At 62.3% G+C, this 115343-nt stretch carries 104 protein-coding genes and 1 tRNA gene (2 of these 105 running past the window's edge); 50 read left to right on the forward strand and 55 right to left on the reverse strand.

The window, feature by feature from the left end; translation table 11 throughout:
* From hutI to AB7951_RS25335, 4 genes are all read left to right on the forward strand, one after another.
* Positions 1-1148, forward strand: the 3' portion of a protein-coding gene (gene hutI, locus AB7951_RS25320) for an imidazolonepropionase (RefSeq protein ID WP_120288194.1). It extends 79 nt beyond the left edge of the window; 1148 of the gene's 1227 nt are visible here — the last part of the coding sequence; the start codon falls outside the window, past its left edge; its stop codon occupies positions 1146-1148.
* A gap of 10 nt (positions 1149-1158) precedes the next feature.
* Positions 1159-2832, forward strand: coding sequence for a urocanate hydratase (hutU, locus tag AB7951_RS25325; protein ID WP_120288193.1), 1674 nt, complete (start codon positions 1159-1161; stop codon positions 2830-2832).
* Positions 2833-2841: 9 nt separating this feature from the next.
* Positions 2842-3411 (forward strand): HutD family protein, encoded by a 570-nt coding sequence (locus tag AB7951_RS25330; protein ID WP_120288192.1) that lies wholly within the window; start codon positions 2842-2844, stop codon positions 3409-3411.
* A 152-nt stretch (positions 3412-3563) separates the two neighbouring features.
* Positions 3564-4445 (forward strand): LysR family transcriptional regulator, encoded by an 882-nt coding sequence (locus AB7951_RS25335; RefSeq protein ID WP_441256080.1) that lies wholly within the window; start codon positions 3564-3566, stop codon positions 4443-4445.
* A gap of 186 nt (positions 4446-4631) precedes the next feature.
* Here AB7951_RS25335 and AB7951_RS25340 read toward each other — a convergent pair whose 3' ends face one another.
* Entirely contained in the window at positions 4632-5591 is a 960-nt protein-coding gene (locus AB7951_RS25340; protein ID WP_441256081.1) for a phospholipase D-like domain-containing protein, read from the reverse strand.
* Between the two features lie 74 nt (positions 5592-5665).
* Complete coding sequence (locus tag AB7951_RS25345; protein WP_120288189.1) at positions 5666-7009, reverse strand: TAXI family TRAP transporter solute-binding subunit; 1344 nt, start codon at positions 7007-7009, stop codon at positions 5666-5668.
* Between the two features lie 190 nt (positions 7010-7199).
* On the opposite strand from AB7951_RS25345, the gene AB7951_RS25350 reads away from it, so the two are divergent.
* The 3 genes from AB7951_RS25350 to feoB all read left to right on the forward strand — a co-directional run bounded on the left by AB7951_RS25350 (position 7200) and on the right by feoB (position 11253).
* A complete protein-coding gene (locus tag AB7951_RS25350; RefSeq protein ID WP_120288188.1) occupies positions 7200-8993 on the forward strand; it encodes an ABC transporter ATP-binding protein in 1794 nt (597 codons plus the stop codon).
* An 89-nt stretch (positions 8994-9082) separates the two neighbouring features.
* Entirely contained in the window at positions 9083-9370 is a 288-nt protein-coding gene (locus tag AB7951_RS25355; protein WP_175365953.1) for a FeoA family protein, read from the forward strand.
* A complete protein-coding gene (gene feoB / locus AB7951_RS25360) occupies positions 9367-11253 on the forward strand; it encodes a ferrous iron transporter B (RefSeq protein ID WP_120288187.1) in 1887 nt (628 codons plus the stop codon). Before AB7951_RS25355 ends, feoB begins: the two co-directional genes overlap by 4 nt.
* 63 nt (positions 11254-11316) lie before the next feature.
* Here feoB and AB7951_RS25365 read toward each other — a convergent pair whose 3' ends face one another.
* Both AB7951_RS25365 and AB7951_RS25370 read right to left on the reverse strand, forming a co-directional pair.
* Entirely contained in the window at positions 11317-13323 is a 2007-nt protein-coding gene (locus AB7951_RS25365) for a TonB-dependent siderophore receptor (protein WP_439062081.1), read from the reverse strand.
* A 611-nt stretch (positions 13324-13934) separates the two neighbouring features.
* Positions 13935-15527 (reverse strand): gamma-glutamyltransferase family protein, encoded by a 1593-nt coding sequence (locus AB7951_RS25370; protein WP_120288186.1) that lies wholly within the window; start codon positions 15525-15527, stop codon positions 13935-13937.
* A gap of 176 nt (positions 15528-15703) precedes the next feature.
* Between AB7951_RS25370 and AB7951_RS25375 the strand changes: the two genes are divergently transcribed.
* On the forward strand, positions 15704-17152 hold the full coding sequence (locus tag AB7951_RS25375; protein WP_120288185.1) for an amidohydrolase family protein: 1449 nt from the start codon (positions 15704-15706) through the stop codon (positions 17150-17152).
* A gap of 253 nt (positions 17153-17405) precedes the next feature.
* Here the strand turns inward: AB7951_RS25375 and AB7951_RS25380 are convergent, their stop codons facing one another.
* Complete coding sequence (locus AB7951_RS25380) at positions 17406-18659, reverse strand: acetyl-CoA C-acetyltransferase (protein WP_120288184.1); 1254 nt, start codon at positions 18657-18659, stop codon at positions 17406-17408.
* A gap of 251 nt (positions 18660-18910) precedes the next feature.
* Here AB7951_RS25380 and AB7951_RS25385 point away from each other — a divergent pair, with 251 nt between their 5' ends.
* Both AB7951_RS25385 and AB7951_RS25390 read left to right on the forward strand, forming a co-directional pair.
* Entirely contained in the window at positions 18911-20473 is a 1563-nt protein-coding gene (locus AB7951_RS25385; RefSeq protein WP_120288183.1) for an adenylate/guanylate cyclase domain-containing protein, read from the forward strand.
* A gap of 127 nt (positions 20474-20600) precedes the next feature.
* Positions 20601-21524, forward strand: a complete 924-nt coding sequence (locus AB7951_RS25390; RefSeq protein WP_120288182.1) for a 3'-5' exonuclease — start codon at positions 20601-20603, stop codon at positions 21522-21524.
* A 144-nt stretch (positions 21525-21668) separates the two neighbouring features.
* Here AB7951_RS25390 and AB7951_RS25395 read toward each other — a convergent pair whose 3' ends face one another.
* Positions 21669-22658: a tripartite tricarboxylate transporter substrate binding protein gene (locus AB7951_RS25395; RefSeq protein WP_120288181.1), complete on the reverse strand. Its 990-nt coding sequence runs from the start codon at positions 22656-22658 to the stop codon at positions 21669-21671.
* Between the two features lie 223 nt (positions 22659-22881).
* On the opposite strand from AB7951_RS25395, the gene AB7951_RS25400 reads away from it, so the two are divergent.
* Positions 22882-23940 carry a ketopantoate reductase family protein gene (locus AB7951_RS25400; protein WP_089266854.1) on the forward strand — a complete coding sequence of 353 codons (1059 nt, stop codon included), beginning with the start codon at positions 22882-22884 and terminating at the stop codon, positions 23938-23940.
* A gap of 82 nt (positions 23941-24022) precedes the next feature.
* Here AB7951_RS25400 and greA read toward each other — a convergent pair whose 3' ends face one another.
* Positions 24023-24505, reverse strand: coding sequence for a transcription elongation factor GreA (greA, locus tag AB7951_RS25405; RefSeq protein ID WP_089266853.1), 483 nt, complete (start codon positions 24503-24505; stop codon positions 24023-24025).
* Positions 24506-24844: 339 nt separating this feature from the next.
* Here greA and AB7951_RS25410 point away from each other — a divergent pair, with 339 nt between their 5' ends.
* Entirely contained in the window at positions 24845-26713 is a 1869-nt protein-coding gene (locus AB7951_RS25410) for a dihydroxy-acid dehydratase domain-containing protein (RefSeq protein ID WP_089266852.1), read from the forward strand.
* Between the two features lie 170 nt (positions 26714-26883).
* Here the strand turns inward: AB7951_RS25410 and AB7951_RS25415 are convergent, their stop codons facing one another.
* Positions 26884-27240, reverse strand: a complete 357-nt coding sequence (locus tag AB7951_RS25415) for a hypothetical protein (RefSeq protein WP_147421597.1) — start codon at positions 27238-27240, stop codon at positions 26884-26886.
* A gap of 460 nt (positions 27241-27700) precedes the next feature.
* Between AB7951_RS25415 and AB7951_RS25420 the strand changes: the two genes are divergently transcribed.
* The 7 genes from AB7951_RS25420 to AB7951_RS25450 all read left to right on the forward strand — a co-directional run bounded on the left by AB7951_RS25420 (position 27701) and on the right by AB7951_RS25450 (position 38600).
* A complete protein-coding gene (locus AB7951_RS25420) occupies positions 27701-28432 on the forward strand; it encodes an outer membrane protein (RefSeq protein WP_120288178.1) in 732 nt (243 codons plus the stop codon).
* A 189-nt stretch (positions 28433-28621) separates the two neighbouring features.
* Positions 28622-30766, forward strand: coding sequence for a methyl-accepting chemotaxis protein (locus AB7951_RS25425; protein ID WP_120288177.1), 2145 nt, complete (start codon positions 28622-28624; stop codon positions 30764-30766).
* Positions 30767-30885: 119 nt separating this feature from the next.
* Positions 30886-31938 (forward strand): biotin synthase BioB, encoded by a 1053-nt coding sequence (gene bioB, locus AB7951_RS25430; RefSeq protein WP_441256082.1) that lies wholly within the window; start codon positions 30886-30888, stop codon positions 31936-31938.
* Between the two features lie 87 nt (positions 31939-32025).
* Positions 32026-33090: an MBL fold metallo-hydrolase gene (locus AB7951_RS25435; RefSeq protein ID WP_120288176.1), complete on the forward strand. Its 1065-nt coding sequence runs from the start codon at positions 32026-32028 to the stop codon at positions 33088-33090.
* Positions 33091-33252: 162 nt separating this feature from the next.
* A complete protein-coding gene (hemA, locus tag AB7951_RS25440) occupies positions 33253-34482 on the forward strand; it encodes a 5-aminolevulinate synthase (RefSeq protein WP_120288175.1) in 1230 nt (409 codons plus the stop codon).
* 156 nt (positions 34483-34638) lie between these two features.
* A complete protein-coding gene (locus AB7951_RS25445; RefSeq protein WP_068732644.1) occupies positions 34639-34968 on the forward strand; it encodes a GlpM family protein in 330 nt (109 codons plus the stop codon).
* A gap of 113 nt (positions 34969-35081) precedes the next feature.
* Positions 35082-38600 carry a PAS domain-containing hybrid sensor histidine kinase/response regulator gene (locus AB7951_RS25450; protein ID WP_120288174.1) on the forward strand — a complete coding sequence of 1173 codons (3519 nt, stop codon included), beginning with the start codon at positions 35082-35084 and terminating at the stop codon, positions 38598-38600.
* A gap of 5 nt (positions 38601-38605) precedes the next feature.
* On the opposite strand, the gene AB7951_RS25455 is transcribed toward AB7951_RS25450, so the two are convergent.
* Entirely contained in the window at positions 38606-39283 is a 678-nt protein-coding gene (locus tag AB7951_RS25455; RefSeq protein ID WP_068732722.1) for a response regulator, read from the reverse strand.
* 412 nt (positions 39284-39695) lie between these two features.
* On the opposite strand from AB7951_RS25455, the gene AB7951_RS25460 reads away from it, so the two are divergent.
* Positions 39696-41348 carry an MFS transporter gene (locus AB7951_RS25460; protein ID WP_374725619.1) on the forward strand — a complete coding sequence of 551 codons (1653 nt, stop codon included), beginning with the start codon at positions 39696-39698 and terminating at the stop codon, positions 41346-41348.
* A gap of 102 nt (positions 41349-41450) precedes the next feature.
* Here AB7951_RS25460 and AB7951_RS25465 read toward each other — a convergent pair whose 3' ends face one another.
* Entirely contained in the window at positions 41451-41921 is a 471-nt protein-coding gene (locus tag AB7951_RS25465) for a secondary thiamine-phosphate synthase enzyme YjbQ (protein WP_120288173.1), read from the reverse strand.
* Between the two features lie 91 nt (positions 41922-42012).
* Between AB7951_RS25465 and AB7951_RS25470 the strand changes: the two genes are divergently transcribed.
* Entirely contained in the window at positions 42013-42174 is a 162-nt protein-coding gene (locus AB7951_RS25470) for a hypothetical protein (RefSeq protein WP_199712016.1), read from the forward strand.
* Between the two features lie 15 nt (positions 42175-42189).
* Here AB7951_RS25470 and AB7951_RS25475 read toward each other — a convergent pair whose 3' ends face one another.
* The 3 genes from AB7951_RS25475 to AB7951_RS25485 form a co-directional block, all read right to left on the reverse strand.
* Positions 42190-42411, reverse strand: coding sequence for a DUF6894 family protein (locus tag AB7951_RS25475; protein WP_089266842.1), 222 nt, complete (start codon positions 42409-42411; stop codon positions 42190-42192).
* A 144-nt stretch (positions 42412-42555) separates the two neighbouring features.
* Positions 42556-43050: a hypothetical protein gene (locus AB7951_RS25480; protein ID WP_120289078.1), complete on the reverse strand. Its 495-nt coding sequence runs from the start codon at positions 43048-43050 to the stop codon at positions 42556-42558.
* 98 nt (positions 43051-43148) lie between these two features.
* Complete coding sequence (locus AB7951_RS25485; RefSeq protein WP_120288171.1) at positions 43149-43772, reverse strand: 2-hydroxychromene-2-carboxylate isomerase; 624 nt, start codon at positions 43770-43772, stop codon at positions 43149-43151.
* Between the two features lie 274 nt (positions 43773-44046).
* Between AB7951_RS25485 and AB7951_RS25490 the strand changes: the two genes are divergently transcribed.
* The 5 genes from AB7951_RS25490 (at position 44047) to AB7951_RS25510 (ending at position 46703) form a co-directional block, all read left to right on the forward strand.
* The gene (locus AB7951_RS25490) at positions 44047-44424 is read left to right on the forward strand and encodes an AtpZ/AtpI family protein (RefSeq protein WP_068732630.1); all 378 of its coding nucleotides are present in this window, start codon (positions 44047-44049) and stop codon (positions 44422-44424) included.
* A 104-nt stretch (positions 44425-44528) separates the two neighbouring features.
* A complete protein-coding gene (locus tag AB7951_RS25495; protein ID WP_089266839.1) occupies positions 44529-45278 on the forward strand; it encodes a F0F1 ATP synthase subunit A in 750 nt (249 codons plus the stop codon).
* 72 nt (positions 45279-45350) lie between these two features.
* Positions 45351-45578, forward strand: a complete 228-nt coding sequence (locus tag AB7951_RS25500) for a F0F1 ATP synthase subunit C (RefSeq protein WP_068732626.1) — start codon at positions 45351-45353, stop codon at positions 45576-45578.
* Positions 45579-45640: 62 nt separating this feature from the next.
* The gene (locus AB7951_RS25505; RefSeq protein WP_120289077.1) at positions 45641-46210 is read left to right on the forward strand and encodes a F0F1 ATP synthase subunit B family protein; all 570 of its coding nucleotides are present in this window, start codon (positions 45641-45643) and stop codon (positions 46208-46210) included.
* 4 nt (positions 46211-46214) lie between these two features.
* Positions 46215-46703 carry a F0F1 ATP synthase subunit B family protein gene (locus tag AB7951_RS25510; RefSeq protein ID WP_068732624.1) on the forward strand — a complete coding sequence of 163 codons (489 nt, stop codon included), beginning with the start codon at positions 46215-46217 and terminating at the stop codon, positions 46701-46703.
* 72 nt (positions 46704-46775) lie between these two features.
* Here AB7951_RS25510 and AB7951_RS25515 read toward each other — a convergent pair whose 3' ends face one another.
* The 12 genes from AB7951_RS25515 to coxB all read right to left on the reverse strand — a co-directional run bounded on the left by AB7951_RS25515 (position 46776) and on the right by coxB (position 57718).
* Entirely contained in the window at positions 46776-47462 is a 687-nt protein-coding gene (locus AB7951_RS25515; RefSeq protein WP_439062080.1) for a hypothetical protein, read from the reverse strand.
* A gap of 167 nt (positions 47463-47629) precedes the next feature.
* Positions 47630-48217 carry a GNAT family N-acetyltransferase gene (locus tag AB7951_RS25520; protein ID WP_068732622.1) on the reverse strand — a complete coding sequence of 196 codons (588 nt, stop codon included), beginning with the start codon at positions 48215-48217 and terminating at the stop codon, positions 47630-47632.
* Between the two features lie 34 nt (positions 48218-48251).
* Positions 48252-49541: a M16 family metallopeptidase gene (locus tag AB7951_RS25525; RefSeq protein ID WP_093761650.1), complete on the reverse strand. Its 1290-nt coding sequence runs from the start codon at positions 49539-49541 to the stop codon at positions 48252-48254.
* Positions 49541-50956: a threonine synthase gene (gene thrC / locus AB7951_RS25530; RefSeq protein WP_199712015.1), complete on the reverse strand. Its 1416-nt coding sequence runs from the start codon at positions 50954-50956 to the stop codon at positions 49541-49543. Before thrC ends, AB7951_RS25525 begins: the two co-directional genes overlap by 1 nt.
* Positions 50957-51083: 127 nt before the next feature.
* On the reverse strand, positions 51084-51839 hold the full coding sequence (locus AB7951_RS25535) for an SURF1 family cytochrome oxidase biogenesis protein (protein ID WP_120288169.1): 756 nt from the start codon (positions 51837-51839) through the stop codon (positions 51084-51086).
* Positions 51836-52231: a DUF983 domain-containing protein gene (locus AB7951_RS25540; RefSeq protein WP_120289075.1), complete on the reverse strand. Its 396-nt coding sequence runs from the start codon at positions 52229-52231 to the stop codon at positions 51836-51838. The genes AB7951_RS25535 and AB7951_RS25540 overlap by 4 nt, the downstream gene beginning before the upstream one ends.
* Before the next feature lie 80 nt (positions 52232-52311).
* Entirely contained in the window at positions 52312-53169 is an 858-nt protein-coding gene (locus AB7951_RS25545; protein ID WP_089266832.1) for a cytochrome c oxidase subunit 3, read from the reverse strand.
* A 101-nt stretch (positions 53170-53270) separates the two neighbouring features.
* A complete protein-coding gene (locus AB7951_RS25550) occupies positions 53271-53891 on the reverse strand; it encodes a cytochrome c oxidase assembly protein (protein ID WP_120288168.1) in 621 nt (206 codons plus the stop codon).
* A gap of 18 nt (positions 53892-53909) precedes the next feature.
* Complete coding sequence (locus tag AB7951_RS25555) at positions 53910-54083, reverse strand: CoxF protein (RefSeq protein ID WP_120288167.1); 174 nt, start codon at positions 54081-54083, stop codon at positions 53910-53912.
* Positions 54084-54099: 16 nt separating this feature from the next.
* Positions 54100-55041, reverse strand: a complete 942-nt coding sequence (locus AB7951_RS25560; protein WP_120289074.1) for a heme o synthase — start codon at positions 55039-55041, stop codon at positions 54100-54102.
* Between the two features lie 101 nt (positions 55042-55142).
* On the reverse strand, positions 55143-56768 hold the full coding sequence (gene ctaD, locus AB7951_RS25565; RefSeq protein WP_089266829.1) for a cytochrome c oxidase subunit I: 1626 nt from the start codon (positions 56766-56768) through the stop codon (positions 55143-55145).
* Between the two features lie 104 nt (positions 56769-56872).
* A complete protein-coding gene (gene coxB / locus AB7951_RS25570) occupies positions 56873-57718 on the reverse strand; it encodes a cytochrome c oxidase subunit II (RefSeq protein WP_120288166.1) in 846 nt (281 codons plus the stop codon).
* Positions 57719-58201: 483 nt separating this feature from the next.
* Here coxB and AB7951_RS25575 point away from each other — a divergent pair, with 483 nt between their 5' ends.
* Positions 58202-58762: an invasion associated locus B family protein gene (locus tag AB7951_RS25575; protein ID WP_439062079.1), complete on the forward strand. Its 561-nt coding sequence runs from the start codon at positions 58202-58204 to the stop codon at positions 58760-58762.
* Between the two features lie 18 nt (positions 58763-58780).
* On the opposite strand, the gene AB7951_RS25580 is transcribed toward AB7951_RS25575, so the two are convergent.
* From AB7951_RS25580 to AB7951_RS25590, 3 genes are all read right to left on the reverse strand, one after another.
* A complete protein-coding gene (locus tag AB7951_RS25580) occupies positions 58781-59413 on the reverse strand; it encodes a TlpA disulfide reductase family protein (protein ID WP_439062078.1) in 633 nt (210 codons plus the stop codon).
* Positions 59414-59459: 46 nt separating this feature from the next.
* Positions 59460-59972 carry a DsrE family protein gene (locus AB7951_RS25585; RefSeq protein ID WP_120288164.1) on the reverse strand — a complete coding sequence of 171 codons (513 nt, stop codon included), beginning with the start codon at positions 59970-59972 and terminating at the stop codon, positions 59460-59462.
* Positions 59973-60062: 90 nt separating this feature from the next.
* Entirely contained in the window at positions 60063-60446 is a 384-nt protein-coding gene (locus AB7951_RS25590) for a DoxX family protein (RefSeq protein WP_120288163.1), read from the reverse strand.
* A gap of 149 nt (positions 60447-60595) precedes the next feature.
* Here AB7951_RS25590 and AB7951_RS25595 point away from each other — a divergent pair, with 149 nt between their 5' ends.
* Entirely contained in the window at positions 60596-61012 is a 417-nt protein-coding gene (locus tag AB7951_RS25595; RefSeq protein WP_120289072.1) for a winged helix-turn-helix transcriptional regulator, read from the forward strand.
* A 17-nt stretch (positions 61013-61029) separates the two neighbouring features.
* On the opposite strand, the gene AB7951_RS25600 is transcribed toward AB7951_RS25595, so the two are convergent.
* The gene (locus tag AB7951_RS25600; RefSeq protein WP_120288162.1) at positions 61030-62208 is read right to left on the reverse strand and encodes a PepSY-associated TM helix domain-containing protein; all 1179 of its coding nucleotides are present in this window, start codon (positions 62206-62208) and stop codon (positions 61030-61032) included.
* A gap of 343 nt (positions 62209-62551) precedes the next feature.
* Here AB7951_RS25600 and tldD point away from each other — a divergent pair, with 343 nt between their 5' ends.
* Positions 62552-63979 carry a metalloprotease TldD gene (gene tldD / locus AB7951_RS25605; RefSeq protein ID WP_120288161.1) on the forward strand — a complete coding sequence of 476 codons (1428 nt, stop codon included), beginning with the start codon at positions 62552-62554 and terminating at the stop codon, positions 63977-63979.
* The gene (gene lepB, locus AB7951_RS25610) at positions 63976-64752 is read left to right on the forward strand and encodes a signal peptidase I (RefSeq protein ID WP_120288160.1); all 777 of its coding nucleotides are present in this window, start codon (positions 63976-63978) and stop codon (positions 64750-64752) included. The genes tldD and lepB overlap by 4 nt, the downstream gene beginning before the upstream one ends.
* 16 nt (positions 64753-64768) lie before the next feature.
* Here lepB and AB7951_RS25615 read toward each other — a convergent pair whose 3' ends face one another.
* The 5 genes from AB7951_RS25615 to AB7951_RS25635 all read right to left on the reverse strand — a co-directional run bounded on the left by AB7951_RS25615 (position 64769) and on the right by AB7951_RS25635 (position 68289).
* Complete coding sequence (locus tag AB7951_RS25615) at positions 64769-65260, reverse strand: hypothetical protein (protein ID WP_120288159.1); 492 nt, start codon at positions 65258-65260, stop codon at positions 64769-64771.
* 9 nt (positions 65261-65269) lie between these two features.
* Positions 65270-65629: a DUF6152 family protein gene (locus AB7951_RS25620; protein WP_120288158.1), complete on the reverse strand. Its 360-nt coding sequence runs from the start codon at positions 65627-65629 to the stop codon at positions 65270-65272.
* Positions 65630-65656: 27 nt separating this feature from the next.
* Positions 65657-66172, reverse strand: a complete 516-nt coding sequence (locus AB7951_RS25625) for a PAN domain-containing protein (protein ID WP_116664682.1) — start codon at positions 66170-66172, stop codon at positions 65657-65659.
* Positions 66173-66321: 149 nt separating this feature from the next.
* Positions 66322-67692 (reverse strand): glutamate--cysteine ligase, encoded by a 1371-nt coding sequence (locus tag AB7951_RS25630; protein ID WP_120288157.1) that lies wholly within the window; start codon positions 67690-67692, stop codon positions 66322-66324.
* 96 nt (positions 67693-67788) lie between these two features.
* Positions 67789-68289 carry a MarR family winged helix-turn-helix transcriptional regulator gene (locus AB7951_RS25635; RefSeq protein WP_068732586.1) on the reverse strand — a complete coding sequence of 167 codons (501 nt, stop codon included), beginning with the start codon at positions 68287-68289 and terminating at the stop codon, positions 67789-67791.
* A 125-nt stretch (positions 68290-68414) separates the two neighbouring features.
* Between AB7951_RS25635 and gstA the strand changes: the two genes are divergently transcribed.
* Entirely contained in the window at positions 68415-69029 is a 615-nt protein-coding gene (gene gstA / locus AB7951_RS25640) for a glutathione transferase GstA (protein ID WP_120288156.1), read from the forward strand.
* Between the two features lie 237 nt (positions 69030-69266).
* On the opposite strand, the gene AB7951_RS25645 is transcribed toward gstA, so the two are convergent.
* From AB7951_RS25645 to AB7951_RS25660, 4 genes are all read right to left on the reverse strand, one after another.
* A complete protein-coding gene (locus AB7951_RS25645; RefSeq protein ID WP_120288155.1) occupies positions 69267-71483 on the reverse strand; it encodes a 3-hydroxyacyl-CoA dehydrogenase NAD-binding domain-containing protein in 2217 nt (738 codons plus the stop codon).
* A 12-nt stretch (positions 71484-71495) separates the two neighbouring features.
* A complete protein-coding gene (locus AB7951_RS25650) occupies positions 71496-72704 on the reverse strand; it encodes an acetyl-CoA C-acetyltransferase (RefSeq protein WP_441256083.1) in 1209 nt (402 codons plus the stop codon).
* A gap of 157 nt (positions 72705-72861) precedes the next feature.
* Entirely contained in the window at positions 72862-74652 is a 1791-nt protein-coding gene (locus AB7951_RS25655; RefSeq protein ID WP_093761684.1) for an acyl-CoA dehydrogenase C-terminal domain-containing protein, read from the reverse strand.
* Positions 74653-74750: 98 nt separating this feature from the next.
* Positions 74751-75137, reverse strand: a complete 387-nt coding sequence (locus AB7951_RS25660) for a nuclear transport factor 2 family protein (RefSeq protein ID WP_120288154.1) — start codon at positions 75135-75137, stop codon at positions 74751-74753.
* A gap of 77 nt (positions 75138-75214) precedes the next feature.
* Here AB7951_RS25660 and AB7951_RS25665 point away from each other — a divergent pair, with 77 nt between their 5' ends.
* From AB7951_RS25665 to AB7951_RS25685, 5 genes are all read left to right on the forward strand, one after another.
* A complete protein-coding gene (locus AB7951_RS25665; protein ID WP_349636628.1) occupies positions 75215-75802 on the forward strand; it encodes a TetR/AcrR family transcriptional regulator in 588 nt (195 codons plus the stop codon).
* 227 nt (positions 75803-76029) lie between these two features.
* Positions 76030-79437 (forward strand): hypothetical protein, encoded by a 3408-nt coding sequence (locus AB7951_RS25670; RefSeq protein WP_441256084.1) that lies wholly within the window; start codon positions 76030-76032, stop codon positions 79435-79437.
* Between the two features lie 116 nt (positions 79438-79553).
* Entirely contained in the window at positions 79554-80369 is an 816-nt protein-coding gene (locus tag AB7951_RS25675) for a hypothetical protein (protein WP_439062076.1), read from the forward strand.
* Between the two features lie 215 nt (positions 80370-80584).
* A complete protein-coding gene (locus tag AB7951_RS25680; RefSeq protein ID WP_120288151.1) occupies positions 80585-81514 on the forward strand; it encodes a sulfite exporter TauE/SafE family protein in 930 nt (309 codons plus the stop codon).
* On the forward strand, positions 81511-82284 hold the full coding sequence (locus tag AB7951_RS25685) for a TIGR02186 family protein (protein ID WP_068737508.1): 774 nt from the start codon (positions 81511-81513) through the stop codon (positions 82282-82284). The genes AB7951_RS25680 and AB7951_RS25685 overlap by 4 nt, the downstream gene beginning before the upstream one ends.
* Positions 82285-82410: 126 nt before the next feature.
* Here the strand turns inward: AB7951_RS25685 and AB7951_RS25690 are convergent, their stop codons facing one another.
* The 3 genes from AB7951_RS25690 to AB7951_RS25700 all read right to left on the reverse strand — a co-directional run bounded on the left by AB7951_RS25690 (position 82411) and on the right by AB7951_RS25700 (position 85483).
* On the reverse strand, positions 82411-83715 hold the full coding sequence (locus AB7951_RS25690; RefSeq protein ID WP_120288149.1) for a divalent metal cation transporter: 1305 nt from the start codon (positions 83713-83715) through the stop codon (positions 82411-82413).
* 73 nt (positions 83716-83788) lie between these two features.
* The gene (locus tag AB7951_RS25695) at positions 83789-84553 is read right to left on the reverse strand and encodes an MBL fold metallo-hydrolase (RefSeq protein ID WP_120288148.1); all 765 of its coding nucleotides are present in this window, start codon (positions 84551-84553) and stop codon (positions 83789-83791) included.
* Between the two features lie 3 nt (positions 84554-84556).
* The gene (locus tag AB7951_RS25700; protein WP_120288147.1) at positions 84557-85483 is read right to left on the reverse strand and encodes a DMT family transporter; all 927 of its coding nucleotides are present in this window, start codon (positions 85481-85483) and stop codon (positions 84557-84559) included.
* A 95-nt stretch (positions 85484-85578) separates the two neighbouring features.
* Between AB7951_RS25700 and AB7951_RS25705 the strand changes: the two genes are divergently transcribed.
* Together AB7951_RS25705 and AB7951_RS25710 are read left to right on the forward strand one after the other, a co-directional pair.
* Positions 85579-86442, forward strand: a complete 864-nt coding sequence (locus AB7951_RS25705; RefSeq protein WP_120288146.1) for a LysR substrate-binding domain-containing protein — start codon at positions 85579-85581, stop codon at positions 86440-86442.
* A gap of 79 nt (positions 86443-86521) precedes the next feature.
* Positions 86522-87055 (forward strand): ureidoglycolate lyase, encoded by a 534-nt coding sequence (locus AB7951_RS25710; protein WP_120288145.1) that lies wholly within the window; start codon positions 86522-86524, stop codon positions 87053-87055.
* A gap of 24 nt (positions 87056-87079) precedes the next feature.
* On the opposite strand, the gene pdeM is transcribed toward AB7951_RS25710, so the two are convergent.
* The 4 genes from pdeM to AB7951_RS25730 all read right to left on the reverse strand — a co-directional run bounded on the left by pdeM (position 87080) and on the right by AB7951_RS25730 (position 93263).
* Entirely contained in the window at positions 87080-87772 is a 693-nt protein-coding gene (pdeM, locus tag AB7951_RS25715) for a ligase-associated DNA damage response endonuclease PdeM (protein WP_120288144.1), read from the reverse strand.
* A gap of 38 nt (positions 87773-87810) precedes the next feature.
* Entirely contained in the window at positions 87811-90531 is a 2721-nt protein-coding gene (locus AB7951_RS25720) for a ligase-associated DNA damage response DEXH box helicase (RefSeq protein WP_439062075.1), read from the reverse strand.
* A 187-nt stretch (positions 90532-90718) separates the two neighbouring features.
* Positions 90719-91936 (reverse strand): ABC transporter substrate-binding protein, encoded by a 1218-nt coding sequence (locus AB7951_RS25725; protein WP_120288143.1) that lies wholly within the window; start codon positions 91934-91936, stop codon positions 90719-90721.
* Positions 91937-92042: 106 nt separating this feature from the next.
* Positions 92043-93263, reverse strand: coding sequence for an ABC transporter substrate-binding protein (locus tag AB7951_RS25730; protein WP_089266798.1), 1221 nt, complete (start codon positions 93261-93263; stop codon positions 92043-92045).
* 343 nt (positions 93264-93606) lie between these two features.
* On the opposite strand from AB7951_RS25730, the gene AB7951_RS25735 reads away from it, so the two are divergent.
* A complete protein-coding gene (locus tag AB7951_RS25735) occupies positions 93607-94956 on the forward strand; it encodes an outer membrane protein (protein ID WP_089266797.1) in 1350 nt (449 codons plus the stop codon).
* Positions 94957-95152: 196 nt separating this feature from the next.
* Positions 95153-96526 (forward strand): outer membrane beta-barrel protein, encoded by a 1374-nt coding sequence (locus AB7951_RS25740; protein ID WP_441256085.1) that lies wholly within the window; start codon positions 95153-95155, stop codon positions 96524-96526.
* 186 nt (positions 96527-96712) lie between these two features.
* On the opposite strand, the gene AB7951_RS25745 is transcribed toward AB7951_RS25740, so the two are convergent.
* A complete protein-coding gene (locus AB7951_RS25745; RefSeq protein ID WP_439062074.1) occupies positions 96713-97645 on the reverse strand; it encodes a methyltransferase domain-containing protein in 933 nt (310 codons plus the stop codon).
* Positions 97646-97719: 74 nt separating this feature from the next.
* On the opposite strand from AB7951_RS25745, the gene AB7951_RS25750 reads away from it, so the two are divergent.
* The 4 genes from AB7951_RS25750 to AB7951_RS25765 all read left to right on the forward strand — a co-directional run bounded on the left by AB7951_RS25750 (position 97720) and on the right by AB7951_RS25765 (position 102205).
* Positions 97720-98760 (forward strand): ligase-associated DNA damage response exonuclease, encoded by a 1041-nt coding sequence (locus AB7951_RS25750; protein WP_120288140.1) that lies wholly within the window; start codon positions 97720-97722, stop codon positions 98758-98760.
* Positions 98757-100433: an ATP-dependent DNA ligase gene (locus tag AB7951_RS25755; protein ID WP_120288139.1), complete on the forward strand. Its 1677-nt coding sequence runs from the start codon at positions 98757-98759 to the stop codon at positions 100431-100433. Before AB7951_RS25750 ends, AB7951_RS25755 begins: the two co-directional genes overlap by 4 nt.
* A gap of 86 nt (positions 100434-100519) precedes the next feature.
* Positions 100520-100825, forward strand: a complete 306-nt coding sequence (locus AB7951_RS25760; RefSeq protein WP_068737958.1) for a DUF6460 domain-containing protein — start codon at positions 100520-100522, stop codon at positions 100823-100825.
* 30 nt (positions 100826-100855) lie between these two features.
* Positions 100856-102205, forward strand: coding sequence for an MATE family efflux transporter (locus AB7951_RS25765; protein ID WP_120288138.1), 1350 nt, complete (start codon positions 100856-100858; stop codon positions 102203-102205).
* Here AB7951_RS25765 and AB7951_RS25770 read toward each other — a convergent pair.
* Entirely contained in the window at positions 102180-103274 is a 1095-nt protein-coding gene (locus AB7951_RS25770; protein WP_120288137.1) for a quinone-dependent dihydroorotate dehydrogenase, read from the reverse strand. The two genes, AB7951_RS25765 and AB7951_RS25770, sit on opposite strands and share 26 nt — an antisense overlap.
* Complete coding sequence (locus tag AB7951_RS25775) at positions 103271-103615, reverse strand: DUF952 domain-containing protein (protein ID WP_199712014.1); 345 nt, start codon at positions 103613-103615, stop codon at positions 103271-103273. Before AB7951_RS25775 ends, AB7951_RS25770 begins: the two co-directional genes overlap by 4 nt.
* A gap of 237 nt (positions 103616-103852) precedes the next feature.
* Here AB7951_RS25775 and AB7951_RS25780 point away from each other — a divergent pair, with 237 nt between their 5' ends.
* Positions 103853-104482 (forward strand): S24 family peptidase, encoded by a 630-nt coding sequence (locus AB7951_RS25780; protein ID WP_089266927.1) that lies wholly within the window; start codon positions 103853-103855, stop codon positions 104480-104482.
* An 83-nt stretch (positions 104483-104565) separates the two neighbouring features.
* On the forward strand, positions 104566-105066 hold the full coding sequence (locus tag AB7951_RS25785) for an SgcJ/EcaC family oxidoreductase (protein WP_089266926.1): 501 nt from the start codon (positions 104566-104568) through the stop codon (positions 105064-105066).
* 63 nt (positions 105067-105129) lie between these two features.
* On the opposite strand, the gene AB7951_RS25790 is transcribed toward AB7951_RS25785, so the two are convergent.
* Entirely contained in the window at positions 105130-106773 is a 1644-nt protein-coding gene (locus AB7951_RS25790) for a lysine--tRNA ligase (protein ID WP_441256086.1), read from the reverse strand.
* A 72-nt stretch (positions 106774-106845) separates the two neighbouring features.
* Positions 106846-107676, reverse strand: a complete 831-nt coding sequence (locus AB7951_RS25795) for a transporter substrate-binding domain-containing protein (RefSeq protein WP_420882367.1) — start codon at positions 107674-107676, stop codon at positions 106846-106848.
* Between the two features lie 262 nt (positions 107677-107938).
* On the opposite strand from AB7951_RS25795, the gene AB7951_RS25800 reads away from it, so the two are divergent.
* On the forward strand, positions 107939-109819 hold the full coding sequence (locus tag AB7951_RS25800) for a glycosyltransferase (RefSeq protein WP_158596745.1): 1881 nt from the start codon (positions 107939-107941) through the stop codon (positions 109817-109819).
* Here the strand turns inward: AB7951_RS25800 and AB7951_RS25805 are convergent.
* The 3 genes from AB7951_RS25805 to AB7951_RS25815 form a co-directional block, all read right to left on the reverse strand.
* Positions 109810-110403, reverse strand: coding sequence for an SCO family protein (locus tag AB7951_RS25805; RefSeq protein ID WP_120288132.1), 594 nt, complete (start codon positions 110401-110403; stop codon positions 109810-109812). The genes AB7951_RS25800 and AB7951_RS25805 overlap by 10 nt on opposite strands.
* A 33-nt stretch (positions 110404-110436) precedes the next feature.
* Complete coding sequence (locus AB7951_RS25810; protein WP_244628370.1) at positions 110437-110598, reverse strand: hypothetical protein; 162 nt, start codon at positions 110596-110598, stop codon at positions 110437-110439.
* A 242-nt stretch (positions 110599-110840) separates the two neighbouring features.
* Entirely contained in the window at positions 110841-111299 is a 459-nt protein-coding gene (locus tag AB7951_RS25815; RefSeq protein WP_089266785.1) for a hypothetical protein, read from the reverse strand.
* 256 nt (positions 111300-111555) lie between these two features.
* On the opposite strand from AB7951_RS25815, the gene AB7951_RS25820 reads away from it, so the two are divergent.
* The gene (locus AB7951_RS25820; RefSeq protein WP_120288130.1) at positions 111556-113214 is read left to right on the forward strand and encodes an FAD-binding dehydrogenase; all 1659 of its coding nucleotides are present in this window, start codon (positions 111556-111558) and stop codon (positions 113212-113214) included.
* A 12-nt stretch (positions 113215-113226) separates the two neighbouring features.
* On the opposite strand, the gene corA is transcribed toward AB7951_RS25820, so the two are convergent.
* Together corA and AB7951_RS25830 are read right to left on the reverse strand one after the other, a co-directional pair.
* A complete protein-coding gene (gene corA / locus AB7951_RS25825; RefSeq protein ID WP_120288129.1) occupies positions 113227-114234 on the reverse strand; it encodes a magnesium/cobalt transporter CorA in 1008 nt (335 codons plus the stop codon).
* A 110-nt stretch (positions 114235-114344) separates the two neighbouring features.
* Positions 114345-114418 (reverse strand) — tRNA-Gly (locus AB7951_RS25830).
* A 165-nt stretch (positions 114419-114583) separates the two neighbouring features.
* On the opposite strand from AB7951_RS25830, the gene AB7951_RS25835 reads away from it, so the two are divergent.
* Together AB7951_RS25835 and AB7951_RS25840 are read left to right on the forward strand one after the other, a co-directional pair.
* Positions 114584-115162, forward strand: a complete 579-nt coding sequence (locus AB7951_RS25835; RefSeq protein WP_120287933.1) for a methylated-DNA--[protein]-cysteine S-methyltransferase — start codon at positions 114584-114586, stop codon at positions 115160-115162.
* A 9-nt stretch (positions 115163-115171) separates the two neighbouring features.
* Positions 115172-115343: the beginning of a helix-turn-helix domain-containing protein gene (locus AB7951_RS25840; protein ID WP_120287932.1), read on the forward strand. 671 nt of this gene lie beyond the right edge of the window; the window shows 172 of its 843 coding nt (coding positions 1-172); it begins with the start codon at positions 115172-115174; its stop codon lies beyond the right edge, outside the window.

Genomic DNA, 115343 nt, shown 5'->3' on the forward strand with positions numbered 1-115343 from the left:
ATGGCTGCATCGCAGCAAAGGACGGCCGGATCGCTTTTGTCGGTCCAGCGTCAGAACTGCCGGCCGGCACCGACGCCAAGACTCGCATCGATTGCGAGGGCCGCTGGATCACGCCGGGGTTGGTCGATTGCCACACCCATCTGATCTATGGCGGCAACCGCGCCACGGAATTCGCGATGCGGCTCGAGGGCGCGAGCTATGAGGACATCTCGCGCGCCGGCGGCGGCATCGCTTCGAGCATGAAGGCGACGCGTGCGGCCAGCGAGGCGCAGCTCGTCGCCAGCGGATTGAAGCGGCTCGATCATCTGCTCGCGGAAGGCGTCACCACCATCGAGATCAAGTCGGGCTATGGGCTCGACAAGGAGACCGAGATCCGCTGCCTCAAGGCCGCCCTGCAGCTCGGCCGCGAGCGCAACGTATCAGTGGTGACATCGTTTCTCGGCGCGCATGCGATGCCGCCGGAAGCAAATGGCGACAAGGACGCCTATATCGACACGGTCATCGCCGAAATGCTGCCGGCGATTGCCGAACTGAAACTCGCCGACGCCGTCGACGCGTTCTGCGAGGGCATCGCATTTTCGCCGGAGCAAACGGCGCGGGTGTTCGACGCCGCCAAGAAACTCGGCCTGCCGGTCAAGCTGCATGCGGACCAGCTGTCGAACCTGCACGGTGCTAAACTTGCCGCCGACCACAGCGCGCTGTCTGCGGATCATCTCGAACATACGGACGAAGACGGCGTCATCGCACTGACCAAGGCCGGCACCGTCGCCGTAGTATTGCCGGGTGCTTACTACACCCTGCGCGAGACCCAGGCTCCGCCGATCGCGCTGTTCCGCAAGCATGGCACCCATCTGGCACTGGCCACCGACAGCAATCCCGGCACCTCGCCGCTGACCTCGCTGCTGCTGACCATGAATATGGGCGCGACACTGTTCCGCATGACCGTGGATGAATGCCTGCTCGGCGTCACGCGCGAAGGCGCGCGGGCGCTCGGCAAACTGAACGAGATCGGCACGCTGGAAATTGGCAAGGTCTGCGATCTCGCGATCTGGGACATCGAACACCCCGCCGAGCTGGTTTACCGCGTCGGCTTCAATCCGCTTCACGCCCGCGTCTGGCACGGCCGGACCTCCGCGACATCCAACTAAGGACACCATCATGGATCGCAGCAAGAACAGCCGCATCGTCCGCAGCCCGCGCGGCACTGAACTCTCCGCCAAGGACTGGCTCACCGAAGCGCCGCTGCGCATGCTGATGAACAATCTCGATCCGGAAGTGGCCGAGAACCCGAACGAACTGGTGGTCTATGGCGGCATCGGCCGCGCGGCGCGCAATTGGGAAGCCTTCGACCAGATCGCCAAGTCGCTGCGCGAGCTCAATACTGACGAGACGCTGCTGGTGCAGTCCGGCAAGCCGGTCGGCGTATTCAAGACGCACGCCGACGCGCCGCGCGTGCTGATCGCCAATTCCAATCTCGTACCGCGCTGGGCCACCTGGGAGCACTTCAACGAGCTCGATCGCAAGGGGCTGATGATGTACGGCCAGATGACGGCCGGCTCGTGGATCTATATCGGCTCGCAGGGCATCGTGCAGGGCACCTATGAGACCTTCGTCGAGGCCGGACGTCAGCACTATAACGGTGACCTCTCCGGCAAATGGATTCTCACGGCAGGCTTGGGCGGCATGGGCGGCGCGCAGACGCTGGCTGCCACCATGGCCGGCGCGTCGTGCCTCGCGGTCGAGTGCCAGCCGAGCCGCATCGAGATGCGCTTGAAGAGCCGTTATCTCGACGTGCAGGCAAAGGATCTCGACGACGCATTGGCGATCATCGAGAAGGCCAACAAGGAGAAGAAGCCGATCTCCGTCGGCGTGCTCGGCAATGCCGCCGACATCTTCCCTGAACTGGTCCGCCGCGGCGTCAGGCCGGATATCGTCACCGACCAGACCTCGGCGCATGATCCGGTCAATGGCTATCTGCCGAAGGGCTGGACGCTTTCCGAATGGGAAGCCAAGCGCGCCAGCGATCCGCAGGCCGTCGAGAAGGCCTCGCGCAAATCCATGAGCGAGCATGTCCGCGCTATGCTCGACTTCCACAAGATGGGCGTGCCGACGGTCGACTATGGCAACAACATCCGCCAGATGGCGAAGGAAGAAGGCGTCGACAACGCGTTCGACTTCCCCGGCTTCGTGCCAGCCTATATTCGCCCGCTGTTCTGCCGCGGCATCGGCCCGTTCCGCTGGGCTGCTCTCTCAGGCGATCCCGAGGACATCTACAAGACCGACGCCAAGGTGAAGGAGATCCTCGGACACAACAAAGCGCTGGTGAACTGGCTCGACATGGCGCGCGAGCGCATCCAGTTTCAGGGCCTGCCGGCGCGGATCTGCTGGGTTGGGCTCGGCGATCGCCATCGCCTCGGCCTCGCCTTCAACGAGATGGTGGCCTCGGGCGAATTGAAGGCGCCGATCGTGATCGGCAGGGATCATCTCGACTCCGGTTCGGTGGCAAGCCCGAACCGCGAGACCGAGGCGATGAAGGACGGTTCCGACGCCGTCTCCGACTGGCCGCTGCTCAATGCGCTGCTCAACTGCGCATCTGGCGCAACATGGGTGTCGCTACATCACGGCGGCGGCGTCGGCATGGGCTTCTCGCAGCATTCCGGCATGGTTATCGTCGCCGACGGCACGCCGGAAGCAGCCAAGCGCCTCGAACGCGTGTTGTGGAACGATCCGGCCACCGGCGTGATGCGTCACGCCGATGCGGGCTATGAGGAAGCCATCGACTGCGCCGAGGAACATCACCTCAATCTGCCATCGCTGCAAGCCAAGGGCTGAGTGCGGCGCATGCAAATCCTGCGCGCCGCGAACTACAAGGTGATGCCCTGGAAGAACGGGCTGGGATCGACCACGGAGATCGCGATCTTCCCGGCGAATGCAAAGCTGGACGATTTCGACTGGCGCGTCAGTATGGCGCAGGTGACGAGCGACGGACCGTTCTCGTCATTTCCCGGGATTGATCGTACACTTCTGGTCATCGATGGCGCCGGCATCGACCTCAATGTCCACGGCAGCGCATCTGTGCGCATTGATCGCAGTACGATCCATTCCTTCCCGGGCGATCAGCAAACGTCAGCGACACTGATCGACGGCCCCATTACAGATTTGAATGTGATGAGCAGGCGCGGGATCGTCTCACAGCATGTGAGGCGCATCAACGTCATGAAACGTCAGGATTTTATAGTTTCTGCACAAGCGTTTCTGTTCGTTGAGCATGGCACTGCGACCGTACGGTCGGCATCGACCGTCGACAGCCTGTCGGCGCATGATGGGCTGCTTGTGGAACAAGGATCAGCACCTGTCGCGATTGAGTCCGATGCCACGGCGCGTGTCGTCATCATCGAATTCGGTAGATAGCCGCCACACACTGATTTTGATGACGCCATAAGTTCCCGAAATGCCATCCAAATCAAATATATAACCAAGAGTGATTACGCCTATATGATTGGTAGAGAATCGCGACACCACTTGGTCCGACTCATGGCGCAATTGCGAGGCTGGATATTCAAATGCACAAGCGGCATCTCAATATTCCGATTGAAATTGTTCGTACCGTCGTTGCCATTTCAGAAACAGGTAGCTTGACCAAGGCTGCGGAGCAATTGGGGTTGAGTCAGCCCGCGGTGAGTTCGCAGATCAAGCGCCTCGAACAACTTGTTGGCGGTTCGCTGTTCAGCAAGACGCCGAACGGAAGTTGTCCGACCGATCTCGGCAAGCTGGTGCTTGCGCAGGCGCGCAAGATCATCGAGGCCAACGATCAGGTGCTTGCGCTCGGCGGAGCCGATAATCATGTCGACCGGCTTCGTTTGGGCCTGAGCGTTGTCCTCGCGCAGCGCTTCGTCGCCGAGCAGAGCCTGAGCAACCTCAATGACATCCATATCCATGCCGGAATGTCCACCGAGATTGCGACAGCGTTGATCGACGGCCATATCGACGTCGGGTGTTTTTTCCAGCGGGGAGAAATCAGTGCCGATCTGGCTCCGCTCATTGTCGATGAAGCCGAGGATCGGCTGGCATGGGTTCGCTCGAAATCATTCGTGCTCGGCCCCGGCGCACCGATCCCAATCGTCACCTGGACCAATGACGACTGGATGATTCATACGCTCACGCGGCATGGCCTTTCCTATCGGATTGCCTTCAGCAGTCAGGACTACAGCGCGAAGAAAGCCGCCGTCGAAGCCGGCATCGGACTGACGGCTGTTCCCAGCCGGATCATTCCGCCGGGACTGGTCTGGGCCAGGGACTATTACTTACCGGAGCTTCCGACCATCAAAGCGCTGCTCTGCATTCGCCCGGGTATGACATCGCCGCGTGTCCTGGAAATCAAGGATCAGCTCTCGGCGATGTTCCTGCGCCCCGCACTGCCCATGGAAAACGACAAAGTTGCCTAGCGAAGCCGCATATTTCAGAGAGCAGGCCGAGCGCTGCGAAAAGCTGGCGCGGGAGATTGATGACCCCGTGGTTCGCGAACGACTGCTGAACCTGGCCACGGAATATGCTCGCCGCGCCGAAAGGAAACCTGTGCAGCCCCGAGCCCGGCAATCGCCGCGGCCGGATCGGCGCTGAGCGACAACGCGCTACTGCCGGATGCCGTGTTTTTCCAGGTCCGCCTGCACCGCCTCGTCGGAGAGGTCGAGCTTGCGCGAATGTTTCCAGTCGTGATGTGAGGTCTCGACCAGACGCTTCACAACATGGTGCGCATCGGTCTCAATGGCCAGTTCGCGGCGATCGTCAAAACTGCCCGGCGTGAGATTGATCGAACCGACGATAGCGCGTTCCTCGTCGGCCAACAGCATCTTGCCGTGCAGCTTCATGTCATTGAGCCGGTGCACCTTGGCACCGACGTCATGCATGATGCGCAATCCCCCGATACCCTCGATCAGCTTGTTCTTCTTCAGCTTGTGCGGCTGCCGCGCCATGATGTGGACCTGAACGCCGCGCAGCACCGCGCGAACCAGCCGCTCGATGATGTCCGTGTCCTGATAACGCTCGTTCTGAATCCAGAGCGTGTCCCGCGCGCAATCGATGAAAGCGCCGATCCGCTCGCGGCCGTTGTTCGGGCACCAGATCAGTTGCGAGTCCGGATTCGGCACGAAATCCTGCTTCGCCCAGTCGGCCTCGAAGCAATCCACCATATCGGAAATCTCGAGCTTCTTGGTCGTGGTCACCGCGTAGTCACGCGTCTCGGTGAGATCGCGAGTCTCCCAGTTCAGCGACTCCACAAAACCCCACTCATGATCGATCACCATCGACTTCTGATGGGTCAGCGCGAAGGCCGGATTGCTGTCACGGACCTCGACCCCGGCACCAGTCAGCGCCGCGGCGGTTTCGTTATTCTCGCTCTCGCCGTTGCGCCGGGCCGGATTGAGCATGACGCGCACGTTGACGCCGCGCCGCTTCGCCGCGATCACCTCATGCAGCAGCGTCGGATCGGTGAACAGGAACATCCGGATGTTCAGGCTGCGCTTTGCGGCCCTGATCGGATCGATGATGCACTGCGCGGTGTCATCCGGAAACACGAGCAGGTTGTGCGTCATGATTGACCTCTCGCGAGAAATAAAGGTGCCCGCAAACGGCTGGTGGTTCTGCAAAACAGCGTCATGGCCTGGAACTACGTCTCCGACTCTATACTTGAATGCGGCGCGGCAGAAAACGGGGCCCGCGCCAGCGCCGAACGGCGGTGATGAATGAGGTTGTCGAGGCGCTGTGCCGAAGAGACCAGCGTCGCCATTTCAAGTGCATCGTCATCATTGCGCATGGTCTTCGCCAATTGCGCGCTGAGAAGATCGTCGACCTCCTGCTCGATCGCGCACAGCTCCGCATCGTCCGCCGCCGCCCGGATCCGTCGCGGCAATGCATAAAGTGCGTTGAGCGTCGCCTCACGGTGGTCGGGCGGGCGGATGCCGAGGAATTTCCAGGCGGCAGCCAGCACAGAGGCAAGGGCGCCAAGGATCATGGGGGCGAGATAGATGTCGTCGCCGTATTTGTCCATGAAGCTCTGCTCGGTACCGTTGTAGTAGGCAGCAGCGCCCGGATGAATGGGGATAAAGGCATCGGGATCGGTGTCGGCAGCGGCGATACCGGCCAGTTGCGGTTGCTCGGCGATCAGATCGCGGCGCGCCGCGATCACCATTTCGGTCAGACGCGCGATCAGGCTGGAATGGAGCTTCTTGTTCGCGACCAGATAGTAACTGACCCGAAGCGTTGTCACGTCATCATCCGGGACGGGCGGCGCACCGCGGAGCGACCCTTTCGGAATGTCGAAGCTTTCATAGGCGCCATTGGCATCGGCAATGGCGCCGGCGGCATCGATCGGGATCAGCACGGGGGCGCCGGTTTTGAACAGACCGCGCACCAGGGACAAATACTTCTCGGTCAGCGGAATCACGACCAGCAGGGCGCCGACTTCCTTGGCTTCCACCGCGCGCCGGGTATCGCTGACCTCAAGATTCTTGAATGTGACCCTCGCGCTCGTCAGGTCGTATTGCTTCGTGAGCGCATCGACCAGCCTGCGATTGACCTCGCCGCCCACCACACCGACGGTGCGGCCGCGCAGACCTTCGACGCTGGTGATTTTCGAGCCGGGAGGCGCGATCAGCATGACGACCGCCTTGGCCATGACGGCAACGGCGCGCGCCTCGGAGAGATCGCCGACATCGGCCCGGACCACAGCGAGATCGACCTTGCCGGAGGAGAACGCCTTGCCGGCATCGACGGCGTTGCCGAAGGTCTCGAAATCCAGCCGGATCGGCGACTTCCTGGTGGCGAAATGGCTGGCGATGATCGATGCCGTCTTGCCGGCTTCGCCATCGATCGACCCGACCGCCAGCTTGAGCACGGTCGGACGCTCGATGTAGCGCCAGGTCAGAAGGCCGCCGCCCAGGACCAGACCGAGGATGCCGGCCAGCAGAAGCACTCTGCCCCAGAACGGGAAAGCAACGGATCGCACGTTCATGTTCGGTCCTGCGCAGCCCTGCCAAATTAACTGACGCTCCTGCCCGCATGCCACAATGCGCGGGCTGTCAGCAAAAATCCATCTGTACCCGACTACAGTTAAGACCCGCTAACCGACGGCGGCTATATACTGCGGCCGCCCGGACTGCCCATGATTCCCGGTCTGGCCTTGTCGCTGGAGACAATGTTCGATGACTCGTCTGGTACTCGAGATGCTCCGGCCCTATCGCGGCTGGCTGATCATCGTCTTCCTCGCCATGCTGGTCGAGATTGCCATGAGCCTGGCCGCGCCCTGGCCGCTGAAACTGGTGCTCGATGACGCGCTGGGCAGCCATCACCTGCCCGCCTGGTTGGACTGGGCCCATGACTACGGCATCGGCCGCCACACGCTCGGCGTCGCACTGTTCGCCGGCATCGCCACGCTGGTCATCGCCGTGATCGGCGCGATCGCCACCTACATCGACAACTACTATTCGACATCGGTCGGCCAGTGGGTGGCCAACGACCTGCGCATCCGCATCTATGCGCATCTGCATCGGTTGTCGCTGCGCTACTACGACAAGGCCAAGACCGGCGCGCTGATGTCCACGATCACCACCGACGTCACAACGCTGCAGAACTTCGCTTCATCGTCGACGCTGGATATCCTGCTCGATCTCATCACCATCGTCTTCATGATCGGGCTGATGTTCTGGCTCGACTGGGATTTTACGCTGATCGCGCTGGGCATCACGCCATTCCTGATCGTCTTCGTGTTCCATTTCAAGCGCGCCGTGAAGGAAGTGACGCGCACGGTGCGGCAAAGACAGAGCGAGATCGTCGCCGTGGTCCAGCAGGGCCTCGGCCAGGTGCGCGCAGTGACGGCCTTCGGCAGGCAGGACCTCGAACTGGCACGGCTGGAGGCCGCCAGCCATGCGACGGTCGAGGCCGCCATGAAGGCGCGTCAGGTGAAATCGTTGCTCTCGCCTGTGGTCAGCATCGTGGTGGCGTTCTGCACCGCCATCGTGCTGTGGAAGGGGACCTCGCTGATTGTCGCCGGCACTATGACGGCTGGCGCGCTCACCGTGTACCTCGCTTATCTCGCGCAGTTCTTCAAACCGGTGAAGGACCTCGCCAGCATGACCAGCGCGATCGCGCAGACCACCGTGGCGCTGGAGCGGATCCAGAATATTCTCGCGGCCGATGACGTGATCGTGGAAAAGCCGGGCGCCGTCGATCCCGGCCGTGCCAAAGGCGCCATCACCTTCGAGAACGTCGCCTTCGCCTATAGTGAGGAAGCCAGCGTGCTCCGCGACGTCTCGCTGCATATCGAACCCGGCCAGATCGTCGGCGTTGTCGGGCCGACCGGCTCCGGCAAATCCACGGTGCTGAGTCTGATCCCGCGCTTCTACGATGCGACATCGGGGCGCGTGCTGATCGATGGCACCGACGTCACTGACTACAAATTATCGGCGCTGCGCGCCCAGGTCGGCTTCGTGCTGCAGGAGACGGTGCTGTTCCGCGGCACGATCCGCGAGAACATCGCCTATGGCCGCCCTGGTGCAACTGACGAGGAGATCGTTGCCGCCGCCAAGATCGCCAATGCCGACGAGTTCATCAGCCGCATGCCACATGGCTATGACTCCATGGTGGGCGAACGCGGCGACACGCTGTCCGGCGGCCAGCGCCAGCGCATCGGCATCGCGCGTGCGGTGGTGCGCAACAGCCCGATCATGATCCTGGACGAGCCGACGGCCGCGCTTGATCCGGAATCCGAGGCGCTGGTGATCGAGGCGCTGCGCCGGCTGATGCAGGGGCGCACCGTCATCATGATCGCGCATCGGCTCTCGACCATTCGCGACGCCGACAAGATCATCGTGCTGAAAGAAGGCGTCGTCGCCGAGCAGGGCTCCAATGACGAACTGATCGCCCAAGGCGGCATCTATGCAGAACTGGTGAAGATCCAGCAGCGGGTAGTGAACGAGCAGTCCGCGGGCGCATCGTAAGCGGTGCCGGAACGCCTCTTTATAATCATTCTAATAACATACGAGCGTTTGTCTTGACCTTGTCAGGACGCTGCTCGACAAGGTCGGACATGACCGTCCACCAGACTGCATCCGAAACATCCATACACGAATTGCGCCTCGGCAATGCGCCGCGCGGATTCATCGGAACCATCGTGGCGTTGCAGCCCGATATTGCAGGCGCCGCCGAGAGCGGCCACGAGCTCGAACGGCATCTGCTGGAAATGGGCTTCACCGAAGGCGCGCGCGTCGAGATCCTGCATCAGGGCGCCATCCAGCGCGATCCGATCGCGGTGCGCGTCGACAATATTACGATCGCCGTTCGCCGGCGCGAAGCCATGGCAGTTGTTGTGAAATGACCGATGCAGACGTGACCAACGAGCGCTTTCATCTCGCGCTGGTGGGAGCCCCCAATAGCGGCAAGACATCGCTCTTCAACGCACTCACCGGCAGCCGCCAGAAGGTGGCCAACTATGCAGGCGTCACCGTCGAACGCAAGGCAGGCGCCTTCGTGACGCCGGCCGGCCGTCAGGTGACGCTGCTCGACCTGCCCGGCACCTATTCGCTGCGCGGCCGCAGCCCGGATGAAGAGATCACCCGCGACGTCGTGCTCGGCAAGCGTCCCGGCGAAGCCGCGCCCGATCTGGTCCTGTGCATTGCCGACGCCACCAATCTGCGCCTCACGCTGCGGCTGATCCTGGAACTCAAGCGTACCGGCCGTCCGCTGCTGGTGGTGCTCAACATGTTCGACATCGCGCAGCGCCGCGGCGTCAGCATCGATGTCGATGCGATGTCCGCAGCACTCGGCGTGCCTGTCATCACCTCGATCGCGGTGAAGAAGGCCGGCGTCGAGGAATTGCGCAAGCGCACCGACGAATTCGCCGCCAACATGCCGGCAGTTACCACAGGCGATGGCTGGACGCCGCTTGGCCTGTCCGACATGAAGGCGCTGCAGCGCGAGGCTGACCGCATCATCCGCGAAACCGTCACGATGCCAACCAAGCCCGACACGCTGACCACGCGCGTCGATGCCGTGGTGCTGCATCCGGTCGCCGGTCTCGCGATTCTCGCGCTCATTCTGTTCGTGATGTTCCAGGCGGTGTTCTCCTGGGCGCAGCCGCTGATGGAGCTGCTGTCGGATTCCTTCGGCGCGCTGGGCACGCTGGTGGCACAAGTGCTGCCTGAAGGAATCTTGCAGAGCTTCCTGCAGAACGGGTTGATCGCCGGCGTCGGCAGCGTGCTCGTGTTCCTCCCGCAGATCATCATCATCTTCCTGTTCATCCTGCTGCTGGAAGATTTCGGCTACATGGCACGCGCCGCGTTCCTGATGGACCGCATCATGGGCGGCGCCGGCCTGCATGGCCGCGCCTTCATCCCGCTGCTGTCGAGCTTCGCCTGCGCCATCCCCGGCATCATGGCGACGCGTGTGATCGACAACCGCCGCGACCGCCTGACCACCATCCTGATCGCGCCGCTGATGACCTGCTCGGCGCGCATCCCGGTCTATACGCTGATCATCTCCGCCTTCATACCGGCCGAGACCGTCTGGGGCTGGGTCAATCTGCAGGGCCTCGTGATGTTCGGGCTCTATATCGCCGGCATCGGCAGCGCGCTGGCGGCATCCTTCGTCATCAAGTTCTTCATGTGGCGCGACTACCAGCCGGCACCGTTCATGCTGGAATTGCCGGACTACAAGCTGCCGCGTATCAAGAGCATCGCCATCGGCGTCTATACCCGCGCCAAGATGTTCCTGCAGCGCGCCGGCACAACGATCCTGTCGATGATGATCCTGATCTGGTTCCTCGCCTCGTTCCCGCAGGCACCGGCCGGCGCTGAAGGGCCGGCGATCAATTACAGTCTCGCCGCGATGATCGGAAAATTCCTGGAGCCGTTCTTCGCACCGCTCGGCTTCAATTGGCAGATCGCTGTGGCGCTGATCCCCGGCATGGCGGCGCGCGAAGTCGCGGTCGGCGCGCTCGGCACCGTCTATGCGATCGAAGGCGGCAAGGAAGCGGCGGATGCGATCGGCCAGGCGCTAGCCAGCAAATGGAGCCTCGCGACGGCTCTGTCGTTCCTGGCCTGGTTCATCTTCGCCCCGCAATGCGCCTCGACACTGGCCGTGATCCGCCGCGAGACCGGCAGCACCAAGTGGATGGTGGTGACGTTCCTCTACATGTTCGCGCTGGCCTATGTGGCGAGCCTGATCACCTACACCGTCGCGAAGGCGGCGGGACTGGGGTAGCCCGGCCAGCGTGGCATCCTTCGCACCGACACCGTGATTTGAAGTTCATCCTGTGCCGCTGCATCACCATCGGTAACGCAGCGTCGCGATCACATCGCGCCGCATGCCGTAATAGCAGCCGGAATCCTGACACAGCCGCACATAGGTCTTGTCGAACAGGTTGCTGGCATTGAGCTGGAACTTGAAGCCCTTGAACTGCGGTCCAAGTCCGGCAAGGTCATAGTGAAGCGCCGCATCGAACAGCGTGACGCCCGGAACGTTATAGGTGTTCATGCTGTCGCCCGCTGTTTCCCCGAAATAGCGGACGCCGGCCGCCAGACCGAAACCATCGAGGACGCCGCTGCGGAAGGTGTAATCGGCCCATAGCGATGCCGCATTGCGCGGGACACCGATTGGCCGTTTACCGAGCGTATCAGGCTCCGAATTCGTATTGACCAGGTCGAGATAAGTGTAGGCGCCGAGCAATGTCAGGCTGCGATCGACCTGTACCTTGCCTTCGATCTCGATCCCGCGCGACCGGATCTCACCGGCCTGGACCCGGTTTCTGATATCGTTCGGATCCTGCATCACCACGTTCTGCTGCTTCAGGTCGAAAGCTGCGAAAGTCAGGAGCATCTTTTCGTCTGGTTGATACTTAACGCCGAACTCCTTCTGCTGACCGGTCGTCGGCTTGAACGGATTCAGGGTCCTGTTCGACGCCCCAACGATCGGCTGGAACGACTCCGTATATTGAATGTATGGCGCCACGCCGTTGTCGAACTTGTACAGCAAGGCGCCGCGCTTGGTGGTCGCTTCATCCGATGTCGCGGTGGTGCCGAAGGTCGTGCCGTCGAAGGTCGAGACCGTACGCGACTCGGCCCGATCATGCCGGACCCCCAATAGCGCAACCCAGCGGTCGAGCTTGATCTGATCCTGCAGATAAACGCCGACCTGATCGAAGGTCTGCCTGCTCGCACCATCGAAATCCAGCGCTGGAACAGTTATGCCATAGACAGGATTCAGCGCGTTGATCGCTCCAACATCGGCGAGATAACCGTTGGAGGCCCGATCGGTGCCGGTCTGGTAGTCCACCCCGAACAACGTCATGTGCTGGAACGGTCCGGTCGCGAACTTCGCTTCGGCCTGATTGTCGATTGCAAAGGTACGCAGTGTTTCCGCCGCAGAAAACGCATCGCGGCCTATGCTGTTAATGTTCGTCTGATTGGACTGGGGATAGACCGCCTGTGTATAGGTGCTGTTGTCGGTATAGCGGAGATTTTGCCGCACCGTCCAAACGTTATCGAAGCGATGTTCGAACAGATAACCAATCGAACCATATTCGCGCCTGAATATATTATAGTTCGGATCGCCCAGGTAGAAGCTGGTTGGAATCCGGCCGTTGACGGTCGAGAACAACGTTCCCACGCCATTCGGCAGTAGCTGATTGTAGAAGCCCGCTTTCGGGTCCCTTTGATAGGTCCCCTGGAAGGTGATCGTGGTATCGTTTGTCGGCCGCCACGTCAGCGACGGCGCGATCGAGACGCGCTGATAGTCGCCGTGGTCGACCTGGCTGCCGACGTCGTAGCCGGAAGCGGTGAGGCGATAGAGAAATTCCTTGTTTTTATCGAGTGGCCCGCTGACATCGATGCCGCTCTGGACGCGGCCGTAACTGCCGGTCGAAACGAACATCTCCTGATACGGCTCTGTGGTCGGCCGCTTGCTGACCATATTGACCACACCGCCCGGCGAGGCCTGACCGTAGAGCACCGACGCAGGCCCGTGCAGCACCTCCAACCGCTCAAGATTGAAAGGATCGACTAGCGTATAGGCGAAGGTGCCCGACGCCACCCGCAACGAGTCCAGATACTGATCGGCGAGAAAGCCCCTGACATAAACCTGATCGAAGCGGCCGTCGGCACCGTTCCGCTCGCCGACCACCCCGGATGTATAGCGCGTGGCCTGCGACACGCTCTGTGCGGCCTGCGCCTGAATCTGATCCTGCGTGACGACGGAAATTGCCTGCGGCGTTTCGATCAACGGCGTGTCGGTTTTTGTGCCCGTCCCGCTACGGGTCGCGACGTAGCCGTCCACGTGCCCCCAAGCGGTTTCGGGCCTCGGATTGACCGGACCTGGCGCAACGGCTTGCTGCGATCGGCGGGCAGCAACGCGACGGTCGCCCCGCGCGCCTGATGTGCTGCGTTTGACTTGAGAGCGCCGTGTCGCTTGCTGTTGTGGCGCGTCGACCGTCACTGCGGGAAGTGTCGACTGCGCACGAACAGCAGTCGTAAAATCGAGCGACATGACAAACGCACTCGCCGCACCGAGCCATGCGGCACGCTTCCAGTTCTTTGATTTTATGATCACGAATTGCCCCAGCTATTCAGCAAGCCTAAGCAGCCCGCTTTACAGCTTCTTCGTGATCCAAAGAGAGAATGGCAACAGGTCAACTGCTAGAATAGGTCAAAGTCGGCGCCGGATGCGATCGGCCTGGCGTTGGCAAATGGAGCCTGGCCACCGCACTGTCGTTCCTATGTGGCGAGCCTGATCACCTACACCGTCGTGAAAGCGGCGGGACTGAGCTGAGGCATGTAGGGCGGATTAGCGGTAGGATGGGTAGAGCGTCTTCGCGAAACCCATCAATGTCGTGTGCAAAAGAGATGGTTTCGCTGCGCTCTACCCATCCTACGATAGTGCTCCGGGTTTCAGAATCCCGCGGCCAGACCATCCTTGCGCGGATCGGAGCCCGCGACATAGCCGCCATCGATCCTGCGCACGAGCTGCGCACCGCCGAAGCCGAAGGCGGAGTCCGGCGGTTCGCGCTCGATGACATGGCCACGGCTGGCAAGGTCTGCCGCGACATTGTCCGGCACCGCCGTCTCGATCGCCACTTTCAATCCCGCGACATAGCGCCAGCGCGGCGCATCCGCCGCCGTCTGCGGATCCTGTCCCCAGAGCTGCATGCGCAGCATGATCTGCAGATGGCCCTGTGCCTGCATCGGGCCGCCCATCAGGCCGAAGGCCATCAGCGGCGCTTTGCCCTGCATGACAAAACCGGGAATGATGGTCTGGAACGGCCGCTTGCGCGGGCCGACCTGATTGGGATGGCCCTCGGTCAGAATGAAACCGAAGCCGCGATTCTGCAGGCTGATGCCGGTGCCGGGCACGACCACGCCGGAGCCGAAGCCGGAATAATTCGACTGGATATAGGACACCATCATGCCGCTGGCATCGCCGGTCGATAGACATACCGTGCCGCCGGTCTTGGGCGCGCCCGCGCCAAAATCCTGCGCACGGCTGCGATCGATCAGCTTGGCGCGCGATGCGAGATAGGTGGGATTGAGCAGATGCGCGACAGTGACGTCGCGCATGTAATCGAGATCGGCGGCGTAGGCGTAAACGTCGGCGAAAGCGAGTTTTGTGGCTTCGATCTGCAGATGGAACGCGTCGCCGCTGTCGAGCGCGAGACCGTCGGTGCCGTAAGCCCGCATGATGCCCAACGCCATCAGCGCCGCGATGCCCTGCCCATTCGGCGGGATTTCATGCAGCGATGCATCGCCGAAATCCTGATGGATGGTGCCGCACCAGTCATTGCGATGCTCGGCCATATCCGCGGCCGTGAGCACGGCGCCATGTTCGCGCGCGAAGGCTGCAATGCGCTGCGCGAGTTCGCCGCGATAGAAGGCTTCGCCTTTGGTCTCGGCGATCAATTTCAACGAATATGCATGGCCCGGTGCCTTGAAGAGTTCACCCGCCGCAGGCGCACGATCATTCGGCATGAAGGCCTCGGCAAAGCCCGGCTGGTTCTTCAACTCCTCCGCACCGCGGCGCCAGAGTTCGGCGATCACGGGCGAGACGTGGAAGCCATTCTCCGCATAGGAGATCGCAGGCTCGAACAAGTCAGCGAATGGCAGCTTGCCGAAGCGTTCGGACAGGTCGACCCAGGCCGAGACGGCGCCGGGCACGGTGACGCTCTCCCACCCGCGATGCGGGAATGTCTTGTGATTTGCAAATCGCTCCGGCGTCCATCCCGCCGGCGACCGGCCCGAGGCGTTGAGGCCGTGCAGCTCCTTGCCATCCCAGAGGATGCAATAGGCGTCCGATCCGATGCCGTTGCCGGTCGGCTCGACCACGGTCAGCGTGATCGCTGCCGCGAGCGCCGCATCCAGCGCATTGCCGCCGCGCTCCAGCATGCGCAAACCCGCCTGTGTCGCCAGCGGCTGCGACGCCGCCACCACATTGCGCGCCATGACCGGCGAACGGCGGGAAGCGTAAAGGCCATCATGTCTGTATTGCATCAGTTCAGGCTCTCTTCAGGACTTTGCAGATCAACGCGTCTTCTTATCGTCATTTGCACGAGCCGAACAGACGGGTTGCACCTGCCAAATAGACAGGCGGGTCTGCTCACCTCTCGATCTTGCACCGGCTAGTCGCTTGCGCTTACGGTTCCTCGCCTTCCATCAAGAGGATCAGTATGGCCATCACCGTCATCCGCAACGCGGACTATGTCGTCGCCTGGGACGCCGCAAAGAACAGCCACACCTATGTCACCGGCGGCGACGTCGCTTTCGACGGCGGCCAGATCGTGTTTGCCGGCCGCGACTATCAGGGCGAAGCGGTCGAGACCATCGACGGACGCGGCTTCATGGTGATGCCGGGCCTCGTCGATATCCACTCGCATCCGTCCAGCGAACCGCTCAACAAGGGCTTTCTCGACGAGATCGGCTCGCCCGGCCTGTATAATTCGTCGCTTTACGAATACATGCCGATCCTGCGGTCCGATCCGGAAGGCGTGCCGGACTGCGTGCGCGTTGCGTATTCCGAACTGCTGCTGTCCGGCGTCACCACGGTGGTCGATCTATCGATGCCGCATCCGCAATGGCTCGATCTCGCCGGACAAAGCGGCCTGCGCGTCTATATCGCTCCGGGGTTCCGCTCGGCGCGCTGGTTCACGCCGAATGGCACGCTCGTCGATTACGAATGGAACGAGAAGGCCGGCGAAGACGGCATGCTGCAGGCTTTCGCGCTCATCGATGCCGCCGAGAGCCATCCGTCCGGCCGTCTGTCCGGCATGATGTATCCGGCGCAGATCGACACCTGCACGCCGCAACTGATGAAAGACAGTTATGCCGAAGCGAAACGCCGCGGCATTCCGTGGCAGACCCATGCCGCACAGTCGGTGTCGGAATTCCACGAGATCGTCCGCCGCCATGGCGTGACGCCGATCCAGTGGCTCGGCGAACTCGGCGTGCTCGGCCCGACCTCGCTGGTCGGTCACTCCATCTTCGTCGACGACCATCCGCTGACGCCGTGGCACACGAGGCGCGATCTCGCGCTGCTCGCCGAGACAGGAACCACCGTCGCACATTGCCCGACCGTGTTCATGCGCCGCGGCATCGCGCTGCGCGATGTCGGCCGCTATCGCGCGGCCGGCATTTCGGTGGCGATCGGCACCGACACCTATCCGCACAACATGATCGAGGAGATGCGCAACGTGACGATGACCTCGCGGCTGATGGCCGGGCATCCGCGCGGCCTGAACTCGACCATGCTGTTCGAGGCGGCCACCATCGTCGGCGCCAAGGCGCTCGGCCGCAACGATATCGGCAGGCTCGAAGCCGGCTGCAAGGCGGATTTCGTGATGGTCGACGTCACCCATCCGATGATGCAGCCGCATCGCGATCCGATCCGCAGCATGATCTATGCGGCGGCGGAACGCGCGGTGCGTCACGTCTATGTCGATGGCCGGCAGGTGGTGAAGGACGGCGTGGTGCAGACGTTCGATTATCCGGCCGCGGCGCTACGTGTCCATGAGGCGCAGATCCGCGCGGAAGAGCGCACGCCGGGTCTCGACTGGGCCGGCCGCAAGCTGACGGAGATCTCGCCGCTGTCGTTCCCGATGGCGTGGCCGTCGAACGAATGAGCCGGTACTTGCGGCATTCGGACTTTACCACGTGCGCCGGCGCGCTCCCTCTCCCCGCCCTTTTGCGGGGAGAGGGTTGGGGTGAGGGGCGAGGCACGGCGATTCATCACGCACGGATTCTCGGATCGAAGAATCCTCGACCCGAGAGCGCGAGTATGCGGCAGTTCCAGTGAGGGCCCCTCACCCGCCGCGAAGACGCGGCGACCTCTCCCCGCGCAGAGCGGGGAGAGGATAAGGCGGGAGAGTTTAGAGCCTATACGCGCTCGATGATGATCGCCGGTGCCATGCCGCCGGCGGCGCACATGGTGACGAGGCCGCGCTTCAGGTTGCGGCGCTCGAGTTCGTCGAGAACAGTGCCTATCAGGATCGCGCCGGTGGCGCCGATCGGATGACCCAGCGCGATCGAGCCGCCATTGACGTTGACCTTGCTGCGATCGAGATCGAGATCGCGGATGAACTTCTCGGCGACCACGGCGAAGGCTTCATTGATCTCCCACAGATCGATGTCTTCTTTCTTGAGACCGGCCTTTGCCAGCACCTTCTTCGCAGCCGGTACCGGCGCATTCAGCATCAGGGTCGGGTCGTCGCCGATATTGGCCATGGCCACGATGCGCGCGCGGGGCTTCAGGCCATGCTTGTCGGCATAGGATTTCGAGGTCAGCAGCAAGGCTGCGGCACCATCGACCACGCCCGATGAATTGCCGGCGTGATGGAAATGCTCGATCTTGAGGTCTGGATATTTCTGGTTGATCTGCTTGCGGAAGGTCATACCGCTTTCATCCAGCGGATGATCGGCCATCGCAGCGAAAGCCGGCTTCAGACCGGCGAGACCTTCGGCAGTGGTTTCCGGACGTGGATATTCGTCCTTGGCGAGCACGATGTTGCCCTCGTCATCCTTGACCGGGACAATGCTCTTGTCGAAACGGCCTTCCTTGATCGCGACGGCTGCGCGGCGCTGGCTTTCCAGCCCGAGCGCATCGAGCGCCTCGCGGCTGATGCCCTCCATCGAAGCAATCGCGTCGCCGCAGATGCCCTGATGCGACTGCGGATGCACCTTGGCGAGGCGCTTGTTGCCCGAGCCCATGCCGAGCGGCGCCTTGCCGGCGGCCATGTCCTCGGCAGCCATCGCACCGGTGAGCGACATCATCTCGGTGCCGCCGGCGATGACGACGTCCTCCATGCCCGACATGATCTGGGCCGCCGCGAAATTCACCGCAGTGATGCCACCGCCGCAGAAACGGTCCAGCGTGGTGCCGGACGCCTTGATGTCATAGCCGGCATCGAGCGCGGCCATGCGGCCGAGATCGCCGCCCTGCTTGCCGCGCTGGGTCGAGGTCGACCAGATCACGTCGTCGACGTCCGCGGTGTTGAGTTTGTTGCGCTCGGCAATCGCCTTCAGCACGGTTGCTGCCAGATGCTGCGGATGATGTTCGGCGAGCTTGCCCTTGCCCACTTTGCCGATGCCACGGGGCGTGCGGACTGCGTCGATAATATAGGCGTCGGCCATGATCTTCTCCCAAGAGTTTTGAAGTGTTTTTCTGACCGCGAGATTGGCCAAGCTACCCGTGAAGTCAAGGTGCGCAGGCGGCATGCACGTCTGCCAAAATTGGCGGGCGGCCGGTGCAATTTCATCCACTACTAGAAAATTGGCACAACCCAGGCACGATATTATAACCATACCGGCGCTATGAGACGGAGGCGGCCGCGCCGCTGCACGCTCATTGCGCTTAACAGCCAGAAATCCAGGAACATATCTTCATGGATCAGCCTGATGTCACCCGCCGACGCTCGCGCGTATTTGCGCCCGGCCTCGCCGTCGCCGCGCTGCTGCTTCTGCTGCCTGTAGCCGTGTGGCTCGATCTGACCAATCTGGTTGACGCCGCCTTGCGCCGGCAGGCCAACGACCTGAACTCCGTGATCACCAGCGTGCGTGGTTATTACGCAACCAATGTGGTTGGGCGCGTGCTGGCCCATCAGGGCACGACGCAGGTGGTGCACAATTATGAAAGCGTGCCCGGCGCGATTCCCATCCCGGCGACGCTCTCCCTCGAACTCGGCCGGGTGATCGGCGCGCAGCAGGAGAATATCAACTATCGCTTCGTGTCGGATTACCCATTCCAGAACCGCGCGCCGCATCAGCTCGACGATTTCGAAAAGACATCGCTGCGCAGCCTGCGCGACAATTCCGAGCAGAAGATCATCGACACCAAGGCGTCGCTGTTCAGCGACACCGTCCGCATCGTTGCCCCTGTCCTGATGGGCCCGGCCTGCGTCAGTTGCCACAACAGCCATCCGGAAAGTCCGAAGAAGGACTGGAAGGTCGGCGATGTCCGGGGCATCCAGGAAGTCATCATTACCCAGCCGATCGCGGCGAACCTGTTCTCGTTCAAATTCCTGCTGGCTTATTTCGCACTCGCCGCGATCAGCGGCGTCTCGTTCCTGACGCTGCAACGCCGTCAGTCGCGGCGCATCGCAGGCATGAATCAGGAGCTGGAAGCCAATAACGATTTCCTTGCCACGCTGTCGATGAAGATCTCACGCTACATCTCACCGCAGGTCTATAAGAGCATCTTCAGCGGTCAGAAGGACGTCACCATCCATACCGAGCGCAAGAAGCTGACGATCTTCTTCTCCGACATCCAGAATTTCACGGCCACGACTGAGCGGCTGCAGCCGGAGCTGATCACGCATCTGCTCAACGAGTATTTCACGGAGATGTCGGCGATCGCCCACGAATATGGCGGCACCATCGATAAATTCATCGGCGATGCGATGCTGATCTTCTTCGGCGATCCGGAGACCAAGGGCGACCGTCAGGATGCGCAGGACTGCCTACGCATGGCGTGGCGGATGCAGCGCAGGCTGATCGAGTTGAATGCGAAGTGGCGCACCGAAGGCATTGAGGAGCCGTTCAAGGCCCGCATCGGCATCAATTCCGGTTACTGCAATGTCGGCAATTTCGGCAGCAGCGACCGCATGGACTATACGATCATCGGCGCAGAGGCGAACCTCGCGGCGCGCCTGCAGTCGATCGCAGAACCCGGCGGCATCGCCATCAGCTATGAAACCTTCGCGCTGGTGAGCGACATCATCACCTCGCATCCGCTGCCCCCGATCACCATGAAGGGCATCAGCCGCGAGGTGGTGCCCTATGCGGTGGACAGCATCATCGACGACAAGCCGGTGCAAACCAATATCGTCGTTGAACGCATGCCGGGGCTGGATTTCTATCTCGACCCTTCCGCCGTGCGGCCCGACGACACCGAACGCCTGCGTTCCGTGCTGAACGAGGCGCTGGCCTCGCTGGATCGCAAGGTATAATCGGCGCCGAATCAACGCCCCAGCGCCACACAGCTGTGTCTATCGCCGGCAGGCAGGTTGCCCCGATTCAGCGAACACCATAGTCATTGTTGAACGACGCTGCGCCTGAAGAACTGCCCGGAATCAGATGCTCCAAGACGATCTTAGCCTGCAGGACGATCCCAGCCTTGCCGCCATGGCCGACACGCTCGCCAGATCGACCGACTACCGCGTCCTCCGCCGGCTGATCCCGCGCACCGAATTCGCGCCGGCCAATGGCCAGCCGACCCGATCCGGAATCCTCCTCGACGTCGAGACCACGGGTCTCGATCAGGTGCGCGACGAAGTCATCGAACTTGCCATGATCAAGTTCGACTATCTGCCGGACGGCAGCATTACGCGCGTCGCTGACATTTTCACCGCATTCAACGAGCCGTCGCGGCCGATCCCGCCGGAGATCACCGAGCTGACGGGCATTACGGACGAGATCGTCGCGGGACATCGCGTCGATCCCGATGCCGTCGCCGCTTTCGCCGATGACGCCGTCATCGTCATCGCGCACAATGCGGGCTTCGATCGCAAGTTTTCCGAGCGCTATTGGCCGGTGTTCCAGCACAAGGCCTGGGGCTGTTCGGCCACCGAAGTCGACTGGCGCAAGCACGGCTTCGATGGATCGCGCCTCGGCTATCTACTCGCCGGCGCAGGCTTCTTTCACCAAGCCCACCGGGCGATCGACGATTGTCACGCGCTGCTGGAGATTCTCGCGTTCGAATTGCCCGATCTCGGTGCGCCGGCACTGGCGGTTCTTCTGGAACGCGCCCGCAAGAAAACGATGCGGGTCTGGGCAGAGCAGTCGCCTTTCGACCTCAAGGACGAGCTGAAGCGACGCGGCTATCGCTGGAGCGACGGCTCCGACGGCCGGCCGAAGTCCTGGTACATCGATGTCGAAGAAAGCAAAGAAGCGAGCGAAATCGAATTCCTGCGCAAGACGATCTATATGCGCGATGTCGAACCGCGCGTGCAGGCGCTCAGTGCGATGAGCCGGTTTTCGGTACGAGCGCAGAACATCTAAAGAAAAGGCTAGATATTCGCGCCGTCATTGCGAGGAGCTCTTGCGACGAAGCAATCCAGTCTTTTTCTTCTTGAAGACAAGAACTGGATTGCCGCGTCGCTTCGCTCCTCGCAATGACGAACGTTAATTCAATCCAGCCGGCGGTCAGACCGGCTGCAGACCGAGCGCCTGCGCCGCCTCGATCCAGACCGGTAGCTCCTTCTGATACAGCGCATTGGTCTCCTTGAAGCCGAGCGCCGGTTCGAGCACGAAGGTCTTCAGCACTTCCTTCACTTTCGGATCGCTGTTGGCCGCGACGCAAAGCTGCGACAACCGATCGACAATCGGCTGCGGCGTTGCCTTGGGCACAGCCCAGCCCGTGAAGCCACTCACCGTGAAGAACTTCGACGTCGCCCCCTGTTCAGGCAGCGTCTTCACATTGGGGATGGCGTCGACCTTCTTCGAATGCACTGCGAATGGCACGCCGCGGTCGCTCTGCAGCACACTTTGTGATGCCGTGTAGCTGCCCATCGCAAAATCGATCGAGCCTTCCGCCAGTCCCGTCCACATCGGCGCTTCGCCGCGATAATGGATCGGCTCGATCTTGAGGCCATACTGCTTGTTGAGTTCGTTGATCGTCATATGCGGCGCCGAACCGACGCTATAGGTGCCGAAATTCACCTTGTCGTTCTTGCGCGCGAAGGCGACGAAGTCCTCCAGCGTCTTGACGCCGGATTTCGGACTGGCGACCAGTGGCAATCCGGCGCCGGGAATGACGCTGACCAGCGTCAGATCCTTGTCCATGTCGTAGCCGGGCGTCTTGAGCATCACCCGGTTCATTACATAGGTGGTCGAGATCGAGCAGAGAATCGTGTGACCGTCTGGCTCGGCGCGCGCGACTTCCGCTGTGCCAATGGCGCCGGATGCGCCGGCCTTGTTTTCGATGACGACAGTCTGTCCGACCTGTTTGGAAATGTATTCGCCGAAGGCGCGCGCGAGCAGATCGGTCTGCCCGCCGGCTGGATAGCTACAAATCATGCGGATCTGCCGCGACGGCCACGCGGCTTGCGCCGAAACATCGCGCGCGACGAACGGCATGGCGGCAGCCGCCGACCCGGCAGCAATGAAGTGACGACGATTGATGATCGCAGACATGTTTCCCTCCGTTGTTTTTTTTGACGGTACCCGATCGCTCCCTTATTCGCCACGACGATAGGCGGGACAGATTGGCGCATTGGAAAAGCAAATCGCTTCCAGCTCTGCACGTATCGGCTCACGCCATCTGGATCGCAGCGCGGCAGTGCAGTAGTGTCCGCGCCAACTAAAAATGCCGGACCGTTCGGATCTGGCGCACACATCACGTGAGGGACGAAACACCATGGCGCGGAATATTCTGATTCTCGGAGCTTCCTACGGCTCGTTGCTGGCGACGAAGCTCTTGATGGCGGGTCATAACGTGACCCTCGTGTGCCGGAAGAAGACCGCCGAACTCATCAATCGCGATGGTACTGAAGTGCGCATCAAACTGCGCGACGAACCGAACCACCGCGCCATCTTCTCACGCGACCTGCCGGGCAAACTGGATGCGACCTCGCCGGATCAGGTCGACATATCGCGCTACGATCTGGTCGGCCTTGCGATGCAGGAGCCGCAATATACCAACCACACGATCCGCGTGCTGATGATCAAGATCGCCGCGGCGAAGCTACCTTGCCTGTCGATCATGAACATGCCGCCGCTGCCCTATCTCAAGCGCATTCCGGGGCTGGCCGACATGAAACTCGAAGAGGCCTATACCAATGCCCAGGTGTGGGAACGCTTCGACCCGGGACTGGTGACGCTGTGCTCGCCCGATCCGCAGGCCTTCCGGCCGCCGGAGGAAGCGGCGAATGTGCTTCACGTCGGCCTGCCGACGAATTTCAAGGCATCGGCCTTTGCCGATCCGGCTCACAACAAGCTGCTGCGCGAACTCGAAGCCGACATCGACGCTGTGAAGCTCGACGGCCAAGACGTGCCGGTGAAGCTGAAAGTATTCGACTCGCTGTTCGTGCCGCTGGCGAAATGGTCGATGCTCCTGACCGGCAACTATCGCTGCATCACGCCCGAAGAGCCGCAGTCGATCCGCGAGGCCGTTCACGGCGATCTCAAGGTGTCGCAGTCGATCTACGAGCATGTCGATGCCGTTGCGCGGCGCCTCGGCGCTGATCCCGAAGATCAGGTCCCGTTCGCCAAATACGCCAAGGCAGCCGAGAGCCTGCTCAAGCCGTCATCGGCCGCCCGTGCTGTCGCTGCCGGAGCGCCGTTTATCGAGCGGGTCGATCTTCTGGTGAAGCTGATTTCGCATCAGCTCGGCATGACCAATGCAAATATCGACCGCACGGTCGAAGTCGTCGATCAGAAGCTCAACGAACGGCTGGAGTCCAGCGCGGGAATCTGACGCGCTGGCGTGACGGTGCTGCGATTGAATACCGGCTTCGCGACTGACGTCAGACGCGAAGCCACCGCCGCGACGGCATTCTCTATTCGATCGATATGATCTCGAGCTCCTGGGCGCCCGCGCCGACGATGTCACCGACGGCCTTGCCCATCAGCGATTTCGCCACCGGGGACACGAAGGAAATCGAACCGGCCTTGGGATCCGCTTCGTCCTCGCCTACGATCCGATAGGTCTGCACACGCCCGTCATTGCGGCTGAAAGTCACCGTGCTCCCAAAGGCTACGGTGTCGGTCGATGTCGGAGCTGGAACGAGCTGGGCCGTGCGGACACGGGCCGCGAAATAGCGCATGTCCCGCAACGGGATTGCCGCCTGACGTCGCCGCTCGTTCACGTCGTCGATGGCGCTCGCCGCGTCATGGGCCTCGCGGGCCTGCTGGAGCTGCGTCTCCAGCGCCTGCAAACCTGCCTCCGTCACAAGATTCGGATGAGGCGAGATCGGGCGGTCGGGCAGCAGGGTTTCCGCAGCCGTTTCGGCACTCTCTTCCTTGGTGAAGGCAACGCTCAATCTCGAACTCCGTATCGACGCTATCCGCTGTGACGGCGCAGGAAGCGATTATCCCATTGGTTTGTCAAAACCATGCAGAAATAGCCTGATCGCGTAAATGCACCCGGAATTTTGTTGCTTTGCGGCACCGGACGGCGACAAGGCAGCCTTGTTCCAGCGGAGGGGCAATCCGATTGTGTTTGCGATCTTCGGGGGTTATGCACTGGCTAGACCGATCCTAAATTGGATCGTGGACGGACCCTGCCCTGACCGCAGGGTCTGACATGCGCCAATGCCGAGCGCCGGCGGCGGTGCATTCAAGCCTCGCAGATCAAGAACGCCGTCAGGAAGGAATTCGTCGTGTCCAAGTCGCCCGTCGTCACCATCGACAACCATCCCGGCCGCTCCGCACAGACCATCGGCATTGCGCGCATACTCGGCACGGACGAGACGCTCATTCATGAGCCGTCGGTGGGCGTGGTCGGCACCAAGGGCGACAGCCAGTGCTATATGGGCGTGATGTCCAAGGTGGACGCGATCCATGAGAGCCTGAAGAAGCGCATTGGTCGTGGCGAAGGCCAGCTGCCCTATCGCCTCGTGCAGCCGGAATACACCATCGCCACTTCGGACGGCATCCGCAACGGCACGCGCGAAATGCGCTATTCGCTGATCGGCCGCGAAGTGACCAACGACGCGCTGTCGGAACATCTGAGTGCCACCGGCCTGCTCGGCACCATCGCCGTGGTCGCCTGCGACAAGCCGCCCGTCGGCGCGCTGGCCGCGCTGCTCGAACATAACGAGCCGTCGATCATCATGTCGGACGGCGCGATCCATCCCGGCACCGATCCGGAGACGGGCGAGAAGCTCGACATCGTCAGCGCCTATCAGGTCGCCGGCAATCCGGATGCCGAATATCGCCACCGCATCGCCTGCCATGCCTGCCCGGGCTATGGCTCTTGCGGCGGCATCTTCACCTACAACACCATGCAGACTTTCATCGGCGTGGTCGGCATGCAGCCGCTGCACATGGTGGCGCCACCATCGGACGATCCGCGTCGCGTCAAGGAATTCCCGGAGCAGCTGGTCAGCTATCTCGCCAACATGATCGCCAAGGGCATCAAGCCGCGCGACATCGTCAGCCGCGACTCGATCCGCAACGCGATGATCGTGTCGCTGGCGATCGGTGGCTCGACCAATGTGACGCTGCATGCGCCGGAAATCGCGCGCGCCGCGGGCTTCGCCGACTTCTGGAAGGAAGTCATGACGCCGGCGGAGTTCAACTACCTTTCGCAATATATCGTGCCGGTCCTCACCGACGCCCGGCCCTATGGCAAATATTCGATGGTCGATATCGATGCGGTCGGCGGCGTGCAGGTGATCGTGCGCGAGCTGATGGATGCCGGCCTGATCAATGGCGACGTGCTGACCTGCACCGGCGAAACGCTGGCCGAGCAGATTAAACGCCTCGAGACCAAGCCGGCCGACGGCCGTGTCGTCTATACTGTCGCGAAGCCCTACAAGCCGACCGGCGGGTTGCGCGTGCTCGGCGGCAACCTGTCGCCGGAATTCTCCGCCATTCTCAAGCTCGCCGGCGTCGAAGGCGGACTCGAGGACAATCGGTTCCGCGGCACCGCGCGCGTGTTCGAAGGCGAGCGCGGCCTGCTGCAGGCGCTCGACCAGCATCCGGAAAAATTCCAGAACCACGACATGGTGATCGTGCGCTACGACGGCCCTGTCGGCGCGCCCGGCATGCCGGAAATGCTCGACCCGACCTCGCGTATCACCACGCTCTGCCGCGAGCGCAACATCGTCGTGGGTCTCATGACCGATGCGCGCTTCTCCGGCGGCTCGGTGGGCCTCGTTATCGGCCATGTCGGCCCGGAAGCCGCACTGGGTGGTGCCATCGGACTGATCGAGGACGGCGACGAGATCATCGCCGACCTCAATCTCAACGAACTCAACTGCACGCAGCTGCAGGACCCCGCCATCTATGCCAAGCGCAAGGCGGCATGGGAAAAGGTGGTTGCGGACAATGGCGGCATCCATCCGAGCTGCGGCGAGGCTGATACGCGCTTGCTCCATCGCGCCCGCACCAGCGCCGTGCCCGCCACCCGCGGCGCCGGCCTGCATCCGAACCGCGAGGTTTGGGTGCGCAACCAGCGCGAAGCCACGCGCTCGGGTTTCGTGCCGAAAAATACGCATCGTCCGGAAGCCAACAAGGCTTTCTAGACCTGCGGACGGGCGCTCAGGGCCGGGTTTGCTGCAAAGCTCCCGGCCCCAGCCATTTTCCTTGATCTTCCCAAAGCGGCTGGAGCATTTTTCTTTATTGGAAGCATGATCTCTCGACAAACGAACTCGTTTGTCGGCGAAAACCGGCATCCACTTTTCGGGATCATGCTCTAACCGTCTCCCGCTTCAAGCATTTTGAGCGCCTCGCGGTTATCGGCGGCGCGCGCATCGTCGATGTAAGCGACGAGCAACCGGTTGATGGCGACCGAATCAAGCAGCCTGAATTCGCGGGGCCTGATCCAGCCATCGAAATAGCGGTCGATATAACCGATGGGGCTATCGCGCTCCTCCACCCAGTTCGGCCCGATCAAACCTTGAGGTTGCAGTTCCCAGTAGCAGGAAATGAGGTGGGCGCCCTGGGCACCACCCTGGGCAGAGTGGCCAAGGATTCGCTGACCGTCGCGTGGCGCCTCACTCATCGGCCGAAGGAAGTGGCCGTATTCACGTAAAATCCGCTCAACCTGCATGCAACGCGATTCCGTTCCCGGAGGCGCCGACCGGCACCACGCAAACATCTAACGGGTCGCGCGTTTTTTGTTTCCCATGACAGACCGGTCGGTGTCATCACGCAGCCGGCATTCGCACAGCGCTGTGAGACGTTCCAAAACGTGATGTCGGAGGTTGCAGGCGATGCAGATAAAGCGCTGTGGCTTTGCCGATCACAATAAATCGATCTAGAGCAAAACCAAACTGCTGCGGGTTAGCGCGAGCAGGTACGCTGGTCCGCCAAACCTCTGTAAATTAAGGCATCTTTCAGCTTTTATTAAGGCGTCGATAAGCATGCCGTTGCGCCAATCCAGATCGTGTCGGGTTGTCGATTGCTGTGGCGAATGGGTGACAGCATTTTACGCAAAAGCTGTCTAAGTCCACGCCATAGACGGAGCGAACGCGCTCTCGCTCTAAAATGGTTTTCTGGAGAAGAAGAAAATGAAGAACTTCCTGATGGGCACCGTTGCCCTGATCGCCCTGGGCGCCTCGGTTCCGGCAATGGCCGCTGACCTCGCTGCTCGTCCCTACACCAAGGCTCCGGCTTACGTTGCCGCTCCGATCTACAACTGGACCGGTTTCTACATCGGCGGTCACGTCGGCGGCGCGTTCAACGGTTCGAACGGCTTCGGCGGCACCTCCGACAATTCGGATGGCCGTTTCCTCGGCGGTCTGCAGATCGGCGCTGACTACCAGTTCGCTCCGAACTGGGTCGTTGGCATCGAAGGTCAGTACAGCTGGGTTGGTTCGAACAACACCAATGTCGCTTTCGTTCCCGCTGGCGTCACCTACAACCTGAACCAGAAGGGCCTCGGCTCGGTTACCGGTCGTATCGGTTACACCTGGGGTCCGGCACTGCTCTACGTGAAGGGCGGCTACGCTTACTCCGACTACAGCGAATCGCTGGTCACCACCGCTGGTGGCGTTCCGGTTGCCTTCGCTGGCGGCACCAAGCATGACGGTTACACCGTCGGCGCTGGCCTCGAATACCTGTTCACCCAGAACTGGTCGGGCAAGGTTGAGTACCAGTACTACGACTTCGGCAAGACCACTTTCGCCGCTCCGTCGCCTGCTGGCATCGTCGGCCTGTCGTCCAAGAACGACGAGCACACCGTCAAGGCTGGCCTGAACTACCGCTTCAACTGGGGTGGCCCGGTTGTTGCGAAGTACTGAGCTTCGCGCCTGATTTCAGGCTCATGACTACGGAAAGGCCGGCGGAAACGCCGGCCTTTTTGTTTTACCCTTTGGTAACCTCGCAAGCCCCGCGACAGCCAGGGGTTGCCGATTTACCCGAATATTAACCCGGTACCGACATACTCTCTGCGCGATCCGCCACCAGGACGGTGGACGCGGGGGGAATCAATGGCACTGACGTCGTTCATCGGAAAATTCGGACGGTTTCGTTTCTCGCGGCCCCGTTGGGGCATTCGCGGCAGCCTGTTCGCCGCCTTTGCCGTTATCGCGGGCATGGCGATCCTGATCAGTGCCGGTGCCGGCATGATTCTCGGTCAGCTCGGCGGCATGATGACAGACCTGAACGGCCGGGACATTCCGAAACTGACCGCCAGCCTTCAACTGGCCACCGCCAGCGAGAGCCTTGCCAGCCAGGGCCCGATGCTGCTGGCATCGAGCAGCCCCGACGTTCTGAAGGAACGCTCGCAGCGCATGCGGGATACGCACAAGATTGCAGTCGAGAAGCTCGACACCATCGCCAAGCTCGGCGCCGACAAGGCCGTGGTCACCGCCCTGGCCGACACCGTCAAGAATATCGAAGACACGATTCGCAGCCTTGGCGCTGCCACCCAGGAACGCCTCGACGCTGTCGCCCAGCATCAGAAGCAATACGACGCCTTGCGCACCGCTGCGGCAAACTTCGTCAAGATGTCGGAGCCAGCCGCCACCGACGCCCAGAACGTGATGAACGACACGCTGAGGGCAACAGTCTTCTCGGCCGAAGATTCCGGCGAAGCCGCGCGAGTCATCGTGCAGGTCGGCGAAGTCGTCGCCAGCACCAACCTGATCTCGTCCGATCTGATGGCCGCACTGTCGGCCGGCTCGTCCGAAGCGCTCTCTCCGATCGAAGACAACTTCAAGGCTGCCCAGACCCGCGTCAAATCCAATCTCGATGCTCTGGTCGGCATCAAGGGGACCAAAGAACTCAAGGAAGCCGCCCTGCAGCTGCTGGCGATCGGCGACGGCAAGAACAGCGTCTTCAAGGTGCGCCAGAAAGAGATGGACACCGTCGAATATGGCGAACTCATCCTCGACGAGACGCGCAAGCTGAATGTCGGCCTCGGTATGAGCGTCAAGCAACTGGTCGACAAGGTGCGCAGCGAAACCGACGCCGCCACGACACAAGCACAGACGACAATCACGCTCGCGACACAGGTGATGCTCGGCCTCGGCGCGCTGACGCTGATCGGATCGGCATTGTTCGTCTGGCTCTATGTCGGCCGCAGCATTCTGCGCCGCCTCGCGCAATTGCAGCGCGCGATGCAGCGGCTGTCCAGCGGAGATCTCGACACCGAGATCGCCCGCAGCCGCCAGCAGGATGAAATCGCAGCGATGGCGGGCACGCTCGAAGTGTTCCGCGACAGCATGATCAACGCCCGCACGCTGAGCGCGGAGCAGGATCAGGACCGCATTGCCAAGGGCGAACGCACGTCGCGCATCGAAGCCCGCATCGTCGACTTCGAGAGCAAGGTGCGCAACGCTTTGGAGAAGCTGCAGAGCTCGGCCGATTCCATGCAATCGACCGCGCAGAGCATGACGGCTACTGCCGATCGCTCCAGCGCGCTGGTCAGCGCCGTCGCATCGGCCGCAGAGGAAACCTCGGTGAACGTCCAAACGGTGTCGGCCGGGACCGAGCAGCTGTCGTCATCGATCAACGAGATCAGCCGACAGGTCGTCACGTCCACCGAAATCGCCGCAAAGGCCGTCAACGAGGCCGGCGAAACCGATGCGACGATGCAGGGTCTGGCCGACAACGCCAATCGCATCAGCGTGGTGATCGATCTGATCCAGACCATCGCGTCGCAGACCAACCTCCTCGCGCTCAACGCGACCATCGAGGCGGCACGCGCGGGCGATGCCGGCCGCGGCTTCGCCGTCGTGGCATCGGAAGTGAAGAGCCTTGCCGATCAGACCGCAAAGGCCACCGACGAGATTCGCACGCAGATCGTCTCGATGCAGCAGGTCACGTCCACCGCCGTCGGAGCGATCCGCAACATCGGGCAGACCATCGCCGAGATCAATCATGTGAGTGCCGCCATCGCCACCGCCGTCGAACAGCAAGGTGCGGCAACACGCGAGATCGCGCGCAACATCCAGCATGCCGCCGGCGGCACCAGCGAAGTGTCGAGCAACATCGTCGGTGTCAGCGATGCATCGACGCAGGCCGGCACGGCTGCCAACGACGTGCTCGGCGCCTCGGGTGAACTGCGCCGCGAGGCCGACGTTCTTCGTGGTGAAATCGACGAATTCCTGTCGAGTATCCGCGCGGCCTAAGGCGACAATCCAGCGCATGGCTGCACCCGGCCAGCGTCATTGCTCCAACCCTCAAAATCATGGACTGCTTTCACGGCAGCCCATGATCGGTGGCTGCGCAGAATGTAAGGATTGCGTGAATGCCCCCAACACCCTCTGCATGGACATCGACCGAACTGCGCCACGACTGGCAGCGCCATGAAGCCCAGGCACTCTATGACTTGCCGTTTGCGGACCTGATCTTTCAGGCGCAGAGCACCCACCGCAGCAATTTCGATCCGAATCACGTCGAGACTGCGAGCCTGCTCAGCATCAAGACCGGCGGCTGCGCGGAAGACTGCGGTTATTGCTCGCAAAGCGCCCACTACAACACTGACGTCAAGGCGACCAAGCTGATGGATCCTGACGCCGTAGTTGCCACGGCGCAGCGCGCAAAGGATGCCGGTGCGAGCCGCTTCTGCATGGCCGCGGCCTGGCGCAATCCCAAGGACAAGGATCTCGACCGCGTCTGCGACATGGTCAGCGCGGTGAAGGATCTCGGCCTCGAGACCTGCGCGACGCTGGGCATGCTCACGGAAGATCAGGCCAAACGCCTGCAGGACGCCGGCCTCGACTTCTACAATCACAATGTCGATACCTCGCCGGAATTCTACGGCAAGATCATCACCACGCGTACGATGGAAGATCGCATCGAGACATTGGCGCGGGCGCGCCATGCCGGCCTCAAGGTCTGCTGCGGCGGTATCATCGGCATGGGCGAGCAGGTCGAGGATCGTCTGGGCATGTTGATGCTGCTGGCCAACCTGCCGCATCATCCGGACAGCGTGCCGATCAATATGTGGAACGAAGTGAAGGGCGTGCCGGTCAACGACACCGCCGAACGCCCAGATCCGATCGCGCTGGTCCGCATGATTGCCGTGGCGCGTATCATGATGCCGAAGAGCGTGGTGCGGCTTTCCGCCGGACGGCAATATATGACCGATGAATTGCAGGCACTGTGCTTCGTCGCCGGCGCCAATTCGATCTTCATCGGCGACGTGCTGCTGACCACGAAAAACCCCCAGACCGACCGCGACGCTAACCTGCTGGACCGGCTCGGCATGACCTCGCGGCTCGACGACGTGAGCGGAAAGAGCACGCCGGCTCTGCCGGTTACCGCTTCAGCACAGGCCGATATGCGCGCCAGCGCATAAACCCATGCCCTGCGCCAGCCGAATTTGTGCTGGCGCAGGGGTCCTTGGCCCGCTAAGCCGGATGAAAAGGACATTGTGACAGAACCGATGCATTCGAAAACAGACGCCAGCACAAAGCCAGCCGATGACCTCCGCTATCCCTGGGAGAACCATCCCGGGACCGATCAGGTGGTCGAAATTGCTCCGGGCGTTCTCTGGATCCGGCTCGACCTGCCGTTTCGCCTCAACCATGTGAACATCTATCTGCTCGCCGACGGCGACGGCTGGGCCATGGTGGATACCGGCATCGGCAATGACGCTACCATCGCTGCATGGACGAAACTGTTCGAAGGTCCGCTGAAGGGCAAGCCGATCAGCAAGGTGATTGTCACCCACGCGCATCCCGATCATGTCGGCCAGGCCGGCTGGATGGTGCAGCGGTTCAACTGCCCCTTCTATATGTCGCAAGTCGAATATCTGCAGGGCGTCTATCACCAGCACCGCCGCACCGAAGAGCGCATCGTCAATATGCGGCAGTTCTTCCATCGCCACGGCATGGATGCAGATATCACCGAGCAATTGCTCGGCCGCGGCCAGGAGTATCTGAAGAAGACGGTGCCGCTGCCAGCCGCCTATCGCCGGTTGTCCGACGGCGACGATCTCGTGATCGGCACGCGCACCTTCCGCGTGCTCACCGGCGCCGGCCATTCGCCGGATCAGGTGATGCTGTATTGCGAGGCCGATAAACTGTTCCTGTCGGCCGATCAGGTGCTGAGCAAGATCTCGCCGAATGTCAGCGTCTGGGCCCATGAGCCCGACGAGAATTCGCTCGGCTCCTATCTGCATTCACTGAAACGTCTCGCTGATACACTGCCCGACGACGTGCTCGTGCTCCCCGGTCACGGCGTGCCCTTTCACGGCCTCAAGATCCGCATCAAGCAGCTCGCCGATCATCATGAAGAGCGCTGCCAGATGATCGCCGCAGCGTGCAAGGATGCCGGCAAGACGTCCGCCCAGCTGGTGCCGGTGGTGTTTCACAAGCACAAGCTGGATGCCCACCAGACCGGATTTGCCGCCGGCGAATTGATCGCCCACGTCAATCACATGCTGGCGCAGAAGCGGCTGACCTCGACAATGGGCGCCGACGGCATGCTGCGGTTCAAATCGACGTAACCTGCAGCGCAGCAAAAATTCGTGAACGACCTCAGGCTCTTGATGCACATCAAAAGCCGCGGCACGTGGTCAAATTGACCAATTGCGCCTCGACAGCCAAGCTGGAAAAGCTCTAAAACGCACCTGACGCTGGGTTCGGGTTTCGTTTTTGGGTCTTTTGCGATGGATTACAGCAAGTTCTTCAGTGACGCGCTCAATCGTTTGCATGACGAGCGCCGCTATCGTGTCTTCGCCGATCTCGAGCGCATTGCCGGTCGGTTCCCGCATGCGGTCTGGCACACGCCGAATGGTCCGCGCAATGTCGTGATCTGGTGCTCCAACGATTACCTCGGCATGGGCCAGCACCCGAAAGTGGTCGGCGCCATGGTCGAAACCGCGACCCGCGTCGGCACCGGCGCCGGCGGCACCCGCAATATCGCAGGCACGCATCATCCGCTGGTGCAGCTCGAGGAAGAACTCGCGGACCTTCACGGCAAACAGGCCGCCCTGCTGTTCACCTCTGGCTATGTCTCGAACCAGACCGGCATTTCGACGCTCGCCAAGCTGATGCCGAATTGCCTGATCCTGTCTGACGCGCTGAACCATAACTCGATGATCGAAGGCATCCGGCAGGCCGGCTGCGACCGCGTGGTGTTCCGCCATAACGACGTCGCGCATCTCGAGGAACAGCTAAAGGCTGCCGATCCCGCGCGTCCGAAGCTGATCGCCTGCGAGAGTCTGTATTCGATGGATGGCGACGTCGCGCCACTGGCGGCGATCTGCGATCTCGCCGAACGTTATGGCGCGATGACCTATGTGGATGAAGTCCATGCGGTCGGCATGTATGGCCCACGCGGCGGCGGCATCGCCGAGCGCGACGGCGTGATGCATCGCATCGACGTGCTCGAAGGCACGCTGGCCAAGGCCTATGGCTGCCTCGGCGGCTATATCGCAGCAAACAAGGACATTGTAGACGCCGTGCGCTCCTATGCGCCGGGCTTTATCTTCACCACCGCATTGCCGCCGGCGATCTGCTCGGCCGCGACCGCGGCGATCAAACACCTGAAGAGCTCGAGCTGGGAACGCGAACGCCATCAGGACCGCGCTGCGCGGGTCAAGGCGATCCTCACCGCGGCCGGCATTCCGGTGATGTCCACCGACACCCATATCGTGCCGGTCTTCGTCGGCGATGCCGAGCTCTGCAAGAAGGCCTGCGATCTGCTGCTCGAAGATCACGGCATTTACATCCAGCCGATCAACTACCCGACCGTCGCCAAGGGTGCCGAGCGCCTCCGCATCACGCCGTCGCCCTATCACGACGACGTGCTGATCGATCACCTCGCGGAATCGCTGCTGCAGGTGTGGGATGAACTCGGCCTGCCACTGCGCAGCAAGGCGCTGGCGGCAGAGTAACTCACACCAGCGACAACTAAAACATCGTCATGGCCGGGCTTGTCCCGGCCATCCACGTCTTTAGGGTGTCGAAGACGTGGATGCCCGGCACAAGGCCGGGCATGACGAGTTTTGATTGAGCGCACCTTCCTGGTTGCCAGCCCAAGGACTTCTTAAGTGGACATCATCTGGAAAGGTATTCTCGGCGGACTGCTCACCGCCCTGATCGCCTGGTTGTCCAAACGGGGCAACACGCTGCCCGGCATTCTGCCGTTGTTTCCGACCTTTGCGATCATTGCGCTCCTCATCGTCGGCGCAAAAGGCGACAGCGCGGGCTTCCGGGAAGCCTGCATGGCCGGCGCGAAGACCATTCCGGCCTATCTCGCTTTTCTCGGCATCTGCTATCTCACGGTCGGCACGTTCGATTACCGCCTCGCTCTGCTGGCCGGCGTGACCGCCTGGCTATTCATTATCCTGATCGCCTTTTTCGGCCCGCGCTGGATTTAACGACGATCCGGCATTCCCCGGCGTCCGGCCAAATCCCTGTCGCCTGCACCGGCGCAACCGGCTAGATTTTCGCCTGACGGACGGGCTTCAGCCCGCCAAAGGGAGCACGCACGATGCTGCACGACTGGGGCGTGATTGTTGCCGCCCTCTGCTACATCGGATTTCTGTTTTGCGTCGCCAGCTATGGCGACCGGATCGCGCTGTTCCAGAGCGGCCGCGCCAAGGCCGTCATCTATCCGCTGTCGCTGGCGATCTATTGCACGTCATGGACGTTCTTCGGCTCGGTCGGCGTGGCGAGCCGGACCAGCGTGGATTTCCTCGCGATCTATGTCGGCCCGATCCTGTTCTTTGCCTTCTTCTCGCCCGTGCTGCGGCGTGTGATCCATCTCGCCAAGACCCAGAACATCACCTCGATCGCCGACTTCATCGCCGCACGTTACGGCAAGAGCCAGGCCGTCGCCGCCACCGTCGCCGTGATCGCCATCATCGGCTCGGTTCCGTACATTGCGCTGCAGCTGAAGGCCGTCGCGTCGTCGCTGGAAACGATCCTCGGCGAGGATAAGGCCATTGCCGGCGTTCCCATCGTCGGCGACATGGCACTGGTCGTGACTCTCGCAATGGCGATGTTCGCCGTGCTGTTCGGCACAAGGCAGACTAATGCGACCGAACATCAGCACGGCCTGATGCTCGCCGTGGCTACCGAATCCATCGTCAAGCTGGTGGTGTTCATCATCGCCGGCGCCTTCGTGACATTCTGGATGTTCGGCCCCTCGGAGCTGGTCGAGCGCGCGATGAAGACACCGGAGGCGATGCGCGCCATCAACTATGTGCCGTCGTTCGGCAATTTCCTCACGATGGTGCTGCTGTCGTTCTGCGCCATCATGTTGCTGCCCCGGCAGTTCCACGTCAGCGTCGTCGAGAATTCCAGCGACTCCGAAGTGAGCCGCGCACGCTGGCTGTTTCCCACCTATCTGATCGCCATCAACCTGTTTGTCATTCCGATCGCCCTCGCCGGCCTCGTGACCTTTCCGTTCGGCGCCGTCGACAGCGACATGTATGTACTGGCGCTGCCGATCGAGGCCGGCTCCAGCGCGCTCAGCATGGCTGTGTTCATCGGCGGCTTGTCGGCAGCCACCGCCATGGTGATCGTCGAATGCGTTGCGCTGGCGATTATGGTGTCCAACGATATCGTGTTGCCCCTGGTCTTGCGGCGCGGGCCGCAGACGCAGAATGAGCAGACCGACTTCGGCAACTTCCTGCTCAAGGCGCGGCGTTTCTCGATCTTCGCCATCATGGTGATGGCTTATTTTTATTTCCGCGCGCTCGGCAATACGCAACTCGCTGCCATCGGCCTGCTGTCATTTGCCGCCATCGCGCAACTCGCTCCAGCTTTCTTTGGCGGGCTGATCTGGCGGCGCGCGACCGCCCGCGGCGCCATGGGCGGCATGGTGGTCGGCTTCATCGTCTGGGCCTATACGCTGTTCATCCCGAGCTTCCTTGAAGGCAGCACCGCAGGCGTCCTGTTCCTGCAGCACGGCCCCTTCGGCATCGAGGCGCTGCGGCCGCAGGATCTGCTTGGCACTGAATTGCCACCGCTGCTGCACGGCACGCTCTGGAGCCTGTCGCTCAATATCCTGACCTATATCGTGCTGTCGCTGATGCGGGCGCCGTCGTCGATCGAACGACTGCAGGCCGATGTCTTCGTACCCAACACGCTGGCGCCGATCACACCGGCATTCCGGCGCTGGCGGACCACGGTGACGGTGCAGGACATTCTCAGCACCGTGACCCAATATCTCGGCCCGGACCGCGCGCGCGAATCCTTCGATGCTTTCGCCACGCGTCGCCGTGTCGATCTCGATCCGGCCGCACCTGCGGATTTCGAACTGCTGCAGCACGCAGAATATCTGATCGCGTCATCGATCGGCGCAGCCTCATCCCGCGTGGTGATGTCGCTGCTGCTGCGCAAGCGTACGGTGTCGGCCAAGGCGGCCTTGAAGCTGCTCGACGATTCCCACGCGGCGCTGCATTTCAATCGCGAAATTCTGCAGACTGCGCTCAATCACGTCCGCCAGGGCATCGCCGTCTTTAACCCCGACCTGCAGCTCATCGTCTCCAACCGGCAGTTCGGCGAACTGCTCGGCCTCCCACCGCAGATCGTGCAGATCGGCATTCCGCTCCGGGAGATTCTGGAATTCATCGGCATCCAGAGCGCGTCGCCTTATGGCGACAACGAAACCCTGACGCAGGCGCGGTTGGCTGCCTACACGACTGAAGGCGAGCCGTATCTTGAACGTCTTCAGGACCGCCAGATCGTCATCGAGGTACGCACCAACAAGATGCCCGATGGCGGGCTCGTGCTCACCTTCTCCGACGTCACGCCCAGCTTCGAGGCCGCAGAAGCGCTGGAGCGCGCCAATGCCACGCTGGAAAAACGCGTCCGCGACCGCACTGAGGAGCTGACGCGACTGAATTCCGAACTGGTGCTCGCCAAGAGCACTGCGGAAGACGCCAATATCTCAAAGACCCGCTTTCTGGCCGCCGCCAGCCACGACATTCTGCAGCCGCTCAATGCCGCACGGCTCTATGTCACCAGCCTGGTCGAACGAAAGAGCGGCGGCGAGGATGCGCGGCTGGTCGAGAATATTGACGACTCGCTGGAGGCCATCGAGGAAATCCTCGGAGCGCTGCTCGACATCTCGCGCCTCGATGCCGGCGCCATGAGCCCCGCGATTTCGAGTTTCCGCATCGGCGACCTGATGCGCTCACTTGAGATCGAATATGCACCGATCGCGCACGCCCGCGGCGTCAAGCTCACATTCGTGCCGTGCTCACTGCCCGTGGAATCCGATCGCCTGATGCTGCGCCGTCTTCTGCAGAACCTGATCTCGAACGCGATCAAATACACGCCGCATGGCCGCGTGCTGGTCGGCTGCCGGCGCCGCGGCAAGGCCTTGCAGATTGGCATCTACGATACCGGCGTCGGCATTCCGATCCTCAAACGTGGTGAGATTTTCAAGGAATTTCACCGGCTCGAACAGGGTGCGCGGATCGCGCGTGGCCTCGGGCTCGGCCTGTCCATCGTCAAGCGCCTCGCGCATGTGCTCAATCACGGCATCGCGCTGGATTCCAATCGTAGCGGCGGCTCGTTCTTCTCGGTGACGGTGCCCGTGGCCAAGGCGATCAATCACACCACCGCGGTCACCAGCGCGACGCCGCTGTCGAAGTCACCTATGTCGGGCACGCTCGTTGTCTGTATCGAGAACGACATGGCGATTCTCGATGGCATGAAGACGCTGCTGCAGGCCTGGGGAGCCGAGGTCGTCGCCGTCCCTGATCCGGAAGCCGCGATGAACGCCATCGCCGAAATCCAGGGCTCGGGCCGACGCCTCACGGGCTTGCTGGTCGATTACCATCTCGACCGCGGCAACGGCGTCGCCGCGATCCGGGAAATCCGCAACCGTTTCGGCAAGGAAATCCCGGCCATCCTGATCACCGCCGACCGCAGCCCGCATGTGCAGTCAGCCGCGCGCCAGGACAAGATCGCGGTGCTGAACAAGCCGGTGAAGCCGGCGTCGCTGCGCGCGCTGCTCGGGCAATGGCGCACGCAGCAGATGATCGCGGCGGAGTAGCCAAGCTATTGCGGGGTCTGCTCGCCCTGTCGCCACTGGCCGCCAGCGATCTTCGCGGCAGCGATGACCGCCTGCGTGCGGCTCTCGACACCGAGCTTCTGCAGGATCGCCGAGACATGCGCCTTGATGGTCGCCTCGGACACGCCAAGCTCATAGGCGATCTGCTTGTTGAGCAGTCCTTGCGACAGCATCATCAGCACGCGGACCTGCTGCGGCGTCAGCGTCACCAGCCGATCGCGCAGTTTGCTCATCTCTGGATCGGCCGCTGCGGACATATCGACGTCCGGTGGAACCCAGACGTCGCCATCCATCACGCGCACGATGGCATCGCGCAGCGTATCGACGCCGAAGCGCTTTGGAATGAAGCCTGACGCGCCAAAGTCCAGCGATTGGCGGATCGTACCGACGTCATCGCTGGCGGAGACGATAACCACCGGAATCGCGGGATACTGTGCTCGGAGGTAAATCAGTCCCGAGAATCCTGATATCCCCGGCATCGACAGATCGAGCAGGATCAGATCGACGTCGGAATCCTGTTCCAGCAGTTTGGTCAGATCCTCGAATGTACCAGCTTCATCGACCGTGGTCGTCGGCAGCACACTGCTGACCGCCTGCCGCAATGCACCGCGGAACAACGGATGATCGTCGGCAATAATGAGGCGCGAGGGAGCGATAACGGTCATCAAAATCCATGCAAAAATCTTGCGGCGAACCAGCGACCGCGTTGAGACGACGCGCAAAAGCGCATTTCGCCACAAGTGTCCCCCGCGCGACAACGTCTTGCAAGCGTCCAATGCTGCCACGCGGTAAATTGGTGAACGCGAGTCATTGTGCGATGCAATATTTCATATGCACGCGCACGTCCGGAAAAACGTTTTCCGCCACTGCGACGTCTGCGCACAGCCCCTTGCGCACGGCCTAAAGTCGTATTGGGTCGCATTTCCCCGCAATGCTACCTTTTGCATCGAAGTTCTCTGCAATGAGCCGACAGGAGTTCGGCGCAGCGAGCGAGAAGCCACAATAAATTTTGCAACGGATTTGGGGAGCGATTCAAACATGTCCACCATCGCAGCAACATCGGCGAAAGCCCAAGGGATGACGAAGGACGAACGCTTCGTCATCTTCGCGTCATCGCTCGGCACTGTTTTCGAATGGTATGACTTCTACCTGTTCGGCTCGCTGGCCGGCATCATCGGCGCGCAGTTCTTCGGCGTGATCGATCCCGCCACCAAGCTGCCGATGTTCAATCAGGCCACGCGCGACATCTTCGCGCTGCTGGCCTTCGCCGCGGGCTTCATCGTTCGTCCGTTTGGCGCCATCGTGTTCGGACGCGTCGGCGACATCGTCGGCCGCAAGTATACGTTCCTCGTCACCATCCTCATCATGGGCCTGTCGACCTTCATCGTCGGCATCCTGCCTAACGCAGCGACCATCGGCATCGCGGCTCCGATCATCCTGATCGGCCTGCGTCTGCTGCAGGGCCTTGCGCTCGGCGGCGAATATGGCGGCGCGGCAACTTATGTGGCGGAACACTCTCCGGCCGGCAAGCGTGGCTACTACACGTCGTTCATTCAGACCACGGCCACGCTCGGCCTGTTCCTGTCGCTGCTCGTGATCCTGTTCACGCGGTCGGCGCTGGGTGAGCCTGAATTCGCCGCCTGGGGCTGGAGAATTCCGTTCCTGGTCTCAGTGGTTCTGCTCGGCATCTCGGTCTGGATCCGTCTGCGCCTGAATGAATCGCCCGTGTTCCAGAAGATGAAGGACGAGGGCAAGGGCTCCAAGGCTCCGCTCACCGAAGCCTTCGGCAACTGGAGCAACGCCAAGATCGTGCTGATCGCACTGTTCGGCGGCGTGATGGGCCAGGGCGTGGTCTGGTACACCGGCCAGTTCTACGCGCTGTTCTTCATGCAATCGATCCTCAAGGTCGACGGTTACACCGCGAATCTCCTGATCGCGTGGTCGCTGCTGCTCGGCACCGGCTTCTTCGTGTTCTGGGGCGCCCTGTCCGACAAGATCGGCCGCAAGCCGATCATTCTGGCAGGCTGCCTGATCGCAGCGCTGACCTTCTTCCCGATCTTCCGGATGATCACCACCAACGCCAACCCGACTCTGGAAAAGGCGATCGAGACCGTGAAGGTGGAAGTCGTTTCAGATCCCGCGCTGTGTGGCGATCTGTTCAACCCGGTCGGCACCCGCGTGTTCTCCACGCCTTGCGATACGGCCCGCGCCTATCTGGCCCAGTCGTCGGTCAAGTACTCGACCGCCTACGGTGCAGCGGGCTCGGGCGTGAAGGTCGTCGTCAACGGCAAGGACGTGCCCTACACCGCAGCGGCGGCGTCGAACCCGCAGGTTCTCGCTGCGGTTCAGGCAGCGGGCTATCCAAAGGCGGGCGACGCGCAGATCGTGAAGATGGCGCATCCGTTCGATATCTTCCGTCCGCAGGTCGCGGCGGTGATCGGACTGCTGTTCGTCCTGGTGCTGTTCGTGACCATGGTCTACGGGCCGATCGCGGCAATGCTGGTCGAACTGTTCCCGACCAAGATCCGCTACACCTCGATGTCGTTGCCCTACCACATCGGCAACGGCTGGTTCGGCGGACTTCTCCCGGCGACCGCCTTCGCCATCGTGGCCTCGACCGGCGATATCTATGCCGGCTTGTGGTACCCGATCATCTTCGCGGCAATCACCGTGGTCGTCGGCTTCTTCTTCCTGCCGGAGACCAAGGACGTCGATATCAGCGCGAACTAATCTCGCCAAGCCGGCAGCCCAGGCTGCCGGCAGACACGACGACAACAAACCGGCCGCGGAGCAATCCGCGGCCTTTTTTCTGTTTCAGCAGATCTGCGAGCGTCAGGTCGCGCCGACGAACTGCAGCACCACCTCGCGGCGATGCGGGCGGGCGCGGTGTTCGATCAGATAGATTCCCTGCCAGGTTCCAAGCGCGAGCTTGTCTGACAGAACGGGGATGTGCAGCGAGGTCGCGGTCAGCATGGTACGAACATGCGCCGGCATGTCGTCGGGACCCTCCGTATCGTGCGTCCAGTTAAAATCCTGAGGCGCAAGACGATCGAGCGTTGTCATGAGATCGACCAGCACGGAAGGATCGGCATTTTCCTGGATGGTGAGCGACGCTGAGGTATGGCGGATGAACAGCGTCAACGCACCTTCTCGGGCGCCGGTCTCGCTCAGGAATTTGCCGACCTCGCGGGTCAGATCGACGAAACCCGCACCGGATGTCTGCACAGTCAGCAGCGACGACACGACAGTTTCGACGCGAACTGCAGACGGCGCGCTGTGCGTGATGGATCTGGCAGATGTCACGACGCTAACCTTTCGACTGGTGGATATTCTGATGAACCAAAACGCGCATATGGCGTTCCCCCTTCAATCAGGATGGACGAGGGAAAACGCCATGAAGCCTAAGACATCAAGGGACATTCCGGGGCCGGGGCCACGCAAGGACGAACAGCGCGCGCAGGAGAAAGCTGTCATCAAGGACGCAGACAACACCGATCAAGCCGACCGCGACACCATCCATGGCGACGGCGACGATATCGGGCTCGACCGCAAATAAGAGCTGCGCACTGCGTTAATCGTCGGAGCTAACCACGTCTGCACGGTGAATTTCCTCGCCCTCCTCGTTGCGGACGGAAATGGCGAAGTGCTTGCCGCGGAGCTCGGGCCTGATCTTATAAATATCGCCCGCGAGCTTGTCGGCGACCTCAGCGGCCAGCAATTCATTGCGCAAAATCTGCCCGGAAGCGTCGGGCACGGTCGTCCCATCGACGAGATCAAAATAAAATCTCGGCATCAAAGTGCTCCCTTAAGTCGAAAACGTACGATTTGGCTCCTCTCTGCTAGTACCGAATTATTCTCTCAATACCGCCGCAAAGGCGCTGCGCATCATACCGGTCAACTATGTGAGCACTGCCATCCGGCGCGAAACTCGCAGCGCTCAGATTTTCCCGCTGGAATCGCGCTGGATGCGGCTAGCCATGTCGACAAGGCGTCGCCACGCATTTTCGACAAAGGCCATCACCCGATCGACGTCGCGTTCGCTCGGTAGCGGAATCTCGATCTTCCTCTCGCCATCCGCACTCCCTGACTTCCCGGGCTTCAGCGAATCCTGTTTCGGGAGCGCTTCATCGGTCTTGCCGGCGACGGCTGGACCGCGCTCCGCAAGCTCCGCCTTCAGCTTGTCGTTGTCCCTCTGCAACCGCCCGATCTCGGTATCGAGCGCGGCATGTTCATCCGGCAAAACATAGCAGGCCCAGCCGGATCCCTTATCCGTGCAGGTCGAAACCGTGCCGGTGCGGGTATCCAGGCGGATGACGCCTTCAGCGATCGGCGACAGCGAATAACGGCCATTCTCGATGTCCGGGAGGGCCTGCGCAGACGCACTGACGATCCCAGCCATCAGAACCGCGCCAACCGGCGCGGCGTACCGCATGGGCTGTCCGGGGGAGGCAAAACGCACCACAGCATTCTTCATGGAGATGCTCCGCGTTGCGAGTTCGGGGCGATAGCCGCCTTTACTCTCAGATGTGCTCAGATTTGAGATTTGAAAGGCGCCCGCTTCGCCTTCAACGCATCAGCCAGCAATTCGAGCCGGTCCTGCCCCCAAAATACTTCACCGTTGAGCACATAGGCCGGCGAGCCGAACACGTCAGCCGCAATCGCCTCCTGACGGTTCTGTTCGTATATCGCAGCCACATCGCTGGACGCTGCGCGCTCTAGCAGTTTCGCGCCCGGCAGCCCCGAATCATCCGCCAGCCTGGTCAGCACGGCCGTGTCGCCGAGATTGAGCTGACCTTCCCAGACCGCGGGAAATGCACGGCGCAGGAACGGGTCCGGATCGTGTCCAGCCTCGAGCGCCGCGATCACCAGACCATCAGCGAGTCGGCCATCGAATGGCCAGTTCTTCGGCTGCAGATGAAAATCGAGACCGCGTTTGTCGCGCCAGCGCTGCAATTCAAGCATCCGGTAGCGCTGCCGCACCGGATGACGCTTGCCGAGCGGAAGGCCGCCGGTTTCCGAAAACAGATCACCGAGAAATACCGGTTTATGATTCACCTTGAGATCATAAGTACTTACGAGATCGCGAAAGAGCGTGTGGCCGATATAGGCCCAGGGCGATGGCAGCGAAAAATAGTAGTCGATCTCTTGAGACATTCCGGGCTCCGGCGGGGCGTTTTCAAACTCTGCGGTACTCCAACAGAGCGCCCTGCGCCGTGCAAGATAGATCACCTCGAAAGTCATTCTTGCGCTGCGGCGATCCCGCGCAGCGGGATTCGAATTTCGTCAATAAAATCAAATGAATCAAAGCACTAACAGGCGATCAGCGAATCTTGACTTGGCAAGATGCGCTAAGTATGGTCCGCCCGGCTTTGAAGGGTGACGGGGCGTTATTTCCAGCATTTGCAGCGTTATTTCGAGTGTCGCAAGCATGACGAACGGCACACGGGACGATGACAGTGAACGCGGAAACGATGGCAAATCGTCTCCCGATGAGGCTGCGCTTTCCGCAAGGCTCGGAAGTCTGAATCAGCGTCTGTCCAAACTTCAGGATGAGCGCAAACTCCAGACTGACCAATCCGAAACTGGAAGCGGAAACGCGCAGTCCAGGGCATCGGCCATGGCGGTGGGTCTCCGTCTTTCTTCGGAACTGGTCGCGGGCGTCGTCGTCGGAACGATTCTGGGCTGGGGCTTCGATCGTTTGCTGTCGACATCGCCGTGGGGGCTGATCGTTCTCATGCTGCTCGGCTTCGTCGCCGGCGTGATGAACGTGATGCGCTCGGCTGGGGTCGGAAAAAAAGCGGAATAAGAAATTCGCGCCCAAGACCTCCGCGTCGTTGGCGCAGCATTTGAGTGCCGGCTGTCCGGCAAGGAAACGCCGGACGTTCCGGCCGAATTGAAAGACCGACGTGGATGGCCGATCCGATCCATCAATTTGAGATCCACAAGATCTTCACCCTGGGCCATATCGGCAATCAGGAAATCGCCTTCACCAACTCATCGGCCTATATGTTCGGCGCTGTCGCCGTCGTGTCGCTGCTGATGATCGGCGGCAGCGCCGGACGTGCGCTGATCCCGAGCCGTTTCCAGTCGGTCGCTGAGCTGTCCTTCGAATTCGTCTCGAATACGGTGCGCAGTAGCATCGGCGAAGAAGGGATGAAGTTCTTCCCGTTCGTGTTCTCGCTGTTCATGTTCATCCTGACGGCGAATCTGATCGGCATCATCCCCTATACCTTCACCGTCACCAGCCATCTGATCGTCGCCGTCGCGCTGGCATTGATGGTGTTCCTGACCGTGCTGCTCTACGGCCTCTACAAAAACGGTCTCGGCTTCTTCAAGCTGTTCGTGCCGCACGGTATTCCGATTTACATCCTGCCGCTGGTTACGGTGATCGAGGTGATCTCGTTCCTGTCCCGCCCGGTGTCGCATTCGGTCCGTCTGTTCGCCAACATGCTGGCCGGCCACATCACACTGAAGGTTTTTGCCGGCTTCGTGACCTCGCTCAGCGCACTCGGCGCACTCGGCATTTTCGGTTCGGTGCTGCCGCTGGCCATGACCACGGCGCTGACCGCGCTGGAACTGCTGGTCGCCTTCCTGCAGGCCTATGTGTTCACGATCCTGACCTGCATCTATCTCAACGACGCACTTCATCCGGGCCACTAACCGCGTTTTAGTGTTCTGGCGGAATTCCACCCCTCAACTGTCTCAATCCCTATCCCAAGAAGGAGTTTTACTATGGATCCCATCGCAGCGAAGTACATCGGCGCCGGCATTGCTTGTCTCGGCATGGGTGGCGCTGGCATCGGCGTCGGCATGATCTTCAGCCAGTTCCTCAACGGTGCGCTCCGCAACCCGTCGGCTTCCCAGGGCCAGTTCGCTAACCTGATCTTCGGCTTCGCCGTGACTGAAGCGCTCGGCATCTTCTCGCTGCTGATCGCGCTGCTGCTGCTGTTCGCCGTCTAAGCTGAAAACGGATCCGGTTGCCGCTCCGTCCTGGAGCGCTTCCGATCGATAAGGAGACTGCTGTGGCTGAAGGTCAGGGCAAATCCAAGGGCGCCGATCACGGGACTGCCGCACACACTGCGGCAGACGGTGGTCACAAGGCGTCGTTTCCGCCGTTCGAGAGCAACACCTTCGCTTCACAGCTGGTGTCGTTCGCGATCGCGTTCGGCTTGCTCTATCTGATCGTGTCGCGTCTGGCGCTGCCCCGCGTCGGCGGCGTGCTTGCGGCCCGTCAGCAGGTTCTCGATACGGACCTGAACGAAGCCGCCAAGCTCAAGGGCGATTCCGACGCTGCATTGAAGGCTTACGAAACCGAACTCGCCAATGCCCGCGCCAAGGCGCAGGCGATGGCGACCGAGGTTCGTGAGAAGCTCAATGCAGAACAGGAGCAGGCCAAGGCGAAGCTCGAAGAGAGCCTTGCCAGCAAGCTTGCTGCAGCGGAGCAGACCATCGCCACCACCCGCGCAACGGCGATGGGCAATGTACGCAGCATCGCTGCGGACACGGCCTCGGCGATCGTCGAACGCCTGACGGGCATCAGCCCGGATGCAGGCGCCGTCAACGCCGCGCTCGACGCGTCGCTGAAAGGATAAACGGATGTTCGGACTTCAAGCTGAATTCTGGGTCGCCGTCGCTTTTGTCCTTCTGATGGCGGTTTTCGGATGGTTCGGTATTCACCGCACCATCCTGACAGCGCTCGACCACCGCAGCGTCCGCATCAAGCAGGAACTCGACGACGCCCGTCGCCTGCGTGATGAAGCCGCCGCGCTGCTCGCAGACTACAAGAAGCGTCATGCCGCGGCCGAGCGCGAAGCGCAGGACATCATCACGTCCGCCAAGGAAGAGGCCGAGCGCATTGCCGCCGAAGCCAAGACCAAGATGGAAGATTTTGTCGCTCGCCGCACCAAGAGCGCCGAAGGCAAGATCGCAATGGCGGAAGCCCAGGCTATCGCAGACGTTCGCGCAGCCGCAGCCGAAGCCGCAGTGAATGCAGCAGCCTCGGTACTGTCGCAGTCGGTAAAGGGCTCGGTGGCCGACGACCTGATCGCCAAGGGTATCGGCGAAGTTCGCTCCAAGCTGAACTAAGCGAAAGACTTCAAACTAAAAAAGCCGGCGCGAAATGATCGCGCCGGCTTTTTTGTTGGCTCGGATAACCCCTTAGCGCCGCTTGCGTGCGGGTGCCTGCGATTTCAGGGCCTGCGGATCGAAGCCGATATAGAAGATGTAGGAATCGCCTGCAGTGCCTGTGGGCACGGGATAAACAAGATCCTCACCGACCAGACTGAACGGCACGCTGGTCTCGCTGCCAATCTGCACATTGGTCTGGAACACCTTGGTAGCGATGGTCTTCGGCGTCACACCTTCCTGCACCACGGCGACACGCAGCGGCACATCGACCACTGCTGGCGCGCCGGCCGGCCCGACGATGACGCGGCCCTGGATGCCGATCTTGACCGAGATCTGACCGCCATTGAGATCGCAGGAGCGCGCTGTCCGGGTGATGGTGGCCTGAAAAGCCAGATCGTTGCCGACCGCAGGCTTGCCTGCGGCGCCGACCGCATAGGTCGAGGCGCCCGGCCGGATGCTGACGCTCGGGCAGGTCAGATCGTTCTCGTCGGTCTGCGGCGACTGCGGCGCGCCGACCTCGGTAGACTTGCCCGAGAACAACTGGGTGAAGCGATCGGTCATCGACGGGCTTCCGCCACCGCTGCTGCTCGGCGAACCGCCGCCGAACATGCTGCCGCCGCCGCAACCGGCCAGCGTCAGGCTTGCTGCAGTGATCACCAGCAGGCCGCGGAGCGCGCCGGTGCAGCCGCTGATCGGCATCGAACGAATGTTGCGCATTGTGAAGATATCCCCGGAAATTCAGTCGTTTGCGCAGCCCCGCCCAAGGCGTGCGCAGGGCCTTATAACAGCGCAATGGCGGCGAACCCAAGGCACTTAAACAAGGCGCTTGAGAGAGGACAGATGCGCGCCATTGCGCCACATCTGGACATCGCGCTGCAGCAGAACTACCCGCGGAAGTCCTCATGCAGCATGCCGTAAAGCAGGTGATCCTGCCAGATGCCATTGATGCAGAGATAACGCCGCGCCAGTCCCTCGCGCGAGAAGCCACACTTCTCCAGCACCCGCACCGACGGCAGGTTGGTGGGAATGCAGGCGGCCTCGATGCGGTGCAGGTTCAACTCGCCAAACAACGTTGGCAACAACACCCGCAGCGCCGCGGTCATCACGCCCTGCCCGGTATAGGGCTGGCCGACCCAGTAGCCGATGGTGCCGGCCTGGACGATGCCCCGGCGCACATTGGCGAGCGTCACGCCGCCCAGCAGCGTGCCATCGGACTCGCGAAACACCAGAAACGGATAGGCGCGATCAGCGGACGCATCGTCGGCATAGCGGCGCAGACGGCGGCGAAAGCCGGAGCGCGTCAGGTCGTCTGACGGCCAGATCGGCTCCCACGGCGTGAGATAACCCCGGCTCAGCTCACGCAGATCGGCCCATTGCGGAAAATCGCTCATCACGGGCGCGCGCAATGCAACGCCGTAGCCGCGCGGCGCCAGCGCCGCCGGCATGCTTGATGGCAAACGAAACAGGGCCATAGGCTCGCTCCCTGATGCCTCGGACCTCACCTGCCTAGTGGAGCAGGCTCTTGTCCTTGGCGCGGGTCAATCCTTCCGCAAAAGCCACTGCCGTGTCCAGCCCCCGGCCGCTGCCGAGCGCCGCCACGGCCGGGCGGCTGCGCGTCAGCAAGCCACGGGCGACATTGCGGGTCGATTCCACGCTGACATCATCGATGCGCTGGACGAGCTCTTCCACGGTGAGCGGCCGGCCATAGGCCAGCATGTGCCGCGCCAATTGCTCGGCGCGCGAGCTGCAGCTCTCCAGCGCCATGAGCAGCCCGGCCTTCATCTGCGCCTTGGCGCGGGCAATCTCGGCTTCGGTCAATGTCTCGACAGACTCGTTGATGACATCGACGATGACTTCCATCATCTCAGGTGCATCGGTCGGATCGGTGCCGGTATAGAGACCGAAGAAGCCGGTGTCGGTATAGGGCGCGTGGAAGGTGTAGATCGAATAGCAGAGACCGCGCTTTTCGCGCACTTCCTGGAACAGCCGCGAGGACATGCCGCCGCCGAGAATGTTGGTGAAGACCTGCAGACTGAACAGCGACAGGTCCGACTGCGGCAAACCTTCCAGCGCCAGCGTCAGATGCGCCTGTTCGAGATCGCGATTGACCACACGCGAACCGCCCTTGCCGAACATCGCCGGTTGCGGCTTCGGCGCAGCCGTGCCTTCGAAGCTGGAAAAGCGATCGGCGGCTTCATGCACAACCTGGCGGTGATTCACGGCGCCTGCGGCAGCCACCACCATGTCCGGCCCGCGATAATGCGTGGACAGGTAGCTCTGCAGCATGTCGCGATCAAAACCCTTCAGCGTCTTGGCGGTGCCCAGAAGCGAACGGCCCATCGGCTGGTCGGGATAGCAGAGCTCGTTGAGATGTTCGAACACGACATCGTCCGGCGTGTCCTGTGCCGCACCGATCTCCTGCACGATCACGCTCTTCTCGCGCTCCAGCTCGTCCGGCACGAACGTCGGATTGGCGAGAATGTCGGAGAGCACATCCAGCGCCAGCGGCACATCGGCCTTCATCACGCGGGCGTAATAGGCCGTGGTTTCGGTCGAGGTCGCGGCATTGAGATCGCCGCCGACCGCCTCGATCTCCTCGACGATCTCGCGCGACGAACGCTTCTTGGTGCCCTTGAACGCCATGTGTTCGAGCAGATGCGAGATGCCGTGCTCGTTGGGCTTCTCATCGCGGCCACCGACGCCGGTCCAGACGCCGAGCGCTGCGGTTTCCAGATGCGGCATGGTATCGGTGATGACCGTCAGGCCCGAAGGCAGCTTGGTAACTTCGACAGTCATCAGGACACTCCTTGCTTCGCAGCGCGGCTGACCGACAGCACGAACTGCTCAATATCGCTTTGGTCATTCTTCATGACCTTAATATGCTCGGGCTTCGTCATCAGCCCTTCCAGATAGACGGGCAATGCCGGCCGCACGCCGCAAGCCGCCTCCACCGCATCGGGGAATTTCGCTGCATGCGCCGTCGACAGCACGACATTGGGCACATGCATCTCGGTGGTGTCGCGATCGGCGACGGCCAATGCCACGGCAGTATGCGGATCGATCAGGTCGCCGGTTTCGCGCCACGCCGCGCGAATGGCAGCCGATGTCTCATCCTCATCGGCGCGGCCGGATTCGAAATCGGCACGGATCGCGGTCAGCACTTTCTCGGGCAGCACGAAACGACCGGACTGCTTGAGCGAATCCATCAACCCGCGCACCAGCGCAGCATCGCGGCCGGAGGCTTCAAACAGCAGGCGCTCGAAATTCGACGACACCTGAATGTCCATCGACGGCGACGACGAGGCGTGAACCTCACGCACCTCGTAGATGCCGGTCTTGAGCGTACGATCGAGGATGTCGTTGACGTTGGCGGCGACGCGCAGCTTGCGTACCGGCAGACCCATGCGCTTGGCCACATAGCCCGCAAAGATGTCACCGAAATTGCCGGTAGGTACCGTGAAATCAACGCTGCGTGCAGGCGCACCGACGGCGACTGCCGAGGTGAAGTAGTAAACCACCTGCGCAACGATACGCGCCCAGTTGATCGAGTTCACACCTGACAACGACACGGCGTCACGAAACTTGTGATGGTTGAACAGGCCCTTCACGATCGCCTGGCAATCGTCGAAATGGCCCTCGACGGCGAGCGCATGGACGTTCGACGCGCCGGTCGTGGTCATCATGCGACGCTGCACGTCGGAAATACGGCCGTTCGGAAACAGTACGACGAGATCGACATTGTCGCGACCGGCGAAGGCATCGACGGCAGCGCCACCGGTGTCGCCGGAGGTCGCGACCACGATCGTGGTGCGCTGATTGCGCTTGGCGAGAACATGATCCATCAACCGCGCGATGAGCTGCATGGCGACGTCCTTGAACGCCAGCGTCGGGCCGTGAAACAGCTCGAGCATGAACTGGTTCGGCGCGGTCTGGTCGAGCGGCACCACGGCGGGATGGCGGAAGGTGGCATAGGCCTCATTGGCCATGCGCCCGAGATCCTCGTCGGAAATCTCGCCGGCCACGAATGGCCGGAGCACCTCGACGGCGACTTCCCAATAGGGCCGACCGAACAGCGACGCGATGGTCTCGGCTGACAACTGGGGCCAGACCTCGGGAATGTAGAGGCCGCCGTCGCGGGCAAGCCCGGTCAGCATGACATCGCAAAAACCGAGTTTCGGGGCCTCTCCCCGCGTCGAGATATAGGTCGTCAAGGCGTCCTCCAAAGGCGCGGAAACCGCCAAGCCTTTGATAATAATGGGGTTAAAACTTCACGCCGCGTGAAATCGAAGGGCACCATAATGGGTTTCGCCGGGCGAGGAAACCGACTTTGGCCAGGGTTCAGGCTCGCCGCTGGCCCCTGATCCAGACCCCGAAAGCAATCACCACGGCGGCCGCGAGGCCAAACCATGTGATGGCATATTGCATGTGGTCATCCTTGAGATGGATTTCGAGCGGACCGGGCTTCGGAATGGCGTTGGCCGGCACCGGACTTTCCAGATCGACATAGAACGGCGCGACAGGGCCCCAGCCGAGCGCCTGCGCCATGGCGCGCTGGTCGCGGTTGAACCACAGACGCTTGTTGACGTCGTCATGGGGCGTCAACGTGCCCGCGGTTTCGGGAAAGCGCAGATAGCCGGTCAGGGTCACGGGGGTGCCGGTGATGAGCTTCTGCACGGCGCGGTCCTGCTGCGCGCGATCCTGCATCGTGTTCTGCACGAAGCCTGCATTGATCACGACGGTCTCGCCGGATGCCAGCTGCGCCGGCAGGAAGGCCCAGGTCACCGGGCCCGGCACATCGGGCCGCACCCCGGAGCCGGAGCTGTAGACCATGCCGTCCGGCACGGGTTTGTAGGTGGCCGAGAAGCTGACGCGGCGGAATTCGTCCTTCGCCGGGGTCAGCGTGCTCCATGTGGCTGGCGCGGGCAATGTGCCGGGCGCACCTGCAAGGCGCTCCGTGAGTGCGGCGATCAACGCGTGTTTCTCGGTACGGCGCTGCAACTGCCAGAAGCCGAGGCTGAGGAGCACACCGACGATGATGAGCGTGACGATGCCGAGACCGGTGATACTGCGCCGGCGCGCTGCAACAGTGTTCATTTCGGCGCGCGATCGATGAGTTGGCCTTCGGAAGCCTTGTGGTGGAATTGCAGGGCGATCAGCAGCGACTTCATTGAGCGCAACGGCAGCAGCGTGGTCGCGAGAATCAGCGGCAGCCATAGCGCGGCATGCAGCCAGAATGGCGGCTGGTACTTAACCTCTACCACCAGCGCGCAACCGACCACGATGGCACCGGCGAGCATGATGATGAAGATTGCCGGGCCATCACCGGTGTCGATGAAAGCATAGTCCAGTTCGCAACGCTCACAGCGCGGCGCCAGATTGATGAAGCCCGCATAGAGCTTGCCCGCACCGCAGCGCGGGCATTTGCAGGTAAGGCCGCGGATGACGGTCTGGCCAAGACTGACGGGAACAGCTGCTTGATCGGGCATCGAGTCGAATTCTTTCACGGCGCAAGCGCCAAACAAAAAGGGCGGCCCTGCGGCCGCCCTCTTGTAGCACCCGAATACGGTCAGTGCGCGGCTGCGCCGACGATAGGGCCGCCATAGCCCCAGACATAGATCGTGACGAACAGGAACAGCCAGACCACGTCCACGAAGTGCCAGTACCAGGCGGCGAATTCGAAGCCGAGATGCTGTTTCGGCGTGAAGTGACCGGCATAGACGCGGAACAGGCAGACCAGCAGGAAGATGGTGCCGACCAGCACGTGGAAACCGTGGAAGCCGGTCGCCATGAAGAAAGTCGCGCCGTAGATGTTGCCCTTGAAGCCGAAAGCAGCGTGGGCGTATTCGAACGCTTGCACGCAGGAGAAGGCCGCGCCGAGCAGCACCGTGAGGATCAGCGCATACTTCACCGCCTTGCGGTCACCTTCCAGCAGCGCGTGATGCGCCCAGGTCACCGTGGTGCCCGAGGTCAGCAGGATCAGCGTGTTGAGCAGCGGCAGGTGCCAGGGATCGAAGGTCTGGATGCCCTTCGGCGGCCAGACGCCACCGAACAGCGCTTCGCGGGTCGCATGCACGGGATCGCCGGGGAACAGCGACGAATTGAAGTAGGCCCAGAACCAAGCGACGAAGAACATCACTTCCGAAGCGATGAACAGGATCATGCCGTAGCGATGGCTGATCTGCACCACGCGGGTGTGGTCGCCCTTGTACTGGGCTTCGCGAACCACGTCGGTCCACCAGCTTGCGAACACGTAGAGCACACCGATGGTGCCGACGCCGAACACGATGGGCGCCGCGGCATACATGTGGTGCATCCAGCTGACCGCGCCGACCGCCATAATGAAGGCGAACAGCGAGCCTACCGCCGGCCACGGCGAGGGATCGACGAGGTGATAGTCGTGGTGCTTTGCTTGCGCCGTAGCCATTGCGGTTCTCTCCGTCAGCTGCGCCGGTTGAAGCCGGTGCGAGTTCTCTCAATTTTATAACTTGGAACGCTCCAGGATTTCTCCTGAAGGTTACCCGTATCTCAGAGGTTTCCCTTGCGCTTGTCAGTCTCCGTCGCCGCCAGCGGCTTCGGCGCCGGATCGCGCAGGGGGTAGAACGTGTAGGACAGTGTGATCGACTTCAGTCCGTCATTCTCGCTATCCGCGGCCAGCGCAGGATCGACATAGAATACGACGGGCATTTCGCGCTTCTCACCGGGCGCCAGGGTCTGGTCGGTGAAGCAGAAGCAATTGATCTTCTGGAAATACGCACCCACCGTCAGCGGCGCTACATTATAGGCAGCCTGTGCGGAGGTGGTACGGGCGGACTGGTTGGTCACCGTATAGAACACGGTCACGACCTCGCCGATCTTGACCTCGATCTCGCTCTGCTCCGGGACGAATTTCCATGGCAGGCCGCCCGACACATTGGCATCGAAGCGCACGGCGATCTTGCGCGCGATCGGTCCCGTCGCGGGTGCTGAACTCGCCACCATCGTGGTGCCGTTGAAGCCGGTGGCGCGGCAGAACCAGTTATATAGCGGCACGGCGGCGTAGGACGCGCCGACCATGAAGGCGACCAGCAGACCGCACGCCGCAGCCACAGCCACATCGCGACCGAGGCGCGGCTTCGAGGCTTTGATGTTCTGCGGCTGATCGGTCATGTCACTCGGCTTCTGTCATTACATCGGCCGGATGAGAACGGCCGGCCCCTTGACCATGGTGACGGCAAAAAACAGCACGACGAGAATGCCGAGCGCCCAGGCGATGGCCAGCGAGCGTTCGCGCCGGCTCTTCTTCTGCGCCTCGGTGAGGACGATGCCCTCTGGCTCGGTAGGCTTGCGCTCATTGTCCATCGGATCATGCGCCCCTCTACCAGACCATCGGGAGGATGGCCTTCACGACCACCTCGAGCAACAGAATGGCAAACAGCGCGAACAGATAGACGATCGAGAAAGCAAACAGCTTGCGAGTCGCGCGATTGGCAGGCGTGCCTTCGCGCAGACGATAGACCTCGACGGCGAGATACATCATGCCGGCGCCAAGGATCAGCGAAGCCGTGCCGTAGATGGCAGAGAAATAGCCGAGTGGCCAAGGTGCGACGGCAGTTGCGACCAGCACAACGGTGTAGAGCAGGATCTGCAGCCGGGTCGCGTCGGGACCGACAACCACCGGCAGCATCGGCACGCCGGCGCGGGTGTAATCGTCGTTGCGGAACAGGGCCAGCGCCCAGAAATGCGGCGGGGTCCAGAAGAAGATGATCAGGAATAGCAGGACCGGCTCCATCGAGAGCGTTCCTGACGCCGCAGCCCAGGCAACGACTGGCGGCAGCGCGCCGGCTGCACCGCCGATGACGATGTTCTGCGCGGTCCAGCGCTTCAGAGCGATGGTGTAGATCACGACATAGAAGAAGATGGTGAAAGCGAGCAGCGCGCCGGCGAGCCAGTTGACGAGGATGCCGAGCGTCATCACCGAGAAGAAGGCCAGCACCAGACCGAAGGTCAGTGCTTCCGGCCGGGTGATGCGACCGCGCGGAATCGGGCGGTTGGCGGTGCGCGACATCAGGGCGTCGATATCGGCTTCGTACCACATGTTCAGCGCGCCGGAGGCGCCGCCGCCGACAGCGATACAGAGGATCGAGGTGATCGCCAGCACCGGGTGATGATCGCCCGGCGCTAGGAAATAACCGACCATCGCCGTGAACACGACCAGCGACATCACCCGCGGCTTGAGCAGCGCGATGTAGTCGGCAACACCCGCTTCGGAGATGCGGGGGGCAGACAGGTCGATGGTATGGTGGTCGAGGACGGACAAGATCATTCTCACTTTTGTTACGAGCACTCCGCCGAAACCCTTGCGAGTTCGGCGGAGGCATTAACTCGGTGCGGCACCCAAGAGCGCCGCACGAAAACCACTTACTGAACGCGCGGCAGCACTTCGAACTGATGGAACGGCGGTGGCGAGCTCAGGGTCCATTCCAGCGTGGTCGCGCCCGAACCCCACGGATTGTTCGCAGCCTGTTCCTTGCGGACGAAAGCTTCGATCACGCCGTAGATGAAGATCAGCACGGCAAAGCCGGAGATGTAGGAGCCGATCGACGAGACCAGGTTCCAGCCGGCGAAGGCATCCGGATAGTCGACATAACGGCGCGGCATGCCCGACAGACCCAGGAAGTGCTGCGGGAAGAACACCAGATTCACGCCAATGAAGGTGACCCAGAAATGCGCCTTGGCGATGGTTTCCGAATACATGTAGCCGAACATCTTCGGGAACCAGTAATACCAGCCGGCGAAGATGGCGAACACAGCGCCCAGCGACAGCACGTAGTGGAAGTGCGCCACCACATAGTAGGTGTCCTGCAACACGCGATCGACGCCGGCATTGGCCAGCACGACGCCGGTGACGCCGCCGAGGGTGAACAGGAAGATGAAGCCCACGGCCCACAACATCGGCGCCTTGAACTCGATGGAACCGCCCCACATCGTGGCGATCCAGGAGAAGATCTTCACGCCGGTGGGCACCGCGATGACCATCGTGGCGGCAACGAAGTAGGCCTGCGTCGCCGACGACATGCCGACGGTGTACATGTGGTGCGCCCAGACGACGAAGCCGATGCCGCCGATGGCCACCATCGCATAGGCCATGCCGAGATAACCGAACACCGGCTTCTTCGAGAAGGTCGAGATGATCTGCGAGATCATGCCAAAGCCAGGCAGGATCAGGATGTACACTTCGGGGTGACCGAAGAACCAGAACAGATGCTGGAACAGGATCGGATCGCCGCCGCCGTCCGCGGCAAAGAACGTGGTGCCGAAGTTACGGTCCGTCAGCAGCATGGTGATGGCGCCCGCCAGAACCGGCAGCGACAGCAGCAGCAGGAACACGGTGACCAGGATCGACCACACGAACAGCGGCATCTTGTGCAGGGTCATGCCCGGCGCGCGCATGTTGAAGATGGTGGTGATGAAGTTGATGGCACCGAGGATCGACGATGCACCGGCGATATGCAGCGCCAGAATCGCGAAGTCGACGGCGGGACCGGGATGGCCCGATGTCGAGAGCGGCGCATACATGGTCCAGCCGGCACCGACACCGTTCGCGCCGGGCTCGCCCTCCACAAAGGTCGAGATGATGAGCAGCGCGAAGGCAGCCGGCAGCAGCCAGAACGACACGTTGTTCATGCGTGGGAACGCCATGTCCGGCGCGCCGATCATCAGCGGCACCATCCAGTTGCCGAAACCGCCGATCATCGCGGGCATCACCATGAAGAAGATCATGATCAGGCCGTGCGAGGTGACGAAGACGTTGTAGGTGTGGCTTTCGTGGAAGATCTGGACGCCCGGATACATCAACTCGATGCGGATCAGGATCGACATGATGCCGCCGATGACGCCCGCCACGATCGCGAAGATAAGGTACATCGTGCCGATGTCCTTATGGTTCGTCGAATAGACGTAACGCCGCCACCCCGTCGGATGCGCATGCGCATGATCGTCGTGGGCGTGATCGTCGTGAGCCGGTGTTGCCGCGGTCGTTGCCATTTTCAAATCCTGCTTTGTCTTCTTCTGGCAGTCTTTCGGACCTTGCGGTCCCCTCGCCCTAATTTCTTACAGTGCGTGCGGAGCCTCGCGGCTCCGCCAACCGCTTACTGCGCCACAGCAGTTCCGGCCGAAGCGTAGGAATTCGCCGGATTGGACGCGAACTTCTTCTTCGCTGTCTCGATCCATGCGGTGAATTCCTGATCGCTGACGACCCGGATCGCGATCGGCATGAACGCGTGATCCTTGCCGCACAGTTCCGAGCACTGGCCGTAGAACATGCCGGTCTTGGTGGCCTTGAACCAGGTCTCGTTCAGACGGCCCGGAACGGCGTCGATCTTGATGCCGAAAGACGGGATCGCGAAGGAATGGATGACGTCCGCGGCGGTCGTCTGCACGCGCACGACCTTGTTCACGGGAACGACGACTTCGTTATCGACGGCAAGCAGGCGCGGCTGCTTGTCGGTGGCCATCAGCGAGTCGAATTCGAACGGGCCGTTGTCGGGATAGCTGTAGGTCCAGAACCACTGCTTGCCGGTTGCCTTGATGGTCAGGTCGGCTTTCGGAATATCGAGTTCCAGGAACAGCAGACGGAACGACGGCACCGCCACTGCGACCAGGATCAGAACCGGGATGATGGTCCACGCCACTTCGATCAGCGTGTTGTGCGTGGTCTTGGATGCGACCGGGTTGGCCTTGGAGTTGAACTTCATCACCACGATGACGAGAAGTACAAGCACGAACAGTGTGATGGCGGTGATCAGCCAGAGCAGGAAATTATGAAACCAGGTGATGTTCTCCATCACCGGCGTGGCAGCTTCCTGCAGCTTGAATTCCCACGGCGCGGGCTGGCCCATCACCTCTGCGAATGCAGCACCGCCAAAAGCAAGCCCGGCCCCAACAACTGCTAACCCCAGCAACCGGCGGCCAATCTGGCCCCTCGACATCCTCATGCCGCTCGCGCTCCCATATTTACTGTCGCATTTCGGCCTGTCGCCGAATTATGCCGCCCGATCCGCACCCTGCCAATTTGCCAAAACGCCCAAGTGATTGGCCTGGAGGCAGTTGTTAGAATGCGTCGAAATCTAGCCTCTCAAACCATAATTCGCGGTCTGTCGCAATGCAGGAGTGGCGCATCCCGTAATGCATTCGGCGGTATTGAACGAAGGTCGCAATTGCTGCATGAAATCAGGCATAAAGAGGCGTGCGGCAGCCGAACGGCGCTTGACAGCGGAATTGTCCGATGTAGGCACAGATCAGGCGATCGGCAGGATGCTGATTCGCGCCTGCGGGCGCTTTCGTGGCTCCGTGGATGCCTTCAAGGCGCCGTCATTGCCGTATCATTCCGTGGTCTGGAAAAATCCTCCGGACAGACAGCGTCAAGCGTGCTGCCCTGGACTACGACCACCACGTCACCGCCTAAGGAATCGACCCGGATGGGGCACTCGAAGTTGCAGCATAAACCGACCCTGAACCGCCCGGCCCACGGGATCGCAGGCTGGCGCAGGCTGGCGGTCGGTTGTCTCGCCCTGGCGGCGATCGCCGCCGTCCCGGCTACCGCCAGCGCCCAGGGTGCGGTGCGCTCCGTTCATGGCGACTGGCAAATCCGCTGCGACACCCCGCCCGGCGCCCAGGCCGAGCAATGTGCCCTGATCCAGAGCGTGGTGGCGGAAGACCGTTCCAATGCCGGCCTGACGGTGATCGTGCTGAAGACCGCCGACCAGAAGAGCAAGCTGATGCGTGTGGTGGCGCCGCTCGGTGTGCTGCTGCCGTCCGGCCTCGGCCTCAAGCTCGACAATCAGGACGTCGGCCGCGCCGGCTTCGTGCGCTGCCTGCCCAATGGCTGTGTTGCCGAAGTCGTAATGGACGACAAGCTGCTCGCCCAGCTCCGCACCGCCAAGACTGCCACCTTCATCATCTTCGAAACCCCCGAAGAAGGCATCGGCTTCCCGCTCAGCCTCAACGGCATCGGCGAGGGTTACGACAAGCTGCCATAGGCCTTGAACCCGGCAGCATTAGCCGGAACCGCGCCCTCTGTAATAGTCCAGCAATCGCCGGGCATCTTCAGACGTCCAGTCGGCCTCTCCAGCAAGATATCCCTCGACCTGCCCCGTCGTTCCGATCAGATATGAGATAGGCATCGCATAGAGGCTGAACGGAGTGTCGGGAGCGGCAACCTCGCCGGCACGCGCGACCAGTCCACCAGGGTCGATACCGACATCGAGATGTCTCAGCTTCAGGTTGCGCACGAACGAAGCGACGTCTGCGCGATCGGTGGCGATCGCGATGACCTGCAGATTTGCGCGTGTCTCGATGTCCTGAAGCCGATCAAGGATCGGCAACTCGGTCTTGCAGGCCGGGCACCATGTCGCCCAGAAATTGACCAGAACGACCTTTCCTGGAAACGCGGTCAGATCAACCGGCTTGCCAACAAGGCGAGGCACCGCAACGGACGGGATCGGCCGCGCTCCTCGGATGACAGTGAACTCATGCCGGGTGGTGCCAAAGGGCGGCGGCCCATCAGGCCGCGCATCCGCGTTGGTGCGTCCCGCGGCCAATGCGACCGTCGTGGCCAGTGCCCGTTTGAGCAGCGTACGTCGCGAGATTGGCGAGCGAGCGACAGCCCGTGCGCGGTGCGGTGTTGTCACGGTCCAGCCTCCGATGGGCATCAGATAGGGTAGCGAAGCGTGCCGCTCAGGATCGGATATAGGACCAACCCGCTTCCTGCAGCTCGATGATCCGTCCAGGCCCGCTCGGAACCATCTGGACATTGTCGATAAACGAAATCGGATGGCCCTCGCTGCGCTCCATACCGAGCTTGGTCGCTTCGCAGACCACGAAGCGAATGTCAGGGGTGAGAGCCTGGACGACCTTCAGCAGTTCCTTGACCGGCGACGTGTCCACTCGAAACATATGAATACCGGCGTTGTAAGCGACGATTTCGATCGAGAAGTCCTGCTTCGTCTCCCGGTAGTATTTCGGCAGGTTCAGCGACGTCGAAATCAGCGCTCTCATGACGGTCGGGTCGTCAGTGTTGATCTGCAGTACGAGACGATGTGCCTTGGCCGCCGCAGGCTTCGTCTCCGGCGCCCACGGCTTTGAAATGGCGGACCCCGCATCCGTCAAAGCCAGAGTGACGAATAACGGTGCCGCAAACGCCAGACCGAACGCCACCATGGCCAAGGCCTTGCCGCTATAACTCCGCATTGAAATCATCACTTGCACTCGAGCACACTGAAAGGTTCGGCTTTTTTCAACGGCAATCCGTGGATGGCTGGATGAGAGCGTGAGCGCTCGCTACCTGAGGATCATGCTGCGCTTGGCGTAAGCCACGATAGCGCTCAATGCGAGCAGCACGATCGCAGGAAGCGGTGAGCCGCCGATGACAAACACATGCGTGAAAATCGCACCGATCATGATGCAGCACAGGAGGACCGCGCCAAACGCGACCGTTGACGGAACGATGATCAGGGCCGCTCCGAAGATTTCGAGCGTGCCGGTCAGATAGCGGAACCATTGCCCAAGGCCGATATGTTCGAACTCCTCGACGAGCATCGGCACGCCGTAAAGCTTGGCAGTCCCCGCAGCGGCGAACGCAAGAGCGAGCAAGCCCCTGACGGCCCAGAGACTGATGGAGGTCCAGCGCCGCGGTGCTGAGGAGGTGACGGAAGACGATGACATGGGCAGCTCCGAAGATGGTCAAAACGGTTTCGGCGACGCGGCTGACGGCAAAGTCTGCTTCAGATCCACGGGGCGCTTTCGAAGCACAAATTTCGGCAGTAAGATGAAAAAGACAAGTAGAATGCTTTTTCTGAGATAGTATGAAAAACATGACCAATGGAAAAACAGGCGATATCGCGCTCCCCGAATGTCAGCAGGGACGGGACGTAGAAGATTTTCATCGGGCGCTGGGGATGATTACCGGCAAATGGAAATGTGAGATCCTCTGGCAACTGGTCCAGAGCAAACACCGGTTCGGAGAACTGCAGCGCGCGATTCCGAATGTGACGCAACACATGCTGACGACACAACTGCGCGATCTCGAGTCCAACGGACTCGTCAAGCGCACGGTCTTCGCCGAGATCCCTCCGAGGGTGGAATATGAAATCACGGAATCGGCGAGAGCGCTCAGGCCGGTCTTCGAGGAACTGTTCCGATGGTCGCAGGCGCATTTCTCTGCGATGCAGGCCCGATCCACGACCTCACCCGGCTCCGACGAGAGCGCAGCGCCCCTGACTCATCCTTAATCCAGAAATGGAGCGACTTACTCGCCGGGCACCAGCCCGACCGCATGACGGCGCCCGGGCTTCGATGCCGCACGCAGGCGGCGGCGCGAGAAATACAGGATGAAGCCGGTCACGGTGAACAGCGGCATCAAGGCCGCGGCCAGCAAGAACACAATGCGACCGGGCAGTCCCAGGAACGCACCGGTGTGGATGTGCAGCACCGCGGCCAAAATGCGCTCACCGAATGTCTTGTCGTTGTAGAGCTCTGCCGACACCATGCGGCCGGTCACGCCATCGATGCGGAAATCGTCGCGCGCTTCATCGAATGACGCATCCTTTGCCACCGAGCGGATACGCACGACACTGCCCGGTCCGTTCGGCACCTGCATGATCGCCATCGCATAGCGGCTGCCTTGATCAGCCAGAAACGTCGACCAGACCTTGTCGAGTGACGGAGGCGCATCGGCGGCAGGTGCTTTGGCGCCCCCCTTTGCTCCGCGCATTGCCGGCGCACTCGCAGCGGGCTTGCTCGACAGAAGCCAGGTCGCGCTGGCCTTGTACCAGTCGAACGACCACCAAAGGCCGGTGAGAATGGTCACCAGATAGACCGGCAGCAACCACGTGCCGACGACGCTGTGCAGCGACCTGTGAAACGGACGGCCGGGCATCGCCAGATTCGGCCTCAGCCAGGCCTTGATGCTGCGGACACGGCGCGGCCAGCGCAGCACCATCCCGGAGATCAGCAATACGAACAGGCCGAGCACGGCGACGCCGGTGATCAGACGGCCATAGCCATTGCCGTTGCCCGGCAGCAGCAGAAAGCGATGCAGGTTGCGCAGGGTCGCAAAGAAGCCCTCCCCCTGCATCGCCGAGACGACGCGGCCGTCATAGGGATCGACATAAACCGACGACCGCTCCCCAGTCTCGCTGCGGGCAAAGCGCATCCGCACCGCCGTGCCGGGCTCGCTCGAAAAGACAATGAGACCAACCTTGCCCGCCCCTGGCACCGCCTGAACCCGCGCCACCAGCTCATCAGGTCCGAGCACAGGTGCGGGGCGCGGATCCACCTTCGTCACATCGCGATTCAGCGCAGCGACGATTTCGTCCTCGAAGCTCAGCATGGCGCCGGTCAGACCGATCAGGCCCAGGATCAGCGAGATCGCCAGGCCGATGATGGAATGGACTTGCAGGAATGCGGATTTGGTTCGTGAGGCCATGAAAAGCGATAACTGCCAGAAGAGATTAGTCCTGCAAGGAATACCGTTCACACAGGATAGTGCTCGGAGGTCTACCGCACCGCAGCCTGAGGCGCATCGGAGCGCAGTTTGTAATAGCTCCAAGGTAGCCCCATCATGGCTGGCACGGTTGCCCCCAGAGGATCTCGCCCCGGCGATGTGCAGGCCTCCCTTTTTGTCAAAACAGCACCTATCTTGGTTTGAATCGCCTGTTTCGCCGCAGGTTACGCCATTGTAAGGCGACCCACCCCCGGGTTGTCGCTACAAATTGAAATCGTGGCCCCGCGCCTGGCGCCGGGGCCGCGCCGCTGACATTGGAGCCCGCATGACCAGCCCAGCCACTACCTCCCTGATCGACCGCGCCAATCTGGACCGCGACGAGGTTCGCCGCGAGCTGATGCGGGGGCTTCAGGGAGCTGACGATGGCGAGCTGTTTCTCGAATATAGCCAGTCCGAGGCACTCGGTTTCGACAACGGCCGGCTGAAGCAGGCGACCTATGACACCGCGCAGGGTTTCGGCCTTCGCGCCGTCAAGGACGATGCGGTCGGCTATGCGCATTCCTCCGATGTATCGATCCCGGCGCTGATCCGTGCGGCTGATGCGGTCAATGCGGTCCGTGGCGGCTATGCGGGCACCTTTGCCGCAGCGCCCTCGCACACCAATGTGCGGCTCTATAGTGACGACAATCCGCTGGACGCGCCGGGCTTCGAAGCCAAGGTCAAGCTGCTGGCCGAGATCGACGCCTATGTCCGCGACAAGGACCCGCGCGTCCGCCAGGTCTCGGTCTCTCTCGGCGCCACTTGGCAGGTGGTCGAGATCCTGCGCCCGGACGGCGAGAGCTATCGCGACATCCGTCCGCTGGTCCGCGTGAACATCTCCGTCGTCGCCGGTCAGGGTGATCGGCAGGAGAGCGGTTCCAAGGGCTATGGCGGCCGCGAGGGCTATGCGCGCTTCATCGAGAGCGGTTCGTGGCGCACGGCAGCCGACGGCGCGCTGCGCGAGGCGCTGGTGAACCTGGAATCGATCCCGGCCCCTGCCGGCGAAATGGATGTGGTGCTCGGCCCCGGCTGGCCCGGCGTGATGCTGCATGAAGCCGTCGGCCACGGGCTCGAAGGCGATTTCAACCGCAAACAGACCTCGGCCTTTGCCGGCCTGATGGGCCAGCAGGTCGCCGCCAAAGGCGTGACTGTCGTCGATGACGGCACGATCTCGTCGCGCCGCGGCTCGCTGTCGATCGACGACGAAGGCACGCCCACTAATCGCACAACGCTGATCGAGGACGGCATCCTCGTCGGTTACATGCAGGATCGCCAGAACGCGCGCCTGATGGGCATGAAGCCGACCGGCAATGGTCGTCGTCAGGGCTATGCCCATGTGCCGATGCCGCGCATGACCAACACCTACATGCTGGCCGGCCAGCGCGATCCCGCGGAGATTCTGGCTTCGGTGAAGAACGGCATCTATGCGGTGAACTTCGGCGGCGGCCAGGTCGACATAACCTCCGGCAAATACGTGTTTCAGTGCACCGAGGCCTACAAGATCGAGAATGGCAAGATCGGCGCGCCGCTGAAGGGCGCGATGATGATCGGCAACGGTCCGACCGACCTGCACCGCATCAGCATGATCGGCAACGATCTCGCGCTCGATGACGGCATCGGGACTTGCGGCAAGCACGGCCAGGGCGTGCCGGTCGGCGTCGGCCAGCCGACGCTGCGCATGGACAAGGTGACCATCGGAGGAACGGGCTCGTGACCACGGATACCGAAACCACAACCGTCGCATCGACCGCAAAGCGCTGGTCCGGCCAGCTGGCACAGATCGTCGCGATCGTCGGCATTGTCTTCGTGGCAAAGGGCGCGCTCGCCGAACCGTTCTATGTGCCCTCGGCCTCCATGGAGCCGACGCTGCTGATCGGCGATGCATTGCTGGCGACAAAGTTTCCCTACGGCTACTCAACAGCTTCGCTGCCGATTCATGTCTCCCTTCCCGAGACCGGCCGCGTCTTCGCGACCACGCCGAAGCGCGGCGATGTCGTGGTATTTCGCTGGCCCGGTGACCGCTCCCAGGTCTGGGTCAAGCGTGTGATCGGCCTGCCCGGCGATCGCGTCGAACTGCGCGGTGGTCAGGTCTGGCTCAATGGCGTCGCGACGTCGGTGAAGGCCGACGGCATCGGTGCCGCGGAAGACGACAGCGGCGGCTCCGAACCGGCGCATCGTTATGTCGAAACCCTGCCCGGCGGCGTGTCGCATCCGATCTTCAAGCTGCGCGACAACGGCCGCCTCGACAACACGCCGGAAGTCGTCATTCCCCCCGACCATCTGTTTGTGATGGGCGACAACCGCGACAACTCCGCCGACAGCCGCGTGCCGGTCAGCCAGGGCGGCGTCGGCCTGCTGCCGATGGATAACCTCGTCGGCCGGGTCGACGCCATCGTCGGCTCATGGGATCTCGGCGTGCGCAACCAGCCAGTCGCCAACTGGCTATCGGGCTTCCGCATGGCACGGTTCTTTACCGGGGTGCATTGAGCGCCGCGGCAACAGCTCAGAAGTAAGCAATCGCGCGGCCGCATATGGCGACTGCGAACCAGATGGCGATTGATGCCAGCGCGCCTTGCCGCGCGCCCGCAGGCATCGGTGACAGCGGCGGCAACGCGGCGATCCTCGGCATGATGATCGCCTCAACCCAGACGACATTGAGCAAGCCCAGCGCGATCAGAGCCGCCTTGATCTGAAACACGCGGTTCAGCACCACATGACTCGCTTCGGCGGTGAACAGAATGCCGCCGGTGAGCACGAGGCCGAGAAATCCGGCAATGGCAAAACGGCGCGCCCTGCGCAGCAGCGGACCAGGCGCCGTTGCAGCTAACCCGCCCGCGAGCCGGACATCCATCACCGCAATGGCACCGGCGAAGAATATCAGCGCGACGATGTGACCGATATTGGCGGACATATAGAGCCAGCGCGATTGCCGGATCGCAGCGCCAATTGCGGACGCTTCCATCGCCATGAAGATCGCGGGTGCGCCCTCAGTCATGAGCCGGCGCTATCGCAATTCGTAGGTCTTGCCGTCCACGGTGATGCGTTCGGCGCGCATCTCGTCCTTCTCGACGGTGGATGGATAGCCGAAGGCCGAGACGGTCTTGCCGACAGCCACGATATCGGCAGACGCCCCGCGCGCCGTCATGCGGGAGGTCGGCGCAAGAGTGACAGTCCAGGCCTTGTCGGCCCCCTTGATCACGATCGTCGCGTGCGGGTTCTCGAATTTGCTGTTTTCGACAGGACCGTTCACGGTGACCGGATTGGCAGCGTCGTAGCTGCCCCAACCGTGATGGGCGACGGCGGCGACCGTCGTAACAGCAATCAGTAATCCAGCGCATGTCAGTGCGGGCAGGAGACGCGTCATGGCTCAACTCCCTTTATTGCTGGAATGCTACCTCACAACGCCCGAGATGAAACCCGGTTTTCGCCGCGGCGGCTTGATATCGTTCTTCAGGAAGCAGCGCGCATTCTTGCCGGCATAACCGGGCCGCGCAAAGGTCCAGGCGCGGCATTTATTGTCGCCCTGGCAGGCATCGCGGCAGGCATCGCCGTGTTCGGCCTTGTCGTCGTTCTTGATCTCGAACGAACGATAGTCGCCGCCAAAGCGATCTGTCGAGGTTTCCACCGGACCTGTGCGCGGCTCGATGACGCCGGCGCCACGCACGCCGGAGACGCAGCAATAGCTCTCGACCCGCGGCGGCACCTTGTCTTTCAGCCAGCACACCGCGTTTTCGGAATTGTCGCTCGGATAGTTGAAGCTCCAGGCACGGCACTTCTTGTCGCGCTCGCAGATCAGCGCGCATTCGGCCGGATCGCCGGACAGTGAGACCGAACGCGAATAGTCACCGCCGGGACGATCGAAATTGGTTTGCGCCTGAGCAGGCGTAACGGCTGCGACCAACAGCATGGCGAGGGCTGTCAGACACGCTCTGAACAGGTTCCTCGGCATGCAGGATGACTTTCAGCGGTTTGCAAACGGCGTAAGAAGGACGCCATTGGAACGCCGGTCACCTGTACCGCTGATGAACGGATTTTCAGCTTCGCCAAGCCGCTGATCTAGAAGCAGTATTCCTTATAGGCGGGCGCCACCGAGCCACCCCAGGCGCCATGGAACCTGTCGAGCATCTGCTCGGCCGGAGTCTTTCCGGAATCCAGGATCCGATCGAGTGCCTCCAGATGGTGGGACTCATCGCGGCCGTGCGCGTCGAGCTTGCCGCGCCGGCGCAGGCCGCCATGGGCGAGCAACAGACACTCTTTGGCGATTTCGAACAGATACCGATCCTTGATCTTCGCCTTGAAGCCCAACTTCGGCACATCGTCGCGCAGCGCCTGTCGCTCCGCCGCAGTCCAGTTCTTGACGATATCCCAGGCCGCATTGAGGGCGCTGTCGTCATAAAGCAATCCGACCCAGAACGCCGACAGTGCCGGCAAACGATCCGACGGCACGCCATCGGCGCCGCGCATTTCGAGATAACGCTTCAGGCGGACTTCCGGGAAAATCGTCGAAAGATGATTGGCCCAGTCCGAGAGAGTGGGACGCTCGCCGGGTATCTTCTCGTTCTTGCCCGCAAAGAAATCGCGGAACGACGAGCCCGACACGTCGATGTAAGTGTCGCCGCGCTTGACGAAATACATCGGAACATCCAGCGCGTAATCGACCCAGCGCTCGAAGCCCATGCCGTCTTCGAACGCCCACGGGATCATGCCGGAGCGGGCATTGTCGGTGTCGCGCCAGACTTCGGACCGGAACGACAGGAAGCCGTTCGGCTTGCCCTCAGTGAACGGCGAATTGGCGAACAAGGCGGTCGCGATCGGCTGCAGCGCAACGGAAACGCGCAGCTTCTTGACCATGTCCGCTTCGGAGGAGAAGTCGAGATTGGTCTGCACCGTGCAGGTCCGGTACATCATGTCCAGACCGTACTGGCCCACTTTGGGCATGTAGTTGGTCATGATCTTGTAGCGCCCCTTGGGCATCACCGGAATCTGCGCGCGTGACCAGGAGGGCGTAAGACCGAGACCCAGAAAGCCGATGCCGAGCGGCGTCGCCACTTCGCGCACCTGCGCCAGATGCGCCATCAGTTCGGACTGCGTCTGGTGGACTGTCTCCACCGGCGCGCCCGACAATTCAAACTGGCCGCCGGGCTCGAGCGAGATTGCACCGCCGCCGGTGACGTCATAGAGGCCGATGATATTGCCGGCTTCCATGATCGGCTCCCAGCCGAGCAGATGCTTCATGCCGTCGAGCACCGCGCCGATGCCGCGCGGGCCTTCGTAAGGCACGGGATTGTGACCGGCGAGCGTAAACGGCGTCTTCTCGTGTTCGGTGCCGATGCGGAATTCCGATGGCGGCTTCACGCCCGCCGCCAGCCACGCCACGAGTTCGTCGCGCGACTGCAGCGGCGTCATATCGATTTGGTCACGCGCCATGGAAATTCCGAATGAAAGGCGCTGCAATCTGTTGCGCGCGGTGTCGGGAACGCCCGCGGCCCGTGCGGGTCGCGAACGCAGGCAAAAATTTAAGGTTCATCGCGCCGGCGCGGCGTCTCTGGCGGCCGGCGATGTCACTGTCGATGCCGCTTCTTGGCACGCGCAGCCGAGCCGGTCGAGCAGGCCGCACAGTTTTGCTGCATCTGCGTCGGACAGTTTCGAGCCGACATGTTTCTCGATCGCCGTTGAATAGGCGCAGCCCATCTTCTTGTGCAACTCGCGCCCGGCAGCCGTGATCTCGACGAACAGGCCGCGCTTGTCCATCTTGCATTCGCGGCGTGCAGCTAGGCCTTCGTCGACCAGACGATCGATCAGCCGCGATGTCGAATATTGCGGTATCAGCATCTGCTTTTCGAGCTCGACCGGGCGCATCTCGCCGGTCGGCGAGCGCGACAGCTCGGCCAACGCGTCGTACCATGCGAGCGGCGGAAAACCGGCGCGCTTGAGGTCCTGCTCGACGCCGTCCAGCACCCGGCTCTGGATTCGCATCAGGCGGATCCAGGCGGCTGTCGCCTCGGTGGAAGGTTTACGTTTCATGGCTCAGTCCAAATGGTGGCGGCACCCTAGCCCACTTGATGCAGCTGCATCAATCTTGACTCGTTCATGCAAATGCATTTAGTCACCCGCGTGGTTAAACCAATGTCTTCAGGGAGGAATTTTCGATGAAGCTGTATTATTCGCCAGGCGCCTGTTCGCTCTCGCCTCATATCGCACTTCTCGAAGCTGGCCTGCCTTACGATCTCGTGAAGGTCGACCTCAAAGCCAAGAAGCTGGAAAATGGCGACGACTATCTCGCCATCAACCCCAAGGGCCAGGTGCCAGCCCTCGGCCTCGACAGCGGAGCGCTCGTGACCGAAGGTCCGGTTATCGTGCAGTACATCGCCGACCAAGCTGCTGCCAAAAATTTGGCGCCGGCCAATGGCAGCGATGCACGCCGCCAGCTGCAGGAATATCTTGGCTTCATCAACGGCGAGCTGCACAAGAACTTCAGCCCGTTGTTCCAGCCGGTGTTCGATGACGAAGTGAAGGGCTTCTTCAAGACCCGCCTGATGGGCAAGTTCAAATATCTCGATGGCCAGCTCGCAGGTAAGGACTACCTGCTGGGCAAGGATTTCAGCGTCGCTGACGGCTATCTGTTCGTCATGCTGAAATGGGCCGACCGGATGAGCATCGATCTCTCCGAATTCAAGAACCTGATGACCTACAAGGACCGCGTCGCTGCCCGCCCGCAAGTGCAGGCCGCGCTGGAGAAGGAAGGCCTGATGAAGGCGGCGTAAGCTGCTGGCATCGCGCTGAAATACGAAAGGGCCGGATCAATGATCCGGCCCTTTTTGTTTGTGTTGGATGCCGCGTTGATCACCACATGATAGACTTGGCGCTGTCGTCCCCTCTCCCCTTGCGGGAGAGGGTTAGGGAGAGGGGTGGCCGCAAATCGCGACGCCCGAGTTCTGGGCACCCCTCTCCCCGGCCCTCCCCCGCAAGGGGGGAGGGAGCATTACGGTCCGTGCTATCGACTACGCCGCCGCGAGCTTCTTCGGCGGGAAGCGGCCGTAGAAGGTCTCGCCCTTGGCGGCCATCTCTTCGAGCAGCTTCGGCGGCGTGAAGCGGGAGCCGTATTTGGCTTCAAGCTTGTGGCAGAGCTCGACGAACTTCTTTGTGCCCATGAAGTCGATATAGCTCAGTGTACCGCCGGTGAACGGCGCGAAGCCGAAGCCGAGGATCGAGCCGACATCGGCTTCGCGCGGATCGACGATCACGTGATCCTCGACGGTACGGGCAGCTTCCACCGCCTGCACCACCAGGAAGCGCTGTTTCAGCTCCTCGACATCGAGCGTATCGGGATCGACCGGTTTCGGCAGCAACGGCGCGATGCCCTTCCAGAGCGCTTTCGAACCCTTGCCCTTCGGCGGATACTCGTAGAAGCCCTTGCCGTTCTTGCGACCAAAGCGCTCCTGCTTCTCCACCATCTCGACAATCAGCTTCTTCTGCGCCTGATCGACCGCCTGCGAACCCAAATCGGCTTCGGTGGCCTTCATGATCTTCAGCACCAGATCGAGCGCGATCTCGTCCGACAGCGACAGCGGGCCGACCGGCATGCCGGCCATCTTGGCGGTGTTCTCGATCATCGCCGGCGGCACGCCCTCGAGCAGCATTTCAAGGCCTTCGGCCGTGAAGCGCAACACGCAGCGATTGGCGAAGAAGCCGCGGGAGTCATTCACGACAATCGGCGTCTTGCCGATGACGCGGACGTAGTCCAATGCGGTGGCGAGCGCGACATCGCCGGTGTTCTTGCCGACGATGATCTCCACCAGCATCATCTTCTCGACCGGCGAGAAGAAGTGAATGCCGATGAACTTGGACTGGTCGGAGAACTCTTCGGCCAGCGAGTTGATCGGCAGCGTCGAGGTGTTGGAGGCGATGATCGCGCCTTCCTTCAGCAACGGCTGCACCTTCTTGTAGATCTCGGCCTTCACGGCGCGATCCTCAAACACGGCCTCGATGACGAGATCGCAGTCCTTGATGACGTCGAAGTCAGCGGTTGCAGTGATCTTCGCCATCAAAGCGGTCTTGTCGGCCTCCTTGGCGCGGCCCTTGGCGATCAAGCCATCGATGGCCGCGATGCAATGACCGAGGCCCTTGTCGGCGCTGGCCTGATCGCGATCGATCAGCACGACGTCCATGCCGCCGCGTGCGGAGACGAAGCCCACGCTCGCACCCATGAAGCCGGCGCCGATGACGGCGAGCTTCTTGACCTTGGTCGGCGGCACGTTCTGCGGACGACGCGCACCCTTGTTGAGCTCCTGCATCGACAGGAACAGGCTGCGGATCATCGCCGCCGCTTCCTTGGTCTGCAGGATATGCGCGAACTGACGGGACTCGACGCGGAGCGCCGCATCCATCGGCAGCTGCAGGCCTTCATAGACGCACTGCATGATCGCGCGGGCCGCCGGATAATTGTCGAAGGTCTCGCGGCGATAGATCGCGTTACCCGCGGGGAACATCATCATGCCCTGCTTGGAATAGACGGGGCCGCCGGGCAGCTTGAAGCCCTTCTCGTCCCAAGGCGCGACGGGTTTGCCGCCAGCCTTGATCCACTCCTTCGCGGCCGAGATGAGATCGGCTGATGGCACCACCGCGCCGACGATGCCCATCGCCTTCGCCTTGACGAGATTGATCGCTTCGCCCTTGAGCAGCATCTGCATCGTGTCTTGCGGCTGCAGCATACGCGCGAGGCGCTGGGTGCCACCGCCACCTGGGAACAAGCCGACCTTGATTTCAGGCAGACCCAGACGCGTCTTCGGATTTTCCGCAGCAACGCGATAGTGGCAGGCCAGCGTCAGTTCGAATGCGCCGCCGAGCGCGAGGCCGTTGATGGCCGCGACCCATGGCTTGCCGGAGGTCTCGATCTTGCGCAGCGTCAGCGATAGCTTGCGGCTCTCGTCGAACAGCATCTGCTGCGCGGCTTCCTCGCCCTTGGCAGCCCTGGTCTCGGCAAACACCTTGCCCATGCCTTCGAGCATCGACAGATCGGCACCGGCCGAGAAAGCTTCCTTGCCGGAGGTGATGACGACGCCCTTCACGGCGGCATCCGCAGTGGTCTGATCGACGATCGCGCCGAGTTCCTCGATGGTCGCGACGTCGAGCACGTTCATCGAACGGCCGGAGATGTCCCAGGTGACGAGCGCGATGCCATCGGCGTCGGTCTCAACCTTGAAATTTTTGAAGGTCATGTTGGCCGCTCCTTACACGCGTTCGATGATGGTGGCGGTGCCCATGCCGCCGCCGATGCAGAGGGTGACGAGGGCCGTCGATTTGTTGGTGCGCTCGAGTTCGTCCAGCACGGTGCCGAGGATCATCGCGCCGGTGGCGCCGAGCGGATGGCCCATGGCGATGGCGCCGCCGCAGACATTGATTTTCTCATTGTCGATATCGAAGGCCTGGATAAAGCGCAGCACCACCGAGGCGAAGGCTTCGTTGAGCTCGAACAGATCGATGTCCGACAGCTTCATGCCGGAACGCTCCAGCACCTTCTTGGTGACGTCCACCGGACCGGTGAGCATCATCGCCGGCTCGGAGCCGATATTAGCGAAGGCGCGAATCTTCGCGCGCGGCTTCAAGCCCGCCTTCTTGCCGGCCGCCTCGCTGCCGAGGAGCACGGCGCCAGCGCCATCGACGATACCCGACGAGTTGCCGGCGTGATGGAAGTAGTTGACGCCTTCGATTTCCGGATGCGACTGGATCGCCACCGCATCGAAGCCGCCCATCTGCGCCATGGTCACGAAGGACGGCTGCAGCGCGGCCAGTGACTGCATCGTGGTGGACGGACGCATATGCTCGTCCTTGGCCAGAATGGTGAGGCCGTTGATGTCCTTCACCGGAATGACCGAGTTCTTGAAGCGACCTTCGTCCCAGGCCTTGGCAGCGCGCTGCTGGCTCTGCACCGAATAGGCATCGACGTCGTCGCGGGAGAACCCGTATTTGGTCGCGATCAGATCCGCCGAGACGCCCTGCGGCATGAAATAGGCGGGCACAGCGATCGAGGGATCGACCGGCCAGGCACCACCAGCCGCGCCGATACCGACGCGGCTCATGCTCTCAGCGCCGCCGCCGATGGTCATGTCGTGCTGGCCAGACATGATCTGCGCCGCGGCGAAGTTCACAGCGTCGAGGCCGGAAGCACAGAACCGGTTGATCTGGATGCCCGGAACGTCGTTGCCATAGCCGGCCGACAGCGCAGCCATGCGCGCGATATCGCCGCCGGCCTCGCCGACCGGATCGACCACGCCGAGGATGACGTCATCGATGGTGCCCGGCTGCAGGTTGTTGCGCTCCTTGAGCGCCTTCAGCGGTGCAGTAGCGAGCGCCAGCGCGGTCACCTCATGCAGCGAGCCATCGGCCTTGCCGCGGCCGCGCGGCGTGCGAACGTGATCGTAGATATATGCCTCGGGCATTCATTCTCTCCCGGTTGTCGGATAGTTGATCTATCGGCTCGTCATTGCGAGGAGCACTTGCGACGAAGCAATCCAGTCTTCGCTTTTGGCTTTCTGGATTGCTTCGCTGCGCTCGCAATGACGGCGTGTGTTGGTGATGACGGAGTACTTATTAATCTCAGAACGCTTCCGCAGGAAGCTCCATCGTCGTCGCGCTTCCGGTCTGGATGCGGGCGAGATGGAGTGCGGTTTCGGGCAACATCCGCTCCATGAAGAAGCGGCCGGTGACCAGCTTGGTCGTCAGATAGGGTGTCGCGCCATCGGCGGCAATCTTGTCCTGCGCGACCTTGGCCATCTTCGCCCACATATAGGCGAAGGCGGTGAGGCCGAACAGCTGCATGTAATCGGTCGCGCCGGCACCGGCGTTATCGGGCTTCATCATGGCATTGTTCATCAGCCACATGGTCGCCTGCTGCAGATGACCCAGCGCATTCGAGAGCGGATCGATGTAAGGCTTCATGGCTTCGTCAGCGCCATGCTCCTTCGCAAATGCGCCGACCTCACCGAAGAACGCCATCGCGGCACGGCCGCCATCGCGCGGCAGCTTGCGGCCGACCAGATCGAGTGCCTGGATGCCGTTGGCGCCTTCATAGATCATGGCAATACGCGCGTCGCGCACGAACTGCTCCATGCCCCATTCGGCGATATAGCCGTGGCCACCGAACATCTGCTGCGCTGAGACCGCGTTGGCAAAACCGCCATCGGTGAGCACGCCCTTCAGCACGGGCGTCATCAGGCCCATATGATCGTCGGCAGCCTGACGCTCCTTCGGATCGTCGGAGCGATGCGCGACGTCGCTCTTCAGCGCGGTCCACACCACCATGGCACGGGCGGCTTCGTTGAAAGCGCGGATGGTGAGCAGCGTGCGGCGCACGTCCGGATGCACCATGATCGAATCGGCCGGCTTGTCCGGCGACTTCGGCCCCGTGAGCGAACGGCCCTGCAAACGGTCCTTCGCATAGGCGACCGCGTTCTGATAGGCGACTTCGGACTGCGCAAGGCCCTGCACGGCAACGCCGAGACGGGCTTCGTTCATCATCACGAACATGCCCTGCATGCCCTTGTTCTCTTCACCGATCAGCCAGCCGGTGGCGCCGTCGTAATTCATCACGCAGGTGGAATTGCCGTGGATGCCCATCTTGTGCTCGATCGAGCCGCACATCACGCCGTTGCGTGCGCCGATCGATCCATCGGCATTGACCATGAACTTCGGCACAACGAACAGCGACACGCCCTTGATGCCGGCTGGTGCGCCCTCGATGCGGGCCAGCACCAGATGGATGATATTGTCGGCAAGGTCGTGCTCACCGGCCGAGATGAAGATCTTGGTGCCGGAAATCTTGTAGCTGCCGTCCGCCTGTGGCGCGGCCTTGGTGCGCAGCAGGCCCAGATCCGTGCCGCAATGCGGCTCGGTCAGGTTCATGGTGCCGGTCCATTCGCCGGCGACCATCTTGGGCAGGAACATCGACTTCTGCTCGGGCTTGCCGTGCACGATGAGTGCTGCGGTCGCGCCCATGGTAAGGCCGCCATACATCGAGAACGCCATATTGGCGGAGATCTGGAATTCGGCGACGGTCTGCGACAGCGTCACCGGCAGACCCTGACCGCCGAATTCAGCGGGAGCCGAGAGACCGAGCCAGCCGCCCTCCGCGACCTGCTTGTAGGCTTCCTTGAAGCCTTTCGGCGTCGTCACGCTGCCGTCGTCGTTGCGCTTGCAGCCTTCGAGATCGCCGACACGATTCAGCGGCTGCAGCACTTCTTCGCTGAGCTTGGCGGCTTCGCCCAGAATCGCTTCGCGCACATCGGCGGACGCGTCAGCAAAGCCGGGCAGATTGTTGTAGCGATCGAACTGAAACACGTCGTTGAGCAGGAAGCCGACGTCTTCGAGCGGGGCTTTGTAGCTGGGCATGGAATTCTCTCGGTTTGAATTCGATTGATCGGATGATACGGCGCCGCCGTGTCAGATTTACGCAATTGTTATCGGAGATGAAGCAAGCGGCTGGCGGCTCATTGCCGCGCCAATTCCTCGCCCATCAACCGGTGCAACAGGTTGATGGCCTTGAGCGGCCTGACCATCACCTTGAAGTGGGTAATGCGCCCATCATCGGCGAAGGTGATCATGTCGACGCCATTGATTTTGATGCCTTCGATCTCGTTCTCGAATTCGAGCACCGCGCCGTTGTCGCTGCGCCATTCGCCTTTGTAGGCGAAGCCGGGGCCACCCAGCACTTTCTCTGCAGTCGTCAGATACTTGAACACGATCTCACGGCCCCGCTGCGGCGCATGCACGACCGGGCTTTCGAACACGGCGTCCGGATGCAGCAGGTCCCACAGCATCGCCCGATCATGAGACCGCATGAAGCTGTACCATCTATCGAGGCCGCTCACGCTCATCGGCTCTCCCTCCCGCATCGGGCACTGTTCGGCCAGTGCCGCTCCATACACTTCTGCATGGACGTTAACGCCAGAGCGTGGATTTCGTCAATACACATGTGTATGGTCGGGGAATGGATGACCAACTGACCAAAGACCGCCTGACGCGCTCGGCCTGGCTCGACCACGGGCTGAGGATCCTCGCGCGGCAAGGCGCCGACGCGCTGAAGGTCGGCGCACTGGCCACCGGCCTAAACGTGTCACGCGGAAGTTTCTATTGGCATTTCAAAGACATATCTGAATTTCGACTACAGCTTCTGCAGCGCTGGCAGGAGCGGACGACCGATCAGGTGATCGAGGGGATCGACGCCTCGGTCGCTGGCGCCGCACGTCTGACCCACCTGATGAAGCTCGCTTTCAACGAAGATCGCAGCCTGGACCGTGCCATCCGCGCCATGGCCTCGACCGACACAGACGTCGCCAAAATGGTCGCCTCGGTGGATGCGAGGCGGGTCGGCTATATGGCGAAATGGTTGATTGAGGCCGGGGTGGAAAGCCAGCGGGCACTGCCCCGCGCCGAGTTTCTCTATTGGGCCTATATCGGCCAGTCCGCGGTGATGGATCCGCGCCACAGCGCCATCACCGAACTGGATGTCGACGATTTGAGTGCGCTGTTTACGCGCTGACGCCAAAGTCAGAGACATCCGATCCTACCTGCAAATCGGCGCAAGTATATCAGCGAGTTAACTTTTAAGGCTGGCCGAGCCCGATCCTTAACCCGTTATTTACCCTAACCCTGAAAAGTCCGGATCAGAGGCAGACGACCCGCGCACGTTACGATTGTCTTCACAATGGGACGCGCGGGGGAGGCTGCAGGCGCTGGTGGGCGTCAAGCTCGGAACCGGACCAAAGCATGAATTCGCGCGTATCGTGGAGTGTTGACGGGATTGAGCCATCGGTTCGCGAGCGGGCCGAAGCTGCGGCGCGCCGTGCCGGCATGTCGCTGGGCGACTGGCTGAACTCGACCATCGGCGAAGCTCCCCCGCGCTACAACTCGCCCAACGCACGCCCGCGCGACCAGGAACGCCCCCTCACCCCGCGTGCGGCCCTGCCGCAGCGCGACGCGGCCGATGTCGTCGAAATCCACGAGCGGCTCGACGCCATTGCCCGGCAGATCGAACTATTCTCGAAGCCTGCACAACGCAGCAGCGAGCCCGGCGTTGCGCGCCAGCTCAATGATGCGATTTCACGGCTCGATGCGCGCCTGTCGCAGATCAGCGAGCCCACATATCGCCCCGCGCCGCCGCCGCAACAGCCGCGCATCGATATGGTCGAGCGCGCCGCCAATCAGGTCTATAGCGCCTCGCCGCCGATCGATCCGTTCTCGCTGGACTTCGCCATCGCCGAGATCGCCGCCCGCCAGGGTGAGCTCGACGGCACGCCGCGCATGGCCCCGCGCAACGCGCCGCCGATTGCACCGTCCTTTATACAGCCGCCTTATGCACAACCTGCCGCGCCACCGCAGAGCTTCATGCCGGATATGTCCGGCCTGGAGCGGCAGCTGTTCCAGATCACGACCAAGATCGACGCGCTGCAGCGCCCGGACAATAATATCGAGCAGTCGATCGCGGCCTTCCGCAGCGAACTCGCCGAGATCCGCAACGTCATCACCGAAGCGATGCCGCGTCGCGCGATTGAATCAATCGAAAACGAGATCCGTGAACTCGGCCGCCGCATCGACGACAACCGCCACAGCGGCATCGACGGCGACGTGCTGGCCAATCTCGAACGCGCGCTCGCCGACATCCACAAGACGCTGACCACGCTGACGCCGGCCGAACAGCTCGCCGGCTTCGACGAGGCGATCCGCAATCTCGGTGGCAAGATCGACTTGATCGTGCGCTCGAGCAACGATCCCGGCACCATGGAACAGCTGCAGGGCGCGATCGCCGCGCTGCGTGCCATCGTTTCCAACGTCGCCTCCAACGAAGCGCTCGGCCGTCTCAGCGACGACCTGCAGACGCTGTCGTCGAAGATCGATCAGCTCGCACGCGCCGACAACAGCGATTCCTTTGCCGCGCTTGAGGCGCGCATCATGACGCTGACGGCAGCGCTGGAAAATCGCGAGCGCCCGGCTGTCATGGCCAGCTCGGATCATCTGGAGACCGCATTGCGGACGCTGTCCGAGCGTCTCGACCATATGCCGGTGGGCAATGACTCGTCGTCGGCCTTCGCGCATCTCGAACAGCGCGTCTCCTATCTGCTCGAGCGGATGGAGAACATCACCGATACGCGCGGCAACAATCTCGGCCGCGTCGAGGACGGGCTGCAGGACATCCTGCGCCATCTCGAACGCCAGCAATCGATGTTCGCCGCGCTGGACAATCCCCGCAGCAAGACGCCATCGGTCGATCCCGGGCTGGTCGACACGATCAAGCGCGAATTGTCCGACATGCGCTTCAGCCAGTCGGAAACCGATCGTCACACGCAGGATTCGCTCGAGGTCGTGCACTCCACGCTCGGCCATGTGGTCGATCGCCTCGCAAGGATCGAAGGCGATCTGCGCGCGGTCAGCGCCGCGCCCGCCAAGCAATCCGCGCCTGTTGCAACACCCGCTCCGACCTCGCGCCCGGCGACTGCACCGGATGTTTCGGTGCCGGCTCCGACGCGCCCGCAGATGCCCAATCCGGTGAAGCCACAGGCTGCGCCGTCGCAGGTCGAGGTGCGTCCGCCGCAAGTTCACTTCGATGCCGCGCCGCGCGACTTCGCGGCAACTGCGATCTCGCACGAACCGGCATCGGCCTTCCCGATGCCGAAGGCGATCAGCGACATTCTCGATCCTCCGCCCGCGCCAAAGCCAGTCGCGCAGTCTGCATCCGCTACCGAGCGTCCGTCGCCGCGCCCGATGGTTGACCCGGCGCTGCCACCAGATCATCCGCTCGAACCCGGCACGCGTCCGCAGGGCCGCGGCGCATCGCCATCCGAACGCATCGCCGCGTCGGAAGACGCGATCAGCGAAATCGCCGTCGATGCCCCCGAACAGGCCACCGCGTCGAGTTTCATTGCTGCCGCGCGTCGCGCCGCACAGGCTGCCGCCGCAACCGGCAACGACAAGTCCAGGTCTGACAAATCCAGGACCGACAAATCGAAGGCCACCAGACCCGGGCCGCAGCTTGCCGATAGCGAAAAGTCATCCTCCACGATCGGCTCGAAGATCCGCTCACTGCTGGTCGGCGCCAGCGTGGTCGTGATCGTGCTCGGCTCGTTCAAGATGGCGATGACGCTGCTGGACAGCGGCTCGCCGGCGCCGGTGGCCGAGAATATTCACTCGGCACCGCCGCTGCAGCTGAACGCGCCCGAGCCGGCCGAGGTCCTGACCAAGCCCGCTGCTCCGGTGCCGGCCGCGCCGTCGATGACATCGCCCACCCCGATCGGCAAGCAATCGCTGATCGCACCGCCACCCGCCGCCGTCGAGCCTGCGCCGCAGCCAGTGCCACAGGCCGCGCCCGTGCCGTATGTGTCGCCCGACGTGACCGGCAGCATTGCCGCACCGCAGGCCAGTGCCGCCGGGCCGGTGCTGCCGTCGAGCGGCCAGAAGATCACCACAGCCTCGATCCCCGCCGGCGAGCGCCTGCCCGAGACTATCGGCAGCACCGCGTTGCGCAGCGCGGCGCTCAAGGGCGACGCCTCCGCCGCCTTCGAAATTGGCGTCCGCTATGCCGAGGGCAAGGGCGTGGCGCAGAACTACGACGAAGCCGCCAAGTGGTATGACCGCGCGGCACAGGCCAATGTCGTGCCGGCCATGTTCCGCCTGGGTGCGCTGTTCGAGAAGGGCCTCGGCGCGAAGAAAGATCTCGACGTCGCCCGCCGCTATTACGTGCTCGCGGCCGACCGTGGTAACGCCAAGGCGATGCACAATCTCGCCGTGCTCGATGCCGATGGCGGCACCAAGGGCGCCAACTACAAGAGCGCGTCGTACTGGTTCCGCAAGGCCGCCGATCGCGGCGTCGCCGACAGCCAATTCAATCTCGGCATCCTCTATGCCCGCGGCATCGGCGTCGAACAGAACCTCGCCGAGAGCTTCAAGTGGTTCAGCCTCGCCGGAGCCCAGGGCGACGTCGATGCCGGCCGCAAGCGCGACGACATCGCCAAGCGCCTCGATCCGCAGTCGCTGGCCGCGGCCAGGCTGGCGGTCCAGACTTTCGCGCCGGAAGGCCAGCCCGAAGACGCCATTAACGTGGCCACTCCCGCGGGCGGTTGGGATGCCACGCCGGCACAGGCCGGGGCGAAAGCATCGATGGGCAAGCGGGCTGCGCGCTAAGGCAGATTTTCTGGCCGCCGGATCGAACCGGCGGTCTTATTTCCTCAACAAACCTTCAGCAGACTTGGCGCCGTGAAGTGCGCGCCGGGCCGGACTGAACGACGAGGAAAACTGGTTTGTCTTTTCGAAATGACGACACATCGGGGGACGCGGAACGTCCATCAGGGATTCCTACGGTCAACCCCTGGGCCGCACGTCCCGCCGAGCCGTCTGCCCCACCGCAGCCCCCGCTGCCCGAGGCACCGCGCAGCAAATGGTTCAACTGGCCCTCGGTCGCATTCGCGGTCGTGATATTCGGCGGCATCGGCGCGCAGGCCTATCAGGAGCTCTCCAAACCTGAGGCCTGGGCCTATTGGAAAGACCTCTATGTCTCGCCGAGCATGGCATCTTCAGAGGTCGCCAATCTCGATCCGGACAATTCGGGCCGCGGCCGTCCAGGGCTGGCGATCACGGGCGAGATCGGGCCAGCCACTGCGAGCTGGTTTCGCGAAAAGCTCGATGAAGCCAAACTCGCGCCCGGCGATACCGTGCTGCTGTCGTCTCCAGGCGGAAATGTCGGCCAGGCCATTATCATGGGCGAGATCATCCGTGCGCGCGGGCTGACCACCGCCGTGGGCACGGTGGATTCGGCCGGCCGGATCAAACCGTCCTATTGCGCCAGCGCCTGCGTGATGACCTATGCCGGCGGCAAGGCCCGCATCGGCGTCGAGGGCTCGCGGCTGGGCGTCCACCGCTTTGTATCTCCCAAGCCGGGCGCTGACCCCACCGCATCGGCACAGCGCACCATGGGCTATGTGCTGAGCTACATGACCAAGATGGGCGTCGCCTCGTCGGTCGTCGAGGCGATGTCAGCCACCGAGAAAATCCGCTGGCTCGGCACCAGCGAGGCTGCCGCCATGAACCTCGTCACCGATCCGGCCAGGAAGTCGTGACGCCGCTGGCCTGCGCCTGGCCCAACAAAATTTACCACCTTGAAAGGTGTATCATCGGTAGAGGCGGAAAACCGCGCCTTTACCGAATTCTTTAATCCCATCAACGGACGATATCGTCTAAGACGAGGACGCGGCTCGCAATCCGCGCCGCCTCCAGAACCACGCCATGAGCGGTTTCGGCCCAACTCAGGGCCAGAATTCCGAAGCGAACGCGCGTGCAACTGTATCTCCCGATCGCCGACATTCCGATCAATGTGTTGCTCATCCTGGCGATGGGCGCTGCGGTCGGCTTCGTCTCCGGCATGTTCGGGATCGGCGGCGGCTTCCTGATGACACCGCTGCTGATTTTCGTCGGCATCGCCCCCGCGGTGTCGGTCGCGTCAGTGGCAAGCCACATTGCAGCCTCGTCTTTCTCCGGCGCGCTGTCCTACTGGCGACGCCGCGCCATCGATCCCGCGCTTGCGAGTGTGCTTCTGACCGGCGGCGTGGTCGGCACGGCGCTCGGCGTGTGGGCCTTCACGCAGCTGCGCAATCTCGGCCAGCTCGACCTCACCATCTCGCTGTCCTATGTGATCCTGCTCACCGCCGTCGGCAGCTTGATGTTCTGGGAGGGCCTGCGCGCGCTGCTGCGCATCCGGCGCGGTGATCCCGTGAACTTGCGCCGGTCCGGCAGCCATAGCTGGGTTCACGGCCTGCCGCTCAAGATGCGGTTCAAGCGCTCCAAGATCTATCTCTCGGTGATCCCGGTGATCGCCGTCGGTCTCCTGATCGGCTTCATCGGCGCCGTGATGGGCATCGGCGGCAGCTTTATCCTGATCCCGATCCTGATCTACTGGCTGCGCATTCCGACTTCGACGGTCATCGGCACATCGATGGTGCTGACGCTGGTCACCATGGTGATCGCGACATTGCTGCACGCCGTCACCAATCATCTGGTCGATGCGGTGCTGGCCCTCATCCTGATGGTCGGCGGCGTCACCGGCGCACAATTCGGCGCCCGCGCCGGGCAGAAGATTCGCGGCGAGCATTTGCGCCTGCTGCTGGGCCTGCTGATCCTGGCGGTCGGCGTCCGCTTCGCGGTGGAACTGGTCGTTCGCCCCGCAGATCTGTTCACGATCCGCGAGACCGGAGGCGTTGCTCCATGATACGCGCGCTCCCGATCATCGCCGCACTCGGCATCGGAATGCTCGCCCCGGCCCGCGCCGAACAACTGATCGTCTCGGTGTCGAACCATCGCGTGACCGTGACACCGAATTATGCCGGCGAGGAACTGGTGCTGTTCGGCGCTGTCGAGAAAGACGACAAGACACCGCCCGGCCGCAACAACTACAATCTGGTCGTCACCGTCAACGGGCCGCGCACCGACCTCATGACCCGGCGCAAGGAGCGCCGCTTCGGCATCTGGATCAACACGGATTCGCGCCAGTTCCTGCAGGTGCCGTCCTATCTCGCCGTGTTTTCCAACCGTCCTATGGACGCTATCGCACCTGCCGACGTACAGCGCCGCCAGCAGCTCGGAATCAATAACGTCCTGCTGACCCAGCGCGTCGGCACCGACTATGCGGACGTCGTGGCCACAGACCCGTTCCGCAGCGCCTTTGTGCGATTGCGCAAGGAACACGGACTGTATCGCGAGGAGACCTCAGCGGTGACATTCCTGACACCGACGCTGTTCCGAACCAGCATTCCGCTGCCTGCCGAAGTCCCCATCGGAACCTATGATGTCGAGATCAAACTGTTCGCCGACGGTGCGCTGATTTCGAAAGCGGAGACGGCGTTCGATATCGTCAAGGTCGGCTTCGAGCAGTTCGTCGCCAATGCCGCGCGCAATCACGGTTTCATCTACGGGCTGCTCACCGCCGCGATGGCACTGATGTCCGGCTGGGCGGCATCGATCGTATTCAGGCGGGATTAACTCTACTCTCACCACCGTCATTGCGAGGAGCCCTTGCGACGAAGCAATCCAGTCTTCCTTCGCTTGTGGCCTTCTGGATTGCCGCGTCGCTTCGCTCCCCGCAATGACGGTTGAAGATTCTGCGCGCTACAAAAATATCCCCACCACCATCGCCACCACACTGACGGCCATTGCTGCAGTCGACAGCCAACCAAGCCAGTGCAACGGCCCCTTGATCACAAAATCGCCCATCACATCCTTGCGGCGCGACATCACCATCAGCAACACCATCACCGGCACTGCCAGAACGCCGTTGATAACGGCGCTCCAGTACAGCGCCGAGATCGGGTTGATCGAGGTGAAATTCAGCGCGATCCCGATCACGGCAGACAGAGCCAGCACCGAGTAGAACGCCACGGCCTCGCGCGGCTTGCGATCGAGTCCGACCAGCCAGCGCTGACCTTCGCCCACAGCATAAGCAGTTGAGCCTGCGAGCACCGGGATCGCCAGCAGACCCGTGCCGACGATGCCCAGCGCAAAGATCCACTCTGCGAATACTCCGGCGATCGGACGCAAGGCTTCAGCCGCCTGCGCCGAGGTCTCGATATCCGTCTTGCCTGAGGCATTGAGCGTGGCCGCAGCCGTGATGATGATCGACAGCGCGATCAGGTTCGAAAATGCCATGCCGACGATCGTGTCGGCCCGAATGCGCGAAAACTCCATCGCGGCACCAATCGGCCTCTCGATCAATGGAGCTTTGGCGGGATCGATACGTTCGTCCTCCGCCTCCTGCGAGGCCTGCCAGAAGAACAGATATGGCGAAATCGTCGTCCCGAGAATGGCGACGATGGTGGTGAGATACGAGTCACTCCAGGTGATTTGCGGCAGCAGGATGCCTGTGAGAGCCGCGCTCCAGTCGACCTTCACCACCGCAAGCGCGGCGACATAGGAAAACAGGCAGAGCGTCAGCCATTTCAGCACCGAAACATAGCGCTTGTAGTCAAAGAAGATTTGCGCGCCTACCGAGAGCGCGCCGAACAGAACGACATAGACGATGCCATGACCTCCAACGAGCAGCTTGGTGGCATCGGCCATGGCGCCGAGATCGGCCGCGATGTTGATCGTGTTGGCGATGAACAGCAGTGACACGATGAGGTGCAGCAGCGATGCCGGATAGTGCCGGCAGACATTGCCGGAAATGCCACGACCGGTCACGCTGCCGACGCGTCCGGAAATTTCCTGGATTGCAACCATCAGAGGGAAGGTCAGCAGCATGGTCCAGCCGATGCCGTAGCCGAGCTGTGCCCCGGCCTGACTATAGGTGCCGATGCCGGAAGGATCGTCGTCGGAAGCGCCGGTGATCAGACCAGGACCAAGCCGTTTCAGAAAGCCTTTCGGACCAGTAGCTTCCTCCTCCTGTTCATCAGGCTTCTCGCTGGACTGGTCCGACATCTGATCCCTGCCATCTCACCGCTCGGCAACGTGCCGTCGCAGCTAACGTTCCGAAGCAGGGACTGGCAATGGGCTAGATCAAGGTCCGTACACCCGGTTCGAGGATACGCAGACGGGCACCGAAGCCGAGGGTGTCGAAAGATGCGCGCAGATCGCCGGCGCTCTGTTTGAAATGCGCCCATCCGTCGGTGTGCACCGGCACAATCGTCGCATCGGGAAATGCGCGCGCCGTCTCGATCGTGTCGTTGGTGTCCATGGTGAGGTGGAATGGCCCGCGGGTTTGCGCCGCGCCGGCGAAGGGCAGTACCACGCCGGCCGGAAAACGCCGTGCGACCTCGGCGACGCCATCGAACCAGACGGTGTCGCCTGTAATGTAGATCGGCCTGCTCCCTGGCGCGTTCGAGCTCAGCACGAATCCGATGACATCGCCCGACAGCGGCTCGATGCCGGCCGGGCCATGACGCGCGGGCGTCGCGGTGATCGTCAGCGATCGACCATCCTTGCCTGTAAGTTCGGTGCTGTCCCATGGCGCGAGACCCTCGACATCCCCACCGAGGCGCTTGGCGCCCGCAATGGTTGTCAGTGCGCGCGGCGCGTGGCGCAGGAAATCGCGCCCGGAGTTATCAAGGTTGTCGGAGTGCTGATCGTGACTGAGCAACACCGCATCAACCGCGCCGACTTGCGCGGCGGAGATCGCGGGACCGACGAGTTTTTCCAGCGTGACATGCGGCAGCTTGTAGGCGCCCGGATGATCGAAGGTCGGATCGGTGAGCAACCGGAAGCCGTCGATTTCGATCAGCGCGGTGGGGCCGCCGATCAGGGTGATAGTGAGGGACATGAACTACTCCTGTCGCAGGGGGGCTGGTGAAGCGGCCGGTCTGGTGACGAGATAGATACCGAGGGCGACCGGGACGATCCCCAGGAGATCACGACTTTCAACATGCTCGCCGAGCACCATCCAGGCGAACAGCATGCCGAGTGGCGGCATCAGGAAGTGATAGGCGCTGGCAGCGGTGGCGCCGCAGGTCTTCAGCAGGTGAAACCACAGCAGATAGCCGAGGATAGAACCGCCCAATGTCAGGAATGCAAACGAAGCGATCAATCGCGCACTCGGCACGATCGCGCCGATATCGGAAAACGTGAGCGCCACCGGGATCAGCACCACGCCGGCCACAAGATTCTGCACGCCGTTGCCGAGCCACAGGCTGCCCTTCGGTGCCAGCAGCTTGAACAGGATCGTCCCGGTCACGATGGATGCGAGCGATGCCAGCGTGAATACGATGCCCTGCGCGCTGTCGGTGCCCACCGATATGCGGTGCCAGACGATCGACGTGACGCCAGCGATGCCAAGCAAGAGCCCGGCGACCTTGCGTCCGGTGAGCGGCTCCTTCAGCAGCAGCGCTGCGAACACAGCCGTAAACACCGGGTTTGCGCTGACGACCAGGCCACCGAGACCGGCGGAGATGGTTTGCAGGCCGGTATAGCCGAGGCCGAGATACAGCGCGTTATTGGCCAGACCGATGACAGCGTAGGCCGCGACATCGCGCCAAGACAGCGACCAGGTACCGCGGCGCAAGGCGGAAATGCCAAGGATCAGAACACCAGCGAGCGAGAACCGCGCGGCGAGCAGAATGAGCGGCGGGCAATCGGTGACGGCGATCTTCCCTGCGACAAAGGAGAAACTCCAGATCAGACAGAAGATGCCGATATAGATCGGCAGCGGATTGAAGGCGGCACGAGGAACCGCGACTGACGGCGCGAGGGACATCGGAAATCTCCTTTGTCGCTGGTCTATGCGCTCGCCTTCCCATTTGGAAATTAAATGATATACTTGTTGTCAGTTGAAAATCGAATGGACAGCCGATGCTGGATCTCGAACTCCTGCGCAGCTTCGTCTCGGTGGTCGATGCTCGCGGCTTTACCCGCGCCGGCGAGCGCGTTCACCGCACCCAATCCACCGTCAGCCAGCAAATCAAGCGACTGGAAGAGGATATCGGCCAGCCGCTGCTGAACCGCACCGGCAAGGACGTGACCCCGACCGAAGCCGGCGAGCGGCTGTTGTCCTATGCGCGACGGCTGCTGGCGCTGGCAGAGGAAGCCCGCGACGTGCTGGCCCGGCCGACCAATGAAGGCGCTGTCAGGCTCGGCATCCCCGAGGATTTCGCGGCCTATCGCCTGACCGAATTACTGGCGAATTTTTCGCGGTCGCGGCCCGGCTTGCGGCTCGACGTGCGCGCCGACCAGAGCACGTATTTGCGCCGCGATCTCGAACGCGGCGAACTCGACCTGGCCCTGTTCAAGCGCGCCGCCGGTGAGAAAGGTGGCATCGCGGTGTGGCCCGAGCGGATCCATTGGGTCACGAGCAAGGCGCATCCGATCGACCCCGCTATCCGGTCGGTCCCGTTGATCGGCTTTCCCGCCGGCTGCCTTTACCGGACCCGCGCGATCCATGCCATCGAGGCGGCAGGCCGCAGTTGGCACATGGCCTATACGAGCTCCGGCCTCGCCGGGATCCAGGCCGCGGTCGCCGCCGGACTTGGCCTCAGTATCCTGTCCGACATGGCTATCCAGACCGACCATCGCATCTTGACGGCGAAAGAAGGCTTCGCGCCGATCGACCAGACTGAAGTGACGCTGATGGCCGCCCCCGACGCGAGCCCGGCAACGCTGCGGCTTGCCGACCACCTCGCCGAGTTCTGCGATACAGTGCAGGCGAAGGCGGCGTAAGGCCGCTCTTTCTTTTAAATGCTCGTCGGTTTGCAAGGCCACGGAAGCCATGCTTCAGACACGAGCCTCAGGAGCCTCCATGCCGACATCTGACGCTGTTACTGTCGAGGCTCTGAGTCCCACATCGTTCGAGCCCTTCGGGTGGGTGCTCGGCAAAACCGATCCACTCAAAAAAGACGCGATCGGTTTTCGAAGCCCGGCGAGCGATTTCTGGCACGAACACGTCTTTGATCCCGGCACGGAAGGCAACACCGAGGTCTTGTGGGTCGAGTATCGCGACAACAATCCGCTTGTCTCAAAGCTCGAAGTCCATCACCTGACCCAACAGGCGGTCGTGCCTCTCACGAAAGAGATCGTTCAGATCCTTTGCTTGAGTGACGCAAACCTGCGGCCGGATTTGTCGACCCTCCGAGCGTATCGCTTGTCTCCTGGCGTCGGAATCTGCATGCATCCCGGCGTTTGGCACGCAACGCGTGCCGACAATGCGACCTGCCTGATGCTGACCCGAGGCTCGACGACGGAGGATCTTATCGACCATCTCGTCAACGAGCGCCCTGCGAAGGAGTCTGCCATCCTGGAAATCCCGCAGGTTCGCCTGATCCTGGACGGGTAGAACGACGATGTATGAAATGTTGCTCTAGCAACAGCGCGAGGCGGCAATGGCGTGCATGCGCCGGTCGCCGAGCACATGGGCAACGAAGCCGAGGGTCTGGAAGATCCTGGCAAATGCCGCATCGCGGATGTTGAGCCCGCCGGTATAGGCGCCGAAGGCCGGCATCACCGCGCGGGTGCCGTCGCTCGCAAAGCAACGACGTTCGACCGCGCGACCGCGCGTGCTGACGCGCGCCTTTGGATGCAGGTGACCGGCAATCTCGCCTGCAGCCCCCGTCGGCTCATGACGGAAGGTGATCGGACCGATGGCGACTTCTTCCGCGACGGTGCCGCCGAGATCCGGCGGCAATGCGGGATCGTGATTGCCTGATATCCAGATCCAGTCACGGCGCATCTGCAATGCAGACAGCACCTCGCGATTGGCCGGGGACAACCGCTCGTGGGCGTCACGGTCGTGGAAACTGTCGCCGAGCGCAATCACAATGCGCGGATCGTGACGCGCGATCACCGCACCGAGGCGACCGAGTGTTGCGATCGTATCGTAGGGCGGGAGCAGCACGCCGCGATTGGCATAGCTCGATCCCTTTTCGAGATGCAGGTCGGACACCACGAGAAGTTTCTGCTCTTCCCAATACAAAGCACCCGACAGGTCCGCAGCCAACGTGACGCCGGCGATGCTGACGGTGCTCATATCGACGGTGATGGTCTCAGCGTGCATGGTGCTCTTTTAAGACGAATGCGAGATTCGCAAAACCCTTACGATCCCGTCTCTTCGAATCCCGTCGCCTCTTTCACGAGTTCCTCGGCGGCTTCCGCCAGGAGCTCGTCCGACGCTTCGCCGTATACCGCTTCACGGCCAATTTCCAGCATCACCGGCACCGCCAGCGGCGACACGCGATCGAGTTCCCGGTGAACGATACGCCCCTGAATCCGCGTCAGCATGTCGCTCAATCGCCGAATGTCCAGCAATCCCGTCGCGGCGTCGGCGCGCGCGGCGCGCAGCAACACATGATCGGGCTGATGCTTGCGCAGCACGTCGTAGATCAGGTCCGTGGAGAACAGCACTTGCCGGCGTGACTTCTCCTCGCCGGTGAACCGCGTGTGGATCAGCCCCGAAATCACCGCGCAGGTGCGGAACGTGCGTTTCATCAGCGCCGATTCCGCGAGCCATGCTTCGAGGTCGTCGCCGAGCATGTCGGGATCGAACAGCGCGGCAAGATCGAGCCTGCCCTGCCTGATCATGTGCGACGTGTCGCCAAGGCCCCATATCGCCAGCGCATATTCATTGGCAACGAAGCCCAGCGGTCGCGCGCGGGCGCGTTCAAGACGGCGCGTCAACAGCATGCCCAATGTTTGATGCGCGAGGCGGCCCTCGAACGGATAGCAGACGAGGTAATGCTTGTCGGCACGCGGAAAGGTCTCGACCATCAATTCGCGCGCGCCGGGCACATGCGAGACATGGGCCTGCAGCAACAGCCATTCGCGCACCTGATCGGGCAACCCTTTCCAGGCGCGCTCATCGTCCAGCAGTTTGCGCACGCGTTCGGCAAGGTAAGTCGAGAGCGGAAACTTGCCGCCCATATAGGACGGCACTTTCGCGTCCTTGTCATGGGCGCGCGAGACATAGACCTGATCCTCGACCAGGGATTCATAGCGCACGACTTCCCCGCCAAAGACAAAGGTGTCGCCGACCACGAGGCCTTCGATGAAATATTCCTCGATCTGGCCGAGCATACGCCCCCCGCGCGCCAGCGCACCAGTGACACCCTTTTTGCCTTTTCCGCTGCCTCCGCGCACCAGCCGCACCTTCAGCATCGTATCCTCGACGATGGTGCCGACATTCATGCGATACATCTGGCGCACCTTGGGATTGGTGACGCGCCATTTGCCCGAGGCGTCCTGCTTGATACGGGCGAAACGCTCATAGATTTTCAGCGCATAGCCGCCGGACGCCACGAACTCCACGGTATCGTCGAAATCGACCCGCGACAGTTCGGCATAGGGCGCCGCCGAGCGCACTTCGTCATAGAGATCGTCCGCGCGAAACGGTGCGCCGCAGGCGCAGCCGAGCACGTGCTGCGCCAGCACATCGAGCGAGCCAGTCCGCAGCGGCGGCGTGTCCTGCGCATTCTCGGCAACGGCATCGATGGCGACGCGACATTCCAGCACCTCAAAACGATTGGCCGGAACCAGTACAGCGCGCGAAGCTTCATCGATGCGGTGATTGGCGCGGCCGATCCGCTGCATCAGCCGCGAGGCGCCCTTCGGCGCGCCGACATTGATGACGAGATCCACATCGCCCCAGTCGACGCCGAGATCGAGCGACGAGGTACAGACCACACCTCGTAGTTTCCCGGCCGACATCGCGTCCTCGACCTTACGGCGCTGCGCGACGTCAAGAGAGCCATGATGCAGCGCGATGGCGAGGCCATCGTCGTTCATGCGCCAGAGATCCTGGAACAGCATCTCGGCCTGACTGCGGGTGTTGACGAAGACCAGCGTCGTCTTGTTGGCCCTGATGAGATCGTAGATCTCGCCGAGTGCATGGCGCGCGGAATGGCCGGCCCAGGGTAACCGTTCCTTGGTGTCGAGCATCTCGACCACCGGCTCGGCTGCACCGCCGGCGATGACGATATCGGCCGAGACGCTTTCGCCTGATGGCTGCGGCACCAGAAAGCGTGCCAGCGATTCGGGCTCGGCGACCGTCGCCGACAGGCCGATGGCGCGCATGTCGGGCGCGAGTTTCCACAGCCGCGCAAGGCCAAGCGAGAGCAGATCCCCGCGCTTCGACGTCACCAGCGCATGCAACTCGTCGAGCACGACGCGCTTGAGTGACGAGAACAGAAACGGCGCGTCGTCGGACGACAACAGCAGCGCCAGCTGTTCCGGCGTGGTCAGCAGGATATCCGGCGGATAGCGGCGCTGCCGCGCGCGGCGCGACACCGGCGTATCGCCGGTGCGGGTCTCGACCTTGATCGGCAGCTGCATCTCCGCGATCGGCGTTTCCAGGTTGCGCGCGATGTCGACGGCGAGAGCTTTCAGCGGGGAAATGTAGAGCGTGTGCAGGCCCCCGGTGCGCAGAACGGTGCGGCCGGTGGAAACGACGGCGTTTTTCCCCTCGCCCCGCTTGCGGGGAGAGGGTGGCGCGGACGCAGTCCGCGACGGGTGAGGGGGAGCTTCGGCGAACTCGGGAGTTTCAATTATACGCTCCCCCTCACCCGGCTCGTTCGCTGCGCTCTCAAGCCGACCTCTCCCCGCAAGCGGGGAGAGGTTAGACAGTTCCACCAGCGTCGGCAGGAATCCGGCCAGCGTCTTGCCGGCGCCGGTCGGCGCGATCAGCAGCGCCGAGCGATCGTCCCTCGCCTTCTGCAGCAGCGCCAATTGATGTTCGCGCGGCGACCAGCCGCGCATGGCGAACCAGCGCAGGAAATGATCGGGCAGCAGGTCGGGTTCGGTGACGGATTTACGGGGCGGCACGCGTTAGAACTAGGCACTCTCAGCCGTCATTGCGAGGTCAAGGAAAGTTGCCGTGCAACTTTCCCCTAAGCCCTTGCGACGAAGCAATCCAGAAAACAGCAAGAGAGGACTGGATTGCTTCGCCCAAACGAAATTGGCCGCGCAAATTTTCGCCGGGGCTCGCAATGACGTGGAAAGACCTGTGGTCTTATTGCGTCACCGACTTGTCGGAGATGATCCAGTCCTTGCCGTCGAACCGCTGAGTGTACAACGTCGCCATCGGAACATAGGCGTCATTGGTATAGCTGTAACTCACCCCCGGCAGCATTTGCGGAGCGCGGAAGCCGTTCAGGCCAATGGCCTGTTTCAGCACGTTCTCATGGGTGAGCTCGTCGCCGCAACGGCGCAGTATCTCGGCCATGGACACGGCCTGACCATAGCCGAAAAAGGCGATCGAATTATCGGCCGAGACCGTGGGCAGATATTTCGCGCGCAAGGCTTCGAACGCCACGATGTCGGGATCCTTGGCATAAAGCGGCGAGCCGATATCCTTGCCATAGGCAATCGAGACAATGCCCTTGGCGTTCTCCAACCCTGCCGCCTCCAGAATCGATCGGCCGGTGGAGCCCGCCGACAACAACTGCAGCGGCTTCCAGCCGAGTTCGACCACCTTGCGAATCGACTGCGACGTCGCCTTGCCGGTGGTGATGTTATAGAAAACATCGGCACCGGATTTGGCGAGATTGATCAGCTGCGAGTCGATCGTGGGATCGGTGAGGTCATAGGTCACCTCGGCGATCACCTTGGCGGTGCCGCCGGCTTTCGCGAGTTCATCCTTGAACGGCCCGAGGAAATCCCGACCGAAATCATCGTTCTGATAGAGGATGCCGACTTTCGCATTCGGATTCACGCTGACGGCATATTTGGCGAGAATACGCGCCTCGGTCGGATAGAGTGGCAGGCCGGCCATGGTCCATTTGTTGTTCTTCGGATCGTTCCACTTCGATGCGCCGGTGTTGAGCAGCAGCTGCGGTACGCCCTTGGAATTGAGATATTTGTGTACGGCCGTCTGCGGCGCGGTGCCGAGCGAGCCATAGAGTGCGAGTATCTCCTCCTGCTCCACCAGACGGCGCGTCGCCTCGACCGCCTTCGGCGCGCTGTAGGAATCGTCCATCGTGAGGAACTTGATCTTGCGGCCGTTGATGCCGCCCTTCTCGTTCAAGCTCTGGAAATAGGCTTCACCGACACGGCCGAGCACGCCATAGAGCGAACCGGGGCCGCTATGCGGAATGGTTTGTCCAATCTTGATTTCAGTATCGCTGGCACCTGGATCGTATTTCTTGTCGGCGGCGATAGCGGCCGTCACAGTCAGTGGCAACACGACGACGGCGACCCGCGCCGCAGACGCAAATAGTCCCTTGTTCATAGCGTTTTCTCCCTGATGATTTTTGATCCGGCTCTTTGTGAGTCCGATTGGTCGTCTCCATCCCCCGCACGACGCGGGGGATGGTTGTTACTTCTAGAATACACGCTTACTGGCTCACCGGCTTGTCCGACAGATCCCAGTCGGTGCCGTTGAATGTGCCCACATAGAGCGCCTTGATGGTGGTGTAGTCGGTCGGCGTGAAGCCATAGGTGATACCCGGCAGGAACACCGGTGCGCGGTAGCCTTCAAGATTGGTCGCGTGCTTCAGCACGTTCTCACGGGTGAGATCGTCGCCGCAGCGGCGCAGGATCTCCGCCATGGTCACGCCCTGCGAGTAGCCCTGAAACGCGATGGTGTTGTCGGGATCGACATTAGGCAGATACTTCTTGCGCAGCTCCTGGAAGGCGATCACGTCCGGATCGTCCTTCCACTTCTCGCTGCCGACTTCCTTGGTGTAGGTCATCGCCACGATGCCCTTGGCATTCTCGGCGCCGGCGGCGTTGATGATCGAGCGGCCGCTTGATGTCGATACCAGCAGATGCAGCGGCTTCCAACCGAGCTCCGCGACCTTGCGGATCGACTGCGACGTCGCCTTGCCGGTGGAGATGTTGAAGAAGGTATCGGCACCCGATTTCGCCAGATTGATCAGTTGGGAATCGATGGTCGGATCGGTGAGATCATAAGACGCCTCGGCGATCACCTTCGCGGAGCCGCCCGCTTCGGCCAGAATCTCCTTGAACGAATTCATGAAGTCCTTTCCGAACTCGTCGTTCTGGTAAAGGATCGCGACCTTGGCGTTCGGCTTGGCCTGCATCAGGTAGCGCGCGATGATCCGACCCTCGGTCGAATAGATCGGCAGGCCCGGCGTGGTCCACTTGAACTCTTTCGGGTTGTTCCAGCGCGACGCGCCGGTGTTCAGCAGGAGCTGCGGGATCTTCTTGCTATTGAGAAACTTCTGCACCGCCGACTGCGGCGCAGTGCCCAGCGAGCCGAACAGCGCCAGCACCTCGTCCTGCTCGGCGAGCCGGCGAGTGGCCTCGACGGCCTTCGGCGCGCTGTAGGCATCGTCCAGCGACATGAAATTGATCTTGCGCCCGTTGATGCCGCCCTTTTCGTTCAGCATCTGGAAATAGGCGGCCTGTGTCCGACCGATCACGCCGTACAGGGAACCGGCGCCGCTATAGGGGATGGTCTGGCCGAGCTTGATCTCGGTATCGCTGGCACCCGGATCGTATTTCTTGTCTGCTGCGAAGGCCGAATGGGCCAGTACGGAGACAACTGCAGCGAGTGTTGCGGTCCTGAAGACGGACCTGTGGCGCGAAGGCATCTGGTGTTTTCTCCCTGAGACCCGCTTGTGCGGGTGTGTTTTTACCCGTCGCGGCGTTGATCGCGGCTGTACGAGCTTGCCCTTATCCTCTGCGGGCGCGACAGGCTTGGCAATCCCTCACAGGTTGCCTCATGTTTTCCGTGGGTTGGCTATCGACAGGGTTTCTGCGCACCCAAACGTGACGAAATACGCATCGCGCCACGGACGTCTAAACGCTTATTTAACCGGCTTTTTTTGGCCGGCGCCCCTGCGGTTGCAATGTCGGACAGTGTGGCCGTCCGGATACAGCCAATATGGCCCGACTCCCCTATTCTAACGGTTCAAATCTGAATTGGGGTCGACCATGAAACGTATTCTTCTTGCGAGCGCCGCGCTGCTCGGAACCGCTGTGAGCGCGCAGGCTGCCGATCTGGCCGTCAAGGCCCCTTATTACAAGGCGCCCCTCGTCTCGGTCTATAACTGGACCGGCTTCTACATCGGCGTGAACGCCGGCGTCGGCATCGGCCGCGACCGCGTCACCCATAGCTACACCGGCGACTCGCTGTATCTCACGCCGCAGGGCGGCTTCGGCGGCGGCCAGATCGGCTATAACTGGCAGGGCGACTCGCTGCTCGGCCCGATCGTTTACGGCCTCGAAGCCGACATCCAGGGTTCGGGCCTCACCGGCGGTGGCGCCAATGTGGTTGGCCCGCTGCAGACCGTCTACGGTCAGAAGTCTGATTGGTTCGGCACCGTTCGTGGCCGCGTCGGTCTCGCAACCGGTCCGGTCCTGAGCTACTTCACCGGCGGTTTCGCTTACGGCAACGTCAAGACCACGATCACCGAAGGCGGCGTGACGGCGTTCTCGGACAGCCGCATGGCGACCGGCTGGACCATCGGCAGCGGCGTGGAAGCAGCGCTGGGCGGCAACTGGACCGGCAAGATCGAATATCTCTACCTGAACCTCGGCAACCGCTCTGATGCGTTCGCTACCCCGACCCAGCTCACCAACACCGAACTGCGTGAAAACCTGTTCCGCGTCGGTCTGAACTACCGCATCGGCGGCAACAGCGTTTACACCCCGGTCGCTGCAGCGAACTGGACCGGCTGGTACCTCGGCGGCAACATCGGCTCCGGCACCGGACGCGATCGCACCACGCTTACCGGCGTCACCCCGGTTCCAGAGCAGTTCAACCTTGCTCCGGACGGCATCAATGGCGGTGCCCAGATCGGTTACAACTGGCAGGCATCGAACTGGGTTTACGGTCTCGAAGCCGACATCCAGGCTTCCAGCCAGCGCGACAACAAGACTGCGGTTGCTCTCGGCCTCGTCAGCTACGATCAGAAGCTGCCCTGGTTCGGCACCGTTCGTGGCCGCCTCGGCTACTCGGTCGGTTCGACCCTGTTCTACGCCACCGGCGGTTACGCCTACGGCGGCGTGAAGACCAAGATCAACGCACTGGGCGTCGAAGTTGCCAACGCTTCGACCACCAAGAGCGGCTGGACCGCTGGTGCGGGCATCGAGACCCCGTTCAAGCTGCTCGGCCTGTTCGGACCGAACTGGACCTCGAAGACCGAATATCTCTATGTCGACCTCGGTTCGGCTTCGACCACGATCCTTCCCGGCGTCGTCAGCGAGAGCAAGGTTACCGAGCACATCTTCCGTACCGGCCTGAACTACCACTTCAACAGCCCGGTCGTTGCGAAGTACTGATCTCAGCGACATCCGCTATATCGAAAACCCCGGCCTTGCGGCCGGGGTTTTTGTTTGCGCCCTGAACAACGCTGTTCCGAGAAAATTAACCACAAGGAACCCAATATCCAAATACCGCAATTTCTGGTCGCGCGGCTGCAGACAGCATCTCGTTACCGCTTCATAATTCGACCAGAAATCTGAACTGGATCCCTTCATGAAAAGCCTCTGCCTCACGACCGCCGCGCTGTTGTCCCTGACCGCCGGTGCACAAGCCGCCGACATGGCCGCGAAGGCGCCGTACTACAAAGCGCCGGTAGTCGCCGTTTATGACTGGACCGGCTTCTATCTGGGCGTCAACGCCGGCATCGGGCTCGGCCGGGATCGCGCCATCCACAACGACGGATTTCTGGGCACCGAATCGACCTACCTGTCACCGCAAGGCGCGCTCGGCGGCGGTCAGGTCGGCTACAACTGGCAGACCGGCTCCATGCTCGGCCCGGTGGTCTACGGCCTCGAAGCCGACATCCAGGGCGCCGGCCTGAGCGATGACCGCACCAATCTGGGCAGCCCGTTCGTGTCGACCACCTACAACCAGAAGATCGACTGGTTCGGCACGGTTCGCGGCCGCATCGGCCTCGCCACCGGCCCCCTGCTCGGCTACGTCACCGGCGGTTACGCCTACGGCAACGTCAAGACCAGCATCGCTTTCGACAATGCCGGGACCGTCTTCTCGACCAACAAAATCCAGAACGGCTGGACCGTCGGCAGCGGCGTCGAAGCGGCCCTCGGCGGCAACTGGACCGGCAAGATCGAGTATCTCTACCTGAACATGGGGAACAACAGCTACGCGTTCGGCCCCCAGACGCTCAACACCGAAGTTCGCGAGAACATCTTTCGCGTCGGGCTGAACTACCGCGTCGGCGGCAGCCCCGTTTACACGCCGGTCGTCGCAGCGGACTGGACCGGCTGGTATCTCGGCGGCAACGTCGGTTCCGGCACCGGCCGCGATCGCAGCAGCATCTCCAAACCAGGTGATCTGCCTGGCGACCCGGCCACGAGCCTGATCTTCAACCTCGCCCCCGACGGCATCAACGGCGGCTTGCAGCTTGGTTATAACTGGCAAGCCGCGAACTGGGTCTACGGTCTGGAAGCCGACATCCAGGCCTCCAGCCAACGCGACAACAAGACCGTGATCGACTTCGGCAGCCTCGCCTATGACGCCAAGCTACCCTGGTTCGGCACCGTTCGCGGCCGCCTCGGCTACTCCGTGGGATCGACCCTGTTCTATGCCACCGGCGGTTACGCTTACGGCGGCGTAAAGACCAAGATCAGCGAAGACGGCATCCAGGTGTTCAATGTTTCGACCACCAAGAGCGGCTGGACCGCAGGCGCGGGTATCGAAACCCCGTTCCGGCTGCTCGGCCTGTTCGGACCGAACTGGACCTCCAAGACCGAATATCTTTATGTCGATCTCGGCACGGCCTCGAACACCGTCAACACCACGACCGTCACGACCAACGTCACCGAGCACATCTTCCGCACCGGCCTGAACTATCACTTCAACAGCCCGGTCGTCGCGAAGTACTGATCACGGCGACATCGCTGAAACGCAAAACCCCGGCCTCGCGGCCGGGGTTTTTATTGGTATGACGCTTGGCGCTCACAGACGTTATTGCCCGGCGTCATTGCAAGGAGCCCTTGCAACGAAGCGACCGTCTTTTCGCTTCGTTTCTGGATTGCGCCAGCAAACTTGCCCTGGCTGACGCCGACGGCGTTAAAGCCGACGCTTGATCGCGACGGCCACCAGTCCTGGTGCGGCAGCGCCGCGTTCCGTGCGAGACGAAACGTGTTCAAGATGAATGAGCGCCAGGCCGGCAGCTGCGATCAGGCCACGCAGATGATCTTCGCTCTGCGCATAACGCAAGCCCGCGCCGAGAGCGACACCGTCGCCGTCATGGGTCTCGGCCGTGAAGGCGAGCAGCCCGTCTGGAACCAGCACGCGCGTAGCTTCTCGCAAAACCGGCGCAAGGTCGTGCAGATAGATCAGCACGTCGGCTGCGATGACCAGCTCGACACTGCTATCTGACCGGCGGCACAAACCCTCAACGATCTCGGCCACTTCAAGCTCGGCGTAAAGCCCGGTGGCATGAGCGCGCTCGATCATGCGCGGCGACAGGTCGATGCCGATGATGGCCCCGGTGCAGGCGGCAAAAGCGCCGGCTGCCAGCCCGGTGCCGCAACCGAGATCGATGGCGCGGGGGAAGAGCATCGCCCTATCCGTCGCAGCGCATGCGGCACGCACGGCGCCCAACAGGACCGCTGGTCCGCGATAACCGAGCGTATCGACCAGCGCAGCGTCGAACTTGGGCGCGTATTGATCGAACAGCGCCGTCACATAGGTCGCCGGCATGGCCGAGAGATCGTCAGCGCCGAGCCGCATCAACCGCAGACCAGCACCGTTGCGATCACCGGGATCGCTGGCCTGCGCGCGGCGAAACGCGGCGATGGCGGCGGCGGTGTCACCCAGCTGCTCCCGGACCTCCCCGAGCACGAACCATGCGGTGGCAAAGCCCGGCGCCAGATCAGTGGCCTGCTCAAACAGATCGGCGGCCGCCACCAGATCGCCCTGCACCTGCAGGTCGCGCGCATAGTCAAAACGCCGGTCGGCGTTCATATCGCCGGATGACATGAACAAGCGCGCGGGCATGGTGGGAACCGATCGGAGGGCGGGGCGTTCGCAGGATGACTCGAACCAACCCAAGGCGGACCTATATAACCGAGATGCGTCCGCAAGACATCCTTATCCCGGTTCCCGCCGGCCTTTGCTGCAAGCCGGGCGGCTTCCATATCGATCCGGTCAGACCGGTGGATCGCGCGGTCATTACCCACGGCCATTCGGATCACGCGCGACCGGGTCACGGCCATGTGCTGGCGACGCAGGAAACGCTCGACATGATGCGGCTGCGCTACGGCGACAATTTCGCCGGCAGCACGCAGGCCATTGCCTATGGCGAGACGATCAAACTCGGCAACGTCACGGTGTCCTGCCACCCCGCCGGGCATGTGCTCGGCTCGGCGCAGATGGCCGTGACCTGCAAGGATATCTGCATTGTCGCATCTGGCGATTACAAGGACGCCCATGATCCGACCTGCACGCCGTTCGAGGTTGTACCCTGCGACGTGTTCATCACCGAGGCAACGTTCGGACTTCCGGTGTTTCGTCATGGCAATGCCGCCGATGAAGTGAAGAAGCTGCTGGCCTCGGTCGCGCTGTTTCCGGAGCGCGCGCATCTGGTCGGCGCCTATTCGCTGGGAAAGGCGCAGCGGGTCATCAAGCTGATCCGTGAGGCCGGCTACGATGCACCGATCTATCTGCATGGCGCGATGGAGAAGATCACACACTATTATCAGAGCCGCGGCATCGATCTCGGCGAATTACGCCCGGTGAAAGGCGTCAGGAAAGCCGATCTCGCCGGCACCATCACGCTGGCGCCGCCGTCGGCCACATCGGATGTGTGGACGCGGCGCTTTCCCGATCCAGTCACCGCCTTTGCGTCCGGCTGGATGCGCGTGCGCGCCCGTGCGCGGCAACGCGGCGTCGAACTGCCGCTGGTGATTTCAGATCACGCGGACTGGGATGGATTATGCGCCACCATCGGCGCCACTGGAGCCGGCGAAATCTGGGTCACGCATGGCCAGGAAGACGCGCTGGTGCATTGGTGCCAGAGCAAAGGCCTGACTGCGCGGCCTCTTGCACTGGTCGGCTATGGCGACGAAGAGGAAGAAGAGACGCTTCCGCCCGGCGAAAGCGCCGAGGCATGAACCGCTTCGCCGAACTGCTCGATCGCCTGGCCTATGAACCCGGCCGCAACAACAAGCTGCGGCTGATCACGGGCTATTTTCGCGAAGTGCCCGATCCCGACCGCGGCTACGCGCTGGCGGCGCTGACAGGTGCGCTGTCGTTCAAGCATGCGAAAGCTGGATTGATCCGCGACCTCATCGCATCGCGAACTGATCCGGTGTTGTTTGAACTCTCTTATGACTATGTCGGCGATCTCTCGGAGACGGTTGCGCTGATGTGGCCGAAGGCCCAGGACATCACGCACAACAACCCGCCACCGCCGACACTCACCGAAGTCGTCACCACACTCCGCACGCTCGGCAAAGCGGAACTCCCCGCACAACTCACCCGCTGGCTCGATGAGCTCGACGAGACCGGGCGCTGGGCTCTGCTGAAGCTCGTCACCGGCGCGATGCGGATTGGCGTTTCGGCGCGGCTGGCCAAGACCGCCGCCGCGGCGCTCGGCGACAAGGACCCGCATGACGTCGAGCTGATCTGGCCCGGCCTTGCGTCGCCCTATGGCGAATTGTTCGCCTGGCTCGAAGGTCGCGCGGAGAAGCCGGTCAATCGCGATCCGGCGCCGTTCCGCCCGGTGATGCTGGCACATGCCATCGAAGATTCCGACTTCGCCAATCTCGACGCGTCCGATTTCGTCGCGGAGTGGAAATGGGATGGCATCCGGATTCAGGCGGTCAGCGGCAAAGGCGATGACGACAGGATCGTCACGCGGCTCTATTCGCGAACCGGCGAGGACATCACCGGAAGCTTCCCGGACCTGACGCCATCGCTGCGGCTGCCCGGCGCGATCGATGGCGAGTTGCTGGTCCTGCGCGAGGGGCGCGTGCAGTCGTTCAACGTGCTGCAACAACGGCTGAACCGGAAAAGCGTGACGCCGAAGCTGATGAAGGAATATCCCATTCATCTGCGCGCCTATGACCTGCTTGGCGATGGCGAGACGGATTTGCGCGAACTGCCATTCGAACAGCGACGAACCAAACTGGAAAGATTCATCGCGGAGCTCGACGACGACAGGATCGATCTGTCCGACCAGATCCCGTTCGCAACATGGGATGCCCTCACCGCCGCGCGTGCCGATCCTGTCAGTGCCGGAGCCGGCGAAGATGCCGATGCCGTCGAAGGCGTGATGCTGAAGCGGCGCGATTCCGCCTATCTCCCGGGCCGGCCGAAAGGCCAGTGGTGGAAATGGAAGCGCGACCCACACATCATCGACGCGGTGCTGATGTATGCGCAACGCGGCCACGGCAAGCGCTCGTCCTATTATTCGGATTACACCTTCGGCGTCTGGACCGCAGGCGAGAGCGGCGACCAGCTGGTACCGGTCGGCAAAGCCTATTTCGGCTTCACCGACGAGGAGCTGTTGCAAATCGACCGCTTCGTCCGCCGCAACACCACCGAAAAGTTCGGCCCGGTCCGCCACGTCACCCACGAACCTGACAAGGGGCTGGTGCTGGAAGTTGCCTTTGAAGGGCTGGCGCGCTCGCCCCGGCACAAGTCGGGGGTCGCAATGCGGTTTCCCCGCATCAGCCGGCTGCGCTGGGACAAGCCGCCACGTGAGGCCGACCGGCTGGAGACGCTGGAGCGCATGCTGAAGGCGGAGACCACAATTGCGCCGCCCGAGCCTGCGACGCCTTGACGGTCCATACTTGACGAACGAGCCGGGTTCCCCATTTGCGTGGGACCACCTATGATCAGCGCGCGATTTGCGCGCAGGAGACCATGATGCAGCCAAATGAGACGCGGGACTTGCCGGCCAACAATGACGGCCTGGCGCGCTTCCTCGGCGGTTCGCCGCTGGCGGTACTCGGCCGGCTGATCCTGCTGTCGATCCTGGTCGGCGTCGTTCTCGCCGCCATCGGCTTCGATCCGTGGAACATTGTCACCAGCATTCGCCGCCTGTTCCAGTGGGTCTATGACCTCGGCTTCGATGCCATCAATGGCCTCTGGCGCTACTTCCTGCTCGGCGCCGTGATCGTCGTGCCGATCTGGCTGATCATGCGGCTGTTCAGCGCCCCCCGCGGCCGCTGAGACGCGCATCATCCGCTTCAGGCTGCATTGATGTCGTCGGGATTGTCCGTCACCAACAGGCGCGTCTTTGCCATTGCCGGCCCGGCCATGCTGGCCAATCTGACGACGCCTCTGATCGGCATCGTCTCGACCGCGGCAATCGGCAGGCTTGGCGACCCGCACCTGCTCGGCGGTGTGGCTTTGGCCTCCGTGGCATTCGACTGCATTTTCTGGCTGTTCGGATTTCTGCGCATGGCGACGGTTGCCTTCACCGCACAGGCGCTTGGCGCCGGTGACCGGATCGAGGTGCGCGCTATCTTGCTGCGCGCATTGATGCTCGGAGCCGCGATCGGGCTGACGCTGATCATCTTGCGTACACCGCTGGCGGCGCTGGTGTTCAGCATCATGGGCGGCAGCGACGCCGTCACATCCGCCGCACGCCAGTATTTCTTCATCCGACTCTGGTCCGCGCCGCTGATGCTCGGCAACTATGTCATTCTCGGCTGGCTGGTCGGCCAGGCGCGCACCGGGATCGCTCTGGCACTGCAGGTCGGCATCAATCTCGCCAATATGGCACTCACCTCCCTGCTGGTCCTGCAATTCGACTTTGGCGTCAGCGGCGCAGCACTGGCCACAGTGATCGCGGAAACCACGGGCTTCCTCGCCGGCCTCATCGCCATGTGGAAAATCCTTGGCGGTCGCATTGATGTGCCGCGCGCGATCCTGTTCGACCGCATCCGGCTACTACGGTTGTTCGCAGTCAATCGCGACATCATGATCCGTACGGCAGCACTGATTGCTGCATTTCTCTTCTTCACGGCGCAGGGCGCCCGTGCAGGCGACCTGACCCTGGCTGCCAATGCAGTGCTCAACAACTTCGTCATGATCGGCTCGTTCTTCCTCGACGGCATCGCCACCGCCGCCGAGCAACTCTGCGGTCAGGGCACCGGCGCTCGCGACCGCAAGCAGTTTTCCCGGGCCGTAAAGCTCGTCCTGATCTGGAGCACGGCATTCGGCATCGCTGTCACGTTGCTATTCGTGCTGTTCGGCGGCGCGCTGATCGATTTCATCACCACCAGCCCCGAAGTTCGGCTCGCTGCGCGGAATTACATGCTGCTGGCAGCGCTGGCGCCCGCCTGTGGCGTCCTCGCTTACGCCTATGACGGCATCTATATCGGCGCATCGTGGGCGCGCGACATGCGCAACCTGATGCTGCTGGCGCTAGCGATTTACATCGCCGCATGGTTCGCACTGGCCAGCCTTGGCAATACCGGACTATGGCTCGCGTTTCTGGTGTTCATGCTGTCGCGCGGCGCTTTGCAAGCGCTGCGTCATCCAGCCCTGCTGCGACAGTCGTTTCCGCAGCAGGCCTGGCTTACGCCGGCCAGTCTTCCGCTGTGATCGTCGCCGCATCGGCGCCGACGATTTCCGACAGTGAATCACGGCCGGTGCGCAGCAGCGTCGAGGACAGGTCGGCCTTGATGCTCTCGACAAGGCCGACGCCTTTATAGACCAGCGCCGAATAGAGCTGGATCAGGCTCGCACCCGCGCGAATCTTGGTGAGCGCCGCACCTCCGCTGTCGATGCCGCCAGCGCCGATCAGCGGAAATGCACCTTCGACACGCACGAAGGTCTCTGCCACCATGCGGGTAGACAGCCTGAACAAGGGCCGCCCGGACAATCCGCCCTGCTCTTTCGAGCGCGCCTGTTCGCGCAAGGTCGAGGGACGGCCGATAGTGGTGTTCGCGACGATCATGCCATCAACGCCGCGCGAGCGCGCGACATGGACGACATCGTCGAGGTCGGCGAGGCTGAGATCGGGCGCGATCTTCAGCAACACCGGAGAATCTCCCGCATTCTTGCGAACGCGCTCACGGGCATCGATCACCCGGGCCAGCAGATCGTCGAGCTCGGCGGCCTGCTGCAGATTGCGCAAGCCCGGCGTGTTCGGCGATGACACGTTGACGGTGAAATAGCTCGCCACCGGCGCAAAGGTCTCTATCAGCCGCACATAATCCTGCGTGCGATCGGGCGAATCCTTGTTGGCACCGACATTGACGCCGACGATACCGCCATTCTGCGCACGTGCAGCCAGCCGACGCAGCACGACCTCCGCACCGTCATTGTTGAATCCGAGCCGGTTGATGACCGCCTCGTCACGCTCCAGCCGAAAGATGCGCGGGCGTGGGTTGCCGGATTGCGGCTTCGGCGTCACCGAGCCGATCTCGGCGAAGCCGAAGCCGAGACGGAGCAGCGCATCCGGCACCTCGGCATTCTTGTCGAAGCCGGCGGCGATCCCCACCGGATTGGGGAAGTTCAGGCCGAATGCACGGACCGCGAGCTTCGGATCGTCCGGCCGCGGGCGGGCGTAAGGCAGCATGCGCAACCCGCGGATCGCGAGGCGGTGCGCGTCTTCGGCGTCGAGCATACGCAGCATCGGCAGGGAAAAGGCATCGAAAGCGCGGATCACGATTTGAGCTCCGGAATGTCGTGGTTGCCGTCGGAGCGCGCACGCAGATCCATGACGGCCGTGACGGCGCCGAGATCGAGTTCGCCGTAGAGATGCGGGAACAGATCGCCGCCGCGGGATGGCTCCCAGCGCAGGTCGTCACCGAGTGCGCCTGCGTCCACAGCGACCAGAAACAGGCCGGTCTGGCCGAAATAGTACTTCCGGAGCGTCTCGGGGAGCTGTGCCGCGGTCGAGAAGTGGATGAAGCCGTCCCGGGCATCGTCGGCGCTGCCGCGATAGGTGCCCTGGCGCTCGGCCTCGCGCCAGCTCGAGGCCGGACAGATTTTATAGATGGTGCGCAACCGCCCAGACTTCCAATTTGGTTGAATCAGCTGTTTTCGATGTGGTGTGGACGCCCAGTCGCGGGATTCGATGGCTGGAGCCGACAGTCGACCGTATCGGCGCCCCCCCTCCACTTCAAGGCTGCACATTTTTTTCAAATGCCTGTTGCGAAATCCGTGCATTCACGGCAATAATTCCTAGATTTCGCCACGATTCACCGCCCCGCAGAAATCCGGGCCAAGGGACCGAAACCGATGATGCTCTCGCACGCCCAGATCTGGAACGCCCTCGACCGCCTCGCAGAGCGCAACGGCATGTCACCCTCCGGCCTTGCGAAGAAGGCGGGGCTCGACGCCACGACCTTCAACAAATCCAAGCGCATCACCAACGACGGCCGCGAACGCTGGCCGTCGACGGAGTCGGTCTCGAAGGCGCTGACCGCAACCGGCGTGACCATCGACAGCTTCGTCACGCTGATCGAAGGTACCAAGCGCATCGTGCAGTCGGTGCCGCTGCTCGGCTTCGCACAGGCCGGCCATGGCGGCTACTTCGACGACGCGGGTTTTCCCGCCGGCAGCAAGGGCTGGGACGAAGTGGGCCTGCCGTCGGTGAACGACGAGCACGCTTATGCGCTGAAGATCTCTGGCGACTCGATGAAGCCCGCTTATCGCGACGGCGACATCATCGTCGTCTCGCCGGAAGCGCAGATCCGCAAGGGCGACCGCGTCGTGGTCAAGACCAAGGACGGCGAGGTGATGGCGAAGGAATTGAAGCGCCGAACCACGAAGATCATCGAGCTGCAGTCGCTCAATCCGAACCATGTCGACCGCAGCTTTCCAGCCGCCGACATCGCCTGGATCGCGCGCATCGTCTGGGCGAGCCAGTAACCGAACACACTCTGGACTGGCGTCCGGCCACCGAATGATCTATGCGAGTTCCCTATCCGAAACTCGCAACCTTCGGTGGCGCCATGAAAACCAGAACAATCGTTGCCGGCGCGATCGCGCTGGCCCTCGTTAGCGCAGGTTCTCTCGCACATGCGAAGCCCATGACCTGCGCGGTCGTCACGACAAAGCAGATCGAAGCGCTATTCGACCGCTGGAATGCCTCGCTCGCAACGCTCGACCCCGCCAAGGTCACCGCCAATTACGCCTCGGACGCGGTGCTGCTGCCGACGGTGTCGAACACGCCGCGCACCGACAGCGCGTCGATCCAGAGCTACTTCGTGGATTTTCTGAAGAAGCACCCGCAAGGCAAGATCGACACGCGCACCGTCAAGATCGGCTGCAACATGGCATCCGACGTCGGCACCTACACCTTCACACTGTCCGGAAAATCCCCCAGCGATACGCAAATCGTCAAGGCCCGCTACAGCTATGTCTATGTCTACCGCGACAAGAAATGGCTGATCGCGCATCACCACTCGTCGGCAATGCCGGAGCCTGTCACGCCGGCAGCAGCGCCAAAATAGGCATCAAGAAAAAGGCGCGCTCCGTCAGGAAGCGCGCCTTTGACGTTTCGTTGGCTGTAAGCCTCAGGCCGAGCGCGCCAGCGCGCCGTCGATCATGTTGATCGCATTCTGCACGCCATAGACCGCGACGAAGGACCCGAAGCGCGGGCCCTTCTCCTGGCCGAGCAGCACCTGGTACAGCATGTTGAACCAGTCGAGCGAGACCCCGGGCCGGCCATCCTTGGCGAGCTTCTTGTGATCAAGGAACGGCTCGCGGCGGCCGATCTCATAGACCGCGTTCTGGATATCTTCCGGCGTGGCTTCTGCCGACAGTTGCGACAGCGCATCGCGCAGATCCTGCAACGCCACGCGCTCGACATCAGTGGGCTCGCGGAACGTCTTGGTCGGCGCCACGAAATCCCGATAGTAGTTGATGGCATAGCCGACCATCGCGTCGAGCCGCGGATGCGTTGCCGCGGAGACGCCCGGCCGATAACGCCGGATGAAGCCCCATAGGGTTTCCGCATTCTCGGCGTTCGACGACGACACCAGCGTCAGCAGCAGCTGGAACGTGACCGGCATATCCGCCACCGGCGGGGCGCCGGCATGGATGTGCCAGGCCGGATTGGACAGGCGCTGCTTGGGATCCTGCTTCGCATAGCCTTCGACGAACTGCTGGTATTCGTCGACATTGCGTGGGATCACGTCGAAGAACAGCCGCTTGGCCGCCTTCGGCTCGCGATACATGAACAGTGACAGCGATTCCGGCGAGGCATAGCGCAGCCATTCGTCGATGGTCAGGCCATTGCCCTTCGACTTCGAAATCTTGCCGCCCTTGTCGTCGAGGAAGAGCTCATAGTTGAAGCCTTCCGGCGGCGTGCCGCCAAGCGCAGCGCAGATCTTGCCGGACAGCTTTACGGAATCGATGAGATCCTTGCCGGCCATTTCATAGTCGATGCCGAGCGCCGCCCAGCGCATCGCCCAGTCGGCCTTCCACTGGCACTTCACATTGCCGCCGGTGACCGGCGTCGTGACTTCTTCGTCAGTGTCAGGATCGACATAGGTGACGGTGCCGGCAGCCACGTCGCGCCGGATCATCGGCACCTGCAGCACCACACCCGTTGTCTTGCTAATGGGGAGGAACGGCGAATAGGTCGCGCGGCGATCCGGGCCGAGGGTCGGCAGGATGATGTCCATGACCCTGTCATAGACTGCGAGCATCTTCAGCAGCGTCGCGTCGAACCGGCCGGATGTGTAGTAGTCGGTCGACGAAGCGAATTCGTAGCCGAAGCCGAACTGATCCAGGAAAACGCGCAGCCGTGCATTGTTGGCCGCGCCGAAGGAGGGATATTCGTTCGAGAACGGATCCGGCACCCGCGTCAGCGGCTTGCCGAGATGCCCGGCGAGCATGTCCTTGTTCGGCACATTGTCCGGCACCTTGCGCAGACCGTCCATATCGTCCGAGAAGGCGATCAGCCGGGTCTTGATCTTGTCCTCGGTGAGTACGCGGAAGGCATGGCGCACCATGGTCGTGCGCGCGACCTCGCCGAAGGTGCCGATATGCGGCAGGCCCGACGGACCGTAGCCGGTCTCGAACAGCACTTCATCTTTCGGCGTTTTCTTCAGACGTGCCACCAGCGCCTTCGCCTGCTCGAACGGCCAGGCGTTGGAAGTCTCGGCGAGCGCGCGCAGCTCGCTCGGGCTCATGGTGGGGTCTAGCGTGGACATCGTGTTTTGGGCCTCCGGGCCGCGGAACCTAGCGGCTCCGCACCGAAATGCCAAACCGCGGGATGAGAAAATTCAGAACGGGCTGACCGAGAAATAACGCAGCCACAAATCAGTGTAGCGGCCTTTCTCCCAGACCCGGAACAGGGCCCAGTTCAGCGCCTGGCGCAGCGTGTCGTTGCCCTTGCGGACGGCGATGCCGATGCCCTCACCGAAAAAACGGCTTTCGATGAAGGGCCCGCCGCTGAAGGCGCAACAATCGGCGGAATCGCTGCCGTTGATCCAGAAGGCAAACGAGATCGCATCGCCGAAGATGAAATCGACCTCGCTGCGTTTCAGCGCCTGGCGTAGCGCATCGTCGCTCGGGAAAGGCACCAGCACGGCGTCGGTGAACATCGCCTTGAGATAGGCCTCGTGGGTCGAGCCCGCGATCACGCCGACCTTCTTGCCTTCGAGATATTCCGGGCGGATCTCCGGCATCACCGCATTCTTGCGGGCCACGAAGCGCGCCGGCGCACGGTAATAGGGATCGGTGAAATCGACGCGGGCTCGGATCTGCGGCGTCACCGCCATGGAGGCAATGATGGCATCGCCGCGATTGCTGGAGATGGCATCGAGCAGCGTCTCGAAACGGCGCATCTGCACCGTGCAAGTGACCCTGATCTCCTCGCAGAGAAGACGCGCGAGATCGACGTTGAAGCCCGCCGGATTGCCGTCGGGACCTGTGAAGTTGAACGGCGGATAGTCGGTCTCGGTCAGGAAGCGGATCACGGTGATGCGCGACAGGTCCGGCCGGTCCGGACGGCGACGCGGATCCCAGAAGCCCGGCACGGCCTGTGGACCGGGCTGGCTCACAGCCGGAGCCGACGTCTGCGCCGAAGCCGGTGCGACCGAAAACAGCGACATCCATGCGGCCAGCAAAGCGCCAAGGGTCAGCGCAGTTGCGCGACACTTCATCAGCGGTATTTGGTTGCGGGAATTAACCATCTGTGGTTGCATAGGGTGCTTCCGGATCGCGGTCTTATAGACCATCCGGCGCGAGACGCGAGTAGCGTTTGTGGTGTGAGGGCGTTGCATGGGGGTGCAGCAATCTTCCCGGGGTCATCGGCCGCGCGTTTCGCGCCAGCCGGCCGCCGCGCTACGCTCTCCTCCTCTGCCGATCGGCAGGATGACCTCCTTCCCCATGCCGGAGCGAGACGGGTCGGACCGGCGCGCGGAACCAGCCAGCGAACTCGACTGCCTGCGCGGCATACTCCCGGTCCCGCTTCTGCACGCCGCGGAGCGACGGAGTCGCGAGCTCAATCTCGGCGCCGATCAGATCCTGATCCAATGGGGCGTGATCACCGAGGAGACGTATGTCGCGCATCTGGCCCGCCACCTTGGCATCGGCTTCGACGATCTCTCGACAGTCGGGCGCGCTCACTGCCCCCTGGCTGATGCCGATCTTCCGGAGATCGCAGAGTTCGGCATCCTGCCCCTCCAGGAGAATGACACACTCAACTGGGTCGTCGCGCCGCGTGCTTTTACAGCACGACGCCTGACACGTTTCTCCACCACATATCCATCGCTGATCGCGCGCATTCGGCTGACCACGCGGCATCACCTGCATCAATATCTGACCGAGCAGACCGGCGACGCGCTTTCGGATATCGCCGCCGAAGGCCTGCTGCAGACGCGACCTGCCATGTCGGCCAAGTCGATCATCGGTTGGCGCAGAGGATTGCAGCCAGCGATTCTGCTGCTGGTATGCGCGGTTCTCGCGCTTCTGTATCCGACGCTGGCGATGGATCTGATCGGCGGCCTGGCGGCGATCTGGTTTCTCGCCTTTTCGCTTCTCAGGCTGACTTGCGTGCTGGTGCCGCCGCAACCGGAGCAACGGTTTCCGCCTTTGCGCGACGACCAACTACCGATCTACTCAGTGGTCGTCGCGCTCTATCGCGAGGAAACGTCCGTTCCGGGTCTGTTGCGATCCCTGCAAAGGCTCGACTATCCCTCCGAAAAACTCGACATCATTCTGGTGCTTGAGCCCGACGATCTGCGGACCCGCGCCGCCGTTGCCAGAGCCCGGCCGGGGCCGCAGGTTCAAGTCCTGATCGCACAGGCGACGGGTCCGAAAACCAAGCCGAAGGCGCTGAATGTTGCACTTCCCTTCGTCCGCGGCAGCTTTCTGACGGTGTTCGATGCCGAAGACGATCCCGACCCCGGCCAATTGCGCGCCGCGCTCGGCATGTTTCGCCAGCACAACGACGACGTCGCCTGCGTTCAGGCTGGGCTGCATTTCGACAATCTGACGCACAGCCTGCTGTCGCGCATGGCGGCAGTCGAATATGCCGGGCTGTTCGCGGTCTTCCTGCCCGGGCTGGTCGCATTGGGCATGCCACTGCCCCTTGGCGGCACCTCCAATCATTTCCGCACGGACACCTTGCGCCGCATCGGCGGCTGGGACGCCTATAACGTCACGGAAGATGCCGACCTCGGGATCCGCCTGGCGCGGCTGGGCTATCGCTCGGTGACCATTCCATCGGTCACGCTTGAGGAAGCACCGATCGCGTTCGGCGCGTGGCTGCGACAACGCTCACGCTGGATGAAGGGCTGGATGCAGACCTGGGCCGTGCATATGCGCGATCCCCGAAAACTGTGGGACCAAGCCGGCGCGCGGGGATTCCTCGCACTCAACATCGTCTTCGGCGGCAATATCCTGACGTCGCTGGCTTTTACGGTGCTGGTCGTCAAACTTATCGCCTGCCTGCTGCTTGCCGATAGTACCCTGCTGCTTGGCGACCGGTTGTCGTCACTGCACGTGCTGGCCATCGCCTGCGGCTTCATCGCGACCTGCGTCCTGGGCCTTACCGGCCTGATGCGCCGTGGCCGCCTGCGCGATGGCTGGATCCTGGCCCTGACGCCGATTTATTGGGGATGTCTCTCGATCGCGACCTGGCGCGCCCTGTGGCAATTCTGGACCCGGCGCCATCACTGGGAAAAGACCGAGCACGGCCTCGTGCATCGGACCGGAACGATGGCAGCGAGCCGCGGTCGACCTCAGAGATAGCGCTTGAGATCCGTGGCCGCTTCTTCCGGCTTGCGCTTGAGGTTGAACGGCGCGACGAAATTGCCGTCCTTGTCCATCAGATAGATCAGCGCGGTGTGATCCATCGTATAGTCACCGTCCTTGGTCGGCACCTTCTTGGCATAGACGCGGTAGCCGGAAATCACCTTCGCCACCGCATCAGGCGTACCGGTCAAACCCTTCAGATGCGGATCGAAGCTCGACAGATATTCCTTCATGATCGGTGCCGTATCGCGCTCGGGATCGACCGAGACGAAATAGGTATTGATACGATCGGCGTCCTTGCCCATCGCGCGCAGCACTTCCGACATTTCGAACAGCGAGGTCGGGCAGATGTCCGGGCAATGGGTGAAGCCGAAGAAGACCAGCGTCGGCTTGCCCTTCAGGCTCTGCTCGGTGACGGTCTGGCCGGACTGATCGGTGAGCTGGAACGGACCGCCGATCGAGGCCGGTGCGGCGACATTGCGGAAACCGCCCGTCAGCCACAGCACGACCAGCAATCCCGCCGCGAGGCTGCCGGCGAAGGCAGCAATAATGACCAGCGGCCGGGTGGTTCGATCAGTCATGGAATGTTCCCTGAATTGCCCTTTGGCAGCCGATCACATGCAGGCGGCGATGCCGGTCTTGATCATCTCGAAAAATACGGCCGTGCCGTAATGTGCCCACAGCCCGATTGCACCCACCAGAAGGAGCGCTGCGAACGCAGCGGCCGATGCGACAATGACCGACGCAAGCCGTGACGGCGGCTCGGACGCGGGCATCGGGCTCTTAGGCGTCAATAAAGGCTGCACCATCAGACGATCTCAGAACGGCGAAGGCCCGAGATCATTCAAGAGCCCGCCATCCAGGTTCCAGATAGGCTGAGATGACGGCGCGGGCAAGCGCTCCCGGCGCCGCAGGGCATCACGTCATGCTGATGGAATAAAAACCAGATCGGCCTTTAGCTTTTTGTTCTGACGCGTTTTCTTGACGCGAACCGGCATCCACTTCGCTCGAAAACGCTCTAGCGCGCGCTGGAGGCGTGGGCATCCATGTAACAGGGCTTGTACATGCCCATCAGCTGGCGACCGCGCAGGAAGATCATCTGCGTCTTCAGTCCGCCGCGTTTGGAGATCCAGCGCCGGATCTGCGTCGGATACATCGAATACAACATCTGGGTGGCTTCCGGGTTGGTCACCGCGCGACCATTGGCGCCCATGTCCCAGGCCGCATGAAAGCCGAGATTGGCATTGGAAGTGACGCAGATCCGGTCACGCGGAACCGCGCCGAGCACGATCGTGCAGGCCGAGGCGCACAAGCCATCGATGATCACGGTTTCGCCGGAAGTGCGCAATCCCTGATATCTGTCGACATAGGTTCCGATCCGTCCGCCACGATCATCCGCGATGCGAACCACCGCGTGACTTGCCCCGACGCCCGCGAACAGCAAGACCGCCGCCAGCAAACCCGTAACGAACTTCATGTCCAGCCCCAAAACCTGTCGATCCCGAATCTGAGCGCCCTGGTGATGCAGGGCATGATCAGCGTGTTGCCAGATCGTGGCTTTGTCCAGACGAGCATGACGCTTCCAATGCGATTCAAATCGAGTGTTGCGCGCGGGATGCACCTCGTTCCGTCGCGGTATCAATCTGAAACAGCGCCGCCCTTCGCGCGCAATTTCCGTTGACCAAAGTTCCCGCGCCGACTTCAATCTCCATTAACAAAATGGGGGAAACAGTATGGCCGTTGATGCGGATGTCATCGTCGTCGGCGGCGGACTCGCGGGCCTTGTCGCGGCTACGGAAATTGCCGACGCCGGCAAGCGCGTTGTCGTGGTCGATCAGGAAGGCGAGCAGAATCTCGGCGGCCAGGCGTTCTGGTCGTTCGGCGGTTTGTTCTTCGTCGACTCGCCGGAACAGCGGCGCCTTGGCATCAAAGACTCCCATGACCTGGCGATGCAGGACTGGCAGGGCACGGCCGGCTTCGATCGCGATGAGGACCTGTGGCCACGGCGCTGGGCCGAAGCCTATGTCGCTTTCGCCGCCGGCGAGAAACGCGACTGGCTGCGCGCCATGGGCCACCGCGTGTTTCCCGTGGTCGGCTGGGCCGAGCGCGGCGGCTATGACGCGATGGGCCATGGCAATTCGGTTCCGCGCTTTCATGTCACCTGGGGCACCGGACCGGGCATCGTCGAGCCGTTCGAGCGGCGTGCGCGCGAGGCACAGAAGAAGGGCCTGCTGAGCTTCAGGTTCCGCCACCGCGTCGATGCGCTCAGCGTCACCAACGGAACTGTCGATGGCGTGAGCGGCGCGATTCTCGAACCATCCAACACCGAGCGCGGCGAAAGCAGTTCGCGCAACGTGATCGGCGACTTCTCGCTGCGTGCGCAAGCCGTGATCGTCGCCTCCGGCGGCATCGGCGGCAATCATGATCTGGTGCGGCAAAACTGGCCGAAGCGCCTCGGCGAACCGCCGACGCGCATGATCTCCGGCGTGCCCGCCCATGTCGACGGCCGCATGATGGGCATCACGGAAGCCGCCGGTGCGCGGCTGATCAATCGCGACCGCATGTGGCACTATGTCGAGGGTATCGAAAACTGGAATCCGATCTGGCCGAAACACGGCATACGCATTCTGCCGGGCCCCTCGTCGATGTGGTTCGACGCCACCGGCAAGCGGCTGCCGGCGCCGCTGTTTCCCGGCTCCGATACGCTCGGCCAACTGCAATATATTCAGTCCACCGGATACGATTACTCATGGTTCGTGCTGACACAGGCGATCATCAAGAAAGAATTTGCGCTCTCGGGCTCCGAGCAGAACCCGGACCTCACCGGCAAGAGCTGGCTGATGACCGCGCGCCGCGCCACCAACAAGGGCGCGCCGGCGCCGGTTGAAGCCTTCAAGGATCACGGCATCGACTTCGTGGTGCGCGACAATCTCGACGACCTCGTCAGCGCCATGAATGCGCTGACCGGCGACAATCTGCTGAAGCTCGACGAGATCCGGACGCAGATCGAGGCGCGTGACCGCACCATGGCCAATCCCTACGTCAAGGATACGCAGGTGATGAACATCCACAATGCGCGCAAATATATCGGCGACCGCCTGATCCGCACCGCGAAGCCGCATCGCATTCTCGATCCCGCGCAGGGCCCGCTGATCGCCGTGCGGCTGAACATCCTGACGCGCAAGACGCTGGGCGGTTTCGAGACCGATCTGGACTCGCGCGTGTTCGGCAGCAACGGCCAGATCATGCCCGGCCTCTACGCGGTCGGCGAAGCCGCCGGCTTCGGCGGCGGCGGCATGCACGGCTATCGCTCGCTGGAAGGTACGTTCTTGGGCGGCTGCCTGTTCACGGGCCGGACAGCAGGACGATCGGCGGCGAAGGCGGTGGGGTGATCGCTTCGTCGATCACAGCCATCCGTTGCGCTTGAAGCGGGTGTACAGGTAACCGCAGATCGCGGCGATGCCGCCCAGCACGACATAATAGCCGTAAGCCCATTTCAGCTCCGGCATATGTTCGAAATTCATGCCGTAGATTCCGGCAATCGCCGTCGGCACCGCCAGGATCGCCGCCCAGGCCGCAAGTCTGCGGGTAATTTCGGTTTGCTGCGACTGCCCTGACATCAAGCTGGCTTCAAAGGCAAAGGCCAGCACTTCGCGCAGCGAATCGATATCTTCTTCCGCGCGTTTGACGTGATCCAGCACGTCGCGGAACAGCGGCTTCATGTCATCGTCGATGAACAGGATATCGATATGTTCGAGTCGGTGACAGACATCGACCAGCGGCCCGACCGCGCGACGAAGGCGCAACAGCTCGCGGCGCAGCTTGTAGAGCCGCTCGAATTCGGTCCGCGTCAGCATGCGGTGCAGGACACCATCCTCGAGCTCGTCGATCTCTGACAGGATGGATTCGATGACTGGACGATAGTTGTCGACGATGAAATCGAGAATTGCGTAGAGGATGTAGTCTTCGCCGTGCGTCAGGTTGGTCGGGCAAGCCTCGCACCGCTCGCGGACAGACGCATAGGACGTCGAGGCGCCATGGCGCACGGACACGACGTAACCTTTGCCCAAGAAGATATGCGTCTCGCCGAAAGCAACCGTCTGATCGACCAGTTGCGCCGTTCGCGCGACGATGAAGAGCGCTTCGCCATACTGCTCCACCTTGGGATGCTGATGCGACTTCAGCGCGTCCTCGATGGCGAGCGGATGCAGATCGAATTGCGCGCGCAGTTTCTCGAGCAGTTCAAGAGACGGTTCAAACAGTCCGATCCAGACGACATGGCCCTGCTTCTGCGCCCAGACCCCCGCCTCTTCGACGGGGATATCCGCAACACGGCGGCCATTGGCATAGACGCTGGAGGCGACAACACCGGGCACATTGCCGGCGGTTGCAGCTGAGAGGGGAAACGTCATGCAAGAACCTTGTGTTGTGCGAACAGCAACGGGCGCCTTTGAAGAACGGCGGGAATGCCAAACCGTTCAATCGCCATGCGGCACCGACCATCTGGAATGAATGAGGGGGCTGGAGCGGACGGAGGGAATCGAACCCTCGTATGCAGCTTGGGAAGCTGCCGTTCTACCATTGAACTACGCCCGCATCGTCGCGCCATCTGATCTAGCCGAGACCGGCCGATCCGCCAAGCGGATTGATGGCAGCCGGTTACAGTTCCTTGCGCCGCACACCCGGCCGCGCCCTTCCACAGGTAACCGCTCAAAGATTCCAGATGACGGTTTCAATTCGCCTGTTAACATCACCTTCGGGATGGCTGGGCACGGATACACAACCTTCGACACGTCGGTGGGCCGATGCGGTATCGCATGGGGCCACGCCGGCATTGTTGGCGTGCAGTTGCCGGAAGCGCGCGAGATCGAGACCCGGCGCCGCCTGCTGCAGCAATTTCCCGATGCGCGCGAATTCCGGCCGCCGACCGATGTCGACTACGCCATCGAGGGCATCGTTGCGCTGCTGCGCGGCCAAGCCGTCGACCTCGTCGATATCCCCGTCGACATGCATGGCCTGCCGCTGTTCAATTGCCGCGTCTACGAGGCGATCCGGATGATCCCGCGTGGCGAAACCCGCACCCATGCGGAGATCGCAGCAAAGCTCGGCGCCAGCGGTGCGGTCTATTCGGTCGGGCAAGCCATCGCGCGCAATCCGTTTGCGATCCTCGTGCCATGCCACCGCGCATTGGCCGTTGCGGGCCAGACCAGCGGCTTTGCCGGCAATGGCGGCATCATCACCAAGTCGCGGCTGCTCTCGATCGAGGGCGCGCTGGCCGGCCGGACGACCACCCTGTTCGATGCCCTGCTGTCGGTTGCCCCACCGCGCCCGCAGGGCTAAATTCAGGCCATGCAGGCAACAACACTGTTCCAGAGCAACGCGATCACCGTCACGGACTATCGCTGTACGGCGGGTCCGGACGACCAGCCGTTTTCCGAACAGCACGCCGGCCATTCGCTCTCCTATGTTCGCAAGGGCAGTTTCGGCTGTCGCTGCCGCGGGCAATCGCACGAACTGATCG

The sequence above is a fragment of the Tardiphaga sp. 285_C5_N1_2 genome (assembly GCF_052076065.1).
Taxonomy (GTDB): Bacteria; Pseudomonadota; Alphaproteobacteria; order Rhizobiales; family Xanthobacteraceae; genus Tardiphaga; species Tardiphaga robiniae.

What these genes read in the sequence shown, in the direction of transcription:
- hutU (WP_120288193.1), top strand. Translation starts at nt 1,159, where the DNA reads ATGGATCGCAGCAAGAACAGCCGCATCGTCCGCAGCCCGCGCGGCACT.
- AB7951_RS25330 (WP_120288192.1), top strand. Translation starts at nt 2,842, where the DNA reads ATGCAAATCCTGCGCGCCGCGAACTACAAGGTGATGCCCTGGAAGAAC.
- AB7951_RS25335 (WP_441256080.1), top strand. Translation starts at nt 3,564, where the DNA reads ATGCACAAGCGGCATCTCAATATTCCGATTGAAATTGTTCGTACCGTC.
- AB7951_RS25340 (WP_441256081.1), bottom strand. Translation starts at nt 5,591, where the DNA reads ATGACGCACAACCTGCTCGTGTTTCCGGATGACACCGCGCAGTGCATC.
- AB7951_RS25345 (WP_120288189.1), bottom strand. Translation starts at nt 7,009, where the DNA reads ATGAACGTGCGATCCGTTGCTTTCCCGTTCTGGGGCAGAGTGCTTCTG.
- AB7951_RS25350 (WP_120288188.1), top strand. Translation starts at nt 7,200, where the DNA reads ATGACTCGTCTGGTACTCGAGATGCTCCGGCCCTATCGCGGCTGGCTG.
- AB7951_RS25355 (WP_175365953.1), top strand. Translation starts at nt 9,083, where the DNA reads ATGACCGTCCACCAGACTGCATCCGAAACATCCATACACGAATTGCGC.
- feoB (WP_120288187.1), top strand. Translation starts at nt 9,367, where the DNA reads ATGACCGATGCAGACGTGACCAACGAGCGCTTTCATCTCGCGCTGGTG.
- AB7951_RS25370 (WP_120288186.1), bottom strand. Translation starts at nt 15,527, where the DNA reads ATGCAATACAGACATGATGGCCTTTACGCTTCCCGCCGTTCGCCGGTC.
- AB7951_RS25375 (WP_120288185.1), top strand. Translation starts at nt 15,704, where the DNA reads ATGGCCATCACCGTCATCCGCAACGCGGACTATGTCGTCGCCTGGGAC.
- AB7951_RS25380 (WP_120288184.1), bottom strand. Translation starts at nt 18,659, where the DNA reads ATGGCCGACGCCTATATTATCGACGCAGTCCGCACGCCCCGTGGCATC.
- AB7951_RS25385 (WP_120288183.1), top strand. Translation starts at nt 18,911, where the DNA reads ATGGATCAGCCTGATGTCACCCGCCGACGCTCGCGCGTATTTGCGCCC.
- AB7951_RS25390 (WP_120288182.1), top strand. Translation starts at nt 20,601, where the DNA reads ATGCTCCAAGACGATCTTAGCCTGCAGGACGATCCCAGCCTTGCCGCC.
- AB7951_RS25395 (WP_120288181.1), bottom strand. Translation starts at nt 22,658, where the DNA reads ATGTCTGCGATCATCAATCGTCGTCACTTCATTGCTGCCGGGTCGGCG.
- AB7951_RS25400 (WP_089266854.1), top strand. Translation starts at nt 22,882, where the DNA reads ATGGCGCGGAATATTCTGATTCTCGGAGCTTCCTACGGCTCGTTGCTG.
- AB7951_RS25415 (WP_147421597.1), bottom strand. Translation starts at nt 27,240, where the DNA reads ATGCAGGTTGAGCGGATTTTACGTGAATACGGCCACTTCCTTCGGCCG.
- AB7951_RS25420 (WP_120288178.1), top strand. Translation starts at nt 27,701, where the DNA reads ATGAAGAACTTCCTGATGGGCACCGTTGCCCTGATCGCCCTGGGCGCC.
- AB7951_RS25425 (WP_120288177.1), top strand. Translation starts at nt 28,622, where the DNA reads ATGGCACTGACGTCGTTCATCGGAAAATTCGGACGGTTTCGTTTCTCG.
- bioB (WP_441256082.1), top strand. Translation starts at nt 30,886, where the DNA reads ATGCCCCCAACACCCTCTGCATGGACATCGACCGAACTGCGCCACGAC.
- AB7951_RS25435 (WP_120288176.1), top strand. Translation starts at nt 32,026, where the DNA reads ATGCATTCGAAAACAGACGCCAGCACAAAGCCAGCCGATGACCTCCGC.
- hemA (WP_120288175.1), top strand. Translation starts at nt 33,253, where the DNA reads ATGGATTACAGCAAGTTCTTCAGTGACGCGCTCAATCGTTTGCATGAC.
- AB7951_RS25450 (WP_120288174.1), top strand. Translation starts at nt 35,082, where the DNA reads ATGCTGCACGACTGGGGCGTGATTGTTGCCGCCCTCTGCTACATCGGA.
- AB7951_RS25455 (WP_068732722.1), bottom strand. Translation starts at nt 39,283, where the DNA reads ATGACCGTTATCGCTCCCTCGCGCCTCATTATTGCCGACGATCATCCG.
- AB7951_RS25460 (WP_374725619.1), top strand. Translation starts at nt 39,696, where the DNA reads ATGACGAAGGACGAACGCTTCGTCATCTTCGCGTCATCGCTCGGCACT.
- AB7951_RS25470 (WP_199712016.1), top strand. Translation starts at nt 42,013, where the DNA reads ATGAAGCCTAAGACATCAAGGGACATTCCGGGGCCGGGGCCACGCAAG.
- AB7951_RS25475 (WP_089266842.1), bottom strand. Translation starts at nt 42,411, where the DNA reads ATGCCGAGATTTTATTTTGATCTCGTCGATGGGACGACCGTGCCCGAC.
- AB7951_RS25480 (WP_120289078.1), bottom strand. Translation starts at nt 43,050, where the DNA reads ATGCGGTACGCCGCGCCGGTTGGCGCGGTTCTGATGGCTGGGATCGTC.
- AB7951_RS25485 (WP_120288171.1), bottom strand. Translation starts at nt 43,772, where the DNA reads ATGTCTCAAGAGATCGACTACTATTTTTCGCTGCCATCGCCCTGGGCC.
- AB7951_RS25490 (WP_068732630.1), top strand. Translation starts at nt 44,047, where the DNA reads ATGACGAACGGCACACGGGACGATGACAGTGAACGCGGAAACGATGGC.
- AB7951_RS25495 (WP_089266839.1), top strand. Translation starts at nt 44,529, where the DNA reads ATGGCCGATCCGATCCATCAATTTGAGATCCACAAGATCTTCACCCTG.
- AB7951_RS25500 (WP_068732626.1), top strand. Translation starts at nt 45,351, where the DNA reads ATGGATCCCATCGCAGCGAAGTACATCGGCGCCGGCATTGCTTGTCTC.
- AB7951_RS25510 (WP_068732624.1), top strand. Translation starts at nt 46,215, where the DNA reads ATGTTCGGACTTCAAGCTGAATTCTGGGTCGCCGTCGCTTTTGTCCTT.
- AB7951_RS25515 (WP_439062080.1), bottom strand. Translation starts at nt 47,462, where the DNA reads ATGCGCAACATTCGTTCGATGCCGATCAGCGGCTGCACCGGCGCGCTC.
- AB7951_RS25520 (WP_068732622.1), bottom strand. Translation starts at nt 48,217, where the DNA reads ATGGCCCTGTTTCGTTTGCCATCAAGCATGCCGGCGGCGCTGGCGCCG.
- AB7951_RS25525 (WP_093761650.1), bottom strand. Translation starts at nt 49,541, where the DNA reads ATGACTGTCGAAGTTACCAAGCTGCCTTCGGGCCTGACGGTCATCACC.
- AB7951_RS25535 (WP_120288169.1), bottom strand. Translation starts at nt 51,839, where the DNA reads ATGAACACTGTTGCAGCGCGCCGGCGCAGTATCACCGGTCTCGGCATC.
- AB7951_RS25540 (WP_120289075.1), bottom strand. Translation starts at nt 52,231, where the DNA reads ATGCCCGATCAAGCAGCTGTTCCCGTCAGTCTTGGCCAGACCGTCATC.
- AB7951_RS25545 (WP_089266832.1), bottom strand. Translation starts at nt 53,169, where the DNA reads ATGGCTACGGCGCAAGCAAAGCACCACGACTATCACCTCGTCGATCCC.
- AB7951_RS25550 (WP_120288168.1), bottom strand. Translation starts at nt 53,891, where the DNA reads ATGACCGATCAGCCGCAGAACATCAAAGCCTCGAAGCCGCGCCTCGGT.
- AB7951_RS25555 (WP_120288167.1), bottom strand. Translation starts at nt 54,083, where the DNA reads ATGGACAATGAGCGCAAGCCTACCGAGCCAGAGGGCATCGTCCTCACC.
- ctaD (WP_089266829.1), bottom strand. Translation starts at nt 56,768, where the DNA reads ATGGCAACGACCGCGGCAACACCGGCTCACGACGATCACGCCCACGAC.
- coxB (WP_120288166.1), bottom strand. Translation starts at nt 57,718, where the DNA reads ATGAGGATGTCGAGGGGCCAGATTGGCCGCCGGTTGCTGGGGTTAGCA.
- AB7951_RS25575 (WP_439062079.1), top strand. Translation starts at nt 58,202, where the DNA reads ATGGGGCACTCGAAGTTGCAGCATAAACCGACCCTGAACCGCCCGGCC.
- AB7951_RS25585 (WP_120288164.1), bottom strand. Translation starts at nt 59,972, where the DNA reads ATGCGGAGTTATAGCGGCAAGGCCTTGGCCATGGTGGCGTTCGGTCTG.
- AB7951_RS25590 (WP_120288163.1), bottom strand. Translation starts at nt 60,446, where the DNA reads ATGTCATCGTCTTCCGTCACCTCCTCAGCACCGCGGCGCTGGACCTCC.
- AB7951_RS25595 (WP_120289072.1), top strand. Translation starts at nt 60,596, where the DNA reads ATGACCAATGGAAAAACAGGCGATATCGCGCTCCCCGAATGTCAGCAG.
- AB7951_RS25600 (WP_120288162.1), bottom strand. Translation starts at nt 62,208, where the DNA reads ATGGCCTCACGAACCAAATCCGCATTCCTGCAAGTCCATTCCATCATC.
- tldD (WP_120288161.1), top strand. Translation starts at nt 62,552, where the DNA reads ATGACCAGCCCAGCCACTACCTCCCTGATCGACCGCGCCAATCTGGAC.
- AB7951_RS25615 (WP_120288159.1), bottom strand. Translation starts at nt 65,260, where the DNA reads ATGACTGAGGGCGCACCCGCGATCTTCATGGCGATGGAAGCGTCCGCA.
- AB7951_RS25620 (WP_120288158.1), bottom strand. Translation starts at nt 65,629, where the DNA reads ATGACGCGTCTCCTGCCCGCACTGACATGCGCTGGATTACTGATTGCT.
- AB7951_RS25625 (WP_116664682.1), bottom strand. Translation starts at nt 66,172, where the DNA reads ATGCTGTTGGTCGCAGCCGTTACGCCTGCTCAGGCGCAAACCAATTTC.
- AB7951_RS25630 (WP_120288157.1), bottom strand. Translation starts at nt 67,692, where the DNA reads ATGGCGCGTGACCAAATCGATATGACGCCGCTGCAGTCGCGCGACGAA.
- AB7951_RS25635 (WP_068732586.1), bottom strand. Translation starts at nt 68,289, where the DNA reads ATGAAACGTAAACCTTCCACCGAGGCGACAGCCGCCTGGATCCGCCTG.
- gstA (WP_120288156.1), top strand. Translation starts at nt 68,415, where the DNA reads ATGAAGCTGTATTATTCGCCAGGCGCCTGTTCGCTCTCGCCTCATATC.
- AB7951_RS25645 (WP_120288155.1), bottom strand. Translation starts at nt 71,483, where the DNA reads ATGACCTTCAAAAATTTCAAGGTTGAGACCGACGCCGATGGCATCGCG.
- AB7951_RS25650 (WP_441256083.1), bottom strand. Translation starts at nt 72,704, where the DNA reads ATGCCCGAGGCATATATCTACGATCACGTTCGCACGCCGCGCGGCCGC.
- AB7951_RS25655 (WP_093761684.1), bottom strand. Translation starts at nt 74,652, where the DNA reads ATGCCCAGCTACAAAGCCCCGCTCGAAGACGTCGGCTTCCTGCTCAAC.
- AB7951_RS25660 (WP_120288154.1), bottom strand. Translation starts at nt 75,137, where the DNA reads ATGAGCGTGAGCGGCCTCGATAGATGGTACAGCTTCATGCGGTCTCAT.
- AB7951_RS25670 (WP_441256084.1), top strand. Translation starts at nt 76,030, where the DNA reads ATGAATTCGCGCGTATCGTGGAGTGTTGACGGGATTGAGCCATCGGTT.
- AB7951_RS25685 (WP_068737508.1), top strand. Translation starts at nt 81,511, where the DNA reads ATGATACGCGCGCTCCCGATCATCGCCGCACTCGGCATCGGAATGCTC.
- AB7951_RS25690 (WP_120288149.1), bottom strand. Translation starts at nt 83,715, where the DNA reads ATGTCGGACCAGTCCAGCGAGAAGCCTGATGAACAGGAGGAGGAAGCT.
- AB7951_RS25695 (WP_120288148.1), bottom strand. Translation starts at nt 84,553, where the DNA reads ATGTCCCTCACTATCACCCTGATCGGCGGCCCCACCGCGCTGATCGAA.
- AB7951_RS25700 (WP_120288147.1), bottom strand. Translation starts at nt 85,483, where the DNA reads ATGTCCCTCGCGCCGTCAGTCGCGGTTCCTCGTGCCGCCTTCAATCCG.
- AB7951_RS25705 (WP_120288146.1), top strand. Translation starts at nt 85,579, where the DNA reads ATGCTGGATCTCGAACTCCTGCGCAGCTTCGTCTCGGTGGTCGATGCT.
- AB7951_RS25710 (WP_120288145.1), top strand. Translation starts at nt 86,522, where the DNA reads ATGCCGACATCTGACGCTGTTACTGTCGAGGCTCTGAGTCCCACATCG.
- pdeM (WP_120288144.1), bottom strand. Translation starts at nt 87,772, where the DNA reads ATGCACGCTGAGACCATCACCGTCGATATGAGCACCGTCAGCATCGCC.
- AB7951_RS25725 (WP_120288143.1), bottom strand. Translation starts at nt 91,936, where the DNA reads ATGAACAAGGGACTATTTGCGTCTGCGGCGCGGGTCGCCGTCGTCGTG.
- AB7951_RS25730 (WP_089266798.1), bottom strand. Translation starts at nt 93,263, where the DNA reads ATGCCTTCGCGCCACAGGTCCGTCTTCAGGACCGCAACACTCGCTGCA.
- AB7951_RS25735 (WP_089266797.1), top strand. Translation starts at nt 93,607, where the DNA reads ATGAAACGTATTCTTCTTGCGAGCGCCGCGCTGCTCGGAACCGCTGTG.
- AB7951_RS25740 (WP_441256085.1), top strand. Translation starts at nt 95,153, where the DNA reads ATGAAAAGCCTCTGCCTCACGACCGCCGCGCTGTTGTCCCTGACCGCC.
- AB7951_RS25745 (WP_439062074.1), bottom strand. Translation starts at nt 97,645, where the DNA reads ATGCCCGCGCGCTTGTTCATGTCATCCGGCGATATGAACGCCGACCGG.
- AB7951_RS25750 (WP_120288140.1), top strand. Translation starts at nt 97,720, where the DNA reads ATGCGTCCGCAAGACATCCTTATCCCGGTTCCCGCCGGCCTTTGCTGC.
- AB7951_RS25755 (WP_120288139.1), top strand. Translation starts at nt 98,757, where the DNA reads ATGAACCGCTTCGCCGAACTGCTCGATCGCCTGGCCTATGAACCCGGC.
- AB7951_RS25760 (WP_068737958.1), top strand. Translation starts at nt 100,520, where the DNA reads ATGCAGCCAAATGAGACGCGGGACTTGCCGGCCAACAATGACGGCCTG.
- AB7951_RS25765 (WP_120288138.1), top strand. Translation starts at nt 100,856, where the DNA reads ATGTCGTCGGGATTGTCCGTCACCAACAGGCGCGTCTTTGCCATTGCC.
- AB7951_RS25780 (WP_089266927.1), top strand. Translation starts at nt 103,853, where the DNA reads ATGCTCTCGCACGCCCAGATCTGGAACGCCCTCGACCGCCTCGCAGAG.
- AB7951_RS25785 (WP_089266926.1), top strand. Translation starts at nt 104,566, where the DNA reads ATGAAAACCAGAACAATCGTTGCCGGCGCGATCGCGCTGGCCCTCGTT.
- AB7951_RS25790 (WP_441256086.1), bottom strand. Translation starts at nt 106,773, where the DNA reads ATGTCCACGCTAGACCCCACCATGAGCCCGAGCGAGCTGCGCGCGCTC.
- AB7951_RS25795 (WP_420882367.1), bottom strand. Translation starts at nt 107,676, where the DNA reads ATGTCGCTGTTTTCGGTCGCACCGGCTTCGGCGCAGACGTCGGCTCCG.
- AB7951_RS25800 (WP_158596745.1), top strand. Translation starts at nt 107,939, where the DNA reads ATGACCTCCTTCCCCATGCCGGAGCGAGACGGGTCGGACCGGCGCGCG.
- AB7951_RS25805 (WP_120288132.1), bottom strand. Translation starts at nt 110,403, where the DNA reads ATGACTGATCGAACCACCCGGCCGCTGGTCATTATTGCTGCCTTCGCC.
- AB7951_RS25810 (WP_244628370.1), bottom strand. Translation starts at nt 110,598, where the DNA reads ATGCCCGCGTCCGAGCCGCCGTCACGGCTTGCGTCGGTCATTGTCGCA.
- AB7951_RS25815 (WP_089266785.1), bottom strand. Translation starts at nt 111,299, where the DNA reads ATGAAGTTCGTTACGGGTTTGCTGGCGGCGGTCTTGCTGTTCGCGGGC.
- AB7951_RS25820 (WP_120288130.1), top strand. Translation starts at nt 111,556, where the DNA reads ATGGCCGTTGATGCGGATGTCATCGTCGTCGGCGGCGGACTCGCGGGC.
- corA (WP_120288129.1), bottom strand. Translation starts at nt 114,234, where the DNA reads ATGACGTTTCCCCTCTCAGCTGCAACCGCCGGCAATGTGCCCGGTGTT.
- AB7951_RS25835 (WP_120287933.1), top strand. Translation starts at nt 114,584, where the DNA reads ATGGCTGGGCACGGATACACAACCTTCGACACGTCGGTGGGCCGATGC.